The sequence below is a fragment of the Flavobacterium hauense genome, assembly GCF_054457175.1.
Genome location: NZ_JBTKVX010000016.1, coordinates 1 through 99,445, shown reverse-complemented (window position 1 = coordinate 99,445; position 99,445 = coordinate 1). Strand labels below are relative to the sequence as shown.

Annotated in this window: 91 protein-coding genes and 4 tRNA genes; 35 read left to right on the top strand and 60 right to left on the bottom strand. The window is 39.7% G+C overall.

The window, feature by feature from the left end:
* Positions 1-3: 3 nt before the first annotated feature.
* The 3 genes from ACX0HA_RS12840 to ACX0HA_RS12830 all read left to right on the top strand — a co-directional run bounded on the left by ACX0HA_RS12840 (position 4) and on the right by ACX0HA_RS12830 (position 1,599).
* Positions 4-76, top strand: a tRNA-Phe gene (locus tag ACX0HA_RS12840).
* A 79-nt stretch (positions 77-155) separates the two neighbouring features.
* A tRNA-Phe gene (locus ACX0HA_RS12835) sits at positions 156-228 on the top strand.
* A gap of 111 nt (positions 229-339) precedes the next feature.
* Positions 340-1,599 (top strand): hypothetical protein, encoded by a 1,260-nt coding sequence (locus ACX0HA_RS12830; RefSeq protein WP_458845692.1) that lies wholly within the window; start codon positions 340-342, stop codon positions 1,597-1,599.
* Positions 1,600-1,661: 62 nt separating this feature from the next.
* Here ACX0HA_RS12830 and ACX0HA_RS12825 read toward each other — a convergent pair whose 3' ends face one another.
* From ACX0HA_RS12825 to ACX0HA_RS12805, 5 genes are all read right to left on the bottom strand, one after another.
* Positions 1,662-2,150 carry a RidA family protein gene (locus ACX0HA_RS12825; RefSeq protein ID WP_458845694.1) on the bottom strand — a complete coding sequence of 163 codons (489 nt, stop codon included), beginning with the start codon at positions 2,148-2,150 and terminating at the stop codon, positions 1,662-1,664.
* 45 nt (positions 2,151-2,195) lie between these two features.
* The gene (locus tag ACX0HA_RS12820) at positions 2,196-2,981 is read right to left on the bottom strand and encodes an alpha/beta hydrolase (RefSeq protein WP_458845691.1); all 786 of its coding nucleotides are present in this window, start codon (positions 2,979-2,981) and stop codon (positions 2,196-2,198) included.
* 167 nt (positions 2,982-3,148) lie between these two features.
* On the bottom strand, positions 3,149-3,565 hold the full coding sequence (locus ACX0HA_RS12815) for an SRPBCC family protein (protein WP_458845690.1): 417 nt from the start codon (positions 3,563-3,565) through the stop codon (positions 3,149-3,151).
* Between the two features lie 20 nt (positions 3,566-3,585).
* The gene (locus ACX0HA_RS12810; protein WP_458845689.1) at positions 3,586-3,966 is read right to left on the bottom strand and encodes a MauE/DoxX family redox-associated membrane protein; all 381 of its coding nucleotides are present in this window, start codon (positions 3,964-3,966) and stop codon (positions 3,586-3,588) included.
* Positions 3,967-4,106: 140 nt separating this feature from the next.
* Positions 4,107-4,421: an ArsR/SmtB family transcription factor gene (locus ACX0HA_RS12805; protein ID WP_458845688.1), complete on the bottom strand. Its 315-nt coding sequence runs from the start codon at positions 4,419-4,421 to the stop codon at positions 4,107-4,109.
* Positions 4,422-4,621: 200 nt separating this feature from the next.
* Here ACX0HA_RS12805 and ACX0HA_RS12800 point away from each other — a divergent pair, with 200 nt between their 5' ends.
* The 6 genes from ACX0HA_RS12800 (at position 4,622) to ACX0HA_RS12775 (ending at position 8,512) form a co-directional block, all read left to right on the top strand.
* Positions 4,622-4,855 carry a thioredoxin family protein gene (locus tag ACX0HA_RS12800; protein ID WP_458845687.1) on the top strand — a complete coding sequence of 78 codons (234 nt, stop codon included), beginning with the start codon at positions 4,622-4,624 and terminating at the stop codon, positions 4,853-4,855.
* 73 nt (positions 4,856-4,928) lie between these two features.
* Positions 4,929-5,192, top strand: coding sequence for a DUF2024 family protein (locus ACX0HA_RS12795; RefSeq protein ID WP_458845686.1), 264 nt, complete (start codon positions 4,929-4,931; stop codon positions 5,190-5,192).
* Positions 5,185-5,919 carry a YggS family pyridoxal phosphate-dependent enzyme gene (locus ACX0HA_RS12790; RefSeq protein ID WP_458845685.1) on the top strand — a complete coding sequence of 245 codons (735 nt, stop codon included), beginning with the start codon at positions 5,185-5,187 and terminating at the stop codon, positions 5,917-5,919. Before ACX0HA_RS12795 ends, ACX0HA_RS12790 begins: the two co-directional genes overlap by 8 nt.
* Positions 5,916-6,608 carry a type 1 glutamine amidotransferase gene (locus ACX0HA_RS12785; protein WP_458845684.1) on the top strand — a complete coding sequence of 231 codons (693 nt, stop codon included), beginning with the start codon at positions 5,916-5,918 and terminating at the stop codon, positions 6,606-6,608. The genes ACX0HA_RS12790 and ACX0HA_RS12785 overlap by 4 nt, the downstream gene beginning before the upstream one ends.
* A 2-nt stretch (positions 6,609-6,610) precedes the next feature.
* Complete coding sequence (locus ACX0HA_RS12780; RefSeq protein WP_458845683.1) at positions 6,611-7,210, top strand: MarR family winged helix-turn-helix transcriptional regulator; 600 nt, start codon at positions 6,611-6,613, stop codon at positions 7,208-7,210.
* Positions 7,211-7,282: 72 nt separating this feature from the next.
* Positions 7,283-8,512 (top strand): OprO/OprP family phosphate-selective porin, encoded by a 1,230-nt coding sequence (locus ACX0HA_RS12775; RefSeq protein WP_458845682.1) that lies wholly within the window; start codon positions 7,283-7,285, stop codon positions 8,510-8,512.
* Between the two features lie 7 nt (positions 8,513-8,519).
* Here ACX0HA_RS12775 and ACX0HA_RS12770 read toward each other — a convergent pair whose 3' ends face one another.
* Positions 8,520-9,620 carry a fatty acid desaturase family protein gene (locus ACX0HA_RS12770; protein WP_458845681.1) on the bottom strand — a complete coding sequence of 367 codons (1,101 nt, stop codon included), beginning with the start codon at positions 9,618-9,620 and terminating at the stop codon, positions 8,520-8,522.
* A gap of 166 nt (positions 9,621-9,786) precedes the next feature.
* Between ACX0HA_RS12770 and ACX0HA_RS12765 the strand changes: the two genes are divergently transcribed.
* The 3 genes from ACX0HA_RS12765 to ACX0HA_RS12755 all read left to right on the top strand — a co-directional run bounded on the left by ACX0HA_RS12765 (position 9,787) and on the right by ACX0HA_RS12755 (position 13,483).
* A complete protein-coding gene (locus tag ACX0HA_RS12765; RefSeq protein WP_458845680.1) occupies positions 9,787-11,799 on the top strand; it encodes a thioredoxin domain-containing protein in 2,013 nt (670 codons plus the stop codon).
* Between the two features lie 5 nt (positions 11,800-11,804).
* A complete protein-coding gene (locus ACX0HA_RS12760; protein WP_458845679.1) occupies positions 11,805-12,656 on the top strand; it encodes a mechanosensitive ion channel family protein in 852 nt (283 codons plus the stop codon).
* A gap of 149 nt (positions 12,657-12,805) precedes the next feature.
* Complete coding sequence (locus ACX0HA_RS12755; RefSeq protein ID WP_458845678.1) at positions 12,806-13,483, top strand: hypothetical protein; 678 nt, start codon at positions 12,806-12,808, stop codon at positions 13,481-13,483.
* On the opposite strand, the gene tsaB is transcribed toward ACX0HA_RS12755, so the two are convergent.
* The 3 genes from tsaB to ACX0HA_RS12740 are packed head-to-tail and all read right to left on the bottom strand — an operon-like array spanning position 13,480 to position 16,784.
* Positions 13,480-14,148 carry a tRNA (adenosine(37)-N6)-threonylcarbamoyltransferase complex dimerization subunit type 1 TsaB gene (gene tsaB, locus ACX0HA_RS12750; RefSeq protein WP_458845677.1) on the bottom strand — a complete coding sequence of 223 codons (669 nt, stop codon included), beginning with the start codon at positions 14,146-14,148 and terminating at the stop codon, positions 13,480-13,482. The two genes, ACX0HA_RS12755 and tsaB, sit on opposite strands and share 4 nt — an antisense overlap.
* Before the next feature lie 3 nt (positions 14,149-14,151).
* On the bottom strand, positions 14,152-15,450 hold the full coding sequence (locus tag ACX0HA_RS12745) for an efflux RND transporter periplasmic adaptor subunit (RefSeq protein ID WP_458845676.1): 1,299 nt from the start codon (positions 15,448-15,450) through the stop codon (positions 14,152-14,154).
* A gap of 2 nt (positions 15,451-15,452) precedes the next feature.
* Positions 15,453-16,784, bottom strand: a complete 1,332-nt coding sequence (locus ACX0HA_RS12740; RefSeq protein WP_458845675.1) for a TolC family protein — start codon at positions 16,782-16,784, stop codon at positions 15,453-15,455.
* Between the two features lie 137 nt (positions 16,785-16,921).
* Here ACX0HA_RS12740 and ACX0HA_RS12735 point away from each other — a divergent pair, with 137 nt between their 5' ends.
* Positions 16,922-18,316, top strand: a complete 1,395-nt coding sequence (locus ACX0HA_RS12735) for a DUF4403 family protein (protein ID WP_458845674.1) — start codon at positions 16,922-16,924, stop codon at positions 18,314-18,316.
* A gap of 50 nt (positions 18,317-18,366) precedes the next feature.
* Here ACX0HA_RS12735 and ACX0HA_RS12730 read toward each other — a convergent pair whose 3' ends face one another.
* The 14 genes from ACX0HA_RS12730 to ACX0HA_RS12665 all read right to left on the bottom strand — a co-directional run bounded on the left by ACX0HA_RS12730 (position 18,367) and on the right by ACX0HA_RS12665 (position 35,671).
* Positions 18,367-18,609: a hypothetical protein gene (locus tag ACX0HA_RS12730; RefSeq protein WP_458845673.1), complete on the bottom strand. Its 243-nt coding sequence runs from the start codon at positions 18,607-18,609 to the stop codon at positions 18,367-18,369.
* Between the two features lie 11 nt (positions 18,610-18,620).
* Positions 18,621-19,166, bottom strand: a complete 546-nt coding sequence (locus ACX0HA_RS12725) for a DUF420 domain-containing protein (protein ID WP_458845672.1) — start codon at positions 19,164-19,166, stop codon at positions 18,621-18,623.
* Positions 19,166-19,795: an SCO family protein gene (locus ACX0HA_RS12720; RefSeq protein ID WP_458845671.1), complete on the bottom strand. Its 630-nt coding sequence runs from the start codon at positions 19,793-19,795 to the stop codon at positions 19,166-19,168. Before ACX0HA_RS12720 ends, ACX0HA_RS12725 begins: the two co-directional genes overlap by 1 nt.
* Positions 19,796-19,797: 2 nt before the next feature.
* Positions 19,798-20,472 carry a hypothetical protein gene (locus ACX0HA_RS12715; RefSeq protein ID WP_458845670.1) on the bottom strand — a complete coding sequence of 225 codons (675 nt, stop codon included), beginning with the start codon at positions 20,470-20,472 and terminating at the stop codon, positions 19,798-19,800.
* A gap of 76 nt (positions 20,473-20,548) precedes the next feature.
* The gene (locus ACX0HA_RS12710) at positions 20,549-20,902 is read right to left on the bottom strand and encodes a cytochrome C oxidase subunit IV family protein (protein ID WP_458845669.1); all 354 of its coding nucleotides are present in this window, start codon (positions 20,900-20,902) and stop codon (positions 20,549-20,551) included.
* Between the two features lie 18 nt (positions 20,903-20,920).
* A complete protein-coding gene (locus ACX0HA_RS12705) occupies positions 20,921-21,907 on the bottom strand; it encodes a cytochrome c oxidase subunit 3 (RefSeq protein ID WP_458845668.1) in 987 nt (328 codons plus the stop codon).
* A gap of 47 nt (positions 21,908-21,954) precedes the next feature.
* Complete coding sequence (locus ACX0HA_RS12700; protein WP_458845667.1) at positions 21,955-22,533, bottom strand: cytochrome c oxidase subunit 3; 579 nt, start codon at positions 22,531-22,533, stop codon at positions 21,955-21,957.
* A 3-nt stretch (positions 22,534-22,536) separates the two neighbouring features.
* Positions 22,537-23,439 carry a heme o synthase gene (gene cyoE, locus ACX0HA_RS12695; RefSeq protein ID WP_458845693.1) on the bottom strand — a complete coding sequence of 301 codons (903 nt, stop codon included), beginning with the start codon at positions 23,437-23,439 and terminating at the stop codon, positions 22,537-22,539.
* Positions 23,440-23,743: 304 nt separating this feature from the next.
* The gene (gene deoC, locus ACX0HA_RS12690; RefSeq protein ID WP_458845666.1) at positions 23,744-24,487 is read right to left on the bottom strand and encodes a deoxyribose-phosphate aldolase; all 744 of its coding nucleotides are present in this window, start codon (positions 24,485-24,487) and stop codon (positions 23,744-23,746) included.
* A 49-nt stretch (positions 24,488-24,536) separates the two neighbouring features.
* Positions 24,537-24,908, bottom strand: a complete 372-nt coding sequence (locus tag ACX0HA_RS12685) for a VanZ family protein (RefSeq protein ID WP_458845665.1) — start codon at positions 24,906-24,908, stop codon at positions 24,537-24,539.
* Complete coding sequence (gcvH, locus tag ACX0HA_RS12680; RefSeq protein WP_458845664.1) at positions 24,901-25,281, bottom strand: glycine cleavage system protein GcvH; 381 nt, start codon at positions 25,279-25,281, stop codon at positions 24,901-24,903. Before gcvH ends, ACX0HA_RS12685 begins: the two co-directional genes overlap by 8 nt.
* Before the next feature lie 58 nt (positions 25,282-25,339).
* Positions 25,340-32,737 (bottom strand): T9SS outer membrane translocon Sov/SprA, encoded by a 7,398-nt coding sequence (gene sov / locus ACX0HA_RS12675; protein ID WP_458845663.1) that lies wholly within the window; start codon positions 32,735-32,737, stop codon positions 25,340-25,342.
* Positions 32,738-32,740: 3 nt separating this feature from the next.
* On the bottom strand, positions 32,741-33,322 hold the full coding sequence (ruvA, locus tag ACX0HA_RS12670; protein WP_458845662.1) for a Holliday junction branch migration protein RuvA: 582 nt from the start codon (positions 33,320-33,322) through the stop codon (positions 32,741-32,743).
* A gap of 57 nt (positions 33,323-33,379) precedes the next feature.
* On the bottom strand, positions 33,380-35,671 hold the full coding sequence (locus tag ACX0HA_RS12665; protein ID WP_458845661.1) for an NADP-dependent malic enzyme: 2,292 nt from the start codon (positions 35,669-35,671) through the stop codon (positions 33,380-33,382).
* Positions 35,672-35,804: 133 nt separating this feature from the next.
* Here ACX0HA_RS12665 and ACX0HA_RS12660 point away from each other — a divergent pair, with 133 nt between their 5' ends.
* Positions 35,805-37,577: a DUF885 domain-containing protein gene (locus tag ACX0HA_RS12660; RefSeq protein ID WP_458845660.1), complete on the top strand. Its 1,773-nt coding sequence runs from the start codon at positions 35,805-35,807 to the stop codon at positions 37,575-37,577.
* A gap of 46 nt (positions 37,578-37,623) precedes the next feature.
* Here ACX0HA_RS12660 and ACX0HA_RS12655 read toward each other — a convergent pair whose 3' ends face one another.
* The 5 genes from ACX0HA_RS12655 to ACX0HA_RS12635 form a co-directional block, all read right to left on the bottom strand.
* Complete coding sequence (locus tag ACX0HA_RS12655) at positions 37,624-38,088, bottom strand: OsmC family protein (protein ID WP_458845659.1); 465 nt, start codon at positions 38,086-38,088, stop codon at positions 37,624-37,626.
* A gap of 5 nt (positions 38,089-38,093) precedes the next feature.
* Positions 38,094-39,020 (bottom strand): tRNA epoxyqueuosine(34) reductase QueG, encoded by a 927-nt coding sequence (queG, locus tag ACX0HA_RS12650; RefSeq protein WP_458845658.1) that lies wholly within the window; start codon positions 39,018-39,020, stop codon positions 38,094-38,096.
* An 85-nt stretch (positions 39,021-39,105) separates the two neighbouring features.
* Positions 39,106-39,588, bottom strand: a complete 483-nt coding sequence (locus tag ACX0HA_RS12645) for an SRPBCC family protein (RefSeq protein WP_458845657.1) — start codon at positions 39,586-39,588, stop codon at positions 39,106-39,108.
* 179 nt (positions 39,589-39,767) lie between these two features.
* The gene (ruvB, locus tag ACX0HA_RS12640; protein WP_458845656.1) at positions 39,768-40,793 is read right to left on the bottom strand and encodes a Holliday junction branch migration DNA helicase RuvB; all 1,026 of its coding nucleotides are present in this window, start codon (positions 40,791-40,793) and stop codon (positions 39,768-39,770) included.
* 29 nt (positions 40,794-40,822) lie between these two features.
* Positions 40,823-41,125, bottom strand: a complete 303-nt coding sequence (locus ACX0HA_RS12635; protein WP_458845655.1) for a GNAT family N-acetyltransferase — start codon at positions 41,123-41,125, stop codon at positions 40,823-40,825.
* A gap of 117 nt (positions 41,126-41,242) precedes the next feature.
* Here ACX0HA_RS12635 and ACX0HA_RS12630 point away from each other — a divergent pair, with 117 nt between their 5' ends.
* A complete protein-coding gene (locus ACX0HA_RS12630; RefSeq protein WP_458845654.1) occupies positions 41,243-42,658 on the top strand; it encodes an APC family permease in 1,416 nt (471 codons plus the stop codon).
* A 13-nt stretch (positions 42,659-42,671) separates the two neighbouring features.
* A complete protein-coding gene (locus tag ACX0HA_RS12625) occupies positions 42,672-43,052 on the top strand; it encodes a hypothetical protein (RefSeq protein ID WP_458845653.1) in 381 nt (126 codons plus the stop codon).
* A gap of 69 nt (positions 43,053-43,121) precedes the next feature.
* Here the strand turns inward: ACX0HA_RS12625 and ACX0HA_RS12620 are convergent, their stop codons facing one another.
* The 8 genes from ACX0HA_RS12620 to ACX0HA_RS12585 are packed head-to-tail and all read right to left on the bottom strand — an operon-like array spanning position 43,122 to position 54,744.
* Positions 43,122-44,939: a cytochrome c oxidase subunit I gene (locus tag ACX0HA_RS12620; RefSeq protein ID WP_458845652.1), complete on the bottom strand. Its 1,818-nt coding sequence runs from the start codon at positions 44,937-44,939 to the stop codon at positions 43,122-43,124.
* A 31-nt stretch (positions 44,940-44,970) separates the two neighbouring features.
* Entirely contained in the window at positions 44,971-46,173 is a 1,203-nt protein-coding gene (locus ACX0HA_RS12615; protein WP_458845651.1) for a cytochrome c oxidase subunit II, read from the bottom strand.
* Between the two features lie 19 nt (positions 46,174-46,192).
* On the bottom strand, positions 46,193-47,740 hold the full coding sequence (locus ACX0HA_RS12610; protein WP_458845650.1) for a quinol:cytochrome C oxidoreductase: 1,548 nt from the start codon (positions 47,738-47,740) through the stop codon (positions 46,193-46,195).
* A 26-nt stretch (positions 47,741-47,766) separates the two neighbouring features.
* The gene (locus ACX0HA_RS12605; RefSeq protein ID WP_458845649.1) at positions 47,767-48,312 is read right to left on the bottom strand and encodes a c-type cytochrome; all 546 of its coding nucleotides are present in this window, start codon (positions 48,310-48,312) and stop codon (positions 47,767-47,769) included.
* A 7-nt stretch (positions 48,313-48,319) separates the two neighbouring features.
* Complete coding sequence (locus tag ACX0HA_RS12600; protein ID WP_458845648.1) at positions 48,320-48,844, bottom strand: DUF3341 domain-containing protein; 525 nt, start codon at positions 48,842-48,844, stop codon at positions 48,320-48,322.
* Between the two features lie 4 nt (positions 48,845-48,848).
* Entirely contained in the window at positions 48,849-50,273 is a 1,425-nt protein-coding gene (nrfD, locus tag ACX0HA_RS12595) for an NrfD/PsrC family molybdoenzyme membrane anchor subunit (protein WP_458845647.1), read from the bottom strand.
* Positions 50,274-50,310: 37 nt separating this feature from the next.
* Complete coding sequence (locus ACX0HA_RS12590) at positions 50,311-53,364, bottom strand: TAT-variant-translocated molybdopterin oxidoreductase (protein WP_458845646.1); 3,054 nt, start codon at positions 53,362-53,364, stop codon at positions 50,311-50,313.
* Positions 53,365-53,397: 33 nt separating this feature from the next.
* Entirely contained in the window at positions 53,398-54,744 is a 1,347-nt protein-coding gene (locus ACX0HA_RS12585) for a cytochrome c3 family protein (RefSeq protein ID WP_458845645.1), read from the bottom strand.
* Positions 54,745-54,957: 213 nt separating this feature from the next.
* Here ACX0HA_RS12585 and ACX0HA_RS12580 point away from each other — a divergent pair, with 213 nt between their 5' ends.
* On the top strand, positions 54,958-55,347 hold the full coding sequence (locus tag ACX0HA_RS12580; RefSeq protein ID WP_458845644.1) for an SPOR domain-containing protein: 390 nt from the start codon (positions 54,958-54,960) through the stop codon (positions 55,345-55,347).
* Between the two features lie 40 nt (positions 55,348-55,387).
* Here ACX0HA_RS12580 and ACX0HA_RS12575 read toward each other — a convergent pair whose 3' ends face one another.
* The 5 genes from ACX0HA_RS12575 to rimP form a co-directional block, all read right to left on the bottom strand.
* The gene (locus ACX0HA_RS12575; RefSeq protein ID WP_458845643.1) at positions 55,388-56,269 is read right to left on the bottom strand and encodes a YitT family protein; all 882 of its coding nucleotides are present in this window, start codon (positions 56,267-56,269) and stop codon (positions 55,388-55,390) included.
* Entirely contained in the window at positions 56,269-56,859 is a 591-nt protein-coding gene (locus ACX0HA_RS12570; protein WP_458845642.1) for an HD domain-containing protein, read from the bottom strand. Before ACX0HA_RS12570 ends, ACX0HA_RS12575 begins: the two co-directional genes overlap by 1 nt.
* 217 nt (positions 56,860-57,076) lie before the next feature.
* The gene (infB, locus tag ACX0HA_RS12565; RefSeq protein WP_458845641.1) at positions 57,077-60,001 is read right to left on the bottom strand and encodes a translation initiation factor IF-2; all 2,925 of its coding nucleotides are present in this window, start codon (positions 59,999-60,001) and stop codon (positions 57,077-57,079) included.
* 55 nt (positions 60,002-60,056) lie between these two features.
* On the bottom strand, positions 60,057-61,298 hold the full coding sequence (nusA, locus tag ACX0HA_RS12560) for a transcription termination factor NusA (RefSeq protein WP_458845640.1): 1,242 nt from the start codon (positions 61,296-61,298) through the stop codon (positions 60,057-60,059).
* Positions 61,299-61,316: 18 nt separating this feature from the next.
* On the bottom strand, positions 61,317-61,781 hold the full coding sequence (gene rimP, locus ACX0HA_RS12555; RefSeq protein ID WP_458845639.1) for a ribosome assembly cofactor RimP: 465 nt from the start codon (positions 61,779-61,781) through the stop codon (positions 61,317-61,319).
* A 174-nt stretch (positions 61,782-61,955) separates the two neighbouring features.
* Between rimP and ACX0HA_RS12550 the strand changes: the two genes are divergently transcribed.
* Positions 61,956-62,801, top strand: a complete 846-nt coding sequence (locus ACX0HA_RS12550) for a universal stress protein (protein ID WP_458845638.1) — start codon at positions 61,956-61,958, stop codon at positions 62,799-62,801.
* A gap of 106 nt (positions 62,802-62,907) precedes the next feature.
* Here the strand turns inward: ACX0HA_RS12550 and ACX0HA_RS12545 are convergent.
* Positions 62,908-62,978, bottom strand: a tRNA-Gln gene (locus ACX0HA_RS12545).
* A gap of 152 nt (positions 62,979-63,130) precedes the next feature.
* Here ACX0HA_RS12545 and ACX0HA_RS12540 point away from each other — a divergent pair.
* The 4 genes from ACX0HA_RS12540 to ACX0HA_RS12525 all read left to right on the top strand — a co-directional run bounded on the left by ACX0HA_RS12540 (position 63,131) and on the right by ACX0HA_RS12525 (position 72,483).
* On the top strand, positions 63,131-66,412 hold the full coding sequence (locus tag ACX0HA_RS12540) for a glycosyltransferase family 117 protein (protein WP_458845637.1): 3,282 nt from the start codon (positions 63,131-63,133) through the stop codon (positions 66,410-66,412).
* 65 nt (positions 66,413-66,477) lie between these two features.
* A complete protein-coding gene (locus ACX0HA_RS12535) occupies positions 66,478-68,277 on the top strand; it encodes a serine hydrolase (RefSeq protein WP_458845636.1) in 1,800 nt (599 codons plus the stop codon).
* Positions 68,278-68,487: 210 nt separating this feature from the next.
* On the top strand, positions 68,488-71,769 hold the full coding sequence (locus tag ACX0HA_RS12530; RefSeq protein ID WP_458845635.1) for a glycosyltransferase family 117 protein: 3,282 nt from the start codon (positions 68,488-68,490) through the stop codon (positions 71,767-71,769).
* 75 nt (positions 71,770-71,844) lie between these two features.
* Positions 71,845-72,483 (top strand): polysaccharide deacetylase family protein, encoded by a 639-nt coding sequence (locus ACX0HA_RS12525; protein WP_458845634.1) that lies wholly within the window; start codon positions 71,845-71,847, stop codon positions 72,481-72,483.
* Here ACX0HA_RS12525 and ACX0HA_RS12520 read toward each other — a convergent pair.
* On the bottom strand, positions 72,480-72,776 hold the full coding sequence (locus tag ACX0HA_RS12520) for a thioredoxin family protein (protein ID WP_458845633.1): 297 nt from the start codon (positions 72,774-72,776) through the stop codon (positions 72,480-72,482). The genes ACX0HA_RS12525 and ACX0HA_RS12520 overlap by 4 nt on opposite strands.
* 84 nt (positions 72,777-72,860) lie before the next feature.
* The gene (locus ACX0HA_RS12515) at positions 72,861-74,078 is read right to left on the bottom strand and encodes a metallophosphoesterase (RefSeq protein ID WP_458845632.1); all 1,218 of its coding nucleotides are present in this window, start codon (positions 74,076-74,078) and stop codon (positions 72,861-72,863) included.
* Between the two features lie 156 nt (positions 74,079-74,234).
* Here ACX0HA_RS12515 and polA point away from each other — a divergent pair, with 156 nt between their 5' ends.
* From polA to ACX0HA_RS12485, 6 genes are all read left to right on the top strand, one after another.
* Positions 74,235-77,069 carry a DNA polymerase I gene (gene polA, locus ACX0HA_RS12510; RefSeq protein WP_458845631.1) on the top strand — a complete coding sequence of 945 codons (2,835 nt, stop codon included), beginning with the start codon at positions 74,235-74,237 and terminating at the stop codon, positions 77,067-77,069.
* A 36-nt stretch (positions 77,070-77,105) separates the two neighbouring features.
* Positions 77,106-78,428: a serine hydrolase domain-containing protein gene (locus tag ACX0HA_RS12505; RefSeq protein ID WP_458845630.1), complete on the top strand. Its 1,323-nt coding sequence runs from the start codon at positions 77,106-77,108 to the stop codon at positions 78,426-78,428.
* A gap of 40 nt (positions 78,429-78,468) precedes the next feature.
* Positions 78,469-78,795, top strand: a complete 327-nt coding sequence (locus ACX0HA_RS12500) for a hypothetical protein (protein ID WP_458845629.1) — start codon at positions 78,469-78,471, stop codon at positions 78,793-78,795.
* Between the two features lie 135 nt (positions 78,796-78,930).
* Positions 78,931-79,191, top strand: coding sequence for an RHS repeat-associated core domain-containing protein (locus tag ACX0HA_RS12495; protein ID WP_458845628.1), 261 nt, complete (start codon positions 78,931-78,933; stop codon positions 79,189-79,191).
* Between the two features lie 539 nt (positions 79,192-79,730).
* On the top strand, positions 79,731-79,901 hold the full coding sequence (locus ACX0HA_RS12490; RefSeq protein WP_458845627.1) for a hypothetical protein: 171 nt from the start codon (positions 79,731-79,733) through the stop codon (positions 79,899-79,901).
* A gap of 2 nt (positions 79,902-79,903) precedes the next feature.
* Positions 79,904-80,389, top strand: coding sequence for a hypothetical protein (locus ACX0HA_RS12485; protein ID WP_458845626.1), 486 nt, complete (start codon positions 79,904-79,906; stop codon positions 80,387-80,389).
* A 468-nt stretch (positions 80,390-80,857) separates the two neighbouring features.
* On the opposite strand, the gene ACX0HA_RS12480 is transcribed toward ACX0HA_RS12485, so the two are convergent.
* The 3 genes from ACX0HA_RS12480 to ACX0HA_RS12470 all read right to left on the bottom strand — a co-directional run bounded on the left by ACX0HA_RS12480 (position 80,858) and on the right by ACX0HA_RS12470 (position 82,875).
* Positions 80,858-81,187, bottom strand: a complete 330-nt coding sequence (locus ACX0HA_RS12480) for a DMT family transporter (RefSeq protein ID WP_458845625.1) — start codon at positions 81,185-81,187, stop codon at positions 80,858-80,860.
* 76 nt (positions 81,188-81,263) lie between these two features.
* Positions 81,264-81,830 (bottom strand): Crp/Fnr family transcriptional regulator, encoded by a 567-nt coding sequence (locus ACX0HA_RS12475; protein ID WP_458845624.1) that lies wholly within the window; start codon positions 81,828-81,830, stop codon positions 81,264-81,266.
* 19 nt (positions 81,831-81,849) lie between these two features.
* Positions 81,850-82,875 carry a LacI family DNA-binding transcriptional regulator gene (locus tag ACX0HA_RS12470; protein WP_458845623.1) on the bottom strand — a complete coding sequence of 342 codons (1,026 nt, stop codon included), beginning with the start codon at positions 82,873-82,875 and terminating at the stop codon, positions 81,850-81,852.
* 437 nt (positions 82,876-83,312) lie between these two features.
* Between ACX0HA_RS12470 and ACX0HA_RS12465 the strand changes: the two genes are divergently transcribed.
* Positions 83,313-84,053, top strand: coding sequence for a ferritin-like domain-containing protein (locus tag ACX0HA_RS12465; protein ID WP_458845622.1), 741 nt, complete (start codon positions 83,313-83,315; stop codon positions 84,051-84,053).
* A 20-nt stretch (positions 84,054-84,073) separates the two neighbouring features.
* Complete coding sequence (locus ACX0HA_RS12460) at positions 84,074-84,913, top strand: ferritin-like domain-containing protein (RefSeq protein WP_458845621.1); 840 nt, start codon at positions 84,074-84,076, stop codon at positions 84,911-84,913.
* 50 nt (positions 84,914-84,963) lie between these two features.
* Here the strand turns inward: ACX0HA_RS12460 and ACX0HA_RS12455 are convergent, their stop codons facing one another.
* From ACX0HA_RS12455 to ACX0HA_RS12445, 3 genes are all read right to left on the bottom strand, one after another.
* Positions 84,964-85,557 (bottom strand): hypothetical protein, encoded by a 594-nt coding sequence (locus ACX0HA_RS12455; RefSeq protein WP_458845620.1) that lies wholly within the window; start codon positions 85,555-85,557, stop codon positions 84,964-84,966.
* A gap of 162 nt (positions 85,558-85,719) precedes the next feature.
* The gene (locus ACX0HA_RS12450; RefSeq protein WP_458845619.1) at positions 85,720-86,673 is read right to left on the bottom strand and encodes a polysaccharide deacetylase family protein; all 954 of its coding nucleotides are present in this window, start codon (positions 86,671-86,673) and stop codon (positions 85,720-85,722) included.
* A gap of 163 nt (positions 86,674-86,836) precedes the next feature.
* Positions 86,837-87,778, bottom strand: a complete 942-nt coding sequence (locus tag ACX0HA_RS12445; protein ID WP_458845618.1) for an NADP-dependent oxidoreductase — start codon at positions 87,776-87,778, stop codon at positions 86,837-86,839.
* Positions 87,779-87,863: 85 nt separating this feature from the next.
* On the opposite strand from ACX0HA_RS12445, the gene ACX0HA_RS12440 reads away from it, so the two are divergent.
* Positions 87,864-88,718, top strand: coding sequence for an AraC family transcriptional regulator (locus ACX0HA_RS12440; protein ID WP_458845617.1), 855 nt, complete (start codon positions 87,864-87,866; stop codon positions 88,716-88,718).
* Here ACX0HA_RS12440 and ACX0HA_RS12435 read toward each other — a convergent pair.
* The 4 genes from ACX0HA_RS12435 to ACX0HA_RS12420 form a co-directional block, all read right to left on the bottom strand.
* The gene (locus tag ACX0HA_RS12435; RefSeq protein ID WP_458845616.1) at positions 88,715-89,158 is read right to left on the bottom strand and encodes a hypothetical protein; all 444 of its coding nucleotides are present in this window, start codon (positions 89,156-89,158) and stop codon (positions 88,715-88,717) included. The genes ACX0HA_RS12440 and ACX0HA_RS12435 overlap by 4 nt on opposite strands.
* Positions 89,159-89,396: 238 nt before the next feature.
* Positions 89,397-89,912: a nuclear transport factor 2 family protein gene (locus ACX0HA_RS12430; protein WP_458845615.1), complete on the bottom strand. Its 516-nt coding sequence runs from the start codon at positions 89,910-89,912 to the stop codon at positions 89,397-89,399.
* 21 nt (positions 89,913-89,933) lie between these two features.
* Positions 89,934-90,332: a tautomerase family protein gene (locus ACX0HA_RS12425; protein ID WP_458845614.1), complete on the bottom strand. Its 399-nt coding sequence runs from the start codon at positions 90,330-90,332 to the stop codon at positions 89,934-89,936.
* Positions 90,333-90,384: 52 nt separating this feature from the next.
* Complete coding sequence (locus ACX0HA_RS12420) at positions 90,385-90,954, bottom strand: Crp/Fnr family transcriptional regulator (protein ID WP_458845613.1); 570 nt, start codon at positions 90,952-90,954, stop codon at positions 90,385-90,387.
* 327 nt (positions 90,955-91,281) lie between these two features.
* Between ACX0HA_RS12420 and ACX0HA_RS12415 the strand changes: the two genes are divergently transcribed.
* Positions 91,282-92,577 (top strand): tyrosine-type recombinase/integrase, encoded by a 1,296-nt coding sequence (locus ACX0HA_RS12415; RefSeq protein WP_458845612.1) that lies wholly within the window; start codon positions 91,282-91,284, stop codon positions 92,575-92,577.
* A 244-nt stretch (positions 92,578-92,821) separates the two neighbouring features.
* Here the strand turns inward: ACX0HA_RS12415 and ACX0HA_RS12410 are convergent, their stop codons facing one another.
* The 3 genes from ACX0HA_RS12410 to ACX0HA_RS12400 are packed head-to-tail and all read right to left on the bottom strand — an operon-like array spanning position 92,822 to position 95,578.
* The gene (locus ACX0HA_RS12410; RefSeq protein ID WP_458845611.1) at positions 92,822-94,993 is read right to left on the bottom strand and encodes a TonB-dependent receptor; all 2,172 of its coding nucleotides are present in this window, start codon (positions 94,991-94,993) and stop codon (positions 92,822-92,824) included.
* Between the two features lie 55 nt (positions 94,994-95,048).
* Complete coding sequence (locus tag ACX0HA_RS12405; protein ID WP_458845610.1) at positions 95,049-95,351, bottom strand: DUF6660 family protein; 303 nt, start codon at positions 95,349-95,351, stop codon at positions 95,049-95,051.
* Between the two features lie 41 nt (positions 95,352-95,392).
* Complete coding sequence (locus ACX0HA_RS12400; protein WP_458845609.1) at positions 95,393-95,578, bottom strand: helix-turn-helix domain-containing protein; 186 nt, start codon at positions 95,576-95,578, stop codon at positions 95,393-95,395.
* 117 nt (positions 95,579-95,695) lie between these two features.
* Here ACX0HA_RS12400 and ACX0HA_RS12395 point away from each other — a divergent pair, with 117 nt between their 5' ends.
* The 3 genes from ACX0HA_RS12395 to ACX0HA_RS12385 are packed head-to-tail and all read left to right on the top strand — an operon-like array spanning position 95,696 to position 97,200.
* Entirely contained in the window at positions 95,696-96,097 is a 402-nt protein-coding gene (locus ACX0HA_RS12395) for a hypothetical protein (protein ID WP_458845608.1), read from the top strand.
* Positions 96,098-96,101: 4 nt separating this feature from the next.
* Complete coding sequence (locus ACX0HA_RS12390) at positions 96,102-96,515, top strand: hypothetical protein (protein ID WP_458845607.1); 414 nt, start codon at positions 96,102-96,104, stop codon at positions 96,513-96,515.
* A gap of 4 nt (positions 96,516-96,519) precedes the next feature.
* A complete protein-coding gene (locus tag ACX0HA_RS12385; protein ID WP_458845606.1) occupies positions 96,520-97,200 on the top strand; it encodes a hypothetical protein in 681 nt (226 codons plus the stop codon).
* An 85-nt stretch (positions 97,201-97,285) separates the two neighbouring features.
* Here the strand turns inward: ACX0HA_RS12385 and ACX0HA_RS12380 are convergent, their stop codons facing one another.
* The 3 genes from ACX0HA_RS12380 to ACX0HA_RS12370 form a co-directional block, all read right to left on the bottom strand.
* The gene (locus ACX0HA_RS12380) at positions 97,286-98,203 is read right to left on the bottom strand and encodes a hypothetical protein (RefSeq protein WP_458845605.1); all 918 of its coding nucleotides are present in this window, start codon (positions 98,201-98,203) and stop codon (positions 97,286-97,288) included.
* Positions 98,204-98,360: 157 nt separating this feature from the next.
* Positions 98,361-98,648, bottom strand: coding sequence for a helix-turn-helix domain-containing protein (locus tag ACX0HA_RS12375; protein WP_458845604.1), 288 nt, complete (start codon positions 98,646-98,648; stop codon positions 98,361-98,363).
* Positions 98,649-99,123: 475 nt separating this feature from the next.
* Positions 99,124-99,205, bottom strand: a tRNA-Leu gene (locus ACX0HA_RS12370).
* Positions 99,206-99,445: the final 240 nt, after the last annotated feature.

Below are 99,445 nucleotides of genomic sequence, written 5' to 3'. Positions count from 1 at the left end.
AATGGTACCTTAGCTCAGTTGGTAGAGCAATGGACTGAAAATCCATGTGTCCCTGGTTCGATTCCTGGAGGTACCACAACATAAAGAGCCCTTGAAACTTCAGGGGCTTTTTTATTCAAAAAGCCATGTGCTTTTTAGCAATACAAATACATAATGGTACCTTAGCTCAGTTGGTAGAGCAATGGACTGAAAATCCATGTGTCCCTGGTTCGATTCCTGGAGGTACCACTTTTAAAAGCCCCTGATACTTTCTGGGGCTTTTTTTATGGCTAAAGACAAGAAAAAGATTACAACATTTTACCGGATTAGTCGTTTATTCTGATACTTAAACCAATCATTATGAATCAAACTGACAATTCATCACATCCCGGATGGGGTTTCCTGAAGAAATTCCTCTTCCGCTTTTTCTTTGCACTCTGCGTTATTTCCATTTTCCCAATAGTATCCGGCCTACTCTGGCCACAAATCATTGAATGGACAAGCAATTACTTCTACAACGAAGCTGTCACCTCACATCCCAGCGGCAGTGGTGACACTTTGTATGATTTTTATGAGGTAACCATTAAATTCATCATCGCAGCGGTAGCAGCGCTGGTCTGGACAATTATTGACCGCAGGCGCAGCTCTTACAACACCCTTTTATATTGGCAGGAAGTTTACATTCGCTATTATCTGGGATATTTCCTTTTGGTATACGGCCTGATGAAAGTTATAAAGCTACAGTTTGGAGAACCTTTGTTATCAGCACTTTTAATACCATTGGGACAAAAATCACCTATGGGATTGGCATGGACCTTTATAGGTTTTTCCGACACTTATACCATATTTTCAGGATTATGCGAAGTAGTAGCCGCAGGACTTTTATTTTACCGAAAAACGAGGACTCTCGGAGCTTTACTATGTTTCGGGGTGATGTTCAATGTGTTTTTAATGAATATGAGCTATGATATTCCTGTAAAGCTGTTTTCTTTAAAACTAGTTATACTCGCCGGATTCCTTATAGGACTGGATTACAAAAGACTACTGAATGTTTTCATATTGAATAAAAATGTAGAACCTCAGCAAAGCCGCTCACCTTTTGATGATAAAACAGCTAATCTTGCCGTGCTGATTATTAAATGCCTGGCTCTTTTAGGCGGTTTTGGCTTTATGCTATTTACCAACCTGCAAAGCTATTCACTTTATGGAGATTCAGCACCTAAGCCCCCGATGTATGGCATTTATGAAATAGAAGAATTCATCCTTAACAAAGATACTATTGCACCAATGATAAACGACACCATCAGATGGCGCTATCTTGTTATCGAAAAAGATGACAAGGCCAATATCTTTACCATGCAATCAGCACACTACGATGACCTTCAGTTTTTCATCCCGAGGGCAGACACCCTAAAAAAAGAGCTGTTATTGCTAAACTATCAGGATTCTACTCAGGTAGCAAAACTGCGATATCATAAAACCGATGGTAAACATTACACCTTCAATGGTGTATTTAAAGGCGACACAATTAATTTGCGTACAATTAGAAAGGACGAAAATGATTTTCCACTAATGAGTAACAAGTTCAAGTGGATCAACGAATACCCTTATAACAGATAATAGAAACCCAAAAAAACCATCCGCTCAGCGGATGGTTTTTACTTTATATATTGTCAATACTATTATTCGGGTTCTATCTCAACTATCATTTCTACTTCTACCGCCCACCCGGATGGAAGGGAATTTACTCCTACTGCACTCCTCGCATGGCTGCCTGCCTCTCCAAAAACCTCATTCATCAGCAAAGAAAATCCGTCGATTACTTGTGGTTGATCTGTAAAATCAGGACTGTTGTTTACAAAACCGGTCACCTTAATGATTCTCTTTATTTTTGAGAGACTGCCCAGTTCTTTTTCAAGAATAGCCAATTGATGTATTGCACATAATCTAGCTGCTGCGCGGCCTTGCTCCACGGTTAAAGTACTACCAAGTTTACCTGTAACATAACTCCCATCAGGGTTTAGAGGGCCTTTCCCTGAAAGAAATATGAGATTCCCCGACTTTGTCATATTTAAATACTTATTACTATTCCCTTTTAAGGGCAGCACTACACCCAACTTGTTAAATTTATCATCAGACTTCGATTGACAGAAAGAACTGCCTGTTGCCATAAGCAAGGCGATTAGAACTAAGGTGCGAAACAGGAATTGCATTTATTATTTTTTAACTTCTACTGAAGCTTTGATTATTACATCAGCAACGGCTTGCGGCTGAGACATGTACACTACGTGACTGCCTTTTATTTCAGTAATTTTAGCGTTAGCTCTTTTATACATATTGCGTTGAATTTCAGGAAGTATAGCTCTGTCCTGAGTTGCCACTATACCATAAGACGGTTTTGTTTTCCAGGCAACTTCTGTCATTTTAGCGGCAATTGCCTGTGCATAGAACATACCTTGTGAAGCATACATAAAGTCAGCTTTCTCTTTAGGGATATCAGCACAGAAACCCGCATGGTATTTTGCTTTGTCATAATAAAGCACTCCTTTTTCGTCCGGCGCCAAAATACCATTTTCAGGAGAAGGAGGCATAGATTGTGCCCAATCAAGAGCCGATTCCCCTTTGTCAGGCTGGAAAGCAGCTATATAAACCAATGCAGCTACATTTTTATGATTACCCGCCTGTGTAATAACAGATCCTCCATAAGAATGTCCTGCTAATATAGTAGGTCCGTCCTGTCTGTCTAAAGCAGCTACAGTAGCCTTAACATCATCCTCTAGTGAACTCAAAGGATTCTGAACCACAGTAACATTGTACCCTTTTTTAGAAAGGATGTCATAAAGGGCATTGTAACCCGAACCATCTGCAAAAGCACCATGAACAAGCACTACGTTTTTAACAGGCTGCGATTTTTGCGCACTAACGCTGGTTACACCTAATGCCATTACAAGAAAAGTAAAAAGAATACTTTTGATTTTTTGAATTGAAGAATTTGCTTTCATAATTTTAAAGATTAAATTTTATTGTTGTTTTAATTACAGGACAAACTTACTTCAGTATAAAACATAAATCAAATTAATAATATTTACACATTATAAATTTAAATTATAAAAGTAAGTAGTAATAAAAAAAACCACCTGTTTACAGATGGTTTATAATAGTTGTAAAATTAATTGCTCTCAGCATATTTTTTAAAGTTGTCAAGTATTGCCTGCCAGCCTCCTTTTTGCATCTCAACCGGATTTTGGTTTTCCGCTTCAAAGACCACTGTTACCTTAGTCTTGTCATCCAGGCTTTCAAAATCGACTGACACCTGCCTCCCGTCTGCAATAGTATAGATGAAATTTTCATTATCAAGAACCTCTTCATACACAGCTTCAAAGTCAAAGCCCCAGCTTCCGTCTTTGGCCTCCATTCTTGAAGCATATTTCCCCCCTACTTTCATATCATTCTCGGCACTTGGACAATGCCAATCGTCAGACGCAAAATTCCATTTCGTAATATGCTCCGGGTTGGTATAGTAATCCCATACTTTATTTCTGTCAGCGGCTATTATAGCCTCTACTGTAATTTTTGTTGCAATCATATATTCCCCTTTATTACAGGTTATTCTTTAAACATTGGCGCATACTTAGCCCTGTTCTCATAAAGCACCCATAGATTGATTGCAAAAAACACTAACGCAATCGGCATTCCCGAGGTATCCGTAACCGTGTTTGTAAGCATTATACCCACCATAAGCGGAAATATCATCACGGCGGCAAAAGCACGTGTTTTAGGAATAATGAACAATACACCGGCAACAACCTCAACTACGCCCACAAGCGGCATCAGCCAGCCTATCTGCATAAAAGCGCCAAATGCTTTTTGAAGGCTTTCCGGCATATTTTCGGGCATTGGCATGTAATTAAAGAACTTGTTAAGCCCTGCATTGATAAACATCAGCCCAAACAACAGGCTTACTACAAAAAGGATCTTGTTTTTCATAATATAATTAATTGATTAGTTTATCCAATAAATCGTCCAGCCTTTCCAGAGTCGGCTTCATTCCTTCTTCCATACCCATCTGGATTACAGTCTCAGGACCATACAGCGAATTATATTCACAACCTATGATATAATTTCATCTATTCATTTTTAAGGCTAAGCAACACATCGTCAAGCTGGCTAAACTTGTCCTCCCAAATCTTCCGGAACTGTTCCAGCCATTTGTCAATTTCTTTCATTTTATCTACTTCAAGCTGATAATAAATTTCCCTGCCTCTATGTTCCTGTTTTATAAGATTGCACTCCACAAGAATCTTTAAATGTTTTGAAACAGCCTGCCGCGTAGTTTCAAAATGCTCCGCAAGTGCATTTGGTGTCATTGCCTGAAGAGCAATAAGTGTAATTATAGCCCTTCGGGTTGGATCGGCAATTGCCTGAAAAACATCTCTTCTCATATATCATTCATTATTATACTGAAAACTAAGCGAATGTAAATATAAGCAACTAAAGGGTTTCCTAAATACTTTTGCAAATATTAATTTTTACATCGTTATAAATTTCATCAATACTTCGATAAGAAAAGATTATGACAAACTAATTTATAGTTAGGAATCCTAACTATATTTGTATTGTAATTAATTTAATATAAATCATTATGGCAAAATCAGTTTTTTATCATGCAGGCTGCCCTGTATGTATTAGTGCAGAGCAGGACATTATTGCTCTTATTGGAGAATCGAATGTAGAAGTGGTGCATTTAGGCGATGCAAAACACAAAATTGCAGAAGCAGAAGCAGTAGGCGTTAAATCGGTACCAGCTTTGGTAACGCCAACCGGCAACGTACTTCACATCAACTTTGGTGCTTCAATGGAAGACGTTAAAGCATAACCCTCTAGATTATCAATTCTAAAACAGCGGTGACTTTTTTGTTACCGCTGTTTCTACCAAAAAATTAAACAGTATGAAAGTAGCAGTTTGGGACACCTATGTAACAAAAAAAGACGGGCAGGAAATGCATTTTGACATTCTGGCTCCGGATCACATTAATGACCTTGAAACGATTTATGGTTTTGGTAAAGATTATCTTGCCACCAAACAAGAAGAAAACAGCCCATTAAGTGCCAAAGAATGTAATTTCTGCCATATAGAAAAAGCTACCCCGGCAATGGAAGAAGCTATAAAAGCAAAAGGATACTACATTATAGAAATGGAAGGCTGTGAATAACATCCAAGTCAACATCAGCAGCATAAAGGCTCGTATAGAGCAAGCCAGCATAGCCTCCGGGAGAAATCCCGACGAGGTAAAGCTGTTACTGGCCGTAAAAACCGTACCGGCAGAAATTATTGCATTAGCCCTTGGCAGTAAAACAACCCTGATCGGCGAAAACAAAGTCCAGGAACTCAAATCAAAATATGATTATCTTGCAGGGAAGAATGCAGAATTTCATTTTATCGGGCATTTACAGACCAACAAGATCAAAGACGTTCTTAAATATGCCGACTGCATACAATCTGTAGACCGGCTGGATCTTGTACAGAAACTTGATCAACGACTTCAGCATGAAGGCCGGAGTCTGGATATTTTTATGCAGGTAAATACCTCTTATGAGGCGAGTAAATTTGGCGTGAGCCCGGAAAACGCAATCAATCTGGCAAAAGAAATAGCCAAATATGACACCTTAAAAGTAAAAGGACTTATGACAATCGGACTTTTTAGCGCCGAAGAAGAAAAAGTGCGCAGCTGTTTCAGAATGCTTAAACAAAAGCAATTACAGCTACAGGAACTCGGACTTCCAAATTTCAGCCTCAATGAACTTTCAATGGGGATGAGCCACGACTTTGAAGCCGCCATTGAAGAAGGTGCTACCATAGTAAGAGTAGGTACTGCTATCTTTGGCAGCAGAATATATCCGGACAGCTATTACTGGAATGAAAACAAAGAAATTAAATGACACCACTAAAAATCCATTATCTGCAACATGTAGACTTTGAAGGCCCCGGCTGCATTGAGCAATGGGCAATCGAAAAAGGACATAAGCTATCCGCTACAAAATTATACCTGAACGAATCTTTTCCTGAGCTTGCTGCTATAGACTGGCTTGTCATAATGGGAGGCCCCATGAGTGTTAACGATAGTAAGTCAATCAACTGGATAGATTCCGAAAAAGAATTTATCTCTAAAGCGATAAAAGCAGGGAAAATTGTCATTGGCATCTGTCTTGGGGCACAGCTTATTGTCTCAGTGCTTGGTGCGGCAGTTTATGCTAACACCCATAAAGAAATTGGATGGTTTCCTGTTTATAATCCTGACAACACACCTAACCTGCTTTTTCAGGAAAAAAATCTTCCCGTATTTCACTGGCATGGTGAAACCTTCGATCTTCCTGTCGGCGCAATGCTTTTAGCTTCAAGCGAAGGCTGCACAAACCAAGCATTCCTCTACGGTAATACGGTTTTAGGATTGCAATTTCATTTTGAAGTGACACCGGATACATTGCAACAAATGCTTACTTTTGGCAAAGAAGATATAGATGGCTCAAGATATACCCAACCTGCTGAATATATTCTGGAGCAGCAGTCACTCATAGCCGAAAGTAACAGGCGCATGTATACCATACTAAATCATTTCGAATCGTTATAAGCATGTCAGTATTTAACCTTAATATACAAAACGAAAACACCGACAACAAGATTGTTGCCGGCCTGGAACGTCTTTCGCATGTATTTAAGGCTTTACTATGGGACAAAGCAAAAGAACTGGGCCTTAGCCCTATCCAGATTCAGATACTTATTTTTTTACAATATCACTCCGCAGAAAAAAACACGGTAAGTTATCTCGCCAGAGAATTCAATATTACCAAACCCACAGTGAGTGATGCTGTTAAAAGCCTTGAACATAAAAAGCTGCTTGAAAAGATAAATGACACTAAAGATTCACGTAGTTATCATTTAAAGATCTCAAGCGAAGGAAAACAAGCGGTTAAAGCTGCGGAAGATTTTACCAATCCGTTCAGCCAGATAATAGCAGGTGTAACCGAAAATGATAAAGAAATACTCTGGAAAAACATTTCTGCCCTTATCAACACCTTAAACCGACAAGGCGTAATAACTGTGCAGCGTTCCTGTAAAAATTGTATCCACTTGGTACAAAACAATGGCGACTACTTTTGCAGTCTTTTGAAGCAGCCTCTTCAAACATCCGATCTTAGAATTGATTGCCCGGAATTTTCGCAGGCAGTATAAATTTCATCACTTCGTAATTTATCTGCTTTTTTGTAGTATTTTAGTACATAACTGTATACCAACTACATACTTATGATGCTAAAGCTACCTAACCCAGCCGTTTTTTATATGTATGTCCTACTCCTTGCCGGAGGATTCAGCGCGTTTGCTCAGGAAACAAATGAATCGGTAAAAGACACTACAAAGCCAGTCAGCGTTAGATATGGTTCCAAAGGTTTTGAATTTAAAACCGCAGATAATAAGTTTCTGTTACAAATACAAAGCAGACTGCAATTCAGGCTTTACACACCAACAGATCAGGATCCTCTGACGTATGATGATTACAACCCGGAAGATAACAAGACAGGATTAAAAATCAACCGGGCGCGCCTTAAAGTAGGCGGACATGCCTATGAGCCCTGGCTGAAATATTACTGGGAATATGAGCTATCGCAAAGCAATCTTCTTGATTTCAGGTTTATGCTTGAAAAATGGGATTTCTTAAGCTTGAAGGCAGGACAGTGGAAAGTAGAATTTACACAGGAACGTTTTATAAGCAGTGGCGAACAGCAGACAGTGGAGCGATCAATTATCAACAGGCCTTTTACTCTCGACAGGCAACAGGGAGCAACTGTATATGGCCATTTGAAGGGCAAAGGCATTATAGATTTCAATTACTGGGTTGCCGCACTTACTGGCACCGGACGCGGTAACACTGCTAATGATGACAGTAACCTCATGTATTTTGGAAGGCTTCAGTGGAATGCCTTTGGCAGAGATATCGAATTTGAAGGCAGCGACCTTGAATTTACACAAAAACCTACCGCCCGCATCGCAGCAGCAGTTGTTACCAACCGTAGCCCCTACACACGCTTTTCCCAGGCTGGTGGCGGTTCCCTTGAAGGCTTTGAAGACGGACTACCCGGCCAATACCGCGTCAATCAGTCAAATATTGAAACGGCATTCAAATACAAAGGATTCTCCTGGCAGAGCGAATGGCACCATAAAGAGATTATAGACAAGCTAAATGCCGACACCACCACAAAAATGAGCGGATATTATGTACAGGCCGGTTATTTTTTCCACGGGCTGTTCGAATGGTTCCCTAAAAAGCTTGAGATGGCAGCAAGGCATGCTACTTACAGGCCGAATGTGGATTTAAACCAAAACTCACAAAGTGAGACCTCAGTAGACTTCAACTGGTTCTTTAAAGGTCATAAATGCAAGCTAACCGCCGAAGGGAGTTATTTTGACTATCAGGACAAAACCCTCCCGCAGGAAAGCGGATGGAGAGCCCGCCTGCAACTGGATATTTCGTTTTAAACGCCGCTTATATTTCTCCCGTCATGAGTATATTTTCCTGAACGCCTTTGTTCTTAAGCATCCTGAAATGTGATCGTATTGCCGCATAAAAAGGATATGCCGTATAGGGCAAATCGTATTCTTTAGCGTATCGCATGATAATAGGAGTTATATAAGGATAGTAAGTATGTCCCACTGCAGGAAACAAATGATGCGCCACATGATGCGTAAAACCTCCGTATAAAAAGTTAGCCAGACGGCTGTTTGTACTAAAGTCTTTGGTTACTATCATTTGGTGCATCGCCCAGGTAGAAGACAGTTTCCCGTCTGCATCAGTCGGAGGAAAATTGGCATCTTCATCAACGTGGGTAGAGACCAGTGCCACAACCCCGATAACGCTACCGCATACATGCATGGCAAACCAGGCACCTAAAACAACATACCAATGTTGGTTCAGTACAAGCATGGGAACAAAAAGCAGATAAAATAAGTTGGTCGCTTTAGCTATAAAAAGCCGGTAAACTTCTTTTTGGGGAATATCAGTTATTCGTTTGACATAATTATTCTCCTTGCCAAAAAAATCTTTAAAATCCCTTATATACAACCAGTTCAGACTATACAGAGGATAAATGAACCACATATAGATATGTTGGTATTTATGATAATTCAATATAGGGCTGTTAGGAAATATACGGATGATGTCGCTTTGTTTAATATCAATATCCCAATCGGGTACATTTGGATAGGCATGATGCAGGCTTATGTGGCGGCGTATCCATAGCCAACGGTTACTACCAAAAAGCTCAAGCACATAGGTAAACATATCATTGTGCTTAGGTTTTTTAAACAATGCCCCATGAGCAGCATCATGAAAAGCATTGATAAAAAGCACTATCATCGTAACACCGCACAGCACATAAAAAAGATAAAGCAATAGAGTATTATTCCCGAAGAACAGAATGCAGGCGTAGAAAACAAAATACATTGCCAAAACACCTAAAGATTTAATTACATTATACCTGTATAATAATTCATTTTTTAAAACAGTCTCCTCCACCTCCTTATGCATCCTCTTAAAAAAATCATCTGTCCCGGCTTTAAGATAAACCGGCCTTTTTAATTTTTCCATGACTTTACAGCTTAGATTGTTACTCTCTCAAATTTAACAAAATAACTCTTAAAATTAACAGTTTTAGCACTGATTTAACAATCTCATATTGCCTTGATTTTTGTTTTACTAAATAGCTTTGAAGCCCATCGGCATTTCACTAATTTTGATGCTTATTTTTTCAGCTATGAACGAACTACATCTTGAGTCGAGCCCTTACCTGCTGCAACACGCTAACAACCCTATCAACTGGAAAGCCTGGAATCCGGCTGCCCTAGAAAAAGCACGTGCCGAAAACAAACTGATCATACTCAGCATCGGCTATTCTGCATGCCACTGGTGCCATGTTATGGAGCACGAAAGCTTTGAGGATGAAGAAGTAGCAACTGTAATGAATAAAGATTTTATTTCAATAAAAGTAGACCGCGAAGAACGCCCTGATGTTGACGCTACCTACATGAAGGCTGTACAACTAATGACAGGACAAGGCGGATGGCCCATGAATGCTGTACTTCTTCCTGATGGCAGACCGGTATGGGGCGGCACCTACTTCCGTAAAAATGCATGGATAGAATCGTTGCAACAATTACAAAACCTATATGAGACAGAACCTGAAAGGGTCACTGAGTATGCCGATAAACTATTGGCCGGTATTCATTCACTGGTATTACTGGGCGAAAACACAACCGGAGAAATAGCACATCCTGATAATATAAAGCCTATTATTGAAAAGTGGGCCAAAAGTTTCGATTGGGAATTTGGCGGATATGCCCGCGCTCCCAAATTCATGATGCCCAACAATTACCTTTTCCTGCAACGTTATGGTTTTCAGGAAAAAAGGCAGGACATCCTTGAATTTACTGATCTGACACTGAGCCGCATGGCATGGGGAGGCTTATTCGACACCGTTGACGGTGGCTTTTCTCGTTATTCCGTAGACATGAAGTGGCATGTGCCGCATTTTGAAAAAATGCTGTATGATAACGGCCAACTGATGAGCCTGTATGCCGAAGCTTACAAACGCACTCAGAATCCGCTATACAAAGAAGTAATAGAAAAAACACACCGTTTCCTGCAGAAGGAGCTGCTTGACAGTTCAGGTGGTTTTTACAGTGCGCTTGATGCCGACAGTCTTGATAAAAAAGGCCATCTTGAAGAAGGCGCTTTTTATGTATGGGAAAAACAAGAACTTAAAGATATTCTGAAAAATGATTTTGAACTGTTTTCAAAAGTATTCAACATAAACGAATTTGGATACTGGGAAGAAGGGCATTTTGTACTGATACAAAACGAAACAATTGAAAAGCTTGCTACCGATGCAGGTATCTCTGCCGATAGCCTTCATTCCAAAAAACAGGAGTGGGAGAAACTGCTGTATGACATACGTGAAAAACGATCCAAGCCCCGCCTGGACGACAAGATACTTACTTCATGGAATGCGGTTATGCTAAAAGGTTATGCAGATGCTTACAAAGCTTTGGGAAGCGAAGAATATCTTGCTGCCGCACGACGAAATGCATCATTTATTTGCGATAGCCTCTGGCATCCGGACGGGCATTTATGGCGAACCTATAAAAACGGAATCGCAAAAATAAACGGCTTCCTTGAAGATTATGCCTTAACAGCCGAGGCTTTCATTTCGCTTTATGAAGCGACTCTTGAAGAAAAATGGCTGCTTTACGCGAAACAGCTTACAGATTATTGTCTTGAAAATTTCTATAACGAGAATCAACAGTTCTTTGCCTATACATCTTCCAGGGAAGAACAGCTGATCGCCGCACACTTTGAGACCGAAGACAATGTGATACCTGCCTCCAATTCGGTTATGGCAAATGTATTATATAAGCTTAGTATTTTGTTTGACAATGGCTATTATGAAAAGGTCGCACTACAGATGTTATACCTTATCATCCCTAATCTCGATTATCCATCGGCATTTTCCAACTGGCTCAACCTATGGCTTGAGCTTTCAAACAAAAACAAAGAACTGGCAGTAACCGGCAAGAGTGCGGTTGAAAACATAAAGAAAATAAACAGCCATTACCTGCCAAATGTAATTATTGCAGGCTGTACAACCGAAAGCACAATACCTTTCCTTGCCAATCGTTTTGTAAACGACGAAGAGCTGTTCTATATTTGCCAGAATAAAGCCTGTGAGCTTCCAAAAAACACTATTGAAGAAACATTAAACGATTTATAATTACAATGATCCCTTTATTTTTAACCGAAATTAAAAACATAGACACCTATATTGCCGAGTTTGTAGACCATATAGTAGCTTTCATACCCAGCCTTATAACCGCAATAGCCATTTTTATTGGGGGTATAATAGCCATTAAAATATTACGTAAAGCAATAACACGAATCCTGAGTACCCGTGATATTGATTCAACCTTCTTAAAATTCATACTGGATGTATGTACATGGATAATAAGAGCAATGCTCTTTATTGCTATCATACAGCAATTAGGGGTAGAGACCTCTTCTTTTGTAGCTGCACTTGGTGCCGCAGGTTTAGCAGTAGGTTTGTCATTACAGGGTTCTTTATCAAATTTTGCAGGAGGCCTGCTAATCGTTTTGTTCAAACCTTTCCGTGTAGGCGATACTATTGAGGCGCAGGGACAATCCGGTACAGTACTAAGTATACAGATTTTCAGTACACAATTATTAACCGGAAATAATCAGGTGGTATATTTACCCAACGGAACATTATCTAACAACACCATAAAGAACTTTTCGCAGGAGCCGTTGCGCCGTGCAGAGATAGCTTTATCAGTAAGCTACAGCAGCGACCTGAAACTGGTTAAAGAAGTGATTCACTCTGTCATTGACCAGGATCAGAAAATATTAAAAACACCCGCACCAAGCATAGAAATAAAAGACCTTGCAGAAAACGCTATCATAATTAATGTACAACTATGGTCAGAACGCGCTCATCATGGAACCATGGTTTCAGATTTTTATGAGAACGTAAAATCAGCATTTGAATCATCTGGAATTCATATTCCATTCCCTCAAAGAGAGTTACACATAAGAGCCAACGAAAAGTTAAATTAGCAGCGCAATAATTTAGGCCATAGTACGTTAGTAGGAATGGCATATTTTTTGACTAGTATAATTAAGTTGAAAAAAAATGGCAAGTATATTTTTTAAAAAGTATATTTGCCCGCTATAAAAAAAATTGCAATAAAAAACTATTACCTAAAATGAAAAATTTAAAATTATTTTATGTTGCTGCATTTACTCTAACAGGAGTACTTGCAAACGCACAGGGAGCCAACCAGACTCCTGTTTATGGTGGACAGATAAGAACAGTGAAAGAAAAAAGCCAGGCGGCTACGGGATCAATGTTCATTAATGAAAAATATATGCCTGCAAAAGTCTCAAACCTTGACAAAACTGTACTGGTTCGCTACAATGCATACGCAGATAATTTTCAGATGAGTGACCCTATTGAAGGTACTGAAAAAGTAATTCCTCAGCAACCTGATGTTACGGTTACACTTATTCAAACAGGATATGTTTATTCTCTTCAACACTATAAGACCGAAAAAGAAGAAGAAAAAACAGGTTATTTAAGCCTTGTAAGCGATAATCCTAATGTAAAAATATTCAGAAAAGAAAGGATATTCCTTCAGTCTGAAGTATTTCCAGCAAGCAGTTACCAAACGTATAAGCCTGCAGCTTATAAAAAACTGGATAACGAGTTTTACATTCAGATTAAAGGCGGAGAAGCAGTGTTTTTCTCAAGCAAAAAAGATATTGCAAAACTTGTTCCTTCAAAAAGCAAAGAAATTCTTGACTTCATAAAAAAGAACAAGCTTGATCTGACAAAAGAAGGAGATTTAGAGCAATTGGGTGCTTATATGGACACCACGATCTAGTTCTGATTTTTACCGGAAACAATAAAATCTTTAAGATAAAAAGGTTCAAAATAAGCGACATCTACAGTGTCGCTTTTTTTGAACTTATCAAATGATATTGTTGCCATTTCTACAGATGACGGATACATAATGTCATGATAAACAAACCTGTCAGAAACAAGCACTTCGCGGCATTTTGCTGCACCGTCACCTACCAGATGAAGTGTGCCTGACAATTCTTGGAAAGAATCAGATACCAGTATTTCTGCTTTTGTATCACGAAGCTTAGTATGCTCTTTATCAAAAACAGCAGTATATGCCTCCATACGGCGCGCATCTATCATAGGAATGATAACACCTTCCTGAATGGATATCTTTCTGGCAAGAAGCTCCAGCGTTTCAATGGCTATTAACGGAATATTCAGTGCATAGCAAAGTCCCTTAGCCGCAGACACGCCAATGCGAAGCCCTGTATAAGAACCAGGGCCCATACTAACGGCAATAGCCGACAGGTCTTTAAATGTTATTTTTGCTTCCCGAAGAACATCTTCTATAAAAACATGTAGTTTTTCAGCATGGGCATAGCCCTCTCCTGCATATTCAGCAACAGCAACCGCCACACTATCTTTTGCAAGGCAAACGGAGCAGTTTTTTGTAGCTGTTTCAATATTTAAAATAAAAGCCATTCTCTATTTTACTTCTTTGTCTTTTGGTTTTACCCTAACCTTATCATTAGGGCCAAGTTCTTTAGATACTACAATATATGGACCTACTATCACTTCATCTCCTTTTTTAAGCCCTTTTACCACTTCAATATTTGTATCATCCTGTATACCTGTTGTAATTGGCCTCAATACAGCTTTATCACCAGATTTAACAAACACACATTCGTGTTTTTTTGTCGTTGTACCTTCTTTAAGTTCTTTTTCTTTTTCTCCCAGTTCGGCAACAATATCCTTTTTAACGCCTGTAGTATCAGATTTTACTACAACAGCACTGATAGGCACAGCAAGTACATTTGTCTTATTTTCTGTGATAATATCAACAGTGGCTGTCATCCCCGGTCTGAAAGGCGAATAATTAGCAGGCTTGCCTTTCGTCATATCTTCATATGACTCTTTCAATATCCTTACTTTAACTTTAAAGTTGGTAACCTGGTCAGCTGTAAGCTCGCTGCTTGCAGAATTCGATATACTTGTCACCACACCTTTGAATTGTTTTTTAAGGTAAGCATCAACTTCAATATTAGCTTCGTCTCCAATATCGATTTTAACGATGTCATTCTCATTAACATCTACTTCAACCTCCATATTGTTAAGGTTTGCCACCCTTAGTATTTCAGTTCCGGTCATTTGTTGGGTTCCCACAACACGCTCACCAAGCTCTGCATCGAGTTTAGAGATAGTTCCGTCTACCGGAGCATAAATTGTGGTCCTGTTAAGGTTATCTTTAGCCTCAGTAACTGTTGCGTTGGCACTTGCAACATTATAATAAGCAGATTGTTTTGAAGCAACAGCAACTTCATAAGCCGAAACAATTTTATCCCATTCCGATTTTGATATCACTCCTTTATCAAACAGGCGTTTGTTACGGTCATAGTTTGCTTTAGCCTCTTTCAGTTGTGCTTCAGACTGGCTTAAACCTGCCTTTGCAGTAGATAAAGATGCTGCAGTCCTGCTTAGTCCCGATTCGTATAAGTCAGGATTAATACGTACTAAAAGATCACCTTTTTTAATTGCCTGACCTTCTTTTATCGGAAGCTCTATGATCTCTCCTGAAACCTCAGACGATATTTTCACCTCTACCTCTGGCTGAACTTTTCCTGTTGCCGAAACTGTTTCTACAAGATTGATCTCTTTAACAACGGCAGTTTCAACTTCTTTTCCTTCTTCACTTTTGCCTACTACACCCGATTTTTTAAGCACAACAAGTAGCACAATAACTGCTACTAAACTGGCCAATAAAATATAAATTGTTTTTTTTGACATGATTAATTGTTTTGGTAGATTGGTATCCCGAAGTAAAACTCCAGTATTTTTACTTTAAATATAAAATCATATTTGGTACGCAATACTTCAGACTGCGCATTTACCGATAGTGTTTGTGCCTGATTAAGGTCAAACACATTGATAAGCCCAACTTCATAACGTTCCTTGGCATAAACCAGTGCCTCTGCCCTTGCTGCGTCTGCAGACACAGCAGCATCATAAGCCTTTAGAGCACCCTGAGCATCTGTAAATGCAGTATATACTCCGCGCTCAAGATCAAGACTCTGTTGGTCTAATGCCAGCTTGGACCTGTCGAAAGCTATTTTGTTACGTTGTACTGTATTTCGGGTACTGAAACCGTTTAGTATAGGTATGTTTAACTGGAAGCCATACGTGTGTCCCTTATAATCGTCTACCTGGCTCCAGAAAGGATCGGGAAGCGCCGAAGAAACCCTTGTGTTGAAATTATAGAAGGCACTAAGGCTTGGCTGGTAACCTCTTCTTGAAATTTTTATATCAGCTTCTGCAAGATCAAGGTTTGCCTGAGCAAGCTTAATCTCAGATCGCGTAGTTTTTGCCTTCTCAAAAATAGATTGTGGAGATTCAAGCAAAACCTTGCTGTCTTCTTTCTCATATTCTTCATCGGCAATATCAAACGTTTTGAAATCATCTAATTGAAGTAGTTGTGCCAGGCTAAGTTTAGATATCAGCAACTGGTTTTCGGCCTGTATTACTTTTTGCCTGTCAAGTTCCACAGTAGCATTGATATCTAAAAGATCACCACGCGGAATCTGTCCGCCTTCAAGAAGCTGTTGAGAACGCTCAGACTGCTTAATGTCTGTTGCTAGCTGTTGCTGTTGAACTTTCAGGTTCTCCCTGTTGAATAATATCTGCAGGTAGGCATTGGCAACATTAAGACTAATGTCGTCTTTCATTTTTTGCAGCTGATACTGCGAAGCCACAATTGCCATTTTAGACCTTTGAAAACGAAGCTGGTTCTGTAAACCCTTATATACGTCAACTTGGGCCGATCCGTTAAATGTAGTGTTAGCGGTAGTAAGTACCTGATTGATACCTGTAATCGGGTTTTGGTTAAGACCCACATTCCAGGAATGGTTTGCGGTCATGTTGACCGATGGTATAAAGCGGCCAATAGCATCGCTTTTATCTATTTCTGTAAGATTCAGGTCAAGTTCTGACTGTCTTACCGAAATGTTATTCTTAAGCGCATGCTCCACACATTCCTGTAAAGTCCACTTTTTGGACTGTGCCACAGCATTGCCCATAAAAAGTGACATTACAAAAACGAATATCACACAGAATTTGTTTTTCATAGATTTGATTGATGAGATTACAAATTTACCTAAATTATCTAACGCAGCTATACCAATTATATTTTTATTAGACTGATTCGTCCTAATTTTGTTACAAATAAAAACCTAATTTTGCCGCGATATTTATAAGTATAAAAATGAGAACCTTATTACTTTCAGGCCTGCTTGCTTTTTCGGCTCTTATTACGGGTTGTTCGACCACAAAAAGAATAGAAGCCCTAAAGCCGGAACCCAGCAACGATGCACCTTTAGTTTATCAAAGCACTACATCGTTCATTAACCTTCCCGTCTCTGTAACTATTGCCGATATAGAATCGCAGGTTAACAAACTGCTTACCGGAATTGTCTATGAAGATAAAAACATAGAAGATGACAATATCTCTATGCAGGTATGGAAAACCGCACCAATAAAATTTTCTGAACAAAGCGGAAAACTACAAGCTATCGTACCCATAAAAGTTACCGCAAACATACGTTACGGAACATCTGCCATGGGTATGAATTTATATGATACCCGAGAGGTAAACCTTGACGGGGTGGTTACTTTTAAAAGTAAAGTAGGCTTGTCCAACTGGAAAATGAAAACCGATACTACCATTGAATCCATAGACTGGAACGAAAGCCCGACCATTACTATTGCCGGAAAAAAAGTTCCTATAACCTACGCGATCAATCCATCGGTAAAGCTGTTTAAATCAAAAATAGAAAATAAGCTGGATGAGGCGATGGCCAAGACAATGGATTTTAAGCCGCAGGTTCTTGATGCGCTTGAGAAAATAAGCACACCTTTCCTTACCAGTGAACAATATGAAACATGGTTCAAACTTAACCCTGTTGAATTATATGTTACTGATGCCGTCCTGACTAAAAAACAGGTCACCATGGAAATGGGGCTTAAATGTACCATGGTTACTATGGTTGGACAAAAGCCCAAAAACACCTTCAGGAAAGAAGATGTGGTTTTAAAGGCTGTTTCTAAAATGCCCGACAATATCAGTGCAGTTGTAGCTGCAGTTTCAACTTATGACAGTGCTTCTAAAGTAATCACTAAAAACTTCCAGGGACAGGAATTTGGCTCAGGAAAGAGAAAGGTGACAGTCCAAAAAGTCGATCTTTGGAACAAAAACGGCAAAATGGTTGTTGCTCTCGATATGACAGGAAGCATTAACGGAACCATATACCTTACAGGATATCCTAATTACAATGCAGTAACCAAAGAAATTTACTTTGACCAGATGGATTATGTACTGGATACAAAAAGTACATTAATGAGAACAGCCAACTGGCTTGCAGAAGGTATTATACTTAAAAAAATACAGGAAAACTGCCGATACTCCATCAAGGATAATCTTGATCAGGGCAAGAAAAACCTTTTACCTTACCTGAATAACTATTCACCAATGCCGGGAATATTTGTAAACGGAACTCTGAACGATTTCGAATTCGACAAAGTAGAACTTACTAATAACGCCATCATTGCCTTTATAAAAGGATCAGGTAAAATGGACCTGAAAATTGACGGTATGAAATAATGACGTTATATAAGATTGAAAAAGCCACGATATTCGTGGCTTTTTTATTTCTATTCTTCTGCAGAAGCAGCTTTACTTTTCTTTCTAAGCCTGTATACTGCATAGCCCACAAGAGCCACTAACAGGTATGGAAATATCATCAGGTAAACGATACCGTCATTTACCGCCTCGGCTTTGACATTACCATCACTACTTGCAAGTGCAGCACGGCACATGGCACACTGAGCATTGGCTACAGATGAAAATAACATCAGCAGTAAGCCGTAAAAATATTGTTTAGTTGTTAAGCTCATGATAATAGATTTTAATGTGCATAATATGGAGCTATCATCAAATAGACTATAACACCCGTTACAGCTACGTATAACCACATAGGATAAGTGATCCTTGCCAGTTTCTTATGCCTTACAAAGCTTTTAGACAAAGCCCTTACATACGTAAGCAATACAAAAGGTATTATTATCACCGAAAGTAATATGTGCGTAAGCAGTATGAAGTAATAAACATATTTAATAGTTCCGCTTCCGCCAAACTTTGTAGATTCTGATGTCATGTGATAGGCTACATACATTGCAAGAAAAGCAACCGATAAACAGATCGCAAACTTCATTAGTTTTTCATGCAGGTCGCGCTTTCCGTTTTTAATAGCCCAAACAGCAGTAAACAACACCACGGCAGTGATACCGTTTATAGTTGCATAGATTGGAGGCAGGAAAGACAATGGCTTAACATCGAAACCAAGATCTTTAAGCTTCACAACCATTAGCAAGGCTACCACCAAAGGAATTGCCAATGACAGTATAATTATCCAAATATTATATTTTTTCTCTACAGCGTTAGAATTGTCCATTATTCTTCTAATAATTTTTTAATATCTTCTTTTATTGCTTTGACACCACTGTCTTCAAGGCCATCATAATACAGGATAGGATTATCATATTGATCTTTCCTGCATCGTATTTTACCTTCTTTATCAACCAATGCAAAAAGGCCTGAATGCTCGAATCCTCCTGCAGCGTTTTTATTGGCTCCTGCATAAAGGTTAAACCCTTTTTTAGCAAGGTCAAATATATAATCCCTGTCACCCGTTAAAAAATGCCAGTTGTAGTGTTTTACACCCAAATGATCTGCATGTTCTTTTAAAACCTTTGGTGTATCATATTCAGGATTTATTGAGATCGATGCGATACCAAATTCAGGATTGCCATAATATTCATTTTGCAAAAGCAGCATATTCTGGTTCATCTTAGGACAGATTGTAGGACAGGTGCTAAAGAAGAACTCTACAACATAAACCTTCCCCAGGTAATCTTTATCAGATATCTTTTTGTCATTCTGATCTGTCAGCTCAAAAGCCGGAACAGGCCCTATCTCGACCAGATCAGATTTCATGAATCTGTCAACGATCTTCGGAACTGCCCAGATACCAAATATCAAAACGATAAACGATATCCCTATATATGAATATTTATTTTTCATGATTATATTTCTCTCTTTACCTCTTTCTCTCCGTTATTCTTTTTCAAAGCAAGACGATATTCCCTAAGCACAATTTTAATATCATCCGTCATTTCATTGTGTAGTTCGGCAGCAAGGAAAGAATTATAGCCATCCCTGAATTCATACTTCCCTGTCTTTTTGTCTTTAGTTTTACCATCCCTGCCTCGCAGCCTTTTCTCTTTATCTACAATATATAAAAAGTAAGTACCATTATCTGCATCTAAAGGCTCTTTAGATTTAAGTGATTCATGGAAGGCTTTTATCTCCTCCGGGCTTACAAATAAGAATCTCCAGTTAGAGATATCAGCCATCACTTTAAGATCAGCCATTACCTTTTCAACCTCCTGCTGCTCGCCTTCAGGCAGCAGCATTACGATCTGGAAATCAGTAAAGCCTTTGTATTTGTTATTTATCTTTTCATTGATGTTAAAGACAGTTTCTTTTTTCCTGGTGATATTATCGCCAAGAAAACCAACTATACTGATACTCCCCTGCAACGAGACCGGTTTATTATCAAGAGTGCTACCCGATGGAAGTTCGTTTACATTTTTTGTAATAACGGGCAGGAAAAGGGAATTATGCTTTGCAAGAGAGAAATAGATATAACACGAAAGTGGTAATATGAACAGAACTATAAGAACAATTTTCTTTTTCATGGTAATAGGCAAAAGTGTGCAGTGCAAAATTAAAAAAAGGCGGTTTAAAAACCGCCTTTTTTATAATAATGTGTTATTAGAATATCCACTTATAATTGTGAGACGTCGTAAACACTTCATAAACATAATTACCTTCTATCAGCAAGATGAACACTAAATAGATAATTAGGAATACTAACGGGGCCACAATAGACCACCTTAAGCTCGCTTTTTCTCCTTCAAGGTGCATGAACGCCCACATAATGTAGTATGCTTTAACTATAGTAAGGATGATGAATAACCAGTTTAACAGGTTCATCTGGAAAAGATGTGAGTCGTGAAGGAAAGCAGGTTTATATATACCAAATGCAACCTCGACAATTGTTATTATTGATAACAAAAAGAAAACTTTCCAAATTCTTCCCGTATTAGATTCGTGCGTATGTGCCATGATAAATTCTTTTAATAATTAAACAAGATAGAAGAATGTAAATACAAATACCCACACTAAATCTACAAAGTGCCAGTAAAGACCAACTTTCTCAACCATTTCGTAGCTTCTTCTCTTTTCGTAAGTACCAAGTATTACATTAAGGAATATCAATACATTGATCATTACACCCGAGAATACGTGGAAACCGTGGAATCCTGTAATGAAGAAGAAGAAATTAGCAAACAGCTTGTGCCCGTACTCATTTCTTATAAGGTTTGCACCTTCAACAACGATAGTTGCCTCTTCAATTTTCTTAACTGACTGCTCTCTTGTTAATACTTCTTTATGTTTCTTAACGATCTTTTCAGTTCTTATAAGAACTTCAGGATGTGCTAAAAGACCAGCTTTGATTTCTTCTACAGAATATGTTGGCAATGCTGCGTTTTCTTCAAACCAAATACCATTGCTTCTCACTTTGTTTACACGATCAGTTGGAAGATCAGCTGCGAAATCAGCTAAAGCAACTCTTTCGAATTTTCCGTTTTCGCCTGCTTTAACAAACTGAAGGATAGCTCCTCCTTTAGTTTCAACAGCACCAAATTCTCCTTTGATGAAGTTTTTCCATTCCCATGCCTGAGAACCTAGGAAAATAAAACCACCAACTATAGTAAGCAGCATATAAACTGCAACTTTAGTTTTTTTCAGGTGGTGCCCTGCGTCAACCGCAAGTACCATCGTTACCGATGAAAAGATAAGTATAAATGTCATGAATGCCACATAGTACATTGGTGCATCAACACCATGCATGAACGGAAAGTGGTTAAACACTTCGTCGGCTATTGGCCAAGTTTCAATGAATTTAAATCTAGAAAAACCGTAAGCTGCAAGAAATCCTGAGAAAGTAAGGGCATCTGATACGATAAAAAACCACATCATCATTTTGCCATAACTTGCTCCCATTGGCTCATTGCCTCCGTCCCATGTTTTACCTGTAGTAGCTGTTGTAGTAACTGTCGCTGCCATATAAAGTTATTGGTTAAAAAGTTTCCAAATTTACACTATTTTTTCTATTAATAGAAATAGAAAAATAAAAACAAATATACCCATAAAATATCAAGAAAGTGCCAAAACATTGCACCCAACTCTATTCCAAGGGTTTGAGAAGAACTGTATTTTTGTTTAAAATGATTATAAATTACGATAAGCAGTACAATAAGCCCCGCAAACAGGTGAGCAAGGTGCACAACCGCCACTATATATAGGAAAGAAGTAGTAACTGTACTCTCCGGACCCGTAAAATAATACCCTTCTTTTATTACTTGCGCAAAACCATTAAACTGAGCAACTACAAAGCCAATTCCCAAAACAAGTGTAGCTAGAAGCCATGTTGTGGTTGCCTGCCTGTCATTCTTTTTTATTGCCAGTTTAGCCATGTGAAAAGTAACACTGCTCGCTAAGATCACAATTGTGCTTATGATAAATGCATTAGGCAAAATAAAATCTTTAAGCCAGTCAGGCCTTGAAGTACTTACCACATAGGCACTGGTTAATCCTGCAAACATCATGAACATACTGATCATGGCAAACCATAACAGCATCTTTTTAGAACGGGCATTCCTTTCGTTATGCTCTTTAAGAGACATTTCCATATATTATCGTATAAATTTATCTAAAACATATATTACCTGAAGCAGTGATATATAAGACACACTCACCAACATCAGTTTCTTTGCCGCCGCCGCATCCATCTGCTTGTACAATTTCACGGCATATACAAGCATCCACAACCCGGCAAAGAAAACCAGGATTGCTGAAACTATGCTTAACTTTAGCTCTCCAGTAAAACCGGTTACCGGCAACAAAGACGCTACAATTAGCCAAACGGTGTATAATATGGTCTGCAAAGCCGTTTTCTTATCTTTTTTCCCTGTAGGAAGCATAAAGAAGCCTGCTTTTTTATAATCGTCAAACAAAAACCAGCCTATTGCCCAGAAGTGAGGGAATTGCCAAAAGAACTGCACAAGGAATAGTGTACCCGCCTCAACACCAAACTCACCTGTCGCTGCTACCCATCCTAACATGAAAGGTATAGCACCCGGAAAAGCACCAACAAAAACTGCCAAAGGCGTTTTAGTTTTTAAAGGTGTATAGATACTGGTATATAAAAAGATTGAAACCGCACCAAACATTGCGGTCTTAGGATTGATGCTATATAATATCGCAATACCGATAACCGTAAGCAGAGCCCCCAGGATAAAAGCAGACCTAACCGACACTTTCCCTGAAGGAACCGGACGGTTTTTAGTCCTGTCCATAAGTGCGTCGAGATCTTTTTCGATGATTTGGTTAAAAACATTAGAGGCACCTACCATACAGTAACCACCTACAGTAAGAAGAACTAATGTTAACCAGCTAAAAGGATTGTATTCCGAGAATCCCAAAAGATATCCTGCCACTGATGAGAAAACAACACTTATAGCCAGCCTGGCTTTAGTAATTGCTACAAAATCTGCAAAAAGTGATTTAAGGGATATTTGATTTTCGTGAGCGTTCAAAATGACTTTCATTATGTTTCAAAAACTGCCGCAAAGATACTCCAAAAATTAGTTTTACTTCAAAGGCATCCTAAAAAAGAAACATTATAAATAAAATAAAAAAATCTTGCCTTAACGCAACCTTTTCAAACTTCACGCATCTTATAAATGTAATCACTTCACAAAAGGGTTTACAGTAAAGTTAAGTTGCTACTGAAAAGGAATAAATTTCGTTGGGAAACATTGATATGAAAAAGAAATAAAATCCGCTTACGAAATTTGCTATGAAAAAGGAAAACCTTCCCAATTGGGAAGGTTTATTTTTTTAGTACCCTCCGTCGGTCGCAGCACCAGTAACTATAGCTTTTGCAGAAGATGTACCTATACGCTTAACTCCTAAAGTAATCATCTGTTGCGCTTCCTCCAGGGTTCGTACTCCACCCGCAGCCTTAACCGGTAAAGGATATGAATTTTCAAGCATCAGCTTAATCCCGGAAATTGTGGCTCCGTTGGGGATTCCGTCACGGGTTTTATAAAAACCTGTAGATGATTTCAAAAACACATGCGAATAGCTCCTTTCGTCAAAATTTGACAGCACAATATTTTTAACCAATGCACATAACTGCACAATCTGATGATCATCCAACGCGGCAATTTCAATGATCCATTTAATGATTTTACCATATTCCAATCCTAAACGGGTACATTCGAGCACCTCGTTTTTTACCGAGGCGCTGTTTCCTTTCTTAAAACCTTCGTAATCCAGCACAAAATCAAGATCATCGGCACCATCAGCAATAGCCTGTCGCGCTTCGATAAGCTTTTTTTCAAGGCCGCCATCACCAAACGGAAAATCAATCACAGTCCCAACATTCACTTTAGAATTGACTTCAAGGATCATTTGATAAGCGATAGGCACCATTTCAGGACGGATCATTACAAGCTTATAATGACCTTCTATAGCTTCACTAATCGTATCTCTGACTACCGTAAGATTATCCTCTTCAGATATCCCGGCCTGATCTGAAGTCTTTAAATAAGTTGAATCTAAATATTGCCTGATGTCCATAATTGTATCGAAATAAAAATCCCCTTCCAAAAATGGAAAGGGATCCTGATTATTTTTTTAACCTCTGACGAAGCCATAACATAAAAATTGCAGTAAGGCTACCTAACATATTGGCAAGCGCATCTAAAACATCTGCACTTCTTTCGGCAGTAAACAGCCCCTGGCAAATCTCAATGATAACACCATAAACCGCGGCAGTTAAAAAAGCATAACCATATGCTTTTACACTACTTCCCGCTTTTGCTTTATACGTTTTATACAGCAATATGGTAAAGACAAAATGAAAAATAAAATGAACAATTTTATCTTTATTATCAATATCCAGCCAACTTGCTTTAGGTATACTCGAAGCTCCGGCCAGACAGGCATAGGTTACAAATACTCCCCATGCGACAGCTGCCGGCAAAAATTTGTTACGCACCAATCAGTTCTTTGTACTGGTCACTGCTAAGCAGTCCATCTACTTCAGAAGCGTCAGATATTTTCACTTTAACCATCCATCCGTCTCCATAAGGATCAGAATTTACTTTTTCCGGAGTAGTCTCAAGAGAATCATTGAACTCAATGATCTCACCAGACAATGGAAGGAATAGGTCAGATACTGTCTTAACAGCTTCTACCGTACCAAAAACCTCGTCTTTATCAAGCGTCTGATCAAGTGTTTCAACTTCAACATATACAATATCGCCAAGCTCTTTCTGAGCAAAATCTGTAATACCTACAGTAGCAACATCGCCTTCAATTTTAACCCACTCGTGGTCTTTAGTGTACTTTAAGTCTGCTGGAATATTCATCTTAGTTTGTTTTTCGCAAATGTATGTTTTATAAAAATAACTGTAAAATCTTTTTCTATTAATTTCCAAAATTATACCTGATCGTAAATCCGGTACGAATGTTGGTTAACGGGAACGACGTAGATATGACTGCTTTAGAGAATGAATGGTCATAATAGAAAATGGCAGTCAGGTTTTTACTGAAAGCATAATCTGCCGTAAGCTTAATTGACCATATATTCTGTCCGCCACCAAGTTGGTTATTATCATAATCCAGATAACGCACAATCGTTTCATTCTTTCTCAGCGCAAAATCGGCTTTAATATTAATATCGCTCCTGATAGTATTGGTTGGATTATCAGCAAGACTCGAATTGATGATAACGTCTTTTATACGATACCCAAGCCCTACAATATATTCGTTACCCTTAACCTCAGTAAGCAGGTTATTATCAAAGCTCATGTTAAGAGACCTGTCTTTACGTATCTCAGCAAGTATCTTAATAGAGTTCTTCATCTCAAAATCAATACGTATAAGCGGATTGAACTGCTCTGTTAAGTTTACGTTTGAAATAATAGTTTTATTATAGAAGTTACCCTCACCGTTATTATCACGGGCAATTTCTCCAGTATCATCAGTCTTATAGTCAAAGTTAGAACGATACGAGTTAACAGTGTAAGTAGACTTATAGCCGTGCTGAAGCGAGAAACGCTTAAACTTGTCTTTAAAGAACTTATAGCGCATTAACCCTGTATACTTAACCACCCAGTTAGGAAGCGGCACATCTCTCAGGAAGCCTGTAGACACTTTTGAAGCATCCTGTCCTGAGTAAGCCGCCATAAATGATGGTAATAATACCGCCTGGCTATTTTTACCGTACCCAACAGGATAACCTGCATTTGCTTTAGAAAAATCACTATCAGTTGGGTTATTTGTATACACCGGGAAACTAGAAGTTCCGTAATGCTCGGTAGCGAGCCTGGTGGCAATCGCCATCCTGTTTTCCCTCATTTGGTCAAATGCATCCGAGCTGTTTACATCACTCTTGCTAAATGCTGTACCAATCATAATAGTTGATATCGAGAAATTACCAAATGTATACGGTGACAACGAGTTGTAATCTAACCTGCCGTCAAAATCAGTATCCCTAACATCAAATTGTTCTGAATAATTCTTTGCATACGTCCTGTTTCCGGTAAGGTCGATCGTAAAGTCAGGGAATAAATCTACTCTCGATGTAAAATCAAGCTGTTTGGTCTCGACCTGCGTAAAGTTTTGGTTAAACTGCGGATACATGGTTAAATAGCCATTTTCAGCAGCTTCCTGACGAACACCACGATCCTGACTACCAAAGATAAAGTCAAGCGTTGGCTTGCTTGTACCAAAGAAACCTATATTAGGCAGGTATCCCGGAAGTGAAGTACCATTAGTTTCGGCATAATTAACCTGAATTGTCTTCACACTGGTAAGCACCCCTATAAGCCCATCAACAAATACATTATTACCCGAAGTCGCTTTAGGCGCTGCCGTAACTTTCTCCCCCGGTTTAGGTGCTGCAGTTTTAGGAGCAGCTCCCTTAACCGGCTTTTTCTTACCGGTAAGCCCTACATATTTGTAAAGCAGATCCATATTCAGCGTCGTATTGATCTTTTGACCATTTTTATTCTGGATCGTATTACCTAAATAATATTTATCATTACCATCAAAGGCATATGCCAGTGCGTCGTTAGAACGCATCCAGTCATAAGAACCTCCATATATATACGTTGCTTTTATGAAACTAAGCACAGGTATCTTATTAAGCGGAATGTCATAATTAAGAGCATAGGTTTGCCTGTGCGTATTTGTCTCTCCCGTATTCCAGAAATCCTGCCAGATGGTATAATCCTGAATCGGCCTGCCATCTTCATCCAGATAATTCCTCACTATATTGCTTGTCTCAACATTATAGTTCAACCTTAGTGATTTCGTAAGGTTATAGTTAAAGCCATACCTGTATTCAAAGAAATAATTCCTTCTGTAAAGCGGGTTGATAGGAATACCGTCTACATCAACATTCCTGAATTCCTGCCTGTTGTACTGCCTGATAATATTAGTACTGAATGAAATATTAGTAGGCAGGTAATTAAAATTAAAGTCCTGCAGTATTTTCCAGTACTGGCTTTTCTTCATGAAGGCATTGTTCTTCAAAGGCTCAACTGTTTTTGGCTTAAAGGTATACGTATAGTCAACCCCGGTCCTTAACTGCTGATCAACAAGGCTCTCTACCTCATAATCATGGTGATTCGTCTGATTGAAAGAGTAATTTAACGTTAAGTTCTCAGGATCGTAGACATGTTGCTTCTGCTCAGGCGCCCTTTCTTTCTTAACCCCTATAAAGTTGATACTTTTCCTTTTCGTATAATCAATCGCCCTTTCACGAATGTTATCTTTTTCGGCCTGGTCGCTGGTATTGTCAAGCATAACATCAAGCTTAACATCCTGCTGGAACGGATCATACTCAGGGGTAATGATCTCTTCTCCCACACCATAGTTGAATGGCAGGTTCACTCCCCATTTTTTTGGAAGCAGTTTACCCAGATTGATATTCGTTACAATATCATACTGCTTGGCATCTTCCCTGCTTCTTTCATTAGGGCTTTGCTCAATAGTACCAAAACCTATCGTACTCATCCTTCCTGTAGCAGAAATAGTTGCAAAGTCAGCAAAATTTGTATCCATACTGGCCACTGCAGCCATACCGCCCTTATTATCCATATCAGAAAGACGTAGCTCGTTGAACCACACTTCTCCCCTTATGTTGTTTCCTGTATCATTCCTCACACCCAGCATCAGGGTCCTAACATTTCCGAAGTTAGGATTACCACGAATACCGATCACCATATCCGGACTCAAAGAAGGGTCAAGTTGTTGTGCCGGTATGTAAATCACCCCGTTGACATCTGCAGGAGGTAAATTTTCATTATTAAGCTTTCTTACTTTTAGTTTTGTCAGCGCTTCAAGAGTAACAAGCATCTCATTCTCCGAAGGCCATATTTCCTCAGCTGTCCTTGAGCTTTGCGCAGAAACCTTAAGTTTCATTTGTACCTCATAAAAGTTGTCTGTAAAGTCGTTACCAAAACGTATGAAACCTTTCATCTCATCATGCTTCAGATCTCTTCCTGTACCAATATCAACAGGAAGGGCTTCAGCGTGAAAGAACATTCTCAGCTTCTTGAACTGGCGCATGTCTACATTCACGTTCTTGAATACCGCACGTGAGTCATTTGGCTCAAGGCCACCATCTGTAGTTCCAGCAGGAGTTGAATATACTCTTAGCGATAATGACTGCTCATTTTGATTGATCACGGCATTATTGCTGTAAAGCTGCTCTCTTATTACTCCCGGCGGCGACACATAAGGAATTGGCGAACGCGAACCGTTCTCCTGAACGTTAAGCGACACAACATCAAAACCTGTATTAGGGTCATTTACAACCGCAGGATCGTCAGAATACGGATCGCCGGCATCAAGAGAATTTGTATATCTTCTCCATTCACCTCTCACAAGGTCAAGTGCAGCAAAACGCAATGTTACCTCGCTTTTAAATCCGCTTACTAAAAGCCTCATAAAACGGATAGAACGCACACTGCTGATACCACCTACCGATTCTCCAAGATCAACAGGCACTTTATACAATAACCAACGACCTGAAACTGTACTCCCATCGGGCGCATCCCTGTTAAAATCTCTTGTATCTACAAGATAACCCTGGCCAGGCTGTTGTCCCGGCTCAATAGGAATCTTGTAACGATAATATGAATCAATAGTATTCATGGTATTATCCCTGTTGATATCCTCTGTATCCGGAAGCGTTGTAGAGCCTCTGTTTGTATCAGCAATATCTACAGGTGAGTTACCCTGCGTACCGTTATAATTTTTATACCTGTCAAGCACACTTCCTGATGCTGCAAGATAGAACTGGTAGTTATCACCTGATGGATCATCAAGAGTAAATGTTGGATATTTTGTACGTTCTTCATCATCTGTCAAACCATCAAAACCAACATCCTGAATTGCACGGTTTGCCGTATCAGTATCAAAGGCATATATAAGTGACTGTGATACAGGCACATCTCCCCAAACACTGTTAAAAACAGATTGATTACTGTTAACTCCCGGAAGACCGTTTTCATATTGTTTCCTGTTATCCTTCAGGATATCCTCAGAAAGTTCACCAAGGTTAATCTCAAGCACACCTGTATTATCAGGCGATATTGCGTCATTAGGATTATTAGAATCATACGGATCCATTACCCAAAACTGTATATACTCTACATTCGTCTGCTCAAAGTTAGTAGAGTTAATGGCACGCATTATACCTGCCCAGTTTTGAGGGGCATCTACTTCAGAAAATTTAAAAGCATTCCCCGGTAATATTGGGTTAAAGTTATAAGGCCCTCTTTCCTGCGGATAATAGGTAAGGTCAAGCGTATTCACAACAAGGCTTTGCCCCGGAGCCACATCGGTCACCGGATAAAGCTCCTCATAATAGATCCGTCTCGTTCTGTTCGAGGATATGTCATCTTTCGTAATACCTTCTGCCCCACCTGAACCCTGGGCATAGAATACCGGGTCAATACTGTACCACGACAGCTTCGCCCTTTTATAGCCATAGATAAGATCATTGGCAGGGGAAACTTCATTAGCAAACAAAGTAGCGGGAGCACTCGATAGTGTCCATCCTAAAGGAGAACGCATATCGATATTTGTTTGCGAACCTTCAAAATCGTCTACATAAGTTGTGGCCTCACCATTAAACTGGTCAGCTTTTGATGCTCCTGGCTTAAGATAAGCTACCTCACCCCTGAATGAGAAGTTTGAAGGAACATCGGTATCCATATTTGGCAGTTTGTTTACCAAACGCGTGAAGAATGGCACCTCTGTAGCGAAGTTTGCATTAAGTCCGAAAATCGTATTGTTTACCGATTCCTGACCATAATTTGTTTTATTGGTAAACGGCCTTTCTGACATATTAAGCAATGTCGCGCCAACCAGGAATTTATCGTTGAATTTGTGTTCGATATTAAATCCGGCAAAACGCCTTGTCTGTTGACCGAAAACGGAATTGTTTTCTACAGAAACCTCAATTGGCGTGTTTGATGCCTGAAGTGAAGCATCCAGTATCTGCACCCTTCCTAACTGATAATTCACGGTATAGTCCACACCTTCTACAAGCACTCTTCCTCCGGCAGTTACAACAACCGACCCCTGAGGAACGTTAAACGCGCCTAACGGAATTCCGTCTCCTCCTGTAGATTTAAAGCGGCCACGTAACTGGAATTTATTTTTCTGGCTTTGCTGTAATGCATCTGCCTGTGTACTCTTATACATTTTTCGGTACACATATTTTTGCTGGTTAGGGCTAAACGACGATTCCGGGGCAGTATTATAGTCAGGCGGCGGCGGAGAACCCTCAGCCACAAGCTTATCATACAGGTGCTCACCAAAAGGTTCTACCGTAGTAAAGATCAAACGTCCGTTTTGCGTATCAACGGTTAGTCCGGGAATAAAGTCAAAGAAACCATCACCATCAACCTGTGGGTCATTGGTATAGTTCAGCCTGTCCACATTAAATACACGCAGTAGCGGCGTATCAGCAACAGCCTCATCTTCAGGAGTACTATTATTCTGTACCGGCAGCGGATCTGGATTACCATTAGAATCTAATGCCGGAGTAATATAGTTTAATGGAGAAGGATCCGTATACATGATATTCATCCTGAAGTCTTCCTGCGCAAGCTGGAATGCTCCCGGAATCATGTAAATGTTTTTCATCATCAAATCCCAAACCGGCTCTTCAGTATTCACAAGATTACTCTTAAGCATCTTCAGCATAAGGCTCTGGGTAGTTGGCACAGGTGCTGTACCCGGATTAGTAGGGCTCCCCGCAGGATCAACGTTAGTCGCAGCCACACCATCGGTACCAAATTCTCCCACCTGGTATACATCGTTTCCTACGGTATATTGGTAAGCTACTGCAAGTACTTCGTCATTATTCAGTTTTTGGTTAAGCGATATATAACCCAATTGTGCATGGTAGCTAAATTCGCTGGATGTCAGTTTTCTTGCATTCTCCAGTTTAGAATAATCACGCCCCTCGCTTATTGGACCTAACTGAGAATTAAAACTGTTGCCATCAACGGTAACAATTTCACGAATAGAAGGATTAAGCCATCCGTCAACTGTGCCTATCTTCTCGGGATCCATCCTGTTATTCCTGTTGTCAGGAAAGAGATCAAATTGAGAACCGTTAGGACTATTGAAAAAGGCCGCAGGATTAGGACTGCTGGTAAATACCCCCACAGTTTCCTGGGTAACCTCCGTATTTGTACCGGGTTTCTGCAGTCGGCTTTCACCTAAATCCTGAAGGGCAATAATATTCCTTGAGTTGTTTTCGGCGGCGTTTATCCTGTTCTGCCTGTTAGTAACCCAAACTTCTATTCGGGTTATCTGTACCCTGCTGTAAATTTGTGGATACTCCCTAAGGGAATAATCATAGTTATTCCTGAAGTATTGCGAAAGAAAGTAGTGTTTATCTGTATCATAGTCCAGCGCAAACATCGAGAACTCCTGAATGGTTCCTCCACCCTGTGCAGTAACGGTTTTGGTCTGTGATTTCTGTTCAGAGAAGATACCTGTCACGGTAGTCTTACCAAACTGCAGTGCCATTTTAACACCAAAAAGGCTCTGCGCACCACGCACTAACGAGTTAGACAATGGGAAGCTCACGTTACCTACCTCGATTTTCTGGATGATATCATCTTCGGTCGGGGTATATTCAAGTTTTATAAGATTCTGGAATGCAAATGTAGATTCAGTATCATAATTTGCCGTAACATTCAGGCGCGTTCCGACTTTACCCTGCAAGCTCATGGAGATCCGCTGGTCAAAATCAAAAGTCAGTGTTTTCCTGTTTCTTGGCGAAATTGCAGGATTATCTTGTTTGGTGTACCTGACGCCCAAATCAAGCTCAACAGATCCCTGAGGCTTGATATCAATGGTGTTACCCCCAAATATGGTTTCAAAAAAGCTTGAATTTACATAGTAGCGCGGCAAGAGGTTCTTCTGTTGTTCCTCGGTACCTTTTCCATCCATTGCATTTGATTTCTCCTGGAAATATTCACGCATGGATTCCCTTAGCACAAGCTCCTGATACTGTTCAGGCGTAAGTATTATGGGATAGGTTATATTAAATCCATCAAATTTTTTGGTGAAAATATATTTGTTTGTAACAGGGTCATAGGTATATGCCTCTACAATACTGGTAGGGTTTGGAATTTCTACTTTACCGGTATTATATCCTTTAATAGTATCACGTGTTTCTTCTTCCTCTTCAGTCACCTGAGCCTGTAACGCAACACCAAAAAATAAAAATACCAGAGAAAGGGCGTATTTTAAATTATTGCAAAAATCTTTAGAGTATTCTGTTTTCAAGGACTATAAATTTTTTAATGCTTGTTTTATAATTGTCTCCACACTAGCCGACGGATTCTCTTTAACAATCTTTTCTATCGCCTTTTCTGCCAATTTCTTGTTAAAGCCCAATACCTCCAAGGCAGATAACGCTTCTTCTTTATTTGTATTGTAACCCGAACCTGAAACTTCCTCTAAATCGTATAGTTTTAACACTTTATCCTTTAAATCGAGTATAACCCTTTGGGCAGTTTTAAGGCCTATCCCTTTTATCGACTGTATGGTCCCTACATCACCCGAGCCTATGGAATGAATGATGTGCTTTGGCTCCAGCGAAGAAAGCATAGTCCTGGCTGTACCGGCACCAACACCCGAAACAGATAGCAGCAACTTGAAAAGTTCCCTTTCAGCCTTTTCGGCAAAGCCAAAAAGCGTGTGGGCATCTTCCTTCACCTGTAAAAAAGTGTAGAGCTTAATATTTTCAGAATCCGGCAGCAACGAAAACGTATGCAGCGATATATTAACCTGATATCCCACACCATTGCAATCTATTACTACATCGGTAGGTGTTTTTTCTACTAATCTTCCCTGAAGGTGTGCTATCATAAATTTTTCTTAAGCCGTTCCCAAAAATAATAAAATTCTTTAACCCTGCACTAAAAACTATTTGTTTGCCATTTTAAGGCGGTATTCTTTCTCCTGAGCATCTACAACAGCCACTGCTGCCATATTTACCATCTCTTCTACACTTGCTCCAAGCTGGAAAATATGCACCGGTTTATCCATACCCATCATAATCGGACCAATTGAAACCACACTATCAAGCTCTTTTAAAAGTTTATAAGTGATGTTTGCCGACTCAAGATTAGGAAATATAAGTGTATTTACTTTTTTCCCTGCCAGTTTAGAGAACGGGAATTTATCCTTAAGCATTTCGGGATTAAGCGCGAAATCGGCCTGAATCTCACCGTCTACAATCAGGTCGGGATATTCATTATGCAATATAGATACCGCCTGCCTTACCTTAACGGCATGCGGATGTGTAGACGACCCAAAGTTAGAGAACGACACCATAGCCAGTACTGGCTCCATACCAAACATGCGTACTGTTTTGGCTGTCATAACCGCAATTTTAGCCAGTTCCTCAGCAGTTGGATCAGGGTTAATAGCAGTATCCGAAAGGAAAAGCGGGCCACGCTTGCTAAGCATCATATTCGTTGTAGCAATACGGCTTACACCCGGTGCTCTCTCTATAACCTGCATTACAGGCTTCACTGTAGAAGGGTAACTTCTTGAATAACCTGTAACCATCGCATCTGCCTCGCCTTCATTTACCATCATCGATGCAAAATAGTTACGCTCCCTCATCCATTTTTGGGCATCCAGCAGGTTTACGCCACGGCGCTGTCTCGTTTCCCAGTACGATTGGGCATAACGCAGCCTGCGTTCATCCTGGTCTTCCGTCTTAGGATCCAGTATTTCAACTTCGGCATCAAAGCCTATTTCTTCTTTAAGTTCGTTTATCGTTTCACGGTTACCCAAAAGGATAGGTGTACCTATACCCTCTTCCATTACTATCTGTGCTGCTTTAAGCACATGCAGGTGGTCAGCTTCTGCAAATACAATTCGCTTAGGATCGGTTTTTGCCCTGTTGGTAAGCAATCTTACCATTTTATTATCATTACCAAGACGCTCTAACAGTTCCTCAACATATTTATCCCAATCCTGAATAGGATTTTTAGCCACGCCGCTGTCCATTGCTGCTTTTGCAACAGCGGGAGCTACTACAGCAATCAGCCTTGGGTCAAATGGTTTCGGAATAATATAGTCGCGCCCAAAGTTCAGTTTCGTTTCGCCATAGGCAATATTTACCTGCTCCGGAACCGGTGCTTTTGCAAGCTCGGCAAGGGCATGTACTGCAGCCATTTTCATGGCCTCGTTTATTTTTGTAGCACGTACGTCTAGTGCTCCTCTAAAAATGTATGGGAACCCCAATACATTGTTCACCTGGTTAGGATGGTCGCTTCGCCCTGTCGCCATAATGATATCAGGACGTGTGCCTATAGCCACATTATAATCAACTTCCGGTATCGGGTTAGCCATTGCAAACACGATAGGATCATGGTTCATGCTTAACAGCATCTCAGGTGTAAGTATATTACCTACTGAAAGCCCAAGGAACATATCTGCACCTTCAATCGCTTCAGCAAGCGTTTGGGCATTGCCCGGCTGCGCATATTTCATTTGCTTCGGAAGCAGGTTTTCACGACCTGTAACCAGCATACCGTCAACATCAAACATTTTGATGTTTTCAGTCTTTACACCAAGAAGGACATACAGATCGGCACAAGCCAAAGCAGCCGATCCTGCGCCTGACACCACAAGCTTAATATCGCCTATGTTTTTTCCCGCAAGTTCTGCCGCATTTATAAGCGCCGCAGAGGATATGATCGCCGTACCATGCTGATCATCGTGCATTACCGGAATATCAAGCTCTTCTACAAGCCTTCTTTCTATTTCAAAAGACTCAGGAGCCTTGATGTCTTCAAGATTGATACCTCCAAAAGTAGGAGCAATATTCTTTACAGTTTCAATAAAAGCGTCGATATCTTTTGTACCAACTTCAATATCGAATACATCAATATCAGCAAATATCTTAAACAGAAGGCCTTTACCTTCCATTACCGGTTTAGATGCTTCAGGACCTATGTCTCCAAGGCCAAGTACCGCGGTACCGTTAGATATTACAGCTACCAGGTTACCCTTGGCAGTATATTTATATACATTATTTACATCTTTAGCTATCTCAAGGCATGGCTCGGCAACACCCGGTGAATACGCTAATGATAAATCTCTTTGCGTAGCATAAGGTTTTGTTGGCACTACCTGTATTTTACCAGGATGTGGTTTAGCATGGTATAATAGTGCTTCTCTTCTCTTACTGTATTGGTTCATTTTGAATACTTTTTTTCTGGAACCAACAAAGGTAACCCTATCGATGAAACTGTGAAATTTTTAACGCGATTCTTTTTGCAAACGTTTTTTATGCGAAAAATGTATCTTTAAGCAAATTTTAGCATCAACAACCATGAAAAAAATAACACTGATTCTCTTCGCAGCTGCGGCTATCCTCCAATCCTGCGCAAAGAAAGATGCTCCGGCAGAAAATGATAAAGAATTCAACACTATGCTGGACAATTATTATTCTGAAAGAATGAAACTGTTCCCTATGGAATCTACAACTTCGGGAGACAGCATTTATAACAATCTTTTACCAAACAGCCTTACCGACGCATATAATGATCAGGTAAAGGCCTTTTTCGACAAATATAGAACCGAAGCCAACAAATACAAGGACAACGAGCTATCGGAAAATGACAAGCTAAGTAAAGAACTGCTCCTTTGGGAATGCGACATCAACATTGAGCAGTTAGGCTTTAAAGAAAACCTACTACCAATGAACCAGTTCACTTCGCTACCGCTTACTATCGGTCAGTTTGCAAGCGGTTCAGGAGCGCAACCTTTCAAGACCTTCAAAGATTATACTAATTGGCTGCAACGACTTGAGAGCTTTAACCAATGGCTGACTACAGCTCAACAGCGCATGAAAGAAGGTGTTTCCAAAGGTTATGTACTACCAAAATCACTCACCGTAAAAATGATTCCGCAACTGGAAGACCTGGCTAATGAAAACGTACAGGAGCATCTTTTCTATTCGCCAATAAAAGCATTCCCGGCGTCATTTACCGATGCGCAGAAAAAGGAACTAACGGATAAATACACGGCTATACTTAAAGATAAGATCATCCCTTCTTTTAAAAGCCTGCACAACTACGTAAGCACCGATTATCTTAAGGCGAGCCGTACCACAAGCGGTATTTCGGCTATTCCTGACGGCAAAAAATATTATGAACATCTTATAAAGCGTTATACCACTACCGACATGACTTCCGAAGATATTCATCAGTTGGGATTAAAAGAGGTGGCACGCCTTACTTCGGAGATGGAAAAAGTAAAAACACAAGTGGGCTTTACAGGATCATTAAAAGATTTCTTCAACTATGTTCGTAACAAAAAGGAGCTTATGCCGTTTACCGAGCCTCAGCAGGTAATCGACAATTTTAATGCTATCCATGAAAAGATGAAGCCAAATCTGGAAAAGCTTTTTGACCTGAAACCAAAAACACCTTTTGAAGTACGCAGAACAGAAGCTTTCCGTGAAGCATCGGCCAGTGCGGAGTACAATCAGGGTTCAGTTGATGGTACACGTCCCGGTATATTTTATGTACCAATTCCTGATGTAACAAAATACAACATGTATGCCGATGAAGACCTTTTCCTTCATGAAGCAATTCCCGGCCATCACTACCAGATATCTATACAACAAGAAAACACATTACTGCCTGCGTTCAGAAAAACAATATGGTTTAATGCCTATGGCGAAGGTTGGGCATTGTATACCGAATCGCTCGGTAAAGAACTAGGTTTATACACTGATTCTTACCAGTACTTTGGCATGCTTAGTGCCGAAATGCATCGTGCATTACGCCTTGTTATAGATACAGGCCTGCATACCAAAGGATGGACAAGGGAGCAGGCTATTAAATATTCGATTGAGAATGAAGCCGAACCCGAAGAAAGCATCATTGCCGAAATAGAGCGTTATATGGCTATACCCGGCCAGGCATTATCATACAAGATAGGCCAATTGAAAATACGTGAGCTTCGTTCGAAAGCAGAAAAGGAGTTAGGAGCAAAATTCAGTATTAAGGAATTCCATAACCAGGTGCTTGATGCAGGATGCCTTCCGTTAAAAGTACTGGAAGGAAAAATTGACAAATGGATTAAGAGTAAAAAATAATCTCTTTTATACATAAACAGAAAGTCCGGCGTTAAGCCGGACTTTCTTATTCTACTTCACACGTTGGGTTATGATGAACAGGAAAATTACACGAATTGGCAATAAAGCACAGCTCGTTTGCCTTTTTATGCAAAGCTTGTGCTTCTTCAATCCTGTCAGCCTTAGATATCATAACTTTAGGATGTAAAATCACTTCCGTAAAACGGCCTGATCCATCAGCTTCAACCTCTAATGTTGCCACGGCATCATCAGTATAAGATAAAACCTCAATACCTGCCTGAGTACAGACATACAGATAGGACATCATGTGGCATGACACCAAACTCGCCAGTAACATATCTTCAGGATTATATAATGCAGCATCGCCTTTAAAAGCTTTCGCCGCCGATATTTCCAACAAAGGTTTACCTTCAATCGAAATGTTATGGTTCCTGCTGTAGCTTTTTATATTTTCGTTCTTCCTGTTTACAGTCCAAAACGCTTTTGCTTTAAATAAATGCTTAAATCCCATATTCGCTAAGGTTTTAGGAAATCTATATTTCTTTTGAGCCCTTCAAACTTTGTACGCTTTACAGCAGAGTTTTTAAACACTGCTCTAAAAGTATCTTCGGTGATTTCCTCCCAGTCTTTTTTGGTCAGTGACAACAAATCAGGATGGGGATTGAACAATGGCTCGCTATGCGGTTTAGAAAAACGATTCCACGGACAAACATCCTGGCAAATATCGCAGCCAAAAGCCCATTCGTCAAATTTACCCTTCATCTCGTTGGGCATGTTATCCTTAAGCTCAATAGTAAAATAGGAGATACATTTGCTCCCATCTACCACATACGGCTGAATGATGGCCTGTGTAGGGCAGGCATCGATACAGGCAGTACATTTCCCACAATGGTCCGTTACGGCGTGATCGTATTCAAGATCAAGGTCAACAATAAGTTCGGCTATAAAAAAGAAAGATCCCACCTGTTTGCTGAGCAGGTTACTATTCTTACCGATCCACCCAAGACCACTTTTGGCAGCCCAGGCCTTATCGAGTACCGGTGCTGAATCTACAAATGCCCTTCCTCCTACTTCTCCTATCTCTTCCTGCATAGAATACAGGAGTTCCTTTAGCTTTTCCTTGATTACAAAATGGTAATCCTGCCCGTAGGCATATTTAGATATTTTGAAAGTATCAGTAACCTGGGTTTGCTCAGGGTAATAATTCAATAACAAAGAAATTACGCTTTTAGCATCGTCTACCAATAATGTAGGATCAAGTCGTTTGTCGAAGTAGTTTTCCATATACTGCATCTGCCCATTGTGGTTGGCATTAAGCCAAGCCTCCAGCCGTGGTGCTTCCTGTTCAAGGAAACCGGCCTTGGAGATACCACAGGAAATAAAGCCGAGACGTTGGGCTTCCGCTTTGATGAATGCTGTATATTTTTCTTTGTTGTTGATCAAGACACCTTAATAAGATACAAAGGTACAACTTCCATAAAACAAAAACCGCCCCATAATTGGAGCGGTATACTGAAATTGAGGATGATTATTCTGCCAGTAATTCGTCCAGATTGGAAAGTCCCATAGAGAAACCTTCTTTGAAGCCCATTGCAACAATTTTCTCAAGGTCTTCTTCATTGTCAAAAGCAAGTTCCATAAAAGCATTAGTCTTATTACCCGAACCTTCAAATCGGTTTGTCCAACGCCCTACAGATAACTCAGACACATTACCCTCTTCATCACAAAAGGCATTGTTTGCCGAAAAGCTCCTGCCTTCATCAATTGCAGTAAAATCTACCCTGCACCATTGCTTGGTACCTTCCGGACTTACCATGGCATACATCCATGTTCCGCCGACTTTAAAATCCATCGATTTTGTTTCAGCCCTGTAAGGCTTCGGAGCCCACCATTTATCCAATAACTCTGCTTCTGTCCACGCTTTCCATACCCTGTCAACCGGCGCGTCAAAGCTTCGGGTAATCATCAGCTTTTTGCCCGACGGGTCTTTTTCAATTTTAGTTTCATTCATAATTATTCGTTTTTTGTTTGATTCGATTTCTTTTTTGCGATACTATTAGCAACTATACGGTTGCGAATATATAAAAAGCAATCAAACGGTTGCTATTAAAATTTGTTAAAATTTCAAAACAGGATAAAAAGCAAAAAGCTGCAAGTGATTAACTTACAGCTTTTAATACAATTATATTATTATCCGAACAGTCCTCCCTGACTGCCGGGAGTCATTCTGCCAAGATGCTTAAATGCTTTCTCGGTCACTTCCCTTCCTCGTGGCGTTCTTATAATAAAACCTTCCTGAATAAGGAACGGCTCATATACCTCTTCTATGGTCTCACCACTTTCTGATACGGCAGTAGCCAATGTAGATAAGCCTACAGGTCCGCCTTTAAATTTATCGATAATAGTGGTCAATATCTTGTTATCCATTTCATCAAGGCCATGCGCATCAACATGAAGCGCTTTTAGTGAATAACGGGCGATTTCAATATCAATCTTCCCATTACCCTTTATCTGGGCAAAATCACGCACACGACGAAGCAATGCATTTGCAATACGCGGCGTACCACGGCTTCGACCCGCAATCTCGATAGCAGCTTCCATGGTTATAGGCATCTTTAGTATGGCTGCACTACGCTCTACAATGGTAGTCAATAGTTCGGTAGTATAATACTGAAGTCTGCTCTGGATACCGAAACGGGCACGCATGGGTGCAGTCAATAGACCCGATCGTGTTGTAGCACCTACAAGTGTAAACGGACTAAGGCCTATTTGTACAGAGCGTGCATTAGGACCCGATTCGATCATGATATCTATCCTGAAATCTTCCATCGCCGAATAGAGGTATTCCTCTACAACGGGACTAAGGCGGTGTATCTCATCTATAAAAAGGATATCCCTGTCGTCAAGATTTGTCAATAGCCCTGCAAGGTCGCCCGGTTTATCAAGGACAGGCCCCGAAGTGATCTTTATCCCTACCCCAAGCTCATTGGCCAAAATATTAGCAAGCGTAGTTTTACCAAGTCCCGGGGGCCCGTGAAACAGGGTGTGATCTAATGCTTCACCACGCATATTGGCAGCCTGCACAAATACCTGAAGGTTTTCAAGTACCTGATGCTGGCCGGTAAAATCGTCAAATGAGAGAGGCCTTAATTTCTTTTCAAGGTCCAGCTCATCGGCATTATAATTTGTATTGGTAGGGTCTAAATTCTCATTCATATCGCAAAGATAGCTGAATTTCGTTTGTATTACATCTGGTATCCATCAGATAAAACATCAATCCATTCCGGATGCTCGTTGACATAATGAGCCACATAAGAACATAAAGGAACAACGGTAAGTCCGTTGTCTTTAGCACACTGAAGTGTACGTTCAATCAGTTGGCCTGCAAAGCCTTTTCCACGCAGTGCTTCAGGGGTTTCGGTATGGGTAAGGAATATCTTTTCACCTTCTCGATAGTATTCCACAAACGCAACACCTCCCGGAACATGAAGTTCAAATTGTTTCTCTTCTTCGTTTACTTTAAAATTATCTGATGCATTATCTTTCATGGCAATTTAATTGAATTGTATATTCTTATTCACTCTCTAATATAGCCATTAATTCGGCATAAAAGGCAATCAAAAGATATTTTAGATATCTTTAGCGTAAACAAACCAAACACCAAAATGGAAAACCAAAACGAAGACAAACACTTAAAGCGCGAGCTGGGATTGCTTGACGGCACCATGCTTGTCGTGGGATCGATGATAGGTTCAGGTATTTTTATCGTAAGCGCCGACATGATGCGTAATGTAGGCAGCGCCGGATGGCTTACGCTGATATGGATATTATCCGGTTTCATGACCATAATAGCCGCTGTGAGCTATGGCGAATTGAGTGCCATGTTTCCCAAAGCCGGAGGCCAGTATGTCTATCTTAAGGAAGCCTATAATAAACTTATCGCCTTTTTATACGGATGGAGTTTCTTTGCCGTGATACAAACAGGGACCATAGCTGCCGTTGGTGTAGCTTTCGCCAAATTTACAGCTTACCTCTACCCTCCAGTCAGCGATAAGAATATACTATATGAACTAGGAAGCTTTAAGCTTAACGCGGCTCAATTGGTATCTATCGCAACCATAATATTACTTACGTATATTAACAGCAGGGGCGTGAAGAATGGTAAATGGATACAGACCATTCTTACCATCACCAAAATTGCCTCATTATTTGGCCTTGTGGTATTTGGCCTTGTACTGGCTTTTGATTCCAATATCTGGGATGCAAACTGGACTGATGCCTGGAACTCACAATCGTTCGATAAAGATACCAGCACCTGGCTACCAATAAGCGGAACCGTACTGATGTCGGCTATTGCAGCGTCAATGGTAGGTTCCCTGTTTTCCAGCGACGCGTGGAATGGAGTGACATTTATTTCGGGTGAAATTAAGAATCCACAGCGCAATGTAGGCCTTAGCTTGTTCTTAGGAACACTCATAGTGACCATCATCTACATCTCTGCAAACATCATGTATCTGGCAGTAATGCCCAATGACGCTATAGCATTCGCGGAATCAGACCGTGTTGCCGTTGCAGCATCACATTATATATTTGGCCCTACAGGCACCTACATCATAGCTATAATGATCATGATTTCGACTTTTGGATGTAATAACGGACTCATACTTGCCGGTGCGAGGGTATATTATACGATGGCAAAGGACGGATTATTCTTTAAAAAAGCCGCCAACCTCAATACCGCAAGCGTACCGGGCTGGGGACTGTGGTTCCAGTGCTTTTGGGCATCGGCGTTGTGCCTTACAGGAGAATATGGTGCATTGCTGGATTTTGTTATGATCATTGTTGTATTGTTCTACATCCTTACCATTTACGGGATATTCATTCTCAGAAGAAAAATGCCGGATGCCGAACGACCTTACAAAGCCTTTGGTTACCCAATACTACCCGCTATATACATTATACTCGCTGCAACATTTTGCTTCTTTTTATTAAAAGACAGAACCAGTACCTGCGGCTGGGGTGTATTGATCATGCTTGCAGGAATACCAGTGTATTATTTGACCAAGCCTAATGAAAAATAAAATTATTAACTAAATGACAGCACTAGACATATATAATCTATTGGAAAACAAGATTAGGCCTGACGCATTTCAAAAAAAATACAATGATGAAATTAAAAACTATGAAAATCTTGTAAAAAAAACAGGCTCAACTGTTCCAATATATGTTGATGAAGATTACGCATTTAAATTCAATGGAAGTCATTTAATCACCATTTGCAATTTCTACATTAATAATTCATTAGATGAAATAGTAATTAATTATCTAGCTGACGGCATAACATTATCTGATACCATTGAATTGGATAGCCCGTTATTTGATATATTAGCAACTTTTACAGATCCTGATATAAATGGAAAATTATCCGAAAGCTACGTTTTAGATACGCTTACGAAACTAAAAAACATTAAATAAAAGATTTAGAAATCATAAAAAAAGAGGATACCAATTGGTATCCTCTTTTTTGTTATATAGTGAAAGCTCCTAGTGGTGTAGTTGCTCTTCGCCTTCTTTCATTGGAACAGTCTGAGGAACGAAGTCATCATCATGTCCAGGTTTGCTGTAGTCATACGGCCATCTGTAAACTTCCGGAATTTCACCCGGCCAGTTACCGTGGATGTGCTCAACAGGAGTAGTCCACTCAAGCGTTGTAGATCTCCATGGGTTTTGAGATGCTCTCTTACCTTTGAAGATGCTGTAGAAGAAGTTCCAAAGGAAAACGATCTGGAATGCAGCTCCTACAAGTGCAAATATTGTAATAAGAACGTTAACGTCAGCAAGGTCATCAAATAATGGGAATGCAGTGTTAGTATAGTAACGTCTCGGAAGACCAGCCATACCGATGAAATGCATTGGGAAGAATACTCCGTAAGCACATACTGCAGTTACCCAGAAGTGGATGTAACCAAGGTTTTTGTTCAACATTCTACCGAACATTTTTGGATACCAGTGGTAAATACCGGCAAACATACCGTATAGTGCTGATATACCCATTACAAGGTGGAAGTGAGCAATAACAAAATAAGTATCGTGAACGTTGATATCAAGTGTACTGTCTCCAAGGATGATACCTGTAAGACCACCTGTGATGAACGTAGATACGAATCCTATTGAGAACAACATCGCAGGGTTAAGCTGCAGGTTACCTCTCCAAAGAGTCGTAATCCAGTTGAATGCTTTTACAGCAGATGGTATCGCAATAAGTAGTGTTGTAAATGTAAATACCGAACCAAGGAATGGATTCATACCAGAGATGAACATATGGTGACCCCAAACGATAGTTGATAAAAATGCAATTGCTAGTATTGAAGCGATCATCGCACGGTAACCAAAGATTGGTTTACGTGAATTAGATGCCATAATCTCTGATACAAGACCCATCGCAGGAAGGATTACAATGTAAACCTCAGGGTGTCCAAGGAACCAGAAAAGGTGTTCAAACAATACCGGAGAACCTCCCTGGTAGTGTAGAACCTCTCCAGAGATAAAGATATCAGAAAGGTAGAATGAAGTACCAAAGCTTCTGTCAAATATAAGCAGCAATGCAGCAGATAGTAATACAGGGAATGATACGATACCAATTACAGCAGTAATAAAGAACGCCCAAATTGTAAGTGGAAGTCTTGTCATAGACATACCTTTAGTCCTAAGGTTGATTACTGTAACAACATAGTTAAGTGATCCCATTAGTGATGAAGCGATGAAGATAGCCATTGAAACTAACCAAAGCGTCATACCTGTACCTGAACCTCCGATTGCCTGTGGCAATGCACTTAATGGCGGATAGATCGTCCAACCTGCTGATGCAGGACCTGCCTCAACAAATAGTGATGCAACCATTATTATTGTAGAAAGGAAGAACAACCAGTATGAAATCATGTTCATGAAACCTGAGGCCATATCTCGTGCACCAATCTGCAACGGAATAAGAAGGTTACTGAATGTACCACTCAAACCTGCAGTCAATACAAAGAATACCATGATGGTACCATGTATAGTAACTAATGCAAGGTAAATATCATTTTTCATTACTCCACCCGGAGCAAATTTATCTCCTAAAAAGATCTCGAATACTTTGAAAGATTCTTCAGGCCATGCGATCTGCATACGGAATAACAATGACATTCCTACACCAAGAACCCCCATAAGAATACCTGTAATAAGGTATTGCTTAGCAATCATCTTGTGATCGATACTAAAGATATACTTCGTTATGAAGGTATCTTTATGGTGGTGGTGATCATGAGCGTCGTGGTGACCGTGATCTTCGTGACCGTGTACTTCGTGTCCTACTGCTGACATATTTCTTTAATTTGAATATATTTAAAAAGAATTATTTTTTTACAACCTGTGCTACTACTGTAGAATCCGGTTTTGCCGCTGTAGCTGAATCTGCAGGTTTTGCAGGAACAGCATCTGCTGCCGGCTCTGCAGCTGCAGCAGCAGCTTCATCTTTAGCTTTCTTAACAGCCGCAGAAAGTTTTTCTTTACCGCTTAGCCATTTTTTGAAATCTGCATCATCTTCAACAACAACTTTCATTTGCATGTTAAAGTGAGAAGCTCCACAAATTTTATTACAAAGAAGCAGGTAATCAAAAGTATAAGGATCAAGAGCTGTTTTACCTTCAGCTACAAGCTCAGCGCTCTTTTTAGATCTTATCTGGTTGATGTTAGCAACTTTTTTCATGATTGCAGGTTCCTGACGCATTTCATCTGTAGTAACCGTAGGCACGAAAGCAAATTCAGTAACCATACCCGGAACTACGTTCATCTGAGCCCTGAAGTGAGGGAAATAAGCAGAGTGCAATACGTCCTGAGAACGGAATTTGAACACAACTTGTTTTCCTTTTGGTAAGTGAAGCTCTGTAGCCTGGATATCATCCTGAGCATTCGGGTCAGACATGTCAACACCAAGAGTGTTAACACCCTCGATATATCTTACGTTAGCTTTACCAAGAACACCGTCTTCTCCGGCATAACGTACTTCCCAGCTAAACTGCTTAGCATATACTTCAACAAATATAGTGTCTTCTTTCTCTTCGTCAATGAACATGATGTTAGTCCATGCATACAATCCATAAAGGATAAGACCTGCAAGAACGATTACCGGGATGATAGTCCAGATAAACTCAAGTTTATCATTATCTGCATAGTAAAATGCAACCTTTCCTTGTTTTCCTCTGTATTTAAGAGCAAAATAGTGAAGAAGGAACTGAGTTATTGTCTGTACGATAAAGATAAGCCACATTGAAATAGCCATAAGATTATCGTATTCAGGACCATGCTCAGAAGCCGGTTTACCTAATACAAGGCCTCCCCATTTCCATAAAGAATAAATTGTAAAGATATAGATGAAGGCAAGGAAGCCAAACATCAGGTAACCATTAACATTATTATCCCTGTCGTTAGCTACTTCACTGCTAGCTTCGTCAGCATTAGTCGTAGCTCCAACCTGTGTAAGGTGAAATATCTTAGTTAATTGCCATATTGCAATGCCTAATAAAACTAAAACTATAATTACCAATAAACTTGTCATTTGTTTATTTCTTTAAATATTAATAATGAAAATGCTTACTTTCTTCAATCAATGGGTTACGTTTCGCTAACAACGGCGCTTTAGTAAGAGCAGTGAATACAACGAATATGAATAGACCAAGGAAGAATAATATCGCACCAATTTCACCTGCACCGATAAACCACTGATCTCCAACTGTAGCCGGCATGATCATTACAAAGAAGTCAACATAGTGACCACAAAGGATAACTATACCTGCCATAACAATGATCCATGAAAGACGTTTGAAATCTGTGTTTATAAGGATAAGGATAGGGAATACAAAGTTCATTGCAACCATACCGAAGAAAGGCAGGTTATAATTTTCTATACGCATCTTGAAATAAACGATCTCTTCAGGTATATCAGCATACCATATTAGCATGAACTGAGAGAACCAAAGATAAGTCCAGAACACACTGAAACCAAACATGAATTTAGCTAAATCGTGTATGTGGCTTGTGTTAACATACTCAAGGTGTCCAAGAGATTTAAGGTATAAAGTAACTAAAGCGATTACAGTAACAGCACTTACAACAAAACTTGCAAATACATACCATCCGAATAGTGTACTGTACCAGTGTGGGTCAACAGACATAATCCAGTCCCAAGACATGATAGACTCACTAACAATAAAGAATACAAGGAAAGCGGCAGAAGCCTTAAAGTTTTTCTTGTAGAAGCTATTATCTGTAGCCTCATCCTGAGCAAGGCCATTTTTTCTGGCATATTGGCGGTAAAGTATCCAGCCACCCATGAAAATTGCTGCTCTTATAAGGAAGAATGTTTTATTCAGGTAACCTGATTTTGCTTTGATAAGGTGGTCCGCAGCAACAACATCTTTATCCATCCAGATAAATATTTTATGAAGGTCCATTGTACCTGCTACAAGTAGAAGGAATACAATAACAGCCCCAGGTATAAGGTAGCTTGAGATACCTTCCATAACCCTGAACAATACCGGAGACCATCCTGCCTGAGCAACCTGTTGGATAGCATAGAAAGCAAGAGCTCCTAAAGATATAAGCATAAAGAATAATGCAGCAACATAAACAGCAGACCAAGGCTTGTTTTGCAACTGGCCAAGTACATGCTCTAAATGATGTTGGTGTTCAGCGTGAGCGTCGTGTGCATCTTCGCTATGAGCAGCATGTGCATCTGCATGAGCCTCCTCAGCGTGAGCAGGAGAAGCAGTGCCATGATCATCATGTGAAGCAACAGCAGCTTCAGCGTGAGCCGTATCTTTTGCCTCGTGGGCTGTTTCAGCAGCAACTGCAGCATGTGCAGTGTCGTGAGCAGCCTCAGCGTGTGCCTCTTCGGCAGCAGGCGCATGAGCTTCTTCAGTTGTAGCAGCATGAGCGTCATGTGCAGCAGGCTCGTGATGAGCTGCATCGGCATGGCCTCCACCGTGGTGGCTGTCAGCCGCTAATATTTTCTCTACGTCTTCAACGGTTTTTGGTGCAGTGAAAAAACTATAGCCAATCCCAAGGACACCTAAGATCATCAGGACAAATGCGATTGTTTTTAATCTACTTGAAAATGTGTACATATATTTATGCTTTCAGTGTTCTACAATTATAATTCACTCCTTAGTTGCATCACGTAGTGAGTAACCTGCCAACGCTCTTCCTGAGAAAGCTGGTTAGCGTGAGAGCCCATTGCGTTTAGTCCGTAAGTTATTACATGGAATACGCTTCCTTCAGTAACAGCTCTGTCTTTATAGTTAGGTACCCCAAGGAATTTTTCCCTTTTAACAAGGTTTCCTTTTCCGTCTCCTTTATCACCGTGGCATATTGCACAGTAGATAGTGAAAAGCTGCTTACCTCTTTCAACATCGATATCAGCCGGAGCAATAGGAGATTTAAGGTTTGCTTTTGCAAGCTCATATCCTGCAGTTGAGTTCTCATATTCATAAGGAGTAAAACCCCTTGGAATAGATCCTTTTGCAGGAAGCTGGCCTTCTTTACCATTTGCAAACGCAGCCGATTCTGAATAGGTTTCATAACCTACAGATTCGTACATATTTGGCATGTACTGGTAATTCGGCTCCGATTTATTAAAGCAGGCAGTAAGCGATGCTGATGCAACTGCCAGTAATGCTATTTTATATAACGCTTTCATACTTCTGTTAATGCTTTTCAATTACTTTTACTTCCACAGCTCCTGTGTTCTGAAAGAAAGAAACAAGTTGGTTCTCATCACCCTGAACTGCAACTTCCATAAGGAAATGGTCATCGGTAGTTCTTACGTCCGGGTTTTCAGCGCTTTTGAATGGCCATAATTTACTTCTCATATAAAAAGTGATAACCATTAAGTGAGCTGCAAAAAATACTGTCATCTCAAACATTACAGGCACAAATGCAGGCATGTTCTGGATGTAGCTAAAGCTTGGTTTTCCACCAATATCCTGAGGCCAGTCGTGAATCATGATGAAATTCATCATTGCTGTAGCAACTGACAATCCCACTAAGCCATATAAGAATGAGCAGATAGCGATTCTAGTAGTAGCAAGACCCATAGCCTTATCTAGTCCGTGAACCGGGAATGGCGTATAAACTTCTTCAATGTGATGATGTGCAGCGCGTGTTTTCTTTACTGCATCCATAAGGATATCATCGTCATTGTATAGTACATGTATAACTTTATTACTCATGATCTTAGTGATGATTATGTTCTGAATGTGAATGATTGTCGTGACCGCCCTGCTCTCTTAGCTTTTTGTAAGTTTCGCTGGAAGTTTTCATGATTGATTTAACCTCTGCCTGCGCAATTACAGGGAAGCTTCTTGAATAAAGAAGGAATAATACGAAGAAGAAACCAATTGTACCGATGAAGAAACCTGCATCTACAAAAGTAGGCTGGAACATTGTCCATGAAGATGGAAGGTAATCCCTGTGAAGAGAGGTAACGATAATTACGAAACGCTCAAACCACATACCTATGTTTACCACGATTGAAATTACGAAAGAAACGTAGATGCTTGTTCTGATCTTTTTGAACCACATTACCTGCGGAGAAATAACGTTACAAGTCATCATCAGTGCATAAGCCCACCAGTAAGGACCTGTAGCCCTGTTAAGGAAAGCATACTGCTCATATTCTACACCCGAATACCAGGCAACGAATAGCTCAGTGATATAAGCAACACCAACAATCGAACCGGTAATCATGATGATGATATTCATCAATTCGATATGCTGTACAGTTATATAAGCTTCAAGGTTAGAAAGTTTTCTCATGATGATAAGCAGGGTGTTTACCATTGCAAATCCAGAGAAGATAGCTCCCGCAACGAAGTACGGAGGAAGGATTGTTGTATGCCATCCAGGGATAACCGAGGTAGCAAAGTCAAAGGATACGATCGTATGTACAGAAAGTACAAGTGGAGTCGCAAGACCTGCAAGTACAAGAGAAACCTCTTCAAAACGTTGCCAGTCTTTTGCTCTACCGCTCCATCCGAAACTTAATATAGAGTATACTTTTTTAGTAAATGGAGTCACTGCCCTGTCGCGAAGCATCGCAAAGTCAGGAAGAAGACCTGTCCACCAGAATACTAACGATACCGAAAGGTATGTCGAGATCGCGAATACGTCCCAAAGTAGTGGTGAGTTAAAGTTTACCCAAAGTGAACCAAACTGGTTCGGGATTGGCATAACCCAGTAAGCTAACCAAGGACGACCCATGTGGAATACAGGGAACATTGCTGCCTGTATTACCGAGAAGATAGTCATTGCTTCTGCTGAACGGTTAATCGCCATTCTCCATTTTTGGCGGAATAATAAAAGTACTGCAGAAATAAGTGTTCCTGCGTGACCGATACCTACCCACCAAACGAAGTTGGTGATATCCCAGGCCCAGCCGATTGTTTTATTTGAACCCCATGTACCGATACCTGTTCCAACTGTGTAGCTCACACACGCAACTCCCCAAAGGAAAGCGGCAAGCGCAATTGAAAATGCGATCCACCATTGTTTGTTTGCTCTTCCTTCAACAGGAGCAGCAACGTCAACGGTAACATCATGGTAATTTTTGTCACCTATAATTAAAGGTTTTCTAATGGGTGCTTCGTAATGAGACGACATAATCCTTTATAGTGTTTCTTATTAATATTACTTCTTATTATGTATTTCTAACTTTTACGTGGTAGAATACATTTGGCTGAGTTCCAATCTGGCTAAGCAGGTGGTAAGCCCTTTCGTCCTCTTTAAGAGCTACGATTGGATCTTCTTTCTCGTTTACATCTCCAAATACCATTGCACCACTGCTACATGCTGCAGAACAAGCACAGGCATCGTTGAATTCACCTTTAGCCACAGTTCTTCCTTCGCGTTTCGCTTTAAGGATAACAGCCTGTGTAGACTGGATACAGAAAGAACATTTTTCCATAACACCTCTTGAACGAACGTTAACATCAGGGTTAAGTACCATACGACCAAGATCATCGTTCATGTGGTAATCAAACTCACTGTTTTTGTTGTAAAGGAACCAGTTGAAACGACGTACTTTATAAGGACAGTTGTTCGCACAGTAACGAGTACCAACACAACGGTTATAAGCCATGTGGTTCTGACCCTGACGACCATGAGATGTTGCCGCAACTGGACAAACAGTTTCACACGGAGCGTGGTTACAGTGCTGACACATTACCGGCTGGAATACAACCTGAGGATTCTCAGATGGATCTTCCATAGCGTTGAAAGTACTTACTGAATCAAACAGACCAGATGTATTTTCTTTAAGGTGAACGTCTCCTGCAAAAGTTTCCTCGTGAGAGTAATACCTGTCAATACGCAACCAGTGCATATCACGGCTTCTTCTTATTTCTGATTTACCTACTACAGGAACGTTATTTTCAGCGTGACATGCGATAACACAAGCACCACAACCTGTACAGGCATTAAGATCGATTGATAGATTGAAGTGGTGTCCTGTAGTCCTGTCAAAAGATTCCCAAAGGTCGATTGAAGCAGCAGGCACTTCTTTGTGGTCGTAAGAAACAACCGGCATGATGTTCCATTCAGAAGCATCTTTCTCATTGAAATCCTTAAGGGTAGCTTCCTTAACAATGTCTCCCCTACCCATTAGTGTTTTCTGAAGCTGCACACATGCAAATTCATGCTCTCCACTTTCTTTAGTCAGCTTAGCTGTCTGGAATGAGTTAAGGTTGTTATATAGTGTGTAAGCGTTAACACCTACTACCATTTCTTTTTTCATGGCTGCTTTACGGCCGTAACCTAAAGCAAGACCGATAGATCCTTTAGCCTGACCCGGCTGGATGATTACCGGTACATTCGATAATTTCTTACCGTTAACATCGATAGTTACATAACTACCGTTAAGACCTCCATTTGCAACGTTCCAGTTCTCAAGGCCAAGCTTTTCAGCATCAGCTTTAGAAACAGTCACATAGTTATCCCAAGATACCCTTGTAATTGGATCCGGGAACTCCTGAAGCCATGGGTTGTTTGCCTGTTGGCCATCACCCATACCTGTTTTAGTGTAAAGCACCAGTTCTAAATCTCCTGTTGCTTTAGCAGCAGCAAGTTTAGTAGCGGCACCTGCGAAATCAGCAGCACCAGCTGAAACCGGAGCAACTTCAGATACAGATACACCATCGTGAACCAGTTGGTTCCATGTTTTACCTGCAACAGTCGCAGAAGCTTTAAGGTAAGTATAATAATCCTGAGCATTACCTGACCATGCAAGTAGTGCATCCTGGAATTGTTTTGTATTGAATAGTGGACGGATTGTTGGCTGGGTTACAGCGTAGAATCCTTTAGCAACACTTACATCACCCCAAGACTCAAGGTAATGAGGAGCTGCAGCAGCCACAGTAGTAACCGAAGCAGTTTCATCTTCTTTAAGAGAGAAAGTAACTGACAGTTTTACTTTTTTAAGACCTTCAACGAAGTCAGCACTGTTTGCAAGAGTATACACTGGGTTAACACCATTCATGATAAGTGCATGAACACTCCCTGCTTTCATGTCAGCAACAAGTTTAGCAACCGCTTTAGCATCACCTTTACGAACAAGGCGCGCACCTGCCGGATTAAATGCAGCAGACTGAAGTCTGTTATTGATTGCCAAAGCAAGCAATTGAGCATTTACATCATCAAGACCTGTCACAACAACACCTCTTGAACCTGCAGCAGCAACCTGTTTAGCAGCCTGAGCAACAGCATCAGCATAAGCTTTATTTGCAATTGCAGAAACAGCTACAGATGAACCTGTAACAACATTATATATAGTAACAAGAGCATATTTTTGCTCAGTAACAGTCAATGGAATACGTTTATCAGCATTTGCACCCGAAAGAGACATATTAGACTCTATCTGGATATGCTTAGACATTTTACCCTGCTTAGGAATACGGCCGTTAGTATAACCTCCGTCAAATCCTCCACCCTGCCAGTCGCCAAGGAAATCAGCACCTACAGAAAGGATCACATCAGCTTTACCAAAGTCATAATCAACAAGAGCTCTTTCACCATACACAGCCTGGAATGCATCCAGCGCTTCAGATGAAGAAACCGCATCATAAACAACATGCTTGAATCCAGGATATTTAGCACCGAACTCAGCAATAAGTTTATCTGTAGAAGGACTCGCAGTTGTACCCGTAAGTACCACTACCTGACCTGAACCTGCAGAAGAAAGTCCCGCTTTTACTTTAGCATCAACTTCCTGCCATGACGCAGGCTTACCTGCAATCACCGGCTGTTTAAGACGCATGCTGTCATATAATGACAATACAGAAGCATGAACCCTTGCATTAGCAGCAAACTTAGCACCCGCAAGCGCATTGTTTTCTACTTTAATAGGACGGCCTTCGCGCGTCTTGATTAATATATTAGCGAAATCAAAACCATCATTCATTGTTGTTGCATAGTAATCAGCAACACCAGGGATGATTTCTTCCGGCTGAACCACATAAGGAATAGACTTGATAACCGGGCCTTCACAAGCAGCAAGCGAAGCAGCTGCTGTACTGAACCCAACATATTTCAAAAAGTCACGACGGCTTGTTGATGACGCCTCAAGAGCTTCCTTGTCACCAAGAAATTCTTCAGTAGGGATTTCTTCAACAAATTCGTTGTTTCTTAGCGTCTCAACAATAGAACTATTTTCATTTAGCTCTTCAACACTTTGCCAGTATTTTTTGTTTGATGCCATGTTGTATATAGATATTAGCTTCTTAAAAATTGATTAATAGTGACATTTACCACACTCAGTACCACCCATGTTTGCAGCAGTAAGCTTAACTACGCCATATTTTTTGGCAAGCTCATCGTGGATTTTCTTATAGTAGTCGTTACCTTCTACCTTAACATCAGTCTCACGGTGACAGTTAATACACCAGCCCATTGTTAGCGGAGAATGTTGTCTCATAACTTCCATAGTCTCAACAGGACCGTGACAAGTCTGACACTCAACTCCGGCAACAGAAACGTGCTGCGAGTGATTAAAGTAAACGAAATCCGGAAGATTGTGAACTCTTACCCATTTAACTGGTTTTTGTTTCCCGGTATATTTTTGAGCCGTAGCATCCCATCCTACAGCATCGTATAATTTCTTGATCTCACCAGAATAGAATTCTTTTGAGTGATCTACATAAGTAGAATCTTTATCCCCCTGGAATTCATTGATATTCTTGTGACAGTTCATACACACATTAAGTGACGGTATACCTGAAGTCTTACTTACCCTTGCAGAAGAGTGGCAATACTTACAATCGATACCATTATCACCCGCGTGAATTTTGTGCGAGAAGTGTATTGGCTGGATTGGCTCGTAGTTTTGATCTACACCTACCTGCATCAGATAACCATAAAGGAAATATGAAGAAGCAAGCATAAGAAGGATAACCGTAACCAAAACAAGGAACTGGTTTTTAGCATACGCTTTCCATAATGATACAGAAGAGCCAGACTCAACAACCTCAATCCCGTTAGCCGCAGATACTTTCTTAAGTGTTTTAGTCACCATAACAAGCATTACGATAAGAACCGTAAGCACAAGCACAAGCAGACCAAGCACTAAATTATTAGACATACCCCCACCCTGAGCAGCTTCACCAGCAGCACCAGGCTTAGGGCCTTCAGCAACCGGAGCCGGAGCCGAAGTATATGCCAGAATATTATCAATATCCCCAGAAGACAACTGAGGGAACGGTGTCATTACAGCATTGTTATTCTCAGCAAAAAGCTTAACAGCCGCAGGATCACCTGCTTTTATCATTGCACTGCTGTTCGCTACCCACTTGTAGATCCATGCACGGTCATGCTTATCCGCAACACCTCTTAATGCCGGACCCGTAGACTTGGCATCAAGTTTGTGACATGCAGCACAAAGAGTATTGAACAACTCTTTACCTTTTACAGGGTCGCCAGCTCCTTCAGCAGGTGCCGCTGCCGCTGCATCAGCTGTTGCCGGTGCCGCTGCCGCAGGCGCCGCAGCTTCCTGTGCATAAGATGTAATGGAAAATGACAGCGAGAACGCCAGACAGAACAATAAAATTCTTGAAAACGAAGTATGGTTACCCACTTTTTTCATATTAAAAATGATTATCGACTTAAATTGGTATAGTTTTTTCAAGACTGAGCTTGCAAACACTATGCTTTTTTAAAAACTCCCACAAAAATACGACTTATGAATTATTCTCAAACCTTAAATAAATCTTAATGGTTAATTTATAAAGATTCTAAATAAATTAGAGCCTCAGCCGTAAAATAATATATCGTACTTTTGCGTTAAACACAGTTCATTATGAGAATTTTAAACCAAAACACCTACACAGCCGCCTTTATTTTACTTACTTTTTGGGGTACCGATTTACAAGCCCAGGAAGGCAATGTTTCTGTTAATCAGGATGCCCGCTTCGAGCAACTTTTGAAAGAAAAACGCAAAATAAACTCTTCAATCACTGTAAATGATCGCTATAAAGTTCAGATTTTCTACGGTGACAATGCTGCAGCACGCAAGACTTTAACTGATTTCAAAAAGGAATACAAAACCATTGACGGAACAATTATATATGAAAGTCCGACCTACAAAGTATGGGTCGGTAACTTTAAATCAAAAATAGACGCAGAGAGGACACTTATTGACATCAAAAAAAAATACCCTCACGCACTTTTAATTAAGCCCAATAAGTAAAAGTCAGCAACAAAAAATCCCGCAATTGCGGGATTTTTTATTAATGTTCAGCCTTCTTTTTAAGGACGCCTCCTGCCGTTTCCTTGATGGGACCCGAGAAAATAAATGCTTTTGGATCAATTTCATGAACCGCCCCCTTAAGCCTGCGCACTTCAAGGCGTGAAACAACCGTATATATTATATCACACTCGGTACTTACTTCAAAACTGTCCTTCATAAAGCCTCTTTCGCCTTTATATACAGTAATTCCTTTTCCCATTTGCAGCACGAGGTATGACTTCACCTCTTCACTTTTTGCAGAAATTATGGTCACACCGGTAAATTCCTGAATCCCCTCCACCACATAATTTATTGTTTTGGAAGCCACAAAATACGTAAGCATCGAATAAAATGCTTTTTCAAGCCCGAAGAAAATCGCTGCTACTGAGAAGATAATTATATTAAGCCCTAGGATAATCTCACTCATGGTAAAACCTACTTTTTTACCCGTATAAACAGCCAACACTTCTATACCGTCAAGCGCACAGCCACCCCTCATACCAAAGCCAACGCCAAGACCAATAAATAAGCCCCCAAATGCAGAAACTATCAGTTTATCATGGGTAACCATGGGTACAGGCAGCCATAAAAGACACATCCCTAAAACAACAATAGAAACAGATGTCTTTATAACAAACTTTCTCCCGATAATCTTATACCCAAGGGCAATTAACGGAATATTGATAGCTATTATTAACAAAGCGATATTTACATGATAAGTTTCGTGAAGTAAAAGCGACAATCCTGTTACACCACCATCAAAGAAATGGTTTGGCACCAAAAGACCTTTAAGCGCAAAGTTGAGGCATAAAATACCTGCAATTATGAACAAATAGTCAGTAACAGAATCTTTAATACTTATTTTATTTTCAGTGGTACTCATTAATTATGGTTGGTTAATTTCGATTTTATAATTTTTAAATGCTCTTCCTTCTTAGCCTGCCTCCAGTCCTTAGCCTCTTTTGTAAAATAATGATGCGCTGCAAAGAAATCTACCTGTATTGCATTCCACTGCTCTTCGGCATCAACAATTCCAGCCGTCTTCAGTTCCCTGAACAGCTTGTTCGAAATCTCAAAAAAATCATCACGCCCCAGATAGTCCAGATCGGCATCAGCTATAATTTCTTCAAGATGATTGCACGGTGTTTGGGGAATCTTTGTAGCCATGATCATTCCACATACACTATGAATCTGCCCTTGAGAATATCCAAATTCCGGAAGATATTGCCTGGCAAAGTCACACGACACCTCTTCATGCCCCTGCGATTTCACGATAAACCCTGAATCGTGGAACAAAGCAGCTGTTTTAAGCAATAAAGCATCCGAATTTTCGATCTTCGCAACTTCTATATGCTTAATAACCGTTTCATAAACATCCAGTACGTGACTGACATTATGGTAATATAAACCTTCAGGAAATTCACGTTTCTGTTTTTCAAGTATAAACTCTTTTACTTTTTCGATGTCAATCATGTTTATTTACTTTGGTTTAGTCCTCATTAACTCTCATTGTCATTTTATTACTTAAAAGCAATATGACAAGCAAAAGAAACAGTCTTTCATATACTGCAAACCCTATTCAGCATATCACTCAAAAATATATTTATTTTAAATAAAAACCTAACTGCATTAAAACAAAAATCCCGACTGCTTTAACAGTCGGGATCTCATTTATATAGTGCAAACTTAATTATTTAAGTTTCTTTTTCACTTCAACTTCCTGGTAAGCTTCTATGATATCCAGCTGCTGTATGTCGTTGTAGTTTTTAACCTGCATACCACAGTCGTATCCTTTAGAAACCTCCTTAACATCATCTTTGAATCGCTTAAGGGCTGCAAGCTCACCTGTATAGATAACCACACCTTCCCTGATAAGCCTGATCCTGGATCCTCTGAATATCTTACCATCGGTAACCATACATCCTGCGATAGTACCCACTTTAGAAATTTTAAATGTCTCACGAATTTCCGCTGTACCGGTAATCTCTTCCTTCATTTCCGGAGAAAGCATACCTTCCATCGCATCCTTAAGATCATCAATCGCATCATAGATGATAGAGTAGTTTCTGATATCGATCTCTTCTTTATCAGCAAGAGTTCTTGCACTTGCAGAAGGACGAACGTTAAATCCGATGATGATCGCATCAGAAGCCGACGCAAGCAATACGTCAGATTCAGTAATCGCACCAACTCCTTTATGTATGATGTTTATTTGTATCTCTTCAGTAGACAGTTTAGAGAACGAGTCTGATAACGCTTCAACCGAACCATCCACGTCACCTTTAAGGATAATATTAAGTTCTTTGAATTGTCCAAGAGCGATCCTACGTCCAATCTCTGCAAGAGTGATGTGTCTTTGTGTACGAACAGACTGCTCACGCATTAATTGAGTACGTTTAGCTGCAATTTGTTTTGCTTCTCTTTCGTCTTCAAACACACCGAACTTGTCACCTGCTGTTGGAGCACCGTCAAGACCTAAGATAGATATAGGTGTTGATGGTCCTGCTTCTTTAACGTTATGACCACGCTCATCGTGCATTGCTTTGATCTTACCATGGTGTTTACCGGCAAGTACATAGTCGCCCACTTTAAGTGTACCACCCTGTACAAGAACAGTAGAAACATAACCCCTTCCTTTATCAAGGAAAGCCTCTACCACGGTACCTACCGCTGCTTTTTCCGGATTAGCTTTAAGATCAAGAATCTCAGCCTCTAGCAATACTTTTTCAAGAAGCTCTTTCACGCCAAGTCCTGTTTTAGCAGAAATATCGTGTGACTGTATTTTACCACCCCAATCCTCAACAAGTAAATTCATACCCGCAAGCCTTTCCTTGATTTTCTCAGGGTTGGCATTCGGCTTATCCACTTTATTGATTGCAAAAATAATTGGCACACCAGCCGCCTGAGCATGATTGATAGCCTCTTTAGTTTGTGGCATGATATCATCGTCAGCCGCAATCACGATAATCGCGATATCGGTAACCTGTGCACCACGTGCACGCATCGCGGTAAACGCCTCGTGACCCGGTGTATCTAAGAATGCAATTTTCTGGCCATTATCAAGGGTTACTCCATAAGCACCAATGTGCTGTGTGATACCTCCCGATTCGCCTGCGATTACATTTTCTTTACGAATGTAGTCAAGAAGGGATGTTTTACCGTGGTCAACGTGACCCATTACAGTCACAATTGGAGCCCTGAATACAAGATCCTCTTCTCTATCTTCAACAACCTCCATTGTCTCTTCAATGTCAGTTGTAATGAATTCAACTTCAAAACCAAACTCATCAGCAACGATCGTCAGGGTTTCAGCATCAAGACGCTGGTTCATGGTTACCATGATACCTAATGACATACATACTGATATCACTTTAGTAATTGGCACATCCATCATGGTAGCAATCTCACCTACAGTTACGAATTCAGTAACCTTGATCGTTTTGCTTCCTTCTTCAAGCATTCTTTGCTCATCATCAGATTTCTGACGGTGGCTGTCACGCTTATCCCTTCTGTATTTAGCCGCTTTAGACTTGTTCCCTTTACCCTGTAATTTCTCAAGGGTCTCACGGATCTGGTTTTTAACTTCTTCTTCGGTAGGCTCTACCTTAGAAACAATTGCCGGACGTTTAGGCCCAAATTTATTACCGCCTTGTCCTTGTGTATTAGGTCGGATCGTTTGGCCGGTTCCAGCTGGTCTTGGAGCATTGTTATTGCCCTGACCCTGTTGTCCGCCACCCTGGCCCTGAGGCTTAGGAGCAATCCTTTTCCTTTTATTTTTATCATGGTTCGCACCACCACCCTGCTGATTAGCACCCGGAGTACCCGGTTTTGCACCATCTTTCTTGAAATCTTCTTTTTTCTTTTTAGGCTTATTGAACTGCGAAAGGTCAATAGTCTGTCCGGTAAAAGTAGTTCCGCTCAGTTTTTGGTATTGCGTCTTGATTTTTTCATCTTCCGGAGAAGCTGGCGCAGCTTGTGGCGCTTCCGGCTGTATTTTTGCTTCAGGTGCTGCCGGTTTTTCGACAACAGCTTTTGGCTCAGCTACAGGCTCCTGTTTTTGAACAACCGCTGCAGGCTTTTCAGCTTTTGGAGCTTCGGCTACAGGGGCAGCCTCAACTTTTGGAGCTTCTGTTTTAGGCGCTTCCGGCTGAGGAACCTCTGCCTTTGGCGCTTCAGGCTGTACCTTAGGCTCCTCTACAGGTGCTTTAGGCTCCTCTTTTGGAGGAGTGGCTGAAGTAGCTTCTGCTTTTTTAGTACCAAGGTCTATCTTGCCAACAGCAACCGGACCGGATAGTGTAGCTCTCGCTTTGATCACTTCCTGTCTTTGCTTCTCTTCATCCTGCTTCCTTTTATCCTCAATCTCTTTCTCTCTCTCAACACGAAGCGCTTCTTTCTCCTTGCGTTTTTCTTCGCTTACCTCAAGAGAAGCCGCTTTCTTACCTTTATCGGCAGAAAATTGATTGAAAAGGGCATTATATTCCTCATTGGATATCTTGGCATTCGGGCTTGACTCAATAACATGCCCTTTGTCCTTAAGATATTCCACAGCTCTGTCCAGCGAAATATTTAATTCCCTTAATACTTTGTTTATTCTTATTGCTCTTTCTTCAGACATACAATCTTTTTAATTTTATCTTCGGTGTTGTGTTGTGCTTGTAATCTAAACCTTCTTAATCTTCAAACTCTTCTTTAAGTATTCTCACTACCTCAAGTATTGTCTCTTCTTCAAGATCGGTCCTTCTTACAAGATCCTGCACATCCTGGTTCAATACGCTTCTTGCGGTATCCAGTCCTATTTTAGCAAACTCCTCTATAACCCATGCTTCGATTTCGTCAGAGAACTCTGTTAATTCAACATCTTCGTCTTCTGCAACATTACCTTCACGGATAACATCCAGCTCATACCCTGTTAAAAGTCCAGCAAGCTTAATATTATGACCTCCGCGACCAATTGCTTTAGAAACCTCTTCTAATTTAAGGAACACCTCTGCCCTGTTATTAGCCTCATCGATTTTAATAGACGAAACTTTTGCCGGGCTAAGCGCTCTTGATATATAAAGCTGTGTATTAGTTGTGTAATTGATAACATCGATATTCTCATTTCCAAGCTCACGAACGATACCGTGGATACGTGACCCCTTCATACCAACACAAGCTCCTACAGGATCAATCCTGTCATCATAAGAATCTACAGCTACTTTTGCTTTTTCACCAGGAATCCTTACAACTTTCTTAACCATAATCAGGCCATCGAATACCTCAGGAATCTCCTGTTCAAATAATTTTTCAAGGAACAGCTCAGATGTCCTTGACATGATGATCTGTGGCTTATTTCCTTTAAGCTCAACGTTTTCAATAATTCCACGAACATTATCCCCTTTTCTGAAAAAGTCAGAAGGGATTTGTTTTTCTTTTGGAAGCACGATCTCGTTTCCTTCATCATCCACCAAAATTACAGCTTTTGGCCTAACATGGTGCACTTCTGCAGTATAAATATCACCAATGATGTCTTTAAACTGCTTGTAAAGGTTTGTATTATCATGCTCATGGATCTTAGAGATAAGATTTTGACGCAGCGCAAGTATCGCCCTTCTTCCTAACTGGATAAGCTTTACTTCTTCCGACACATCTTCACCAACTTCAAAATCCGGCTCAATTTTTCTTGCTTCAGAAAGCGATATCTCCTGGTTAGGATCTTCCACCTCACCATCGGCTACCACTACACGGTTTCTCCATATCTCCATATCCCCTTTATCCGGGTTTATGATGATATCAAAATTATCATCCGAACCATATTTCTTTTTCAGTGCATTCCTGAACACATCTTCAAGGATTGCCATAAGCGTAACCCTATCGATAAGCTTATCATCCTTAAACTCTGAAAATGAATCTATTAATGCGAGATTTTCCATGCCTACTTTCGTATTTTTTTAAAATTTTATTACAACAACTGCTTCTTTGATGTCCTGATACGGCAATTCAAGCCTTTTTTGGACAGTCTCTTTTCCTTTACCTATCTTCTTAGGTTCACGGGCTTCCCATTCCAGTACAATGAATTCCTCATTAGCACCTGTAATTTCTGCCTCAATCTCTTCCGTAGCGGTTTTCACGCTTAACGTCCTGCCAATATTCTTCTTAAACTGCCTTGGCAACTTTAGAGGGCTTGCAGCACCTCCGGAAGCAACCTCAAGCGAAAAATCATCTTCTTCCCTGTCGAGGTTATGCTCAATTGCCCTGCTGATATCGATACAATCCTGAAGATTCACTCCGTTATCCCCATCCAGCGTTACCATAATCTTGTTTGCGCCGGTAATAGAAAGTTCTATAAGAAACAGCGAAGGACGCTCTTCAAGAGCCGTTTTAAGCAGGTCTGCAACTTTTTCCTTAAATGTCATATCTGTATAAAAAGAGGGGACTCCTGTCCCCTCATTATTTAGTGTTTAGTAAATAACGAGGCAAATATACTATTTTTTTTTATATCTTGAAAATCATTGGATAATGTAAATTTAATTCTTACCTTTATGATATTAAAATTCCACCCAAATTTTTGTTAACTATACATCTAAACTATGAAGAAAATTTTAGTCCCTACCGACTTTTCAGCCCATGCAGAATACGCCCTTAAAGTTGCGGCACAGATAGCCCGTAAAAACGATGGCGAAATATTCCTGCTTCACATGTTGGAGCTGCCGGCACTTGCCAGCGACGGAATAGGCGAAAGTAACGCAGTGGGCAGCAGTTCTGACTTACCCGAAGTAATGTTCTTTATGCAAAAAACAAGAGAACGCTTCGAGGAAATTCTTAACCAACCTTATCTTGAAGGAATACCTGTAGTAGAAGCAATCCAGTTTGACAGAGCCTTTGACGGTATCATCGGACATAGCAAAAAACATAATATAGACCTTGTAGTAATGGGGTCTCACGGCGCAAGCGGTTTCCACGAAATGTTCATCGGATCTAACACCGAAAAAGTAGTAAGAACATCAGATGTTCCCGTACTTGTGATCAAAAAAGAAGAAGGAGAGTTTAATCCTCAAAAATTTGTTTTCGCTTCGGATTTTTCTGATGAAATCAAAAAACCTTTCGAAAAAGCTGTTGAATTCGCAAACGCATTTGGTGCCGAACTACACCTTGTATCAATCAACACACCAAACAACTTCAAGTCTACTCACGCAGCAGAAAAAACAATCCACGATCTTGCCTCTAAGTTTGACATCAAAAATGGATACACTTCACATATCTACAATGATGTGAACATAGAAAAAGGAGTCCTTCATTTTGCCAACAGCATCAACGCAGATCTTATAGGAATGAGTACGCACGGCAGACAGGGACTTGCACATTTCTTTAACGGAAGCGTAAGCGAAGATCTGGTTAACCACGCAGTGCGCCCGGTTATCACTTTCAAAATATAATGACTATCGTATAATAATTAAAAGCGGCTTTAGGCCGCTTTTTTTATGCCTCAATACGAAACAATATAAAAAAGGAAAGCCTCTCATTTCTGAGAGGCTTTTTCTGTTGGTCCACAAGGACTCGAACCTTGAACGACTGCACCAAAAACAGTAGTGTTACCATTACACCATAGACCAGTTTTAGTTCCTTATTGCGAGTGCAAATATAATACATAATTCTATTTTCGCAAATTTTTAAACTGAAAAATATTAAAAAAAATATTACTACGTTTACTAAGCAATAAACCCCTTACTTTTGTTACATATTTAACCCATTCCACATCAGGTACATGACAGATTTTAACTTCAAAAAATGGAACTCCATTCTAGGCTGGTCAGCATTTGCAATTTCTTTCATTATTTATTCTTTAACAGTAGAACGCACTCTCAGCTTTTGGGATTGCGGCGAATATATTGCCACAGCCGCTAAACTTGAAGTAGGCCATCCGCCGGGAGCTCCCCTGTTCCAGATGGCAGGTGCCTTTTTCGCAATGTTTGCACCAAGCCCCGATAAAGTCGCTTTAATGGTTAATATGCTATCCGTGACATCCAGCGCCTTCACCATATTGTTTATGTTCTGGTCGCTTACCATATTGCTTAAAAATCTTGTGTCAGGTTTTAGCGAATGGAACCGCAATAACGCAATTATGGTTTTAGGCAGCGCCTTTATAGGTTCACTGGCTTTTACCTTCTCTGATAGTTTTTGGTTCAATGCAACCGAAGCTGAAGTTTACGCCATGGCATCACTTTTTATCGCCCTGCTGATGTGGGCAGGACTGAAGTGGGGAGAAGAAATGCATCAGCCCCGTGGCAATCGCTGGTTATTGATCATATCATTACTTATCGGATTGTCGTTTGGCGTGCACTTTATGGCATTACTGACGATTCCTTCCATAGGGCTTATCTATTACTTTAAAAACTTCAAGACAATAACCATAAAGAATTTCATCATTGCTAATATTATAATGATTGCAATTCTGTTCTTCGTCTTTAAATTCATGCTGCCATATACTCTGGCACTTTTCGGAAAGACAGAGATCTTTATGGTAAACTCATTCGGGCTACCATTCAATTCAGGAACCATATTCATGATGCTGCTTCTTGTAGCCTTATTTTATTACGGATTGCAATATACCCGCAAAAAAGGACTGGCATTTTATAATACCGTTTTACTATGCCTTATTTTTATACTGATCGGCTTCTCTACATGGATTATGTTACCTATAAGGGCTAACGCCAATGTAGTGATCAATGAGAACAGCCCAACCGATGCGGCCGAGGTGCTGGCTTATTACAACCGCGAACAGTATGGAGAACAAAAAACATTCTATGGCCCGCTGTATACCGAAAAATATGCCGGCCTGGATAAGGACAAGCCTTATGAGGACGCTAAACCCAATTATGAGCGCGATTACAAAACCGGAAAATATGTTATTGTAAATAATTACAAGAACGCAAAACAAAACTCTGACGACAATCATAACGGCTTTCTGCCCCGAATGGCCAGTACAGACCATGCTTCCAATTATATGGCATTTACCAAACCGCCGCAATTCAGGATGGACCCTAATTATGACTATGGCCGCGAACTGCTCAAATATGGTGTAGATGTAAACGAGATCAGTGAAGAAGAGGCAAACAAGGCCATGGGTCAAATTCAAGGCGAAGTTCAGAACATTATAAACGAGTTCAAAACCTCTTACAGCAAAGGTGAACTGGGCAATGAAGAATATGACAAGTTCCTGAAATCATACGGGCAGTTCCTGATCATCGAAAAACCATCTTTTGGAGATAATATGGTATTTATGTTCGATTACCAGTTTGGTTATATGTTCTGGCGTTACCTGATGTGGAACTTCACAGGACGACAAAGCGATATTCAGGGCGAATATGACAACATAAACGGAAACTGGCTTAGCGGCATCCCTTTTATAGACGAAGCCATGCTTGGCCCACAAGACAAGCTGACGTCTGACATGAAAAACAATAAAGGACGAAATGTATATTATTTCATCCCATTCATCCTTGCCCTCATAGGTATGGTGTTCCATGCAAAAAAAGACGCAAGGAGTTTTTATGTGATATTAGTCCTATTCCTGTTTACAGGAATCGCTTTAAAGATATTTCTTAACGAAAGGCCTTTCGAGGTACGCGAAAGAGATTATGCCCTTGTAGGCGCATTCTATGCATTTGCTATCTGGATAGGCATTGGCGTATATGCCATATATGAAGGTTCTAAAAAATACATACAGCCAAAAATTGGTGTACCGGCCGTTCTTGCCGTTACGCTGCTGGCATGCCCGCTATTGATGGCAAAAGAAAACTGGGACGACCATGATCGTTCAGGCAGGTATACCGCTATTGCATTTGCCAAAGCTTATCTTGACTCGTGCGAACCGAATGCCATCCTGTTTACTATTGGGGATAACGATACGTTCCCATTATGGTATGCACAGGAAATTGAAGGCTATCGTACAGATGTACGGATCGTATGCTCTACCCTGCTGCCTACCGACTGGTACATTGACCAGATGAAACGCAAGGCTTACGATTCAGAACCAGTACCTATTTCGTTTACCCACAAACAATATGTAGACGGCACCAGGGACTATGTTCTTTACGAACCCTCGACCGATGCACGTATTGATATAGATACTTTTATGGATTTCATAAAACTGGAAGATGAAAGAGCGAAGATTGAACTTGCCAGCGGACAGAAAACCAATTTTTATCCTACCAATAAAGTACGTTTAAAAGTAGACCGCAACCAAGTCATAAAAAACAAGGTCGTATCACCTAAACACTACGATTCTATCGTACCTTACATGGATATCGACCTTCCGAAAAATGCAATCTACAAGCACAACATGATAATGCTGGACATCATCCGTAACAACAACTGGAAGCGCCCGATCTATTTCTCAGGAGGCAGCCCTGACCGCGAAGATTATGCATGGTTCCAGAATTACTTACAGCTTGACGGATTGGTCTATAAGCTTGTACCAATCAAAAATGCAATGCCAAAAGACGGCAACCCAATGGATATGGGCTTTATAGACAGCGATAAAATGTATACTACTGTAATGAAGTGGCAATGGGGTAACAGCGGCAGTCCTGACATCTATCATGACCAGCAAACCATACGCTACAGCCGCAGTTTCAGGAAAAACATGGCCTTGCTTACCGAACAGCTCGTTAAAGAAGGTAAATATGAGAAAGCTGCTAAAATTGCCGACTTAGTAATGACCAATCTGCCTCCTGAGTATTACAGCTTCTATTTTATTTATGAGCCATTTGCAGACGCTTATTACAAGAACGGCAACAAAAAAGAGGCACGCGAGCTTCTCACCTCACTTATAAACAAGTACAAGGAAAAACTCGAATATAACAAATCCCTGCCTATCGTGGACCAAAACAGCAACTACCAGTCCATAATCAGGGACATAGAGCAGTACAGAGGACTCTTGCTCGTCATGAAAGCAAATAACGACATTGAGTTCTATAACAAATCGAGATCAGACTTTAACAGGCTCAATAAAGCTTTCAGGCAATTTGAGCGTGAGGACGAATAAAACAGCGCAGAGCCGGAAGTATCCGGCTCTGCTTACATAAAAAAACCACATCCAAACCAACCACTATGAAATACTTTTTAGCACTAGCCCTCTCACTCATCACTATTGGGATAGCGACAGCACAAACCGACAAACGGCTGAAAGGCGTTGAAAAAGAACTTAATGCAGTACTAAAAGCCACTAATTCTGCTGGATTAGCAGTAGCTGTAGTATACAAAGACAAAATAATTTACAACGCAGGATTTGGCTACAGGGATTATGAAAACAAGATACCCGTAGACGCCAACACGCTGTTTGCGATAGGATCAAGTTCAAAAGCTTTTACCTGTGCCGTACTTGGGCAACTGAGAAATGAAGGTAAATTATCGTTTAATGACAGTCCGCTGAAATATGTTCCGGATCTAAAGTTTTACAACAATGACCTGAACGGGAACATAACCATAGAAGACCTCATGTGTCACCGTACAGGGCTTCCGCGCCACGATATCTCATGGTATTTATTCCCATCACACAGCAAAGACAGCCTTGTTCAAAGAATACAATACATGGAACCGAGTGCCGGCCTGAGACAGCAATGGCAATACAACAACTTTATGTTTATGCTGCAGGGCGTGATCGCCGAAAAAATTACAGGCAAAACCTGGGAAGACAATATCAAAGAACGCTTCTTCACTCCATTGGGAATGACACGCTCCAACACGAGCATACAGGAAATGAAGAAGGCTTCTAATGCTGCATTAGGCTACACCCTGAAAGACAATGTTATTACCAAAATGGATTATTATGACATTGCCGCCATGAGCCCGGCCGGAAGCATTAACAGCAGCGTGAATGATATGGCAAACTGGCTTATTACCTGGATAAATAGCGGAAAATTTAACGGCAAAGAAATTCTTCCCGACTCATACATATCTGAAGCTATCAGCTCTCATGCTGTAGCAAGAGGAGGATTGCCAACAGAAGAGTTCCCAAACACATTTATTTCAAATTACGGCTATGGCTGGTTCTTAACGTCATACAAAGGAAATTACAGGGTGGAACATGGCGGTAATATCGACGGATTTTCGGCGAGCGTAACCTTTTATCCAACGGCCGAAATTGGGATAGTAGTACTGACCAACCAAAATAATTCGGGACTACCATCATTTGCAAGAAATACAATTGCCGACAGATTGCTGAACGTAAAACGTACCGATTGGGCCGCATACTACAAAGAGCAGCTGGACAAAGAGAAAAAAGAGAAAGAAGAAACTAAAAAAGAGGAGCCTAAAAAAGCTAACGAAGTGGCCACACCATCGCATCCGTTAACAGCATATACAGGATTATATACAAATCCCGGGTATGGCACGTTTGAAGTCGTTGTTAAAAATGACTCCCTGTTTGCCGAGCTAAAAAACACAACCTATTATCTTAAAAGCAAATACTACGATATTTTTGACCCTTTCGAAGTTAAAAATGGTAAAATAGAGGTTAGTGAGGATAACAGCGGGCTTTTCTTTAATTTCTCAACTAACGATTCCGGCGACATCGCTGCACTTATGCTAAAAATGGAGTCAACGCTCGACCATCCGCTACAGTTTAAGCGTAAACCAAAAGAAATTGCGGTAGACAGTGAAACACTGAACAAGTATATTGGCGAGTATGTTATCAAAGGAATGACCGTGAAAGTTTCAGTGAAAAACAATAAGCTTAACCTGTTTGTACCGGGACAGCCGGAATATGAACTTGCAGCTACTGATAAGAATATGTATGTCATCACAGCTCTTGAAGGTTTTAAGGTAGAATTCATCCAAACCGGAGACGGTTCTGTAAAAGAACTTAAACTTCATCAGCCTAATGGCGAATTTATAGCCGTCAAAAAATAATATAATACAACCTACCTTATCGCGACAGGACTGACTCATTTAGCAGTCCTGTCGTGTTTTATGACACGTGAGTAAAAACAAAACTCTTAAAAAATGCTTTTTTAAGGGTTTTAGTATTTTTCACTCTACAAAAAACGATTTTTTAACCCGTCCCTTTTCTAAAAAAATAGTTTCTTTGCATATTAGATATCACCGAACAACAATCATTACATGATAACATTCAATTTCAAAAAATGGAATACCATCTTAGGGTGGTCTGTTTTTGCCATTGCACTTCTTGTTTACTCCCTAACTGTAGAACCTACCCTTAGTTTTTGGGATTGCGGCGAGTACATTGCCACATCTGCAAAACTTGAAGTTGGCCACCCGCCGGGAGCTCCGCTTTACCAAATGATGGGTGCCTTCTTTGCCATGTTTGCCACTGGCCCGGAAAAAGTTGCATTGATGGTGAATATGATGTCGGTATTCTCAAGTGCTTTTACCATACTTTTCATGTTCTGGTCACTTACAATGTTGCTTAAAAACCTTATTGGTAAAGTATCTGAACTCAACAATGATAATGCTGTTGTAATATTGGGTGCGTCTGCTGTAGGCAGCCTTGCCTATACATTTACCGATAGCTTTTGGTTTAATGCTGTTGAGGCAGAGGTATATGCCATGGCATCATTGCTTATAGCGCTATTGCTTTGGCTTGGGCTTCGCTGGGAACAGGAAATGCACACACCAAGAGGCAACAAATGGCTGCTTATCATATCGCTTGTTATAGGATTATCATTCGGTGTGCACTTTATGGCACTACTAACGATACCTGCAATCGGTTTTATCTACTACTTTAAAAATTATGAGAAGATAACAGTTAAGAGCTTTATCATTGCCAACGTTATTATTGTTGCGATACTGCTTTTCATCTTCAAATTATTATTGCCATATACTATGGCTATCTTTGGTAAAACAGAGATTTTCATGGTAAACTCTTTAGGATTACCATTTAACTCAGGAACTATATTTGTTACGCTTGCCATCATAGCTTCTTTTTATTTTGGACTGCAATACACAAAAAAGAAAGGACTTCCGCTATATAATACAATTATCCTTTGCGTGCTGTTTATCCTTATCGGATTCTCTACCTGGATGATGCTGCCAATACGCGCCAATGCTAATGTTGTTATCAATGAGAACAGGCCATCGGATGCTGCCGAGGTACTTGCTTACTATAACCGTGAGCAGTATGGTGAGCAAAAATTATTCTACGGCCCTATGTACTCTGATGCATTTGCAGGACTTGACGAGAACAACCCATACGAAGACGAAAAGCCCAACTACCAGAGGGATTACAAGACAGGTAAATATGTTATTGTAAACAACTTTAAAAACGCAAAACAAAATACTGACGACAGGCAAAAAGGCTTTATGCCAAGGATGTGGAGCACAGAGCATGCCGCCAATTATATGCGTTTTACAAAACCACTTGATTTCAGGCTTAACCCGTCGTATGACTACGAGCAGGAGTTAAGAAAATACGGCCTGCCCGTAGACCAGATGAGCGAGGAAGACTACAATCAGGCCATGGCTCAGGTTAGAGGCGAGGTAGAAAGTGTTGTAAATGAATTTAAAGCTTCCTTTAAATCAGGCCAGGCAGATGTTGAGGATTATGAAAAATTCCTTAAGACCTATGGTGACTATCTTATCATAGAAAAGCCATCGCTTGGTGACAACATGAAATATATGTTTGAATACCAGTTTGGCTACATGTACTGGAGGTACCTAATGTGGAACTTTACAGGTCGCCAAAATGACATTCAGGGACGTTGGGACAATCTTGAAGGTAACTGGCTGAGTGGTGTAACACCCCTTGATGAGATGCATCTTGGCTCGCAGCAAAACCTGCCTACCGACATGAAAGAAAACAAAGGCCGTAACACCTATTACTTCCTTCCGTTCATACTTGCTCTTGTTGGTATTGCTTTCCATGCGAGAAAAGACCCTAAAAGCTTCTATGTATTACTTACACTGTTCCTGTTTACAGGGATAGCGCTGAAGATATACCTTAACGAAAGACCTTTTGAACCACGTGAAAGGGATTATGCCCTTGTGGGCTCGTTCTATGTATTTGCCATGTGGATAGCCTATGGAGTGTATGCCATATATGACGGACTGAAAAAATATGTTCAGCCTAAAGTTTCGGGTCCGGTGGTTATTGCTGTTACATTATTGGCAGCCCCGGTGCTTATGGCTTCTCAAAACTGGGATGACCATGACCGTTCTGGCAAATATACTGCTGTAGCAATGGCCAAAGCTTATCTGTCATCGTGCGATAAGAACGCCATACTATTTACCATTGGCGATAACGACACCTTCCCATTATGGTATGCACAGGAGATTGAAGGTTTCCGTACTGACGTTAGGATAGTAAACACCAGCTTATTGATGACCGACTGGTACATTGATCAAATGAAAGCCAAAGCATACGAGTCTGAACCGATGCCTATAAGCTTTACAAACAGCCAGTACAAACAGGGAACACGCGACTACAGCCTGTATGTTCCGGAGATAGAGAACAGGTGGCCCCTGAGCAACTTTATTAATTTCCTTAAAGAGGAAGGAAATGACGTTAGAAAAGAGCTTAACAACGGACATTTTGTAAACTACTACCCTACCAACAAAGTGAGGATTCCGGTAAACAGGGAAGAAGTGATTAAGCATAAAGTTGTTTCTCCTAAGCAATATGACTCCATAGTTCCATTTATAGATGTCACTATTAAAGGTGATGCTTTATACAAGAACCGCCTTATCATGCTTGATATCATCAACAATAATAACTGGAAACGACCTGTATACTTTACCGGCGGAAGTTTTGGTGATGATGACTACCTGTGGATGAAGGATTACCTTCAGCTAGATGGTATGGTATTCAAACTGGTTCCGGTAAGGACTGCAATACCTAAAGACGGTAGCCCGCTAGACATGGGGTATATAGATACTGACAAAATGTATGATATCGTTATGGCATGGGATTGGGGTAATAGTGAAAACCCTAACATTTACCACGACCCAGAAACACGCAAAAACAGTATTACCTACCGTACTAACCTTGCAAGGCTGATGGAAGCACTGATTAAAGAAGGTAAAAAAGACAAGGCTAAGAAGATCATTGACCTTGCCATGACCAAAATGCCTTTGGAGTTCTACGAGTATTATACGCTGCTTGAACCATTCGCATCCGGTTATTACCAGCTTGGCGAAAAACAGCAGGCACGCCAGCTACTGGACAAACTTATTAAAAAATACCAGGAGAACCTTATCTATTACAGAGGCCTTTCTATAGACGACCAAAACGTTATTGCAATAGATATCGTAACTGCAATAGAACGTTACAGAAGCCTGCTATGGGTAATGAAAGATAATGGTGACGACCAGTATTATAACGCTGCGAAAGTTAAATTCAATGAATTCAACGAAAAAGCAGGAAGATATAAAAGAGATAAGGAATAGTAATTCAAACTATTCTTAACTTTGGGATGCAGTACTGTTTAGATAGTACTGCATCCTTTTTTTAATTTCAGCACTATGAAATCGTATTGGGTAAAAACGCGATGGTTTATAAAGAAAATCTTTCCCGGATATATCTGGGACATACCCATTGCAGAAAAAACAATTTACCTGACTTTTGATGACGGCCCCATACCCGAAGTTACCGAATGGGTTTTGGATGTTCTGAAAGTACACGATATAAAAGCAACCTTCTTTTGCATTGGCAATAACATTGAGAAGAACCCGTATGTCTTTCAAAAAGTGATTGATGCAGGCCATGTAATAGGCAATCATACCTTTAACCATATTAATGGCTGGAAAACTGACAACACAGCCTACTATGAAAACATAGAGGCCTGCAGGCAGACTATTATAAACCATAACGGTAATGACAATGGGCTGTTCCGTCCGCCTTATGGGAAGATAAGCCGGGAACAAACGAAAGAAGTAAAAAGCATGGGCTACAAAATAGTAATGTGGGATGTGCTAAGCGCTGACTTCGACAGAACAATCACCCCCGAAAAGTGCCTGGATAATGTAATAAAAAACGCCACCAATGGCAGCGTTATTATATTTCATGACAGCCTAAAGGCATTTCCTAACCTGGAATATGCACTGCCGCGTGTAATCGAATATCTTAAAGAAAAGGGATTTAGCTTTGGAACTATAGATTAAAGCTGTTCCTGAACAAGGCCTATGATAGTATTAGCATCAAGTTCACCTGATTGCCTCCATACCATTTGCCCGTCTTTGTAGATCATAAGCGTCGGAAGACCCTTAATCCTTAGCGCATCGGCCAGTTCCTGATTTTTATCCACATCAATTTTTATAACTTTTGCCCTGTCACCCAGCGCAGCAGCCACATCCCTTATAACAGGATGCATGGATACAGAGGGTTCATTCCACTCCGTATAAAAATCAATTAGTACAGGTACCTGGGAGTTTATAAGTTCTCCAAATTTTGACATATAATGAAATTTTAAACTGACTTTAAAACTTTTTATAAATAAATATAATACAAATATAGCATTTTTACCAAATGAGCCTACTTTTTAAGCTTTTTTTAGTTCCAGCACAGTAATTTCAGGCCATATCCCCACGCGCCCCGGATAGGCATGAAAGCCAAAACCACGGTTTACATATACATATCTGCCAAGGTTTTCATATAATCCCGCCCATTGTTTATAAACGTATTGTACAGGACTCCACTTGATTATACCCGGAATCTCAATCCCGAACTGAAGCCCGTGCGTATGGCCGCTCAGGGTAAGATGATAGTTATGAGGATTGTTCTTCACTTCATACTCCCAATGTGACGGATCGTGGCTCATCAGTATTTTGAAGTCATTTTGGTCAACCCCTTGTGACGCTTTTACAAGATCGCCTGCCTTTTTAAAGTTGTGTCCCCAGTTTTCAAGACCAATAAGCGCAATTTGCTGACCATCCTTTTCGAACTTTATGTTTTCATTCAGCAACAGCTTAAAGCCTATCTGACGGTGAAGGTCTTTTATATCCTCAAAATTCTTTTGCTTTTCAGCCTGGGAAGGCCAGGTTACATACTCACCATAATCATGATTACCCAAAACAGAATATTTACCCATTGGCGCAACATTGATGCGCTTAAAAGTATCAATCCATGGGTGCATCTCCGAAGCATGCGTATTTACGATATCACCGGTAAATAATACAATGTCAGAATTCTGCTGATTGATAAGATCGATGGCGTGCTCGATCTCCTCGGGATTATCAAAACTCCCACTGTGAATATCGGATATCTGGGTGATCGTCATTCCGTCAAAAGCATCGGGAAGATCGGGAAATAATATGGTTTGCTTAATCACCTTGAAATTGTACTTCCCTTTGGTCATACCATACAGCAGCGAAAGGAAAGGTATTGCTGCAAGCCCCATAGCGATCTGGCTGACAAACTTTCGCCTGTCTGGCAGAAAAGACTGCTCGTTATTACCCAGGAATGCTCTTATGCAGCCGCCAATAAGCCTGAAAATGTCCTCACCAAGCATTACAACCGTAATGACAATCTTTGGCAGATAGGTAATCAGCAGCAATCCCATGGTAAACAGGGTTGTTTTATTTTGTCCAATGGTTCTGTCAAACTGCGTAAACTGATATACAATATACAGAAGTATGATCAGGGAGACAGCAATATAGGCATATTGCACCCATCGTATTTTAAAGACTGTTTTTACTGTCTGGAAAGCATAAATTTCGACCAGTGCAACAAAGACAAAGAATAATATCCAGCGAATCATTTAATTTGTTTTTACAAATTAACGAATAAAGCCGCTATTTGTTACAGTACACTCATAACTATTAGCCGCCGCAATCTTGCAGTTTGTTCAAAGTTCGTCCCGCAGGCACTTTATATTCTGCATCGGTTTGCTTATTTTTACGCCAAATCATTTTTCATGTCACAACAAAAACGCCTTTTCCTGTTAGATGCTTACGCACTGATATTTCGTGGTTATTATGCTTTCATAAAGAACCCAAGAATCAATTCGAAAGGAATGGACACTTCGGCCATCATGGGGTTCATGAACTCTCTTCTTGACGTTATCAAGCGCGAAAAGCCGGATCACCTGGCTGTAGCTTTTGATAAAGAAGGCAGTGCCGTGCGCACCGAAATGTTTACAGAATATAAAGCGAACCGTGACGAAACTCCTGAAGCTATCAAAATTGCAGTTCCTTACATTCAGGAATTATTAAAGGCAATGCACATTCCTGTAATAGAACTGGCCGGCTGTGAGGCCGATGACCTTATTGGCACACTTGCAAAACAGGCCGAGAAACAGAACTACCAGGTATTTATGGTAACCCCTGATAAGGATTTTGCCCAGTTGGTAAGCGAAAACATATTTATGTACCGTCCTGCCCGTATGGGTAATGGTATCGAAATATGGGGTGTACCCGAAGTGCTTGAGCGTTTCGAGATAGAAAGGCCGGAACAGGTAATTGACTTTTTAGGAATGATGGGCGATGCCGTGGATAACATTCCGGGATTACCCGGTGTTGGCGAAAAGACAGCCAAGAAACTCCTTAAAGACTACGGCTCTATGGAGAACCTGCTTGCCAATACCCACGAGCTGAAAGGCAAGATGCGCGAGAATATTGAAGCCAACAAAGAAAAAGGCATCATGTCTAAAAAGCTCGCAACCATCATCATCGATTGTGATGTTACATTTAATGAAGACGATTTTGAACTAACAAAACCGGACACCGAAAAAGTTGAAGCTTTATTCAATGAGTTGGAATTCCGCCGTATGGCAGAGCAGTTTCACAAGCTTTTTGATGAAAACCAAAGCTTTGAAAATGCCGGTGCGCAGGGCTATGCTCCTACCAAAACGATCGTTAAGAACGAGCAGCAATACGACCTGTTTAGTGAAGGTGCGGCCGATCCTGCTGCAGTAAATACACCTACAGGATTTTATAACACCATAGAAAATACCGACCATTTTTACCAGGCAGTTCAGGGTAATATGGCCATTAGCTTCCTGATGCGCGACATGATGAAGCAGACCAGCGTTAGCTTTGACACAGAAACAACAGGTATAAACCCGCTTACGGCTGAACTTGTAGGCTTATCGTTCTCTTGGGAGAAAGGAAAAGGATTTTATGTTCCGGTTCCTGAAAACCGTGAAGAAGCACAACAGATCGTTAATCAGTTCCTTCCCTTCTTTGAAGATAAGAATATCGAGAAAATAGGACAAAACCTGAAATATGACCTGGAAATGCTGGCTCAGTATGGCGTTACTATCAAAGGTAAAATATTCGACACCATGATCGCGCATTACCTTATCAACCCAGATATGCGTCATGGAATGGATATACTGGCTGAAACTTACCTTAAATATTCGCCGGTGCCTATCGAGGCTCTTATTGGTAAAAAAGGAAAAGGTCAGCGATCAATGCGTGATGTGGATATTGAACTAATAAAAGAATATGCTGTTGAAGATGCTGATATCACACTTCAGCTGAAAGAAATATTCGCGCCAATGCTGGAAAGTACTGATACCCGCAAGCTATTTGACGAAATCGAAATTCCGCTTATGCCGGTACTGGCCGCTATGGAACAGGAAGGGATCAATCTTGACACACCATACCTGAAAGAACTTTCGGCAGAACTTTTGGGCGATATAAAAAGACTGGAACAGCAGATATATGAAACCGCAGGCGAATCATTTAATCTTGCTTCACCAAAACAATTAGGAGACATCTTATTTGACAGACTTAAAATAGGTGGTGCCAAACAAAAGAAAACAAAAACAGGCCAGTATGCAACAGGCGAAGAAGTACTTTCTTACCTGGCAACCGATAACCCTATAGTAGCCGATATTTTGGAATGGAGACAGCTTGTAAAACTTCAGAATACCTATGTAGAAGCTTTACCGCTTCAGGTAGAAGCTAAAACAGGCCGTGTACATACCGATTATATGCAAACGGTAGCGGCAACAGGCCGTTTAAGCTCTAATAACCCCAACCTGCAAAACATCCCTATCCGTACCGAAAGGGGGAGGCAGATACGTAAGGCATTCATTGCACGAAATGAAGAATATACCATTCTCTCTGCCGATTACTCGCAAATAGAGCTTCGCATTATCGCTGCTCTGAGCGGCGACCCTGAAATGGTAAATGCTTTTAAGAACGGTGAAGATATCCATGCCTCTACCGCAGCAAAAGTATTCAACGTTGCGTTGGAAGAGGTAACCCGCGAACAGCGTAGCCATGCCAAGACCGTAAACTTTGGTATTGTCTATGGCGTATCGGCATTTGGACTGAGCAACCAGACATCACTAAGCCGCTCTGAATCGAAAGATCTTATTGATGCTTATTACAAGACCTATCCAAGGCTGAAACAATACATCAATGAGCAGGTAGAAATAGCCCGTGAACAGGGTTATGTACAAACCATCTCAGGACGAAGAAGATACCTTAAAGACATTAACTCGCAAAATATGGTCGTGCGTGGTGGTGCAGAGCGAAATGCTGTGAATGCCCCTATACAGGGAAGCGCCGCCGACATCATTAAAATTGCGATGATAAATATTCAGGAGAAGCTGATAAATGAGAACTGGAAAAGTAAAATGTTACTTCAGGTACACGATGAACTTGTTTTTGACGTTCATAATAGTGAACTGGAACGCATAAAGCCCATGATCAAACAAGAAATGGAAAGTGCCTTTACACTGGCCGTACCTCTTGAAGTAGACATGGGAACAGGAAAAAACTGGCTTGAGGCTCATTAATACCTGCTATTGCGGTTCATAAGTAAATATCCATTTATGAAAAAAATATTTTTAAGCGTAGTCGCCTTTATGCTGGCAGTACCTGTGTTTGCACAAAATGATAGTGCAAAATTCAGAAAAATAGACAGCCTGCTTACCTACCTGTATGCTAACAATAAGTTTATGGGCTCTATTGCCATACAGGAAAAAGGGACTGTAGTATTTGAGAAAGCTTACGGCTATGCCGATGTTGAAAGCAAAACCAAAGCCACTCCAAAGACAAAATACAAAATAGGCTCTATTACTAAAATTTTCACTTCTGCTATCATCTTTCAGCTGATCGAAGAGAAAAAGCTGAAGCTTAACACTAAGCTTTCGGAGTTTTTCCCGAAGATTAAAAATGCTGACAAGATTACTATAGGGCAGATGTTAAACCATCAAAGTGGCATTTATAATTATACCGACAATGCCGATTTTGAGACTTACAACACTAAGCTTCAGAACAGAAGGGAGATGCTTAACCGTTTAGAATCATATGAACCTGTCTTTGAGCCCGGAACCAAAGCAGAATACAGTAGTTCTAATTACCTTTTGCTGGGGTATATCATTCAGGATATTACCTTAAAAAGCTACAAGGAGAATGTAATGTCAAGAATAGTAAATAAGATTGGCCTTAAGAACACGTATTATTATTCTAAGATCAATCCTAAAAAGAACGAATCCTACTCTTATTCTTTCTCCAATGGTAAATGGATAAGGACAGAAGAATGGAACGAATCTATTGTGGGAGCGGCGGGTGCTTTACAATCTACACCTGCAGACCTTACAAAGTTTGCTAAGGCGCTCTTTGACGGTAAGATCATTAAGAAAGAATCACTGGCTCTAATGACAACTATAGACATGGGCTTTGGAAAAGGAATATTTGCATATCCTTTTATAGAAAGAAAATTTTTTGGACACAATGGCGGCATTGAATCGTTCTCATCTGTTTTAGGCTATTATCCTAAAGACGACCTTGCCATCTCAGTACTCATGAATGGCGATGATATAAACACCAACGACTTAATGACGGGCGTATTAAGCTGTTATTATAAACTACCTTATATCTTCCCGAATTTTAAAAGTGCTAAGATTGACGAGAGCGTACTAAAGAAATATGAGGGTTTCTACACCAATCCTCAACTGCCCTTTAAAGTAGACATCAAGCTGGTTAACGGAGTATTGACCGCTCACGCTACCGACCAGGGTTCATTTCCCCTGAATCCGCTAAGCGAAACACAGTTCAATTTTGACCCTGCCGGCATTACCATCACCTTTAATGCAAAAGGATTTACATTAAAACAAGCCGATGGCTCAACATCTCAGTTCACGAAAGAATAAATCTAAACCAATTCCAGTTAACCCAAAAAAAGGTTTATAGATGGTAGAAAATAGAAGAAACCAGTTATTATTCGCAATGTATAGGGCGTTCTTGTTTAATATTACATTTTATACCAGACTAATATGTGCAGAGATAAGGGGGAGCAAGCTGATCATTTGGGTGTATTTAGACAGAATGCCAACAGACCATGAAAAAGACGTATATTATTCCGTCTGCGCAGAATTAACGGGTACATTTATGGATTTAGATGGTAGTCTCAGTGAAGTGTATTTTTTAACTGACAATTTCAATGAAGATGACTTTAAAGATAAATTATTGATATTTGCTCGGTGTAATTATTTAGATGTAGAAGGTGATCTTTTATAACATCTATTTGATTACCTAATATCGGTAATGTTGCTAATAGCTTTAAAAGCGGGTTCGTGTTCCAGATGTGTTGGCAATTAATTTATTCACTCATATTTTAATTTTATTGACACCTTTAAATAACATTCTTTCGGGATGCAGGTACCAAATAGGCATTATAACGGAAGCGATTGCAGCTATGGTTTCCAGGGGCAGGAAAAAGACAACGAGATTAAAGGTGATGGTAACAGTGTAAATTATACCTTTAGGATGCATGACCCAAGGATTGGTAGGTTCTTTGCTGTTGACCCTTTAGAATCAGATTATCCACATAACTCACCGTATGCTTTCAGTGAAAATAGTGTAATAGCATTTGTCGAATTAGAAGGTAAAGAAAAAACTTGGAGTCAAGCATAGAATAACGATATCGTCGCCGGTTTCAAAGAATTACTAAGCTTACAAAATTGGAAAAAAATTAAAGATGATGTTGTAGGAGAACTTAACGGCTCTAAACATCATGTGTACTTACAGCCGAAGGGTGTAGTAGAAAATATTGCTTTCCAAGAAGGTCAAATCATTTCAAGTTTATTCTTCCCAACTAACGCAGTGAATACTTACCAAGGAATCTCCAATGGTAAGGATGCATTTTGAAATGCTTTTGGTAAAGGTGACGCCGCCTTAGAATTAACTACTGCTAGAATTAACTACTGCTATAGTACCACTTGCAAAACCTGTAAAATATTTAGATGACGTTGGTGATGCAATTAAAGTAGTCGACAGAGCAAACGATGTACGAAAAGTAACCAAAGGAAAGTGGGGGGCTATAATTGCTGATTATAGCACTACAGCAATTGAGCACATAAAAGATGGGCATTTTTTCAGTTCAAGACCTGGAAAATTGACAAGTAGATTCTCATAAAGTAATAGTACAATTGCAAAGGTAAAAGCTTTGACAAATGAAGCTAGTACGAAAGATGTTCATACTGGGGATAAAGGTAACTATTCAGTTATACATACTTGATGAAGTAATTGGTACAACTTCTAAAGGTAAAAGCACTAAAACACTTCAAGTATACTTAGATTCCAAAGGAAATGTCATAAATTCGTACCAAAACCTAAATAGATAAAAATGAATAAAAACGTTTTTTTTGATTATCAGTTAAATTATGATACTATTGTTTCTGAAAAGAAAAAACATGATTTTTCATCAATAAACGAAATAGAACTTTTCCGAATTGCCCAAGGCAAAATATTTATTTTTTTTGAAGAACAAAGAAATTTTATAATTATAGAAGATAGTATTTTGAGTTATCTTAAACAGATTAAATTTGCTCTTAGAGATATTGATGAGGGAAACTTTACTGCTTTTACCGTTTCGACGCACGATTGGTTTAGCAATAATATTAGATTTACTTATGACGATAAGTCTTCAAATTTGAGGCTTTTTGAAATGAATAATCACGATTTTGATATACAAATTACTTATTTAAGTTTTAAAAACATATTTAATAAGTTTAGCAAGAAATGCATAAGTCAAATTATTGAAGTGTACCCTGAATTGTTGATTAATGAGAATTTTCTTAAAATGAGGGAAGACAATTATTTCTTTTTTTAATGGATAATTTTCTTTAGTAGAAGTAAAAAGATAATTTTTTAGATGTGTTGATTCATTATTGTTAAAAAGATTATCAATTAAAATCAAACACTTAATTTATTTTACTTTATAAAATTAAAACAACCTTCGGGTTGTTTTTTTGTTTAATGTATGCTTAAATTTAATCTAATAGCTATAACAGGGGCGCATGTTCCAGATGTGTTGGTGGAAAATCATCACAGAAATAAAACAACTTGTACTTCTAATCCCGATAGTAGCGGTATCCATTTGAAAAAAAAGATAAGCGCATGGTATAAAAACAATAATCTCTCCCCGGTTCGGGGAGAGATTATTGTCTTTGCCTTCAGGCTTCTATAAGTGATTTTAACGCAGCAATGCGTTCGGTAGTAATCAGTATCGCTTTATAATCTTTATATTGCTGTTGCTCTTTATGTTGTTTGGCGATATACTCCCATATGCATATCTAAATTAATGTGCAGCTTCACCACCAAGGAACTTAAGCCCGATGATTGAAAGTATGAGCGTACTGATGAAAAAGATACGCCAAAAGTTAACCGGCTCATTAAAATAAACCATTCCTATTATTACAGTGCCAAAAGCACCTATTCCTGTCCATACCGCATAGACAGTTCCCAACGGAAGTGTCTGGCAGGCTTTATTGACAAAATAAAAGCTTACTACAATACAGCTTATAAAAACAGCAACCCATTTATAATTAGTGAAATTGTTAGACAGTTTAAGGCTTGTGGTAAAACCAAGCTCAAGGATACCGGCAATGATAAGATAGATCCAGTTCATAATGCTTTCTTTAAAATTTTAAGCAAAGGTAGAACCGGCAGTCCCGACACTATTTTACATTTGTTAAATAATATCGTTATTTTATTTTAGCACGGATACGGCTTAATGAAACCTGGCTGATACCAAGGTAGGAAGCAATATGCTTCAGCTGGACACGATTTGGGAGCGAAGGTATTCTTTCCAGCAGTTCGATATAAACTTCGGTAGCCGTTTTAAATTGCCTGTAGATAAATTTTTCTTCCAGTCGAAGCAACTCATATTCTGCCAGTTTCCTGCTCCAGTTGGCCAGTTCAATATCAGACTCGAAAAGGGAAATAAGCTTTGCAGAATCTGCCTCATACAAAACACTGTCTTCTAAAACCTCTATGGTTTCATAACCGGGCTGATTACTTATAAAACTGCGCATTGAGATTACATAATCGCCCTCAAGGCCAAGCCAGAAGGTTACTTCACGATCGGGCAGGTCGCTATAAGCCCTCACGAGTCCGGTTTCTATAAAAAACATCGATTTTTCTACCCTGCCTTCTTTCATGATGATTTCGCCGCGCGAAAAAGACCGCGCTTTAAACAGCGCAGTAAGTTTTCCTAACGAGGCATCACTTACAGGATATATAGACCTTATTTTTTTGAGAGTATTTATCAATACAAATACAATTAGGCTGCTATAGCTTTTTTGTAGATTCGCGCTGTCTTAGTTCCGTCTTGATTACTTTAGTAACATATTCAGGAGCTTCTTCTGATTTATCTTCAAGCCTGTCGATAAGCATTTCGGCGGCAGCCTGGCCAATCTCAGGCGCATGCTGACTCACAGTAGAGAGGCTTGGCGTAAGCCTTTTTGACCATACTCCATCGGCAAATCCTATGATCTGAACATCTTCGGGGATCTTAAGCCCTTTTTTGATGGCTGCTTTCATAGCCATTACCGATGCATGCTCGTCAAGTGCAAAAACACCATCTATTTGTTTTGTATCAAACAACACCTTAAGTTTTTCATCAAACTCTTCGGTATTGTCAGTATGCAGCATTATTTCGGGATTAAGGGCATATCCGTTATCTTTCAAGGCTTTTTCGTAACCCTGCATTCGCAACTTGCCTACACTAAGATTATCTATGGTAGAAAGCAATGCTATATTCTTACATTTCAGTTTTATCAGGTGGGTAGTACCATCTACTGCCGAATCAAAATCGTCTACAATCACTTTATCGCAGTTCACCTCATCAGATATCCTGTCGAACATAACGATAGGAAGATCGTCGGCAATTGCCTCTTTAAAATGTTTGAACTCCTGCTCTTTCTGTGTTTCTTCAGAGATTGAAAGGATAAAGCCATCTATGGTACCGTTGCTAAGAATATCCATTGCATGGATCTCTTTTTCAAGCGACTCATTAGAGATACAGGTAATAACATTATATCCCCTGTCATTAGCCGCCTGCTCAATACCGCTGAATACTTTCGCAAAAAACGGATTAAGGATATTAGGGATAATAACCCCTATGGTTTTGGTTCTCTTATTTTTAAGATTTACCGCAATATTGTTTGGCTTATAATTTTTGAGCTTAGCGAATTCCTGAACTTTGATCTTGGTAGGCTCGCTTATTTCGGGGCTGTTGCTTAACGCCTTAGAAACTGTAGATACAGATACGTTTAACTCTTTGGCTATTTGTTTTAATGTAGCTTTTTGTTTCATGGCTTGAATGTATTTATATTGTAAAGAAACAAAAAAATGATGATTTTATCATTCCCCGATTAAATAATACTTAGAATTTATATTAAAATACTACAATTATTCTTTTATCTAGGCCACTGTAGGTTTATTAGTCACAAAATCAGAAAGATAACACTCCTAACACAGGCCATTAACGTTAATTGTATGATAAACTTCGCTAATTAACAATTGTTAAAAGGTTTGGCAATTTTAGAAACCAATAAACCTAAAAAATACTCATTATCAGTACATTGCAAATCTAAACCCATTGTTGATTTTATTAAATATTAGTTAAAAAACCTCAGAATCGTCATTAGTTAAAAACCTTTCCCTAAAAACCGCCGTAAGTAGATGGTAACTTTGATACTCAAATTGCCACACCTACCAAAACTATTAACCTATTTTAAATCTTTCTGATTATGAAAAAAGTACAAGTAGAGGAAGTAAGATCGCTGCACAGCAGGAGAAACTTTCTTAGAATCAGCGGAATCACCCTGGCAGGAGCGGGGCTCGTATTAGCCGGCTGTAGCAGTGATGACGACAAGGGTTCGAACGATAACCAGCTTCCCGGGGTAAGGAACGGAAAATTTGACCTTGGCGGCGGAGATCTTGGAATTCTTACTTACGCCTACGCATTGGAACAGCTTGAAGCCGATTTCTATACAAGGGTAGTGAACAGCAATACCTTTGGCAGCACATTCAATAGCGAAGAGCAAGCCGTATTAAGCGACTTGTACAAACATGAGGTTATTCACAGAGAGTTTTTTAAGGCAGCAATATCAGGTGTGATCACAAGTCAGGACCAGCTACTGCCTGCCCTGCAATTTGATTATGGGTCGCTGAGTTTCAGCAATAGAACCCAGGTACTTGCTACAGCACGAACTTTGGAAGACACAGGTGTAGCAGCCTACAATGGTGCGGGAAGATACATAACTACACCGGATTATCTTGTTCTTGCCGGAAAGATAGTATCGGTAGAGGCAAGGCACGCATCTGCTATCAGGAGCCTTATCAGCCCGGGAACAAATGCATTCTCAGGTGATGACGTTGTAACAGCATCTAACGGACTTGGACAAGCTGTAAAACCATCAGGCATTCTTGCAGCCGTGTCAGCACTGGATATAATCCAGACTCCATTTACAGCCCAATTCTTACCATAATCAACTTAAACTGAAGCATCATGAATATTATAAAATTTTTAGAGTCGTTTACTAACGAAGGCATGATTAACAGCCTAAGCGTTAAAGGCTCACGTAGAGATAGTTTATCGCAATTTCAAAAAATGGGATCGGTAGCTGCAATGGCAGCTGTACCTTTCGGATTATCCGCTTTACTAACTTCAAACAAGGCTAATGCAGCTACTAATGCGGCGTTTTTTGGCCCTGCCGAAACACCAACAGAAGCATTACAGCTTGCCCTTATACTGGAATACCTGGAAGATGAATTCTATGCAATGGCGTTAGATTCGGGTATTATACCGCAAGCTGACCAGGCCATATTTATGCAGATCTCAAAACATGAGAATGCACACGTAAATTTCCTTAAATCTGCCCTGAAAGAAAACGCACCTGCAAAACCTACCTTTGACTTTACAGGAGCAAGAAATGCAAACGGTGGCGGACCATTCGATCCATTCAATGACTACCCTACCCTTCTTGCGCTTTCGCAGGCATTTGAAGATACAGGAGTGCGTGCTTATAAAGGACAGGCGGGTAACCTTATGTCTGACGGTAACTTATTGACTGCTGCTCTACAGATACATTCAGTTGAAGCCATGCACGCCTCACAGATCAGAAGGCTGAGAGGACAAAAAGGATGGATCATTGGCAGTGACCGTGGCGGATTACCCGAAGCTGCACAGCCAATTTATACCGGAGAAGAGAAAACGATGCAGGGAGGATTTGAAACTGCAACAGCAGGAGGATTTGGAGCAGGCTCTGCATCTGAGTCTTTCGATGAGCCTTTGACAGGATCACAATCTAAAACCATAGCCCAATTATTTATTGTGGAAACAATTTAAATTAAATTGGCCTTGAAAACTGTCCGTAATTATATGCGGACAGTTTTTTCCTATTTAGTTAGGTCATTTAATTGCTGTTGTATATTTCCTTTCTTTCCGAAACTAATCACGGCATCCATAGCCTGTTTCATAGATATGGATTCATAAACACAGTCTTCTTTTTTCATATATCTTATTTCACCCGAATCTAGTTTAGGCGATTCAGGCACATAGATACTCCATACAGGCTGGTCAAGGCTACTGGTAACAAATACCAGGACATAATAATTCTCTTCTTTCAGCAAGATAGGCGTCCAGACACTTTTCATGGAGCTTTCTCCTGCAATACGGTATTTGATGATTTGGAGCTGTGGAAAAAACAAGAATATTTTTTCTTCAACTTTGTCTCCCCAAGCGCTAACGAGTCCAATTCTTAACAGCAAACCTGCCAGATAGCAAAAAAATAAAAGAAGCATTAAAGTGATAATGGTAAGTGTAGCCTTTCCAAAAATGGTACTCACTCCAATCCTGTGCCCAATGCTTTTACCTAAAGGCGAAAGAATTTCTATGGCATGCGTACCTATTATAATAATCACAACAAGGGGAATGATCAGGAAAAGGCCGCCCAGCATTACGGATCTTGTAGCTTTACCAAATAATGACATAATACTTTTAGGATTAGTTAGAAATAAGCTAAACAACTGGTATTGAGATTAAAGTTATATCGATTTTTTGAAACGGAAGCTATATCCTATGAAAAATTTCAATAAATTGTAGCTAAAGAAAGTTCGATGCATTAAAAAAAGCAGGTGTTACCCTGCTTCAATTTATTCCCTGATGCTTGTTTTGTCTTCAAGTGTCATCCTGGCAATTTCGTCTTTACGCTTAAAGCTTACACCCTTATGCTGCTGGATATACTTAATGACATCGGTCGCAGCTTTAACGATCTGCGGAGACCCGCCGATACGGTCGTGAAAACTTATAGACAGCTGTCGCCTTTTATTTTCAGACTCGGCATATAATTGATCAAATTCCATCTTTATCTGATTTGCAAACTGGTCAGCCGAGAAATTCTTTCCTTCAATGAGTAAAATATCATTACACCTGAGCGTGTAAGGCACCACAGCAAAATCGGCATTATTGACCTTGACAACAAATGGCTCATCTCTGCTAAGGTCGTCTATATGATAGGTAAAGCCAAGTTCCTGCAGGATCTTAAGTGTGTTTTCGCCACGGCGAAGCCAATTTGCATTGTAACCTACAGGAGTAAAACCTGTTGTTCTCTTTACAGCGTCTACACCATCCTTAATAAATTTCTTTTCCTCTTCATACGATAGATTATATTGCGAAGACCAATTCATTCCATGGGCTGCTGCCTCATGTCCTCTTTGTACTATTTCTTTTGCCAGTTGTGGGTTCTTAAGCACTGCAGAACCTACCATGTGTGATGTAACCTTAATCCCGAGCTTGTCCCAATTGTCCAACATTCTTGGTATACCTTCTTTGTATCCGTATTCATACCAGGTAGCTGCCGGCAGATCCTTATAACCTTTTGCCATATTCTGCGGAAAAGGGCTTTCTGCATTGTCCGGCTGCCCACCCGCCTCAAATTGCATCGACACCGATACAACTAATTTTGAGCCATCAGCCCACTTCGATTTTTCAGGAACATATAACTTTTCGGTAGTACTTCCTGAGGCGAAAAGAGAAGTATTGGGCAGTATCAGCCCTGCTGCTCCTAATGTGCCGGCCTGTATTAAAAATTTTCTTCTGTCAGTCATAATCTGCATTTATAATGGTTGATGTAGTATTCATATCAAAACGAACACCTTAAATATAAATAATTAATTATCAGTTGTTTATAATTTAGTTTCAAATAACAACAAACGAAATATGGTTTAAAACATCTTTTTTCAACCATATTTCACTAACGTAAACCGACAATCATAAAGTTACAATTATCTTACCTACAGTCCTTCCGCTCTCTATCTGTAAATGCGCTCCAGCCATGTCCTCAAACGCAAATGTTTTAGATACATGTGATTTCAGGCTTCCGTTTTCAAGCTGTGTGGCAATACTATCCATGTCATCTCCATTAGATGTCACCATAAACTGGTACCCATTTATCCCCAATGCTTTTGCTTTTTCTATAACCTCAGCATTTAACCCTGAAGGTATGCTAATAATGCTTCCCCCTTTTTTAATTACCTGTAACGAGCGGTCTATATTGTCTCCGCCTATACTGTCAAAAACAAAATCAATATCTTTTGCCACATCTTCAAAACGCAGGACTCTGTAATCAATATGTTCATTGGCACCAAGCCCAATTACAAAATCCCTGTTTGCAGCTGATGAAGTACCAATGACATAAGCACCCAGATTTTTAGCTATTTGTACAGCATACTGCCCTACCCCGCCTGCCGCCGCATGAATAAGAACCCGGTCGCCTTTTTTTACATTTACAAGACTTGTTATGGACTGCCACGCCGTTAACGCTGCCAGTGTAGCCGCAGCAGCATCTTCAAAAGAAATAGCCAAAGGTTTTAAAGCCAGTTGATCCGCCGGAGCAGCAACATATTCGGCGTATGCCTTCCCATGTCCTGGAAAATTTACCATACCAAAGACAGCATCGCCCACTTTGAATTTGGTTACATCTGAACCTGCCTGAGCAACTATACCCGCTATATCCCAACCTAAAGTAAGCGGCAGCTGTTCTTTTAGTCTGCCGGCGATTCCTTTGCCTGCCCTCGTCTTTACATCAACAGGATTTACACTTATTGCCTTTACCTGAACCAATACCTCACTGGCACCAACTACAGGTTTTTCTACTTTTGCATACTGAAGGTTTTCAACGCCTCCAAATTCATTTAAAATAATTGCTTTCATAACTTATGATTTGTATAAAACAAAATTATACCGTTAAAATACAAATTATCGGTATATAAAATCCTTTTTTCTGTAACTTTGCGCCATGAATAAAGAGCATTTATACCAGCCATTTGAAATTATCTATAAAACTTTAGATGAATGTCCAAAGGAAGGACACAAACACATGTTCTTTGAACTGGTGTATATAATCTCGGGCACAGGGACACAATGCATCAACGATAACAAATTCAAATATCATGCAGGACACATGTTCCTTATCACCCCCGAGGACTGCCACTCTTTTGACATAGAAACCACAACAGAGTTCTTCTTTCTCCGCTTTAATGATATTTACATAAAGTCAAAAGCTTTTCATTCGGAAGACGTAGAACGGTTGGAATATATCCTTAACAATGCTAACCACCAGCCGGGCTGCATTTTAAAGAACTTGTCCGATAAGACGCTGGTAAAAGCTGTTACCGAGGCTATAATCCGCGAATATGTAAACCGTGATCTTTATAACAAAGAGCTTATACAGCAACTCGTGAATACACTTATAGTAGTAGTGGCACGCAATATCGCAAAATACCTTCCTGAGATGGTAGACGAGAAAACCGAAGAGAAGGCAATGGACATCATTAACTATATCCAGAAGAACATTTATTTCCCGGAGCAGCTACGCACTGGTGTGATGAGCTCTGTTTTTGGCATTTCAGACAAGTATTTAGGAAAATACTTCAAGAAGCACACTAACGAGACCATTCAGCAGTACATTGGTAACCATCGCATGAAACTCATAGAGGCCCGCCTGAAATTCAGCGATAAGAGGATTACTGAAATTGCAGAAGAATTTGGCTTTACCGATGAAAGCCATTTTACCAAATTCTTCAGAAAAAACAATGGTATAAACCCCACTCAGTACCGAAAGCAGCTCTTACAGACAGTAGCAACTGCTTAACTTCTCCGTTTATCTTTGAGGAAATCCAGCCATACCTGTTCAAGCTCAACCGCCACTCCCGGTCTTATTTTAATACCGGATGATTGGGTAGACCAATGCTGGACCGCAAGCGAACCCGATTTTAGCACATCAAGCGAAAGTATTTCCTCATTGTAGGGATCGAGTAGCCTTTCAAAATTGATAAGGATGCGCATTCTTGGCTGCCCTCGATGATTCTCGCCCATAAAAGGCTCAGATGATATATACCCCGATCCGATAATACCTTTAGGATCTTTTCCGAGCTTTATGAGATAAGCCCTGTCGCCTTCACGCACCGCTTTGTGGCTTGCGCAGCTCCATGCATCTACAAAGATTCCCGTATCGTCAAGGTCTTTCACATCCTGTCCAATATCAGGCCACCCCCACTTATCGGGATTCCAAGCAAACAAAAAAGCATTCATAGTTATGTAAATAATGCCTGAAAATACAAAACAAACCAATCACACTAAAAGCTTATCACAAAAAAGTATGAAAAACATAATAAAAGTAGAACCGGCACTACAATAAATCCGGTTAATACATAAATACTAACAGCAATACATCTTGGTTTAGGGAGTGCCGGCTTAAAATATAAATTTGTCTAAACATTTGGGACGCTCAAACGATTGCAGGGCATTTTATTTTAAATAAAAAAGACATCTAGCTTTTTCTTTCTTTGAGGGGAGGCTGCGGATAATAATCAGTAAGTTCCAGGGAGTAGATCACACTTGTAATTTTCCATTGCCCCTCTCGTTTTATAAGTCCCAAATATTTACTGCCCCAATTGGTCATAATACCATCAGCCCAAAAACTGTAATCCATAGCTACCGAAGCTACCGTACCGTCTTCGACAATCTTTATGTTGTCAAATTTATCCTCTGTTGTCTTATGCCGGAAAAGACTACGCATAAAACCTTTATATGAACCCGAGAAATAATTACTCCCGGCTTCTTTTACCCCTTTGATCTCAACTTCTTTTATTTGAGACCTCTCTTTTAAAGCAGCACACCAGGTAACAGCGTCGCTATTGAAAAGTTTATAAAAAGCAACCGAATCCCGTTGAATTACTGCTTTTGAATAAACATCAACAATGCCATTAATAGCTCTTTTATCGTCATTTTTTTGTTGTGCATTCAACTGTTGCATCACAACGAACAACAGTACAAAAACTTTCATATTCTTTGTCATGTTATGGCTTTACTTTTTATTACTGATGTACTTATACTCTATCGTGAGCCCTTCATAACCATAGGCGTCAGCAGGTATCTCATTAACGACGGTATAGCTCACAGGATGTATATTCCCAACAATAGAATCGAGAGTGCTATGTATATGAGCGATATAGGCTGCTTTATCGTCTTTAAGATTTGTAGATTGTGATATCTTGATATCCAGATAAAAACTGTTCATGCCTAATTCGGCGAGTGATTGCGAATTAACAAACCATAAGTGATTGGGAGTAAATGAAACATTTACCACTGTAACCTCCGGCCTTTTCTTTAAAAACTCGTTTGTAAGGTTACTTATTGCTTTTGCAAGCTCTCCGGCAAGAATGGGGTTTTCAGGGCCGCTTACTTTTAAATTAATTACTGGCATACTTAAAAATTTTAATAGTGAAGTACAAAGCTCAGCAAAGCGGTATTCTTATTTATTGATGTAGGTTAAGAGTTTTGATGCGGCTCAAAGATTCGGGCTTAATGCCCATGTATGATGCAATATGGTATTGTGACACCTTTTGTTCTATTCCGGGATATAGGCTACGAATTACCTCCAGCCTTTCGGAAGCAGAATTTTTAAGGAATGATGTTTCACGTTTGCACTTTCTTATAAAATAATCATCAGAAATATATTTACCCAACTTCAGGTATTCGCTGTCATTAGTGATCAGTGCGTTGAATTGCTTATGGGTAATGACGCTTATTTCAGCGTCTGCCAATACCTCTATGTTGCAATTAGTAGGCATCCGTGTTAAAAAGCTGGTGTAAGCACTCACAAAACTACCTTCAAAATAAAAGTCATTATTAAATTCCTCTTCATCATTCTGAACATAAGACCGCAGCGTACCCGAATGCACGAACGCAATAAAATCACATACCGAACCCTCGCGGATAAGGTATTCCCTCTTTTTGACCCGCAGGATTTTGAGTTCTTTTTCAAAATCATCGAGATGATGCGTCTGCAAGCCAATTTTATCGAACAGAGCAGCCAGTGTTTCCATAACAAAGACAATTATTTACAGTAAAGGTAAGATTAAAGAAAAGCCAAAGCAGAGATTGTGAATAAAAAAAGCCTCTGAGACATCAGAGGCTTTTAAGTTGTGCGGGTGAAAGAAGGCGAACCCACCATACAATGACGTTTTATGACGTTCAAGTTATACACCTAAAGTACTGTTTCTAAAGCCTCAAAAGGATAAATACATGTAATTGCATGCAACGATATTCAACCACATACAACCTTTTTAGGGGGAAAATTGGGGGAATGTTAATACAAATCCTGCAAGAAAAATCGGAACTTGTAAGTATAATTTTAACCCTTAAAAATAGCTATGGCAACAGGAAATTACAGGCTGAAAACAGACAAAGACTGGAACAGCATTTATTTTAGATTTAAACAAGGTAAACAGTTTGATATTGAATTATCAACAGGGATTGAAACTCCAAAAGGCAGATGGAGTGCATCAAAGCAAGAAATATTATCTACAGCAGAAATGGATTATAAAGCTGCTAATGTAAAGCTTAAAGAGTTTAGCACTTATATCCTTAAAGAGTTCCAAAACTCAAAGTTAGATGCCCAGTTAATAAACAGTAAGTGGCTGAAGGAAAAAATAAGCACATTCTTTAATAGAGAGACTTACAATCCTGAGATAGACAATAAGATATTTTTCGCTCACTACATAACCAAATTTATTGAGGAGTCTAAGACTAAGAAAAACAGAAAAGGCAATCCTATTAAACCACGTACTATACAGCACTACACAACAACCCTGACTAAATTACAGGAGTATGAGATGTATGAGGGGAAAAGATTAAAACTTATTGATATAGACCAAAAGTTTCATGGTAAGTTTATGAACTTCTTAGAGGAACAACAGCACTTAAACCCTAATACAATTGGTGGCTATATGGATAACATCAAACTATTTTGCAGGAACGCTGACCAAAAAGATTATAACGTATCTAAAGATTATAAGCTACCTGAATTCTATTCCCCAACCAACGACACAAATGATGTTTATCTAACCGAGCAAGAAATAGATACAATTTACAGCCATAAGTTTGAGCATGATTATTTAAGCAATGCGAGGGACTGGCTAATAATTGGTGTGTGGACTGGCTTACGAGTTTCTGACCTTCTAAAGTTACGCCCAGAGGATATTAAAGATGGTTTGATACATAATACCAATCAAAAAACCGATTATCCTGCTATTATTCCTGTTCATCACCAAGTTGAAGAGATACTGAGTAGGCTTGGAGGCTTCCCACGAAAAATAAGCGAACAGAAATTCAACAAGTACATTAAGGAAGTATGCAAACAGGCAGGAATAACAGAAAGAGTTGAGGGGGCAAGAATATCACCTATCGAAGTGGTCGGGGAAAATGGAAAAAAGACCAAAATTCATAGAAAGAAGAAAGGTATCTATCCCAAACATGAACTTATCTCATCACACACATGCAGGAGGTCGTTTGCTACAAATCACTATGGAAAACTGGACACTCTTACCATAATGAAAATTAGTGGACACGTTACAGAGTCACAATTCTTAGCCTATATTAAAATCACGCCTAAAGAACATGCTGAGAAATTAAAGGCTCTTTGGTTAAGCCAAAGAAAAGTAGCTTAAATCAAGATAGTCAAAGCAAATAAAAAAGTGGGGGCGTGGGAGGAATTTTCCCTCTCCCCCTACACCTTTCGGCAAGGGGGGTACTGGAATATACACATCGCATTTATATAAAAAACGATATAATAGTATTGTAGCTTATAACTCCTTTCATACTGTTTCTTATGAGGGTAAAAAACACCTGTTTTGAGGTGGGTAGGTTTATAGGGACGTAAATAAAAAAAGCCCCCAAACTGAGGGCTTATTACTAAAGGTTGATTTTTACACCTGCATTAACTACAAATCCATCTAAGGGAGCATATATATCCCTAAAGACAGGATTGTTTATAGTACCTGTGTAGATAGTATCAAATCTTGTTTGTCTTGTGTCGGTAAAATTCTCGAAGTTTACATATACTGAAAATCCTTCCCATAACCTTTCAGCCATAGCTCCAAAAATCCAGTAATCCTGACCAGTTAAACCATCATTTAATTTTTGGGAGCTAAAATAATAGCCTTCTAAACCGATCCGCCACTTGTCTTCCACCTCATACATAAGGACACTGTTTAGCCTATGTTTAGGTGTAAGTGTGTTTTGGCTTGTTATGTCCTGCTGACGAATATTCGCATCGGTGTAAGTGTAACCCAAGAACAATTTAAAGTCTTCATAACCTAACTTTATATTTGTTTCAAGCCCTTTTGTCTCAAGATAGCCGTTAACGTTTACAAACTGATAATCACCCTGAAGTGATGTTAATAATAAAGGGTTATTTATATAGGTGTAAAAGAACAATTCGTTAATACTAAAGGACACTTCATCCCAGATACGGGTTTTGTAATTAATATCGTAGTTAAGCCCATAGCTTTTTTCAAGCTTATTTACATCACTATTGATGGGTAGCACATTCCTGTACTGTATTCTTTCGCTTTCTTCGGTGAAAATGGTTGGGGTCTTATATCCTAAACCACCTCCAAGTCTCGAAGTAAGCTTATCAGTTATCGTAAATAGAGCTGAAGCTCTTGGAAGGAATGCAAAACCATAGTCTTTTACATAGTCACCCCTAACCCCAGTTTCGAGGCTTAACCAGTCTGAAGCTTTAAAGAGGTTCTGTATAAATGCACCATAAGTAATCTGATTATAATCTCTCAAAGGGAACGTGGTTATTTGCTTCTCCGAAAACTTATCAGTCCATAAATTAGTTCCTAATATCCATTCTGATTTACTACCTGTGTGAGTATATGAGAGTTCTGTAAAAGTGCTGTTCTGAGTACCGTCAAACATGTAGTCTGGCAATGTAATTACTCTATGGAAGTTGTTATAGCTGTTTTTCACAGTAAGCTTATTTCTGTCATCAAACCTGTGCTGAAGATTAAACTGGGTACTTATACGGTCTGTTTTATTTCTCTCAAAATAGCTCCCCTGATGACTTGCCTCATCTTTAATGTAATCTATATCTCCCCCTATACGGTTTTCAAAAACTGTATTTACTCCTACATCAAGTGTTGTTTTCTCATTGAAATAGATAAACAGCTTCGGATTAACAGTGTATCGCTCAAACTTTGGTATTGCTGTCAGCCCTAAATCCGATGGGTCATAAGGTGCATTACTATTACGAGATGCAAATAAGGTTATACCAACCTTATCAAAACGCTGGGAATAAAAGCCATTAATATCAAGACCTAATGCAGATGTCCCATTAATCTGGAATTTAAGCTCTCTGTCTTCCGTTGGTGTCTTAGAAATAAGGTTAACAAGACCTGCAATTGCTCCACCCCCATAAAGTGTCGAAGCCGAACCCTTTATTATCTCTACCTGCTTTAAATCCAAAGGAGGGGTTTGCAATAAACCCAATCCACTTGATGCACCTGAGTATAAGGGGAAGCCATCTTTAAGAATCTGTGTATAACGTCCATCAAGACCCTGTATTCTTATAGATGAATTTGCAGAAGTGGCAGAAGTTTGTTGTGTCTGTATCCCTGTACTTTCACTTAGCAGCATACGTATATCGCCTGGCTTCATATTAGCCTTTTCTTCGAGTTCTTCTTCAGAAATGAACTCAACCCTTGTCGGGATGGATTTAATCGTTCTGGGGCTTCGTGTTGAAGAAATAACAACCTCTTCGAGCTCGTCTGATTCTTCTTTGACTAAAAGAATCTCAATTGATTCCTGATTTATAATAGGGAATATTACTGTCATAATATGTTCCTCATAGCCGTTTACAGAAAATTCTATCTCGTAAGTGCCATCAGGAATCGCTAACATTGTGATAATACCTTTTTCGTCTGACTCTACCTGATAACCTGTAGCTTCAATAACAGCAATAACACCAGTTATAGGTTCTTTGGTTTCGCTGTCTAATATTACAGCTTTAAAATCGCTCTGTGCATAACCAATACAAGTAAAAAGAATGGTAGCACAAAGCAAAACATATCGTATCATAAGATTTGCTTAGTTTATTAAATATCTATAGTGTTTACTAATCTGGATAAGTGTACTAAGCTATCTTAGGGGGTTGCCAAATTGAATCGGGGAATCGGGATATAAGAAGTATTGTATAATGAGCAGGAGTTAGAATATCATAAGATGGGTTTACTTCTACTGCAACAGATACTGCATAAGAGCATATAAAGCCTGTACAACTACCACAAGAATAAAAAGGAGAGCAATTATCGCCACAGTCTTTATGCTTGTCTGAAGATTTCTCTTTACAACTATCTGCCTGACAAGTACCCGAACAACATGGAGTCGAAACGAGTATCATAATTATTACAGATAATATTATTGAGAGGAATTTCATGTTACAAAGGAACAAAATTTTACCTTCCTACAGCATTGTGTTTAAAGGAAGTCGAATAGCTCTTTTGGCTCAACACCTAAGGCATTAGCAATCTTAACCAAAGTCTTTACAGTTGTGTTGATTTTCGCCAGTTCTATTCTTTGGATTTGGATTTTTGGAATTTCGCTATCGGTCGCTAAATCCTCCTGAGACAAGTTTTTAAGCTCTCTCAGTCGTCTTATATGCATTCCCAAATCAATAAGAAATTTGTCCTCTGAAAATTCCATATTCAAAGGTCAAAACATTTATATTTGTCATGGATACATACAAGTATCCAATTGCGCTAACACCAATTAAATTCACTTATGAAAAAAACTGTACTTATTCTATTTGCTGTTTTAGCATTCGGTTGCTCAGGCTCTGATGACAGCAACAATGTAAATCCTCATGTAGTTAGTATAAACCCTCCTGCATGGATTCAAGGAACTTGGCTATTAGAAGGTAGCTCTGTCCAGTCAGGCTTTAGATTTACTTCCGATGATGTATGTATAAACTCTTTAGGCATGTACGCCTGTAATAAAGAGTCACTTGAAATGTATCAGAACACACAGGTAAATACTGATGTTAATGAGGAAATATCAGAAACTGAATATTCTGTAGAAATAACAATCGGTAGCAATACTACGGCTTTTGAGTTCAAGAAGGTTTCAGCTACTCAGATTAAATGGATTAACAGCCCTGCACAGGCTAATTATACTAAGCAATAAATAAATGAAGGAGGCAAATTTCAAAGATTTTACCAAAGCTGAAAAGCTCAGTATTATCCAGTTACTAATAATTGTTCTGAAAGGAGAACAACAAGATAAAAAGCAACATATGATATGGGAATATCTCGAAAGCTTTGAGTTGACCCTTGATGATTTTGAACAACATATGGCAACTGTCAACAAAGATACTTTTGAGACAACATTAAGGTCATTGGGGAAGGAAAAAACCAATACTCTTATTAACCTTATACATACAATTGTAACTTCTGAGCCGATAGCTAAAACAATGGAGTATTTTATTCTTATGCAGATATTCAATAAGGTAACCCTAACCCCTACAAAGTACTTTATTGAGACGCTCGAAGAACAAGGAAAAACACAATTGTATCCTGATTTTATAGTCCTTAAAAACACTTAGCCACATGATTGATTATCCTTCAGCTAATAAACCTCTTGAATATGACAGCAAATGTATCTTTTACGAAGATTATTTACATTTGGACGGAGAGAAATACCCTTACAGCGAGTTAGGGTTGATTTTGTATTACAATGAGGAAAAGTATATGAACGGAGTTAAACTTAACGGTAAGATTCTCATGATGCTTTTCTTTCTGAAAAACAACATACTGCCATGTCCACCGAAAGAGAATGATTTTTCGGGCTACGCAGAGTTTAACTTTGAGAGAGGATTGATTCCTACAGGACTTAAGCAAGGAAAAAAACTGGAAGTGATACATCAATTTCTTAGTAAAAAAACATTTGAAAGCAGACTAAAGCTTATTATAGCATCTTTACAAACACGAGGTTGTTTTTCTTTTACGGAGGGAACACAAATTTTTTATGATAATGGAGATGTATACGATAATGGTAAGTTACAGGGTAATTTTAGAGAACGTCTAAGTGCTGATAAACTTATTGATGGTGAAAAGTACGGAGGATACAGTAATAAGGTTAATAATCCATTTGTATATGGCTTTGAGAAGGGAACTAAATTTTTTGGCTTAATGGCTGATAACTTTGTCTTTAACAACGTAACGAACAGGGATGTTATGAAAGTATTGCTACATAATCTTTATAAAAATGGTAAGATGTCAAGCTTTTAGGCATTCGTATTTAAGGTTACAATAAAACAAAACCCACCAGTTAATAGGTGGGTTTGTTATACCTGCTATATCTGACATTCAAGCCCTAAGCAGCTAATCTATTGATATGGGATGCCTCACAATCCATCATAGCAATAAATTTCTCTGAGACTCCTTTTAAAATCTCTTTTTGGGTAGTATCTAAGCCATACTTTACAATAAGGGCTTTAAATTTGCTCTTCCTGTCCTTTCTAACCTTATAGCTACGGTCTCTACTGAGCTTTTTCCAGTAATTTGGGTTAGTATACTCGTTCAGACTATTCTTGTCTTCAGATGTCATCGGTACGTTTGCGAAGTCATCAATTATAGTAAGCTTTTGTAACTCGCCCCACAGGAACGCATAGAGTCTATTTATCACATCCTTTTTTTGCAGGTCTTCAAGGGAATACACTCCAAGCTTTTGAAGTTTTCTGCTTCTTAATATTTTCACCTCTACTCGGAGGATGTTGCCTTTCAAGCCATACTGCTTCGACTTATTATATATCTTTAGGGAATAGTCTGTCTTATGAAACTCCTTATAATCACCTTTACCCCTAAACTTCAAGTCTTTATTGTGACCTTCAGAATCATACATCAATAGGTTATAATCTAAAAAATACTGAGGGTCTTTAGATATACTAATATTTAATCCCAGTTCTAAATTAGTTAAGGATGTTTTTTTAAGCCCGAAAGTCCTTTTGAGGTGGGAGATAGTATTGCTAACCGAGCAAAATGATAAGTCATTGTAATTTTGACTCTCTCCTCCTTTTAAAAGGTTAGTCATTTTATGCAAACTACCGTTTATGTAGGCAGTGAGACAGCTAAACACTATATCCATATTGAAGTACTTACCTTTCATAAGGCAAGGAGATTCTTCGGCTGTGAATAAGTTTACAGACGTATTTAAATCAACGACCTGTGTATTTACTATGTGGTTCTGTAGTCCGTCTTTATCGAGAACCTTAAATTTTATGTTATCTAACATGGTTACTTGTTTTTGGGCATAGCTGTCCTGCACAGCAAAATGCCATGATTAAAAAATGATTAAAAAATTTGTTTTGGGGAATGGGGGAATGGGGGAAAAACTGATATACAGGATATAATCAGGCTATTAGAGATAGCTCCTCTATTCTATGAACGTGTTATGCCGACATCCTTACAAAGTTCATTATAGCCTCCCTCGGATATAAAACTCTTCCTTTAGCCTTCATAGGTACTAAAGTTCCTGCTTTACGGTGGTTGTGGAGGGTTGAGATAGAAATGTTCAGCATTTTAGAAGTCTCTTCTCTTGTATAGAAGAGTTTAACTTCAGGTTCAGGTTCTTTACAGGGTGGACATTGCTTTGCTCCAACTGCTTGTTTAATAAGGTTTGCTAATTCTTCCATTGTTAGGTCAATGATTCTTACCGCTTGTGCCATAGTCATAGTCATAGTTGTATCACCCCCGTTAATAGTTAGATTGGGGGGAGATTGGTTAAAAAAAAATTTGTTACTAACAACTTTGGTGATGCATCAGAAAGTTGGGGGGCAAGTAGAGAAATATCTACTTTTGTGAATGCAAAGTTACGAAAAATCGAGGAGGTGGGCAAGAGGCAACTTTCAAATGTTAAAATTTTGAAACTGTCTAAAAAACTGTAATACAACAACATAGCAACCATTTAAAACAAGATAAAGCAAAAACGACATGTTTTTAACTATAGTTTAACTAAAGTTTTAACACACCTAAAAGCACCATGTAAAAAAAAGTTACTAACTTGAGGGCGTTTTGGCATCTCGAAACAGTACAACAGGGCACAACTACGTTCAGATATAGCTATTTGTAGAAAAGAGGGTATTTTATAGGGGAAAATAAACCCATAAAAAAAGCCTATCTACTGTATTTCAAGTAAATAGGCTCATCTATTAGTGCGGGTGAAAGGACTCGAACCTTCACACCGTGAGGCACCAGATCCTAAGTCTGGCGTGTCTACCAATTTCACCACACCCGCAGGCCGATAATAAAACTAATAGTTTGTTTCATTAAGAGGGTGCAAATATACGATTAGTTTTTAAACTTCAAAGTAAATAATCTGAAAAACTACAGAGGACATTATAATTTAAGAAAGGTGTAAAAATGAAAAAAGCCTCTGAGACATCAGAGGCTTTTAAGTTGTGCGGGTGAAAGGACTCGAACCTTCACACCGTGAGGCACCAGATCCTAAGTCTGGCGTGTCTACCAATTTCACCAC

Coding starts and splice junctions, on each gene's coding strand:
- ACX0HA_RS12830 (WP_458845692.1), top strand. CDS start 340: ATGAATCAAACTGACAATTCATCACATCCCGGATGGGGTTTCCTGAAG.
- ACX0HA_RS12825 (WP_458845694.1), bottom strand. CDS start 2,150: ATGGCAACAGGCAGTTCTTTCTGTCAATCGAAGTCTGATGATAAATTT.
- ACX0HA_RS12820 (WP_458845691.1), bottom strand. CDS start 2,981: ATGAAAGCAAATTCTTCAATTCAAAAAATCAAAAGTATTCTTTTTACT.
- ACX0HA_RS12815 (WP_458845690.1), bottom strand. CDS start 3,565: ATGATTGCAACAAAAATTACAGTAGAGGCTATAATAGCCGCTGACAGA.
- ACX0HA_RS12810 (WP_458845689.1), bottom strand. CDS start 3,966: ATGAAAAACAAGATCCTTTTTGTAGTAAGCCTGTTGTTTGGGCTGATG.
- ACX0HA_RS12805 (WP_458845688.1), bottom strand. CDS start 4,421: ATGAGAAGAGATGTTTTTCAGGCAATTGCCGATCCAACCCGAAGGGCT.
- ACX0HA_RS12800 (WP_458845687.1), top strand. CDS start 4,622: ATGGCAAAATCAGTTTTTTATCATGCAGGCTGCCCTGTATGTATTAGT.
- ACX0HA_RS12795 (WP_458845686.1), top strand. CDS start 4,929: ATGAAAGTAGCAGTTTGGGACACCTATGTAACAAAAAAAGACGGGCAG.
- ACX0HA_RS12785 (WP_458845684.1), top strand. CDS start 5,916: ATGACACCACTAAAAATCCATTATCTGCAACATGTAGACTTTGAAGGC.
- ACX0HA_RS12780 (WP_458845683.1), top strand. CDS start 6,611: ATGTCAGTATTTAACCTTAATATACAAAACGAAAACACCGACAACAAG.
- ACX0HA_RS12775 (WP_458845682.1), top strand. CDS start 7,283: ATGATGCTAAAGCTACCTAACCCAGCCGTTTTTTATATGTATGTCCTA.
- ACX0HA_RS12770 (WP_458845681.1), bottom strand. CDS start 9,620: ATGGAAAAATTAAAAAGGCCGGTTTATCTTAAAGCCGGGACAGATGAT.
- ACX0HA_RS12765 (WP_458845680.1), top strand. CDS start 9,787: ATGAACGAACTACATCTTGAGTCGAGCCCTTACCTGCTGCAACACGCT.
- ACX0HA_RS12760 (WP_458845679.1), top strand. CDS start 11,805: ATGATCCCTTTATTTTTAACCGAAATTAAAAACATAGACACCTATATT.
- ACX0HA_RS12755 (WP_458845678.1), top strand. CDS start 12,806: ATGAAAAATTTAAAATTATTTTATGTTGCTGCATTTACTCTAACAGGA.
- tsaB (WP_458845677.1), bottom strand. CDS start 14,148: ATGGCTTTTATTTTAAATATTGAAACAGCTACAAAAAACTGCTCCGTT.
- ACX0HA_RS12745 (WP_458845676.1), bottom strand. CDS start 15,450: ATGTCAAAAAAAACAATTTATATTTTATTGGCCAGTTTAGTAGCAGTT.
- ACX0HA_RS12740 (WP_458845675.1), bottom strand. CDS start 16,784: ATGAAAAACAAATTCTGTGTGATATTCGTTTTTGTAATGTCACTTTTT.
- ACX0HA_RS12735 (WP_458845674.1), top strand. CDS start 16,922: ATGAGAACCTTATTACTTTCAGGCCTGCTTGCTTTTTCGGCTCTTATT.
- ACX0HA_RS12730 (WP_458845673.1), bottom strand. CDS start 18,609: ATGAGCTTAACAACTAAACAATATTTTTACGGCTTACTGCTGATGTTA.
- ACX0HA_RS12725 (WP_458845672.1), bottom strand. CDS start 19,166: ATGGACAATTCTAACGCTGTAGAGAAAAAATATAATATTTGGATAATT.
- ACX0HA_RS12720 (WP_458845671.1), bottom strand. CDS start 19,795: ATGAAAAATAAATATTCATATATAGGGATATCGTTTATCGTTTTGATA.
- ACX0HA_RS12715 (WP_458845670.1), bottom strand. CDS start 20,472: ATGAAAAAGAAAATTGTTCTTATAGTTCTGTTCATATTACCACTTTCG.
- ACX0HA_RS12710 (WP_458845669.1), bottom strand. CDS start 20,902: ATGGCACATACGCACGAATCTAATACGGGAAGAATTTGGAAAGTTTTC.
- ACX0HA_RS12705 (WP_458845668.1), bottom strand. CDS start 21,907: ATGGCAGCGACAGTTACTACAACAGCTACTACAGGTAAAACATGGGAC.
- ACX0HA_RS12700 (WP_458845667.1), bottom strand. CDS start 22,533: ATGGAAATGTCTCTTAAAGAGCATAACGAAAGGAATGCCCGTTCTAAA.
- deoC (WP_458845666.1), bottom strand. CDS start 24,487: ATGGACATCAGGCAATATTTAGATTCAACTTATTTAAAGACTTCAGAT.
- gcvH (WP_458845664.1), bottom strand. CDS start 25,281: ATGAATATTCCAGCAGACTTAAAGTACACTAAAGACCACGAGTGGGTT.
- ruvA (WP_458845662.1), bottom strand. CDS start 33,322: ATGATAGCACACCTTCAGGGAAGATTAGTAGAAAAAACACCTACCGAT.
- ACX0HA_RS12665 (WP_458845661.1), bottom strand. CDS start 35,671: ATGAACCAATACAGTAAGAGAAGAGAAGCACTATTATACCATGCTAAA.
- ACX0HA_RS12660 (WP_458845660.1), top strand. CDS start 35,805: ATGAAAAAAATAACACTGATTCTCTTCGCAGCTGCGGCTATCCTCCAA.
- ACX0HA_RS12655 (WP_458845659.1), bottom strand. CDS start 38,088: ATGGGATTTAAGCATTTATTTAAAGCAAAAGCGTTTTGGACTGTAAAC.
- ACX0HA_RS12645 (WP_458845657.1), bottom strand. CDS start 39,588: ATGAATGAAACTAAAATTGAAAAAGACCCGTCGGGCAAAAAGCTGATG.
- ruvB (WP_458845656.1), bottom strand. CDS start 40,793: ATGAATGAGAATTTAGACCCTACCAATACAAATTATAATGCCGATGAG.
- ACX0HA_RS12635 (WP_458845655.1), bottom strand. CDS start 41,125: ATGAAAGATAATGCATCAGATAATTTTAAAGTAAACGAAGAAGAGAAA.
- ACX0HA_RS12630 (WP_458845654.1), top strand. CDS start 41,243: ATGGAAAACCAAAACGAAGACAAACACTTAAAGCGCGAGCTGGGATTG.
- ACX0HA_RS12625 (WP_458845653.1), top strand. CDS start 42,672: ATGACAGCACTAGACATATATAATCTATTGGAAAACAAGATTAGGCCT.
- ACX0HA_RS12620 (WP_458845652.1), bottom strand. CDS start 44,939: ATGTCAGCAGTAGGACACGAAGTACACGGTCACGAAGATCACGGTCAC.
- ACX0HA_RS12615 (WP_458845651.1), bottom strand. CDS start 46,173: ATGACAAGTTTATTGGTAATTATAGTTTTAGTTTTATTAGGCATTGCA.
- ACX0HA_RS12610 (WP_458845650.1), bottom strand. CDS start 47,740: ATGTACACATTTTCAAGTAGATTAAAAACAATCGCATTTGTCCTGATG.
- ACX0HA_RS12605 (WP_458845649.1), bottom strand. CDS start 48,312: ATGAAAGCGTTATATAAAATAGCATTACTGGCAGTTGCATCAGCATCG.
- ACX0HA_RS12600 (WP_458845648.1), bottom strand. CDS start 48,844: ATGAGTAATAAAGTTATACATGTACTATACAATGACGATGATATCCTT.
- nrfD (WP_458845647.1), bottom strand. CDS start 50,273: ATGTCGTCTCATTACGAAGCACCCATTAGAAAACCTTTAATTATAGGT.
- ACX0HA_RS12590 (WP_458845646.1), bottom strand. CDS start 53,364: ATGGCATCAAACAAAAAATACTGGCAAAGTGTTGAAGAGCTAAATGAA.
- ACX0HA_RS12585 (WP_458845645.1), bottom strand. CDS start 54,744: ATGAAAAAAGTGGGTAACCATACTTCGTTTTCAAGAATTTTATTGTTC.
- ACX0HA_RS12580 (WP_458845644.1), top strand. CDS start 54,958: ATGAGAATTTTAAACCAAAACACCTACACAGCCGCCTTTATTTTACTT.
- ACX0HA_RS12575 (WP_458845643.1), bottom strand. CDS start 56,269: ATGAGTACCACTGAAAATAAAATAAGTATTAAAGATTCTGTTACTGAC.
- ACX0HA_RS12570 (WP_458845642.1), bottom strand. CDS start 56,859: ATGATTGACATCGAAAAAGTAAAAGAGTTTATACTTGAAAAACAGAAA.
- infB (WP_458845641.1), bottom strand. CDS start 60,001: ATGTCTGAAGAAAGAGCAATAAGAATAAACAAAGTATTAAGGGAATTA.
- nusA (WP_458845640.1), bottom strand. CDS start 61,298: ATGGAAAATCTCGCATTAATAGATTCATTTTCAGAGTTTAAGGATGAT.
- rimP (WP_458845639.1), bottom strand. CDS start 61,781: ATGACATTTAAGGAAAAAGTTGCAGACCTGCTTAAAACGGCTCTTGAA.
- ACX0HA_RS12550 (WP_458845638.1), top strand. CDS start 61,956: ATGAAGAAAATTTTAGTCCCTACCGACTTTTCAGCCCATGCAGAATAC.
- ACX0HA_RS12540 (WP_458845637.1), top strand. CDS start 63,131: ATGACAGATTTTAACTTCAAAAAATGGAACTCCATTCTAGGCTGGTCA.
- ACX0HA_RS12535 (WP_458845636.1), top strand. CDS start 66,478: ATGAAATACTTTTTAGCACTAGCCCTCTCACTCATCACTATTGGGATA.
- ACX0HA_RS12530 (WP_458845635.1), top strand. CDS start 68,488: ATGATAACATTCAATTTCAAAAAATGGAATACCATCTTAGGGTGGTCT.
- ACX0HA_RS12525 (WP_458845634.1), top strand. CDS start 71,845: ATGAAATCGTATTGGGTAAAAACGCGATGGTTTATAAAGAAAATCTTT.
- ACX0HA_RS12520 (WP_458845633.1), bottom strand. CDS start 72,776: ATGTCAAAATTTGGAGAACTTATAAACTCCCAGGTACCTGTACTAATT.
- ACX0HA_RS12515 (WP_458845632.1), bottom strand. CDS start 74,078: ATGATTCGCTGGATATTATTCTTTGTCTTTGTTGCACTGGTCGAAATT.
- polA (WP_458845631.1), top strand. CDS start 74,235: ATGTCACAACAAAAACGCCTTTTCCTGTTAGATGCTTACGCACTGATA.
- ACX0HA_RS12505 (WP_458845630.1), top strand. CDS start 77,106: ATGAAAAAAATATTTTTAAGCGTAGTCGCCTTTATGCTGGCAGTACCT.
- ACX0HA_RS12500 (WP_458845629.1), top strand. CDS start 78,469: ATGGTAGAAAATAGAAGAAACCAGTTATTATTCGCAATGTATAGGGCG.
- ACX0HA_RS12495 (WP_458845628.1), top strand. CDS start 78,931: ATGCAGGTACCAAATAGGCATTATAACGGAAGCGATTGCAGCTATGGT.
- ACX0HA_RS12490 (WP_458845627.1), top strand. CDS start 79,731: ATGAAGCTAGTACGAAAGATGTTCATACTGGGGATAAAGGTAACTATT.
- ACX0HA_RS12485 (WP_458845626.1), top strand. CDS start 79,904: ATGAATAAAAACGTTTTTTTTGATTATCAGTTAAATTATGATACTATT.
- ACX0HA_RS12480 (WP_458845625.1), bottom strand. CDS start 81,187: ATGAACTGGATCTATCTTATCATTGCCGGTATCCTTGAGCTTGGTTTT.
- ACX0HA_RS12470 (WP_458845623.1), bottom strand. CDS start 82,875: ATGAAACAAAAAGCTACATTAAAACAAATAGCCAAAGAGTTAAACGTA.
- ACX0HA_RS12465 (WP_458845622.1), top strand. CDS start 83,313: ATGAAAAAAGTACAAGTAGAGGAAGTAAGATCGCTGCACAGCAGGAGA.
- ACX0HA_RS12460 (WP_458845621.1), top strand. CDS start 84,074: ATGAATATTATAAAATTTTTAGAGTCGTTTACTAACGAAGGCATGATT.
- ACX0HA_RS12455 (WP_458845620.1), bottom strand. CDS start 85,557: ATGTCATTATTTGGTAAAGCTACAAGATCCGTAATGCTGGGCGGCCTT.
- ACX0HA_RS12450 (WP_458845619.1), bottom strand. CDS start 86,673: ATGACTGACAGAAGAAAATTTTTAATACAGGCCGGCACATTAGGAGCA.
- ACX0HA_RS12445 (WP_458845618.1), bottom strand. CDS start 87,778: ATGAAAGCAATTATTTTAAATGAATTTGGAGGCGTTGAAAACCTTCAG.
- ACX0HA_RS12440 (WP_458845617.1), top strand. CDS start 87,864: ATGAATAAAGAGCATTTATACCAGCCATTTGAAATTATCTATAAAACT.
- ACX0HA_RS12435 (WP_458845616.1), bottom strand. CDS start 89,158: ATGAATGCTTTTTTGTTTGCTTGGAATCCCGATAAGTGGGGGTGGCCT.
- ACX0HA_RS12430 (WP_458845615.1), bottom strand. CDS start 89,912: ATGAAAGTTTTTGTACTGTTGTTCGTTGTGATGCAACAGTTGAATGCA.
- ACX0HA_RS12425 (WP_458845614.1), bottom strand. CDS start 90,332: ATGCCAGTAATTAATTTAAAAGTAAGCGGCCCTGAAAACCCCATTCTT.
- ACX0HA_RS12420 (WP_458845613.1), bottom strand. CDS start 90,954: ATGGAAACACTGGCTGCTCTGTTCGATAAAATTGGCTTGCAGACGCAT.
- ACX0HA_RS12415 (WP_458845612.1), top strand. CDS start 91,282: ATGGCAACAGGAAATTACAGGCTGAAAACAGACAAAGACTGGAACAGC.
- ACX0HA_RS12410 (WP_458845611.1), bottom strand. CDS start 94,993: ATGATACGATATGTTTTGCTTTGTGCTACCATTCTTTTTACTTGTATT.
- ACX0HA_RS12405 (WP_458845610.1), bottom strand. CDS start 95,351: ATGAAATTCCTCTCAATAATATTATCTGTAATAATTATGATACTCGTT.
- ACX0HA_RS12400 (WP_458845609.1), bottom strand. CDS start 95,578: ATGCATATAAGACGACTGAGAGAGCTTAAAAACTTGTCTCAGGAGGAT.
- ACX0HA_RS12395 (WP_458845608.1), top strand. CDS start 95,696: ATGAAAAAAACTGTACTTATTCTATTTGCTGTTTTAGCATTCGGTTGC.
- ACX0HA_RS12390 (WP_458845607.1), top strand. CDS start 96,102: ATGAAGGAGGCAAATTTCAAAGATTTTACCAAAGCTGAAAAGCTCAGT.
- ACX0HA_RS12385 (WP_458845606.1), top strand. CDS start 96,520: ATGATTGATTATCCTTCAGCTAATAAACCTCTTGAATATGACAGCAAA.
- ACX0HA_RS12380 (WP_458845605.1), bottom strand. CDS start 98,203: ATGTTAGATAACATAAAATTTAAGGTTCTCGATAAAGACGGACTACAG.
- ACX0HA_RS12375 (WP_458845604.1), bottom strand. CDS start 98,648: ATGACTATGACTATGGCACAAGCGGTAAGAATCATTGACCTAACAATG.